This is a genomic window from Delftia sp. DT-2 (assembly GCF_028401915.1).
GTDB classification, from domain to species: Bacteria; Pseudomonadota; Gammaproteobacteria; order Burkholderiales; family Burkholderiaceae_C; genus Comamonas; species Comamonas tsuruhatensis.
The window spans coordinates 56,933-167,873 of record NZ_JAQOTI010000014.1 but is presented as its reverse complement, the minus strand read 5'-3'; the positions used below and the strand labels follow the sequence as shown (position 1 = coordinate 167,873).

Below are 110,941 nucleotides of genomic sequence, written 5' to 3'. Positions count from 1 at the left end.
CATGGCATAGCGGGCCATGATTTCGGTGGGCGTGCCGTAGCGCAGCAGGCTGTCCACGGAATACTCGCCCAGCAGCTCGCCGATGTAGCGGCCGTCCTGCGCCAGCGGCACATGCAGCTGCAGCAGCGGCGCGGCCTCGCCCTTGTGGGCCAGGCCTTGCACGTAGATGGGCTGCTGCATCTCGCGCGCGAGCTGGTAGGCCTCCAGGGCGTCACCGGCGCGCAGGACCTCGCGGGGGATGCGCAACTGGTCGCTGCTCACGGTGGGGGCGGACTGGCTGGCCAGAATGCGGCGTTGGGAGTCGATCCAGGTGATGGACTGCAGTTCGGGATACTGGCTGATGAGCGCTTCCGCGCGGCTGGCGAAATCGGACTCGGCCAGATCGTGGTTGCTGATGTCGCGCGCCATGCGCATCAGTTGCTCCTGGCGCTCCAGCAGGCGCAGGCGCACGCGCTGCTGGGCATATTCCACGTCGCGGTGCAACGCTTCCTTCTCGCGGTCGATCTCCTCCATGCGCAGATACCAGAACGACGCGACGATGGCGGCCATGAACATCAGTACGGCGGCCAGCGGGGCGAGTGCCGCAAAGCGGTCCTGGCGCGTGGGGGAAAGACTGCGCCACCAGCTGCGCCACCAGCGCACTGGCGCGGCCACGCCTGCCATGGGGGCAGGGCTGTGCGTGCCGTGCTCGGAAGGGGAGGATTGCATGCGCCCAGTGTAGGGGAGAGTCTGACTGTTTTTAAGGAGTATTGGAGTCGCCACGCAGGCGCTTCGGCGACGTTCTTTGAGGTCTTCACTGTATGTGCGTTTGCAGCAAAATTTCAAATTATGAAATCAAAAAGCACCATTTGAAATTCGAAAAAAGTATGCGACACTCGCCGAGCATTGAGGCAGTGAATCGGTATCTTCAAGTTCGCCAGACAGGGTCTGTGCCGCGCAAGGCGTGGTGAACTACCCGCCTGCGATGGCGCGCTGCGCCGCTCACTGGTTCGACCCCAAGACGCTACCTTCTGCAAGGAGACATTCCCATGACAGCTCAGACTGACCCGCAAGGCAATGCAGGCGTTCCCGCCGGCCTGGACCAACAAGAATCGCGCGAATGGATGGACGCACTGTCGGCCGTCATCGACCGTGAAGGCGCTGAATATGCGCACAAGCTGATCGAGGACCTGCTCGAACATGCACGCCAGAACAGCGTGGACATGCCCTTCTCGGCCAACACCGGCTACGTGAACACCATCGAGGCCTCGCAGGAAGCGCGCTGTCCCGGCAACCTGGAAATCGAAGGCCGCCTGCGCGCCTACATGCGCTGGAACGCCATGGCCATGGTGGTCAAGGCCAACCGCCTGCACCCACCCGAAGGCGGTGACCTGGGTGGCCACATCGGCTCCTTCGCTTCGCTGGCCAACATGTTTGCGGCCGGCTTCAACCACTTCTGGCACGCCGAAAACGAAAACCACGGTGGCGATTGCCTGTACATCCAGGGCCACGTCTCGCCCGGCATCTATGCCCGCGCCTATCTGGAAGGCCGCATCTCCGAAGAGCAGCTGCTGAACTTCCGCCAGGAAGTGGACGGCAAGGGCCTGTCCAGCTACCCGCACCCCAAGCTGATGCCCGAGTTCTGGCAGTTCCCCACGGTGTCCATGGGCCTGGGCCCGCTGATGGCCATCTACCAGGCGCGCTTCCTCAAGTACCTGCACGCCCGCGGCATTGCCGACACCGAAAACCGCAAGGTCTGGGTCTTCTGCGGCGACGGGGAAATGGACGAGGTCGAGTCGCTGGGTGCGATCTCCCTGGCCGCCCGCGAAAAGCTGGACAACCTGATCTTCGTGATCAACTGCAACCTGCAGCGCCTGGACGGTCCGGTGCGCGGCAACGGCAAGATCATCCAGGAACTCGAGGGCGAGTTCCGCGGCTCCGGCTGGAACGTCATCAAGCTGCTGTGGGGCAAGGGCTGGGACGAGCTGCTGGCCAAGGACAAGGACGGCGTGCTCAAGAAGATCATGGCCGAGTGCAACGACGGCGACTACCAGTCGTTCAAGGCCAATGACGGCGCCTACGTGCGCAAGAACTTCTTCGGCCGCGATCCGCGCGCGCTGAAGATGGTCGAGCACATGAGCGACGACGAGATCTGGAACCTGCGCCGCGGCGGCCACGATTCGCAGAAGGTCTATGCGGCCTTCCATGCGGCCAACTCGCACAAGGGCCAGCCCACCGTGCTGCTGGTCAAGACCGTCAAGGGCTTCGGCATGGGCAAGATCGGTGAAGGCAAGAACACCGTTCACCAGACCAAGAAGCTGGGCGACGAGGACATCAAGGCCTTCCGCGACCGCTTCAACATCCCGATTCCCGACAGCCAGATCGCCGACCTGCCTTTCTACAAGCCGGCCGACGACACGCCGGAAATGCGCTACCTGCACGAGCGCCGCAAGGCCCTGGGCGGCTACCTGCCGCACCGCCGCGTCAAGGCCAGCGAGCAGTTCACGGCGCCTGCGCTGGACACCTTCAAGGCCATCCTCGAAGCCACGCCCGAAGGCCGTGAGATCTCGACCACGCAGGCCTATGTGCGTTTCCTGACGCAGCTGCTGCGCGACAAGGAAATCGGCCCACGCGTCGTGCCCATCCTGGTGGACGAGGCACGTACCTTCGGCATGGAAGGCCTGTTCCGCCAGATCGGCATCTACAACCCCGCTGGACAGCAGTACACCCCGGTCGACAAGGACCAGGTGATGTACTACCGCGAGGACAAGGCTGGCCAGATCCTGCAGGAAGGCATCAACGAAGCCGGCGGCATGAGCAGCTGGATCGCGGCAGCCACGAGCTACAGCACGAGCAACCGGATCATGATCCCGTTCTACGTGTACTACTCGATGTTCGGCTTCCAGCGCATTGGTGACCTGGCCTGGGCGGCCGGCGACATGCAGGCGCGCGGCTTCCTGCTGGGCGGCACTTCGGGCCGCACCACGCTGAACGGCGAAGGCCTGCAGCACGAAGACGGCCACAGCCACATCCTGGCCAACACCATTCCCAACTGCGTGAGCTACGACCCGACCTTCGCCCACGAAGTCGCCGTGATCATGCAGGACGGCCTGCGCCGCATGGTGCAGGAGCAGGAAAACGTCTTCTACTACATCACGCTGCTCAACGAGAACTACGCCATGCCCGGCCTCACGCCTGGCACCGAGCAGCAGATCATCAAGGGCATGTACCTGTGCAAGCCCGGCCAGAAGGTGCCGGAAAGCGGCCTGCGCGTGCAGCTGCTGGGATCGGGCACCATCCTGCGCGAATCCTTCTTCGCCCAGGAACTGCTGCTGGCCGATTGGGGCATTGCCGCCGACGTGTGGAGCTGCCCCAGCTTCAACGAACTGACCCGCGACGGCCAGGAAGCCGACCGCTGGAACCTGCTGCATCCGCTGGAAACGCAGAAGGTGCCCTTCGTCACGCAGCAGCTGCAGTCGCACAATGGCCCGGTGATCGCATCCACCGACTACATGAAGGCCTACGCCGAGCAGATCCGTCCCTATATGCCCAAGGGCCGCACCTACAAGGTGCTGGGCACCGACGGCTTCGGCCGTTCGGACTTCCGCCGCAAGCTGCGCGAGCACTTCGAGGTGGACCGCCACTACATCGTGGTCGCCGCACTGCGCGCGCTGGCCGAAGAAGGCAAGATCAACGCCACCACCGTGGCCGAGGCGATCGCCAAGTACGGCATCAAGGCCGACAAGATCAACCCGCTGCACGCCTGAGTAAGAACGGGAGACACCTATGGCATTGGTAGACATTCAAGTTCCGGACATCGGCGATTTCGATGAAGTCGGTGTGATCGAAGTGCTGGTCAAGGCCGGCGACCAGATCAAGGCCGAGCAATCGCTGATCACCGTCGAGTCCGACAAGGCATCGATGGAGATTCCGTCCAGCCACGCCGGCGTGCTCAAGGAGCTGCGCGTGAACCTGGGCGACAAGGTCAAGCAAGGCAGCATCATTGCCGTGATCGAGACCGCAGACGCTGCGGCACCGGCACCGGCACCGGCAGCTGCTGCCCCGGCTCCCGTGGCAGCGCCTGCATCTGCTGCGCCTGCATCTGCGCCTGCGCCGGCCGCTGCTCCCGCTGCCGCGCCTGCGGCCTCGGGCGCCGCCACGCAGATCGATATCAAGATTCCCGACATCGGCGACTTCAAGGACGTGGCCGTGATCGAGATGCTGGTCAAGGTCGGCGACACCGTGACGGCAGAGCAATCGCTGTTCACTGTCGAATCCGACAAGGCCTCGATGGAGATCCCCTCGCCCGCAGCGGGCACCATCACGGCGCTGACGCTCAAGATCGGCGATACGGTCAACGTGGGCGACGTGGTCGGCCAGATGAGCGTGCAGGGCGCTGCCGCGCCTGCAGCCCAGGCTGCGGCCCCGGCACCTGCTGCTGCAGCCCCTGCACCGGCAACTGCGGCCCCGGCCGCTGCAGCTCCGGTGGCTGCCGCTGCACCTGCACACAACCCCACCGTGGCGCCCACCGGCAAGCTGCCCCATGCATCGCCCTCCGTGCGCAAGTTCGCCCGCGAACTGGGTGTGCCGCTGGACGAGGTCAAGGGCTCGGGCAACAAGGGCCGCATCACGGCCGACGACATCCAGGCTTTCACCAAGTCCGTCATGGCCGGTGCCGTGCAGACCAAGGCCCAGGCTGCGGCGGCTCCCAAGGGCGGCTCCGGCGGCGGCGCCGGCCTGGACCTGCTGCCCTGGCCCAAGGTGGACTTCGCCAAATTCGGCCCGGTCGAGCGCAAGGACCTGTCGCGCATCAAGAAGATCAGCGGCGCCAACCTGTCGCGCAACTGGGTCATGATCCCCCACGTCACCAACAACGACGAGGCCGACATCACCGACCTGGAAGCTTTCCGCGTCTCCACCAACAAGGAGAACGAGAAGAGCGGCGTCAAGGTGACCATGCTGGCCTTCGTGATCAAGGCGGTGGTCGCGGCGCTCAAGAAGTTCCCGGAGTTCAACGCCTCGCTGGACGGCGACACCCTGGTCTACAAGCAGTACTTCCACATCGGCTTTGCGGCAGACACGCCCAATGGCCTGGTGGTGCCCGTGCTGCGCGATGCCGACAAGAAGGGCATCCTGCAGATCAGCCAGGAAATGGGCGAGCTGGCCAAGAAGGCCCGCGACGGCAAGCTCGGCGCTGCCGACATGCAGGGCGGCTGCTTCTCGATCTCGTCGCTGGGCGGCATCGGCGGCACGAACTTCACCCCCATCATCAACGCCCCGGAAGTGGCCATCCTCGGCCTGTCCAAGGGCCAGATGAAGCCCGTGTGGGACGGCAAGCAGTTCGTGCCGCGCCTGACGCTGCCGCTGTCGCTGTCCTATGACCACCGCGTCATCGACGGTGCCTCGGCCGCGCGCTTCAACGCCTACCTGGGTCAGGTGCTGGCGGACTACCGCCGCATCCTGCTGTAAACGGAGGCCCGACACATGGTAATCATCGACATCAAGGTGCCCGACATCGGCGACTTCGCCGAAGTGGGCGTGATCGAACTGCTGGTCCAGCCCGGTGACACCGTGGCCAAGGACCAGTCCCTGATCACCGTGGAGTCCGACAAGGCCTCCATGGAGATCCCCTCCAGCCATGCCGGCGTGGTCAAGGAACTCAAGGTCAAGATCGGCGACAAGGTCGCCGAGGGCTCCGTGGTCCTGACGCTGGAGGCTGCCGGCGAGGCGGCCGCTGCGCCCCAGGCTGCCGCTGCGGCTCCTGCAGCCGCCAGCGCCGCGGCACCTGCCGTGCCGGCTCCAGCGGCCCCGGCCCCTGCTCCTGCGGCAGCCAGCTACGCGGGTGGCGTGGCCGACTATGACTGCGACGTGGTCGTGCTCGGCGGTGGCCCTGGCGGCTACTCTGCCGCCTTCCGCGCAGCCGACCTGGGCCTGAACGTGGTCATCGTCGAGCGCTACAAGACCCTCGGCGGCGTCTGCCTGAACGTGGGCTGCATTCCCTCGAAGGCGCTGCTGCACGTGGCGGCCGTCGTGGACGAGGTCAAGCACCTGGAAGTGGCAGGCGTCAAGTTCGGCGCGCCCGAGGTCAACATCGACCAGCTGCGCGGCCACAAGGACAAGGTCATCGGCAAGCTGACCGGTGGCCTGGGCCAGATGGCCAAGATGCGCAAGGTCACCGTGGTGCGCGGCTACGGCAATTTCGTCGGCGCCAACCACCTGGAAGTGGAAGAGACCACGGGCGATGGCCAGGAAAAGACCGGCAGCAAGAAGATCGTGCAGTTCAAGCGCGCCATCATTGCCGCCGGCAGCCAGGCCGTGCACCTGCCCTTCATGCCCAAGGACCCGCGCGTGGTGGACTCCACCGGCGCGCTGGACCTGGCCAGCGTGCCCAAACGCATGCTGATCCTGGGCGGCGGCATCATCGGCCTGGAAATGGGCACCGTCTACTCCACGCTGGGCGCACGCCTGGACGTGGTGGAGATGATGGACGGCCTCATGCAGGGCGCCGACCGCGACCTGGTCAAGGTCTGGCAGAAGATGAACGCGCCGCGCTTCGACAACATCATGGTCAACACCAAGACCGTGGGTGCCGAAGCCACGCCCGAAGGCATCAAGGTCAGCTTCGCGCCCGCCAAGGACGGCGTCACCGTGCCCGAGGCCCAGGTCTACGACCTGGTGCTGCAGGCCGTGGGCCGCACGCCCAACGGCAAGAAGATCGCCGCCGAGAAGGCCGGCGTGGCCGTCACGGACCGCGGTTTCATCGAAGTCGACATCCAGATGCGCACCAACGTGCCCCACATCTTCGCCATCGGCGACGTGGTGGGCCAGCCCATGCTGGCGCACAAGGCCGTGCACGAGGCCCATGTGGCCGCCGAAGTCATCGCCGGTGAACTGCAGGGCAACAAGGAGCTGGCCGCCAGCGCCTTCAATGCCCGCGTGATCCCCAGCGTGGCCTACACCGACCCGGAAGTGGCGTGGGTGGGCCTGACCGAGGACCAGGCCAAGGCCCAGGGCATCAAGGTCAAGAAGGGGGTCTTCCCCTGGACGGCATCGGGCCGCGCCATTGCCAATGGCCGCGACGAAGGCGTCACCAAGCTGCTGTTCGACGACAGCCCCGAGGCGCATGGCCATGGCCGCATCCTGGGCGGCGGCATCGTCGGCACGCATGCGGGCGACATGATCGGCGAGATCGCGCTGGCCATTGAAATGGGTGCCGACGCCGTGGACATCGGCAAGACCATCCATCCTCACCCCACGCTGGGCGAGAGCCTGGGCATGGCGGCTGAGGTGGCGCACGGCTCCTGCACGGACTTGCCGCCGCAGCGCAAGTAAGCGCAACGCCCGGCCTTCGGAACGGGCAAGGACACAAAGGCAGCTTCGGCTGCCTTTGTGCTTTGGGGGGTAGTACGGGTCGCAGGCCGGCTCAGGTCTGGGAGCGCAGCCACTGCAGCAACTGCGCGTGCACGCCATTCGGTGCAGGCGGGGCAGGGGACAGCAGGCAATAGCGCGATCCATCCTCCACAAAGCCCATGGGCGCCGCCAGCACGCCGCTGGCAATGTCGTCGCGCACCAGTTGCCAGGGGCCTATGGCCACGCCCATTCCGGCCACGGCAGCCTGGAGCGTGAAATAGAAATGTTCGAACTGCAGCTGCGGTCCCGAGGGCTGGGGCTGGCCGCTGTACTCGGCCCAGGTGGCCCAGGCGCCAGGGCGCGTGCGGCTTTGCAGCAAGGGCGCATCGGCGCGCAGCCTGGGCGTGTGCTCTTGCGCGTGGCGGTCGCACCATTGCGCCAGGCGATCGGGCCGGCAGACCGGGCCTATGCGCTCTGCGAACAGCGTTTCGGCATGGCAGCCTGCGGGAAGGGCGAAATCGTCGCGCCGTATGGCCAGGTCGATCCCGTCCGCAAACGAGAACGGGCCGCCGCCGGCCACCAGGTGCAGTTGCAGCTCGGGATGCATTTGCTGGAACTGTGGCCAGCGTGGAATCAGCCAGCGCATCAGCAAGGTGGGTTCGCAGGACAGCACCCAGCGGCGCGCATGCCGCGCGCGTGCGCGCAACTCCTGCGTCGCCTGGCGCATGCGCTCCAGGCCTTCATGCACGGCCTGTGCGAGATGGCGCCCAGCGTCGGTCAGGAAGACGCGGCGGCTGCGGCGGTCAAACAGGGTCACGCCCAGATCGTCTTCCAGCAGGCGCACGGCCCGGCTGATGGCGCCGTGGGTCAGATGCAACTCTTCAGCTGCCTTGCTGAAGTTCTCCCGTCGGGCGGCTGCTTCGAAGCAGCGCAGGGCCTGCAACGACGGCAGCCGCTTGCTGGGAGTCTGTGAATTGAGTTCACTAACTGTGTCAGAAAACATCGTTATGTATTTTCATGGAAGGCCAATACTATCCCGCGTTGCACTGAGTCGGACGGAGAATGCATGACCGAATGGATAGCTGTAGTCACCATTACCTTGCTGGCCGTGATCAGCCCCGGGGCGGATTTCGCCATGGTCACGCGCAACAGCCTGCTGCGCTCGCGCCGCGCGGGCATGCTCACGGCGCTGGGCATAGGTCTGGGCGTGCTGGTCCATGTCAGCTATACCTTGCTTGGGGTGGGGTTGCTGATGCAGCAGGCCACCTGGCTGTTCGATGTGGTCAAGCTGCTGGGTGCAGCCTATCTGATCTATCTGGGCGTGACCATGCTGCGCAGCCGGCCGGACGGAGAAATGGCCAGCCACCCGGCTGCCGTACTGTCCGACATGGCGGCGCTGCGCACGGGCTTTCTGACGAATGCGCTCAATCCCAAGACCACGGTGTTTGTGGTGAGCCTGTTCCTGCAGATCGTGGGGCAGGACACATCGCTGGCCACGCAACTGGCGTACGGCGGGTTCATCTCGCTGGCCCATGTGGGTTGGTTTTGCATCGTGGCGCTGTGCTTTTCCGCGCAGCGGGTCCGTGCCCGGCTGCTGGCCGTACGGCACTGGATAGACCGGGCCTTTGGCGGCATGTTGGTGGGCTTCGGTGTGTTGCTGGCCAGTGCCAAGCTGAGGCTGTGATGCCATGAAGGCCTGACAGGAATCGGTGGGGGAGGACGGGCAAAAGGCCGCAGCGCATGCGGCCTCTGTCCGGCATGCAAGGCCTGCGAGGTGCCATGGGGTGCCTCGCAGGCCAAGCTGTTTCTGGGGCAGCGGAAATGCCTGGCCGCGCAGCTGGAGCGCCTCACCTGGGCGTTCCAGTGCCACGGGCTATGTCGAATGCGCTGCCGATGCCCGCTGCCGCAAGCCGGTTGGTGGGCAGATGCCAGGGGCGCTGCTTGCGGGCGCCGCTTGGCCTATGCTTTCGATACTTCACACATCACCCACAGGGCGCACGGCATGTGCCCCCAGGAAACCGCATCCAATGGAAACAACAAGGCAGGGGGTGCATCCCTCATGGATCGTCGTGATGGCCGGCGTCAGCGCGGCCCTGCATGTAGGCAAGCTGCCGCCGGCCGTGCCGGTGCTGCAGCAGCAGCTGGGCGTGTCCCTGCTGCAGGCCGGCTTTCTGCTTTCCACCGTGCAGGTGGCCGGCATGCTGCTGGGCTTGGTGGTGGGCCTGGGGGCTGACCGCTGGGGACTGCGGCGCAGCATGCTGGCGGGCCTGCTGTTGATGGCGGGTGCCAGCGCCCTGGGCGCCATCGCCACGGGTTTTGCACCGTTGCTGGCCCTGCGCGCCGTGGAAGGACTGGGCTTTCTGCTGGTCGCCATGCCGGGGCCAGGCCTGATTCGCCGGTGCGTGGCGCCGCACGATCTGAGCGCGCGCATGGGCTGGTGGGGCACCTACATGCCGCTGGGCAGTGCCATCGGCTTGCTGCTGGGTCCCTGGGTGATGGCCTGGGCTTCCTGGCCGCTGTGGTGGCTGCTTCTGGGGCTGGTCTCTGCCCTGGCTTGCGCCGCCGTGTGGTACGGCGTGCCGGCAGACGGCCCGAAGGCACCCGTTAGTACATCGGCGGCTGGCGGGGGGTGGCGTCCGCGCCTGGCGCTGACTTTGCGCAGCCCTGGCCCCTGGTGCGTGGCGCTGGGCTTTGCCGTGTATTCGGGACAGTGGATGGCCGTCATCGGCTTTCTTCCCACGGTCTATGCCGAGGCGGGCCTGGGAGCGGCGTTGTCGGGCACGCTGACGGCCGTGGTGGCGCTGGCCAACATGGCGGGCAATGTGGCATCGGGCCGTCTGCTGCAAGGCGGCTGGAGCGCCTCGCGGGCGCTGCGCCTGGGCTTCGGCTGCATGGCGTTGTGCGCGCTGCTGGCCTATGTGCAATGGCAAGGCCAGCCGTTGGCACCTTTGTGGCTGCGCTTTGCTGCGGTAGTTGTGTTCTCGGCAGCGGGGGGACTGATTCCGGGCACGCTGTTTTCCATGGCCGTGCGGCTTGCCCCCGATGAGTCCACTGTTTCGACCACGGTGGGCTTCATGCAGCAATGGTCCAGCGTGGGCCAGTTTGCAGGGCCGCCTCTGGTGGCGGCCGTGGCAGTGCAGGCGGGCGGATGGCAGTGGACCTGGGTGGTGACGGCGGCCATGTGCGCCATCGGCTGGTGGCTGGCCGGAGCCATTGCGCGCATCAGCGCGGCGCCTGCAAGGCAGCGCGAACGCGCTGCCGCCTGATCACGCGTCGCGCGAACCTGTGAGCGCCTTCAGGGCCTCTTCCATCTGTCGTGCGTGGTCCAGCGCGGACAGCCAGGCCTCAGGCAGCGGCTGGGTGGGCGCCTGGGGGGCCGAGGCGGCCAACCTGCCCAGGGCGTCGTCGGGCTGCAGGGCCACCACGTTGCCATTGGCGGCCAGTTGCCGGCAGGCTTCGATCAGCCATTCACAGTGCAGGACGATGGCGCGCGGCATGAGGCCGCTGTCATGCGACATTCCGCGCACCAGGCTTTCGCCCAGCAGCAGCGCGCTGGCGTACAGGCGCACGGCATGGCGGTCGTAGCGCGCCGTGACGGTCTGCAGTGCCGCGCCACCCAGGCGTCCGCGCACGGACCAGCGGCTGGCGCTTTGCGCCTCCGCCAGGGCGGTGCGCAGCGCGCTCAGCGCATCGCTGCTGCGCGTGAGCTGGCCCAGTGCCACAGTGGCGTCGGGTGTGTCGTGGGTGGCGGTGGCACGCAGCGTGGCGTCCAGCCCGTCGGCCAGCTGGCCCAGCAACGCGCTTGCCGAACGTGATACGGCACGCAGCGGATTGGCCGTGAAGATGACCTGGCTGAACATCAGGCCCACGCCTGCGCCGACCAGCACGTCGACCAGCCGGGTTTCGCCCGCCGCGCTGGGCCCCATGCTGAGGACCAGCACCACGGAAACGCCAGCCTGTATCGGAACCACAGGCGGCTGCCCCAGCATGGCGGCCAGCGACAGCGCGACCAACGAGGCCAGGCTCAGTCGCAGCAGGGGAATGGTGTCGGGCAGCAGCCAGGCCAGTTCGCCGACGATGATGCCGATGGCGCAGCCCAGCACCAGGCCCCAGGTTTGCTTGAGATGGCTGGGCAGGCCGGGCGCCAGGCAGACCAGGGCGGTGACGGCGGCAAAGACGGGTCTGGGGTGGCCCAGCAGGTAGTGGGACAGTTCCCAGGCCAGCATGGCGCCCAGCGAGGCGGCGATGGCATCGCGCAGCGCCAGCCGCAGGCGGCCTGGCGCCGCGGCCATGCCGCTCTTGAGTGGTCCAGTGGTTGTTTTTGCTTTTGATTTTCGCCAGCGCACGAAGATGGTCCCTCCAGCTTGCGAAATCCAGGTTCGCAAATGCCCAAAAGCATAGCGGCCGATGCAGGGCAGGAGTGCAGGAAAGAGGCTTCTTGCTTGTAAGAAAGCAGCCCGTGCGAGGCGTGTTCAGCCGTGCCTGAGCAGGCCTTCGATGAAGCTCCATTCCTCGGGCGTGACCGGCGTGATCGACAACCGATTGCCCTTTTGCAGCACACGCATCTGCGCCAGTTCAGGATGCGCGCGCAGCTCGGCAATCTGCAGCGTGCGTGTCTTGCGCAGCGCCTGCACGTCCAGCGTGAGCCAGCGCGGCTTGTCGGGAGAAGACTTGGGATCGTAGTACGGGCTGGCCGGGTCGAACTGCGAGGCGTCGGTGCGCAGATTGCCGGCAATGCGGGCGATGCCGTAGATACCGGGCTCGGCACAGCTGGAATGCCAGTACAGCACCCCGTCGCCGACCTGCATGGCATCACGCATGAAGTTGCGCGCCTGGTAGTTGCGCACCCCGTCCCAGGCAATGGTGGCCTGCGGCGCGGCCAGCGCATGGTCTATGGAGTATTCGTCGGGCTCGTTCTTCATGAGCCAGAACTGGCGGGCGGAGGGTGTGGGGGCTGCAGTCATGCAACGATTGTGGCAAATCCCCGGACGCCGTGGCGGCGTTCTGCGCGCGGCGGCAGGAGTGTGTCAGGGGCTGGACAATGGCCTTCAGCCGGGCGCCTTTCCCATGCCCGCGAACCACAGGAATCCTGCATGTCCGACCGCTCCACCTATGTCCCGCCCGCCGTATGGCAGCCTGCGCCCTCGGGCGGCACCTTCGCCAACATCAACCGCCCGGTCGCCGGGCCGACCCACGACAAGACACTGCCGGTGGGGCAGCAGCCTCTGCAGCTGTATTCGCTGGCCACGCCCAACGGCGTGAAGGTCACCATCATGCTGGAGGAGCTGCTGGCGCTGGGCCATGGCGGCGCCGAGTACGACGCCTGGCTGATCCGCATCAGCGATGGCGACCAGTTCTCCAGCGGCTTTGTCGAGGTCAACCCCAATTCCAAGATTCCCGCGCTGGTGGACCGCAGCGTGGAGCCGCCGGTGCGCGTGTTCGAGTCGGGCTCCATCCTGCTGTACCTGGCCGAGAAGTTTGGCGCGCTGCTGCCTGCCGAGCCCGCTGCACGCACCGAGACGCTGAACTGGCTGTTCTGGCAGATGGGATCGGCGCCTTACCTGGGCGGCGGCTTCGGTCATTTCTATGCCTATGCTCCCGAAAAGTTCGAGTACCCGATCAACCGGTTCACCATGGAAACCAAGCGCCAGCTGGACGTGCTCAATCGCCAGCTGGCCGAGCACGCCTTCATTGCGGGAGAGCACTACAGCATTGCCGACATCGCCATCTGGCCCTGGTATGGCGCACTGGTGCTCAACGAGGTGTACGGCGCGGCCGAGTTCCTGGCGGCCCATGAGTACACGCATGTGATGCGCTGGGCCCGCGAGATTGCCCAACGGCCGGCGGTGGTGCGCGGCCGCCGCGTCAATCGCACCTGGGGAGACGAGGCCACCCAGGTGCCGGAGCGCCACCGCGCCTCGGACCTGGGCTGATCGCCATTTACTGGGAGCGGCCCCAGGGGCCGCGGTCCGGCTGGCGCCAAAAGCGCGGGCGCTTGCCGGATGGCTCGGCCCCGGGCTCGCCCTCACCCTCGCCCTTGTCTCTGCCTTTGCCGTGCTCATGCAATTGCTTGCCGGTCTGCTCGACCTTGCGGGCCGTGCGTTCCAGCTGCGTGGGCAGATGCGAGGGAATGTCGAGCTCCGCCTGCTCGACCACGCGAATGCAGTCCTGGATGTGGCGCTCTCCCAGGTAGCGCAGCGTGGCGTAGCCCAGGGCGGCCGCTGCAGCCTGGCCGGCCAGCGGCACGTACTTTGCCGCTTGGGTTGCCGTCATGCGCATGCCGGCAGCGCGTGCCAGGCGCACCACCATGTCGCGCGTGATCAGCTTGCCGATCAGTACCGAGCCGACCATGGCCACGGCCTTTTGCACCTGCTCGCGCTTGCCGGGGTCCAGCCTGTCCAGCTGTTCGGGCGTGAGGCCGAACTCACGGTTGATGCGCGGCAGCAGGCGCGCCAGCAGGGCTGCGTCAACCAGCCAGTCCAGCCCCGGGATCGGCAGGCTGCTGGCTGCGGCTCCCACCAGCGCACGCCGGTGCAGCAGCTTGCGCGCGCTCTCTGCGGCCTGCGCCACATCGTGGCGCGGTGGTGGAGGGGGAGGGGTCTTGTCCGATGTGCGAAAGATCATGCGTGCCAGTGGGTCCGGGGCAGATGTCGATCAGGAGAATGCGCCAGCTGGAGGAGGCGGCTGGCGCCGGTGCGGTCAGCGTGCGCTCTTGCTGCGCACCAGGCTGTAGATGAAGAGGATGACGATGGCGCCAACGATGGAGGCGATCCAGCCAGCGGGCTGTCCGGCTTCATACCAGCCCATGGCGACACCGACATAGCTGGCAAGAAACGATCCTGCCACACCAAGCAGGATGGTCATGATCCAGCCAAGGCTGTCGTCGCCGGGTTTGAGTGCGCGCGCCAGCAGGCCAACGACCAGGCCAACGATGAGGGTGCCAATCAAGGACATCATGCTTTTCTCCGAACTGAAGCTTCCATGCCGCGACTCTAGGGCCCGGCGCATGCCGGCCCTGTCGGACAGCGTCTCAACCTGGGACGAAGGCAGTGCAGTGCCCTGAAAAACAAAACGCCTGCATCTGCAGGCGCCTGGACTGGGGGAGGGCAGACAGCCCGCCGTGGTTACTGCAGCTGGCTTGCCTGCATCTGCATGGCCAAGGCAGCCTTGCTGGCATCCAGGCCCAGGCCGTCGGAGTCCTGCACGCGACGGGCGCCATCGAAGCGGCGGGCCCAGTAGGCGCTTTGCATGCTTTCCACGCGCACCTGTGCACCGGTGCGGGGGGCATGAATGAAGTTGCCGTCGCCGACATAGATGCCGACGTGGCTGAAGGCGCGGCGCATGGTGTTGAAGAACACCAGATCGCCGGGCTTGAGTTCGTTCTTGTCGATTTTTTCCGTGGCCTGTGCCTGCTGGTCAGCGCGACGCGGCAGGACCTTGCCCAGGGTCTCGGAGTAGATGGCACGGACAAAGCCGCTGCAGTCGAAGCCGGTCTCGGCACTGTTGCCGCCGCGACGGTAGGGAACGCCGATGAAGCCCATGGCGGTCACGACCAGGTCGGAGGTCTTTTCGGCGACGCTTTGTCGTGCTTCCTTGACGAAGTCGGAAGTGCGCTCCGCCATGTGGTGGCGGGCTTCGCGCAGCTGCGAGATGAGGCTGCGGTTGACCAGCAGCTGGTTCATATCGTCGTCACGCATCTCGGGCGGGGCCGCGTGTGCAGTGGCGCTGACGAACAGGAGTGCGATAAGCCATCGGGACATGGGGCGCGAGATTACCACGCAAAAACGTAGGACAAATTCGATAAGACCCCCGAAGGCCCGGGTTTTTGAGCCACCTCAGGAATCGCCGGCGCCCGGCGGTGATGGCCCCCAAGCTGCGACAATAGCGGGCTGTCCTGTTTTCCGATAAGAAGGGCGGCGCGCGCCGCCTCGTATTCCAAGAAAGATCCGCCATGCTGCTTGAAGCCTCCGACTCCCAGCTTGTACTCGTCGATTACCAGGAGCGCCTGATGCCGGCCATCTTCGAGGGCCCGGCAGTCCTGGCCAATGCCGTGAAACTGGCTCGTCTGGCGCATCTGGTGGAAGTGCCGGTGTTCGGCACCGAACAGAACCCCTCGCGCCTGGGTGCCAACGATGCCCAATTGCGCGCGCTGTGCGACAGGACACTGTCCAAGATGCATTTCAGCGCCGTGTCCGAAGGACTGGGCGAGTGGCTGCGTCCGCCTGCACGTCCCCAGGGCGGCAATGCGCGCAGCCTGCCCAAGCACCTGCAAAAGCCCCAGCAGCAGGCGCCCGAGCGCAGCATGGTGGTGATTGCCGGCTGCGAAGCCCATGTCTGCCTGCTGCAGACGGCGCTGGAACTGCTGGAAGACGAGTTCGACGTCTGGGTCGTCACCGATGCCTGCAGCTCGCGCACCGAGCGCAACCGCGATGCTGCCTTCGATCGCCTGGCCGGCGCGGGTGCCGAACTGGTGACCACGGAGATGGTGGCCTTCGAGTGGCTGCGCAGCTGCGAGCACCCGGCCTTCAAGGATCTGCTGGCCCTGGTCAAGTAAGCGGCTGAAGCGATGGTTTTCGTCGAGGCGCCTGCACGGCGCCTTTTTTTACGCCCGTCGCAAGGCGGGGCCATGAAAGACGAATGGGACGGAGGGGGCCGGCCCGGGTCGCTGTGCAGGATTTGTCAGCTTTGGGCAAGCGCATTATGAATAATTATGAATTCAGAAGCCGCCAATCCATGACAACGACAGGAGACAGACAATGGCCCCGCGTTTCGACGATTTCCACCGCCGCTCCATCCAGGAGCGCGATGCCTTCTGGGCCGAGCAGGCCGGCCGCATCGACTGGCATGTGCCGCCCCAGCGCATCTGCGACTATGACAACCCGCCGTTCGCCAGGTGGTTCGTGGGCGGCCAGACCAATCTTTGCCACAACGCCGTGGACCGGCACCTGGCCGAGCGCGCCGACCAGAATGCGCTGATCGCCATCTCCACCGAGACCGGCACCGAGAAGGTCTATACCTACCGCGAACTGCATGCCGAGGTGCAGCGCATGGCCGCCGCGCTGCAGTCGCTGGGCGTGCAAAAGGGCGACCGCGTCCAGATCTACATGCCCATGATTGCCGAGGCGGCCTTTGCCATGCTGGCCTGTGCGCGGCTGGGTGCCATCCATTCGGTGGTGTTCGGCGGCTTTGCGTCGGCGGCGCTGGCCTCGCGCATCGACGATGCCGAGCCCAAGGTCATCATCAGTGCCGACGCGGGCTCGCGCGGCGGGCGCGTCGTGGCCTACAAGCCTTTGCTGGACGAGGCCCTGCAACTGGCCAGCCACAAGCCAGCTGCCGTGCTCATCGTGGACCGTGGCCTGGCGCCTGCGCCCATGCGCGCCGGCCGCGACCACGACTGGACCAGCCTGCGTGCGCTGCACGCCGACGTCCAGGTCGTCTGCACCTGGGTGGAATCCACCGACCCCAGCTACACGCTCTACACCAGCGGCACCACGGGGCGCCCCAAGGGCGTGCAGCGCGACACGGGCGGCTACACGGTGGCGCTGGCCGCCAGCATGCCGCTGATCTTCGGGGCCGAGGCGGGCCAGACCTTTTTCTGCACCAGCGACATCGGCTGGGTCGTGGGGCACAGCTACATCATCTATGGGCCCCTGATCGCGGGCATGGCCACCGTGCTCTACGAGGGCCTGCCCATACGCCCCGACGCGGGCATCTGGTGGAGCATCGTGGAGAAGTACCGGGTCACCCACATGTTCTCGGCGCCTACGGCCATCCGCGTGCTCAAGAAGCATGATGCCGAGTACCTGCACCGCCACGATATCTCCAGCCTCAAGGCGCTGTGGCTGGCCGGCGAGCCGCTGGACGAGCCCACGGCGCAGTGGATCAGCCAGGCCCTGGGCAAGCCCATCATCGACAACTACTGGCAGACCGAGACCGGCTGGCCCATCCTCACGCTGTGCAACGGCGTGGAGCAGCAGACCACGCGCTTCGGCAGCCCGGGCAAGGCCGTCTATGGCTATGACGTCAAGCTGATCGACGAGGCCACGGGCGAGGAACTGCTCGGCGCCGGGCAAAAGGGCGTGCTGGCCATCGAAGGGCCGCTGCCACCGGGCTGCATGCAGACCGTCTGGCGAGACGACCAGCGCTTCATCAACACCTACTGGAAGAGCATTCCGGGCCGCATGATCTACAGCACTTTCGACTGGGGCATACGCGACGAGGACGGCTACTTCTTCATCCTGGGCCGTACCGACGACGTGATCAACGTGGCCGGCCACCGCCTTGGCACGCGCGAGATCGAGGAATGCATCTCCGCCCACCCCCAGGTGGCCGAAGTCGCCGTGGTCGGCGTGGCCGATGCGCTCAAGGGCCAGGCGGCGCTGGCCTTTGCCGTGCCGCGCACGGCGCTGGAAGGCGAGGCCGAGCGCGCGGCGCTGGAGGCCGACGTGATGAAGCTGGTCGATGCGCGCCTGGGCGCCGTGGCCCGGCCCTCGCGCGTGGTCTTCGTCAGTGCGTTGCCCAAGACGCGCAGCGGCAAGCTGCTGCGCCGTGCCATGCAGGCCGTGGCCGAGGGGCGCGACCCTGGCGACCTCAGCACCATGGAAGATCCGGCCGCGCTGGCCCAGGTGCAGCAGCAGCTGTGAGGCAGGGCACGCGCCGCAACCGCTTGCAGCCGGGGTGATGTGCGGCGGCGCCCCTGCCTGCCGCGCCTACAAGCCTGCCGCGCCTACAATCGCGCCTTGGGCCGCAGCCGGGCCAGGTCCCCAGGCTGCGGCGCCCTGTTTTCAACCGACGAGAAAGCGTTTTCGACGTGCAGGTCGCATCTTCCATCTTCAAAGCCTATGACATCCGCGGCATCGTGCCGTCCACGCTCAACGAGGAGGTCGCGCTCGGCGTGGGCCGCGCCTTCGGCATGGCGGCCCTGGCGGCCGGCGAGACCGTGGTGGCCGTGGGACGCGATGGCCGCCTGTCGGGACCCTCGCTGTCCGCGGCGCTGATCGCCGGGCTGACCGAGGTCGGCATCGAGGTGATCGACATCGGCCTGGCCACCACGCCCATGCTGTACTACGCAGCCAGCACGCTGGCGCGCTCGGGCATCCAGGTCACGGGCAGCCACAATCCCAAGGACTACAACGGTTTCAAGATGGTGCTGGCCGGCCGAGCCATCTACGGCGAGGAAATCCAGGCGCTGCGCCGCCGCGTCGAAAGCGATGACTGGACGATCACGGGCACCGGCAGCGTGCGCCGCGCCGATGTGCGGGCCGACTACCAGGCGCGCATCGTGGGTGATGTGAAGCTGGCGCGCCCCATCAAGATCGTGGTGGACTGCGGCAACGGCGTGGCCGGGGCCTCGGCGCCCGGCATCTTCCGCGCCCTGGGCTGCGAGGTGATCGAACTGTTCTCCGAAGTGGACGGTGAATTCCCCAACCACCATCCCGATCCCAGCAAGCCCGAGAACCTGCGCGACGTGATCGAGGCGCTGCGCACCTCGGACGCCGAACTGGGCCTGGCCTTCGACGGTGACGGCGACCGCCTGGGCATCGTCACCAAGGACGGCCAGAACATCTTCCCCGACCGCCAGATGATGCTGTTTGCCAAGGACGTGCTCTCGCGCGTGCCGGGCGGCAGCATCGTCTACGACGTCAAATGCACGCAGCGCCTGGCGCCCGCCATCCGCGAGGCCGGGGGCGAGCCCGTGATGTTCAAGACCGGGCACTCCCTGGTCAAGGCCCGCATGAAGGAACTGGACGCGCCGCTGGGCGGCGAGATGAGCGGCCACATCTTCTTCAAGGAGCGCTGGTACGGCTTCGATGACGGCACCTACGCGGGCTGCCGCCTGCTGGAGATCGTCAGCCGCGAGGCCGACCCCAGCGCCTTGCTCAACGCGCTGCCCACCAGCTTTTCCACCCCGGAACTGAATGTGGCCTGCGCCGAGGGCGAGTCCCATCGCCTGGCCGCCGAACTGCAGGCCCTGGCCGCCGAGACCTTTGCCGCACCGGCCCAGGTCAGCACCATCGACGGCCTGCGCGTGGACTGGGCCGACGGCTTCGGCCTGATCCGCGCCAGCAACACCACGCCCGTGCTGGTGCTGCGCTTCGAGGGCCAGACCCAGGAGGCGCTGTCGCGCATCGAGACGCAGATGCTGGCGCTGCTGGAGCGCGTCAAGCCCGGCGCGCAGGTTGGCGGTGCCGCGCACTGATTTGCGCGCCAGGCGATGACTTCCCGCTCTCCCACGTCCTGGGCGCGCGCGCTGTACAGCGCCGTGACCTGGGCGGCGCAGCCGCTGCTGCGACGCAAGCTGCTGCGCCGCGCCGAGGCCGAGCCCGTCTATGCCGAGCACATTCCCGAGCGCTTTGGCCGCTACCAGCCGGCCACGCTGGGGCAGGACGGACGCGGCCGGTGGATCTGGATTCACGCCGTATCGCTGGGCGAGACGCGCGCTGCCGCCATCTTGCTGACCGCGCTGCGCGAGCGCCTGCCCGGCATGCGCCTGCTGCTGACCCATGGCACGGCCACGGGCCGCACCGAAGGCCGCCGGCTGCTGCAGCCCGGCGACCTGCAGGTCTGGCAGCCCTGGGATACGCCAGCGGCCGTGCGCCGCTTCGTGCAGCAATTCAGGCCCGCGGTCGGCGTGCTCATGGAAACCGAGGTCTGGCCCAATCTGGTCGCCATCTGCCGCGAAGAGGGCGTGCCGCTGGCGCTGGCCAATGCGCGACTCAGCGACAAATCGCTGGGCCAGGCACTGCGCGTGGCGCCGCTGGCGCGGCCCACCTATGCCGCCCTGGCCGCCGCCTGGGCGCAGACCGAGGACGATGCGCAGCGCCTGCGCCTGCTGGGTGCGCCCGTGCGCGGCGTGCTCGGCAACCTGAAATTCGATGCGCGTCCGGACGCGGCGCTGCTGGAGCGCGCCCGGCAATGGAAGTCCGGCCTGTCCCGCCCTGTGGTGCTGCTGGCCAGCAGCCGGGAGGGCGAGGAGGCCATGCTGCTGTCCGCCCTGCGCACGCTGGGGCCTGTGGGCCGGGCCGTGCAATGGCTGGTCGTGCCGCGCCATCCGCAGCGCTTTGACGAAGTGGCGGCGCTGCTGGCTGGCGGCGGCCTGCATGTCTCGCGCCGCAGCCAGTGGGTGGGTGGCCCGCCCTGCGGAGCTGCGGCGGATGACATCGACATCTGGCTGGGTGATTCGCTGGGCGAGATGGCCCTGTACTACGGCCTGGCCGACGCCACGCTCATGGGCGGCAGCTTTGCGCCGCTGGGTGGCCAGAACCTCATCGAGGCCCTGGCCTGCGACTGCCCCGTGGTGCTGGGGCCGCACACCTTCAACTTCAGCGAGGCCTCGGACCTGGCCTGCGAGGCCGGCGCCGCGCTGCGCGCACCCGACCTGGAGCACGGGCTGCGCCTGGCCGTGGACCTGGCCGGGGACCGCCAGTCCCACGCCCATGCCGTGGCCCAGGCGCGCGGCTTTCTGGACCAGCACCGTGGGGCCGCACGGGCCACGGCGCAGGCGGTGGCCGGGCTGGTGCAGCCGCTCTCCTGATCCTCCTGTGCAAGGGGCGCGGGCAGGCAAGACTACGCACCAAAGGGGCTTGTGCCCGTTCAGCGAAAGGGCGACTCAAAGGGGTTGACAAGCGCCACGCCAAAATCCGCGAAGTCTCGAATGTTGCGTGTGGCCACGACCAGCCTGTGGCGGATGGCCGTGGCTGCAATCATTGCGTCCTCATACAGCGCATCGGAGCGCCCGTGCATCAGCCGGGCCCAGATCCGAAAGCTCTCGGCATCCATCGGCAGCACGTTGTAGGAGGCGGAGACCAGATCTGCCCAGCGTTCGATTTCCCGGGCCTTCTCAGCATCCTGTTGCCGGGTCAGCTCGATGCCCGCCTGGATTTCGCCCAGGCTGACCGCGGACAGATGGAGCTCCGGCTCAGGCAGGGCTTGAAGCCAGGCCAGGACGGCTCCGTGGGGCCTGGGGCGCCGCAGCTCTGAAATGATGTTGGTGTCCAGCAAATACATTTCTGGCGCACTCAGTTGGCGGGCTCGACGGGCCTGCGGTGCGCCTGGCCGCGCGGCGGGATCAGCAGGTCTGCGCGGCCCGCTTCCGAGAGCAGCAGTTCCTTGAGCGACGCAAGTTCGGCAGCGGGATGCAGACGGCGCCACTCTTGCATAGGAACGAGCACGGCAGTGTCCGCGCCACGCCGGGTCAACACTTGCGGACCATCGGTCAGGCAGGCTTCGAGAAGCTCGTTGAAGTGGTCTTGGGCATCTTGTACAGGCCAGGATTTCATGATTGCACTCCTTCGCTCACGGGTTACAGGCCCAGTCTAGTTCCTGGACTGTTGGCTCTGCAATCCTGGGCCCATGCACGCATCAAGGGCCCGATCCTTCCTGCAGCACGGGCAGGCTCACACTCGCCAGCAGCCCTCCATCCTCCGCACTGAGCAGCTCGATGCTGCCGCCGTGCCGCTCGGTCACGGTCCTGGCGATGGCCAGGCCCAGGCCGCTGCCGCTCTGGCTCTGGTCGGGTACGCGGAAGAAGCGGTCGAAGACACGCTGGCGCCAGGCCTCGGCAATGCCCGGGCCACGGTCGCGCACCTGGAGCACGGCCTGGTCGCCCTGGCGCTGCAGGCGCACGCTGATGGTGGCGTGGGCGGGGCTGTATTTGATGGCGTTGTCCACGAGGTTGTCGATCAGCGAGACCAGGCCTTCGCGTTCGCCCATCACGCTCAGTGGCTCGCTGGCTTCCAGGGCCAGTTCCACCGGGCGGCGGCAGGCCAGGGCGTCGAGTGCGGCGAGCCGGTCTTCCAGCAGCAGGTCCAGGCGCAGCGGCTGCATGGCCATGCCGGGCGCTTCGGTCTCGCTGCGCATGAGCTGCAGCAGCTGGGCCACCATGCGGCTGGCGCGCTGGTTGCTGCGCAGCAGGCTGTCCATGAGTTCCTGCTGGCGCGGTTCGCTGCCAAGGCGCAGCAGGGCCTCGACGTTGACGTGCATGGCTGCCAGCGGCGTGCGCAGTTCGTGGGCTGCATCGGCGATGAGGTTGCGCTCGCGCTCGCTGCTGGAGCGCACGCGGGCCAGCAGGGCGTTGATGTCCTGCACCAGCGGCCGCAGCTCGGCATGTGGCGGCGCATAGGTGAGCGCGCTGAGGTCGTCGGGGCCGCGTGTGGCCAGCTCGTCACCCACACGGCGCAGCGGGCGCAGTGCCGCGCGTACCGACCACCAGGCCGGAAAGGCCAGGAAGGGCAGGCTGATCAGCAGCGGCAGCAGGTAGTAGCTGCGGGTGTTGAGGGTGATCAGCAGTTCCTTGAAGGACGGCAGCATCAGCGTGACTTCGGTCTGGCCCGAGGCCGAGCGCAGCGTGCTCATGCGCCAGGTCTGCCCTTCGAAATCTATGTCCTCGACCGTGTCCAGCACGCGGTTGCGCAGGGTGGGTGCCGGCGTGGGCGAGCGGTACAGGAGCTGGCCGCGCTGCCAGACCAGCAGCGTGGGCGTGAAGCGGATGTCGTCGTCTCCATCGCTGTATTCATGGCGCAGGGCCGTGTCCAGCGCGGCCAGGCTGTGCTGCTGGCGGTCCGGAAGGTCGGCCAGGTCCTCGGCCACTGCCATGACAAGTTCGTAGACAGGCTTGCTGACCAGCAATTCATTGTGGAAGTGGGCCATGTAGATGGCTGCCACCAGCAACGCGGTCCAGATCGCGGTGAGCACGCCCATCTGGGCCAGCAGCATCCGCCGGCCCAGTGTGGGCCGCAGCCAGCGGCGCCATCTCGGGCTGGCCTGTTGCCCCTGCACGGTCTGCGATGTCATGGTCAGGACAGGGGAGCCATCGGCTGCGAGTCGATGACATAGTGAACGGCAGTGAGATAAAGAAAGAGGGAGAGGTGCGATAAATCGGGAAAACCGGGGCAGATGTGGGAAGAGATGGGAAGGCAATCCGCAAATCTATTTCCCACTATGAAACACGATGATGTCTGCGCTTCTGGCCGCTTTGCTGGCAGCGGCTACTCGTCGAGCAAGTATGAGCGCACCAGGTTGACGACGCTATCCCGACCGGCCTGGGACATGCCCAGGAAGCGCCGAGCAGGAATGTCACCCCATGGGATCGGAAAGCTGCCATTGCGGCTTGCGTAGATGCCGAAGCCGAACTCGCCGGACTTGGCGCCGTAGTGGAACGTGCCGGCGTAGACCATAGGGCTGCCGATGCCCACAGCGTCCTCCCCCTGCACCTGGTAGTTGATCGTTGTACCCAGCATGCGCGTCTCGCCAGTGCCTGGCTTCTTGTTGGCGAGCCTGGCCTGGCTACCTTTGGTCAGCGTGCCGTCCTTCTTGCGGGCGAAGAGTGCGCTATACCGCGCCATCGTGACGGGCTTGTTGGGTGCCCAGGCATTGCCATCTGGGTCCGTGGCCGTCGCAAAGCGCTGCTTTGTCTCCTGGGCCTGGTCTTCACCGATTTCCTTGAGAACGGGCAGCAGGTTGCGGCTGCGTTCGACCAGGCCCTGCAGGTAGTCCAAACCGCTGCGATCGGTCAGCGTGATGATTTGCGGCATATCAGCCCCTTCGGTAAAATCACACAGCCTTGCACAGCATCAACCCCCGGGTGTTCAAACCCGGTTTCGTCCTCGAACGTTCTAGGTTGGGGGGTGCAAGGCTTTTTCATTGGCCGGTCTTGATCACCAAGCTGGTGAGCGACAGCGAGCGATTGCGCCGCCCCGACAGCACCTCCCATACAGCCCGGAACACCTCACCGTTGATCGTCTTGGTCGCCACCAGCGTGGCATTGCCGTGGCGTGAAGGGTTTCCAGCCCGCAACTGGTCGGGCTCGTTGAGCACGCTCTCAAGCAGCGCGAAATCCTCCGGCGACGCCGGGCGCTGTCCAGAGCCGTCGAAGCCATGCGATGACTGCACATGGCGTGGTGCATCAGCTGGCAGCAGCGCTGTGTAGCCCCGGGCATCCACACCGATCAAGGGCGCGATCGCGTCGGGCTTCTCCACGAATCCCAGCCACAGCGGGTCGCGGCGCTGGCGATCACCCAGCACCTCGCGCACAAAGTCGGGCACCAACTGCTCGGCGTTGATGTAGCGGTTGACGTCGCGCGACAGCGCGGTGCTGATCGCAGGGGGATAGTTGATCAGCTTGTCCTGCACAAAGCTGCGTAGGTCGTCGTTGGCCCGTGCGCCAGGCGCGTAGTCCCAGCCTTCATCAATGCCCGCAGGGGCACCTGTGGCCGTATCGATGTCATCCCATCCGTCGGGCGGCTCGGTCGCATCGTCCGGGCCAGGTGCGGCAGCCGCCACCACGCTGCACTGGCAACCCCAGCCGTTGGGGCCGAAATGCGTGTCCCAGAACGGGTGGTCATATCGGAGCGTAAGACGAATGTCACCCCAGTGCTTATGCAGCGGCCGGGGATGTGACACGCTGTCGTTGTGCACATAGCGCCAGTAGGGCCGGCGCTTTAGTAGGTCGGGGTCCAGCAGCTGCGCGCGCCGGCCGGCTGCATAGGAGGCCGTGATGTTGGTGCGGTAGATCACCCGCGTGCGCCAAGCCTCGCCTGCCGCGCTGCCCTGGCCGGTCCAGCCGGTCCATCCGTGCTTGGCCACGATCTCTGCAAAAGTCTTGCGGAACTCTCCAATGGAGCCACCCTGCACGGCCTGCTCCACCGCAGTACGCAGATCTGCGAGCAGATCGGCTTTCATTGCGCCGGCCACCATGAACGCCCGATCGTGCGCCGCGCGTTGGATGTCGCGCCATGTTTCGCTGGGCAGGTTCAGCTTTCTGCGCAGGAAATCGATCTGCTCCGCGAACTGCTGGCGCACGCCGTCGACGGTGTTGGCATCAGGCACGGGTGCTCTCCTGCTCGACCTTGTCACGCCCCTGCAGGTGCGCCAGCTCAAACGCCATGGCCATCAGCTCGGTCAGCTCCTGCGTGGGCAGATCGCTATAGGCATCGAGCAGCGCCTCCTGCAGGGCCTGGGGGTCGCTGTGCGTGTTGACCAGGCCGCGCAACTGCGCCACCCAGCCGGCCACGGTCGGTGCCGTCCCGGTGCCCAGCGCTTGCGCGGTATCAGGCGAGACTGTGCCTGCTGCTTCGGCAAACTCGGCTGGGGTGTTGACCGTTGCAGGGGGCTGGTCGACCACAGCCTCCTCAATGTCGCCATCCTGGAGCCTGTAGGTGCGCTTCCAATAGGCCGGTTTGAACTTCACACCCGATTCGGTGAGTGACTTGTCCCGCGCAGCCTGCGCTTGATTGACTTCCTCCTCCTCGTACAGCTCCACCTTTGGCGCCGGAGCCTGGGGGCCTTCATTGAGGTCTACCACCCAACGCAGCATCTGGTTGAGTGTGGCCTCGACCATCCGTGCATCACCGTCGCGGATCTCGGCCGCGACTTCCAGACCGGCCACCGCGCTGGCGCGTGTTGAGCTGGCTTCGGTGCTCTGGTTTTGCCCGAGCAGCGCGATCGACACCTCGGAGCGGCAGAACATCAGCAGCTCCTTGTAGAGGTCGGTGCTGCCCGCGCGATCGCCGGCCTCCAGGGTATCCACGCTCGCGTCGTCAGGGATCACCGCGACGGCGTCCTGGATCATGGATTCCAGACTGTCGAGCAGCTCGTCATTCTGGTGTTTGGGCGTGCCGCGCGGTGTTTTCGCGACCAGCCAGGGAGTTCCGTATTTCTCGGTGAAGGTCACCCAGAACTTGAGTCCTCCGCGCTTGAAGACCGTGGGCCAAAAGCACATGGACAGGTCCGCAAACCCATAGGGGTTGGCATAGCTCGCCTCCTGGCGGGCCAGCAGGAATTTACGGGCTGGCAGTTCCTCGCCCGTCATGGGCTGCTGGCGGCTGCGAAACCGCAGCTGTGCCTCCTGGTCGAACATGAACCACTCGCCCGGCTTTCCCACCACCGACAAGGGCGCCAGGGCACCGCCAAGCATTCCCCAATTGAGCTCCAGCGGCTGCCAGCCGTACAAAACTGCGTCCAAAACCTCATTGAGCAGCGTATCGGTGTCGAGGCTGCTGAAGATGTCGCGGGCCAGCCGAGTGGACCGGGCGCTGGCCTTTTCGCGGTTCACCCGCAGCTCAAGGTTCTTGACTGCTGCCTTGCGGCGCCGGATGCAGCCGCCCACATGGGCGTCGCTGCGCAGGTCACGGTACACGCGAATGTCCTTGCCCTGCCTCTTGAGGATCGGGTCGGGGTTAGGCAGCAAAAAGCCCAGGCCGAACAGATCCCCCGAGCGGGCGCGCGTTGCGATCTCATCGACCAGCGGAGCATTGGGCTTCTTCGCCTCGGCAAACGAGACGAATTCGGTGGGGGAAACATAGATTCCGCGAGTCATTTAGTAGCCTTCCAGGGACGCATCGAGGCGGCTACCGCGCGGGCGGCTGCTGACGTGCACAGGCCCCCACTGCATGCGTGCAGCGGCATGTGAATAGATGCAGGCCATGGTCGAGTCGCCATGGCTTCCATCGGATGTCTTGCCTTCCGGCATGCGTGGCACGCCGCGCACCAGGCGGATGGCTCGATGGCCTTGCAGCAGGCCGTCGTGCTGTGGCAGCAGCAGCGTGCCATCTTCCAGCGCTGCCTTGTACGGCGGCATGTTGTCGCGGTACCAGCCCTCAGAGGGCATCAGACGGTGCACTACGGAGCCATATCGGTCATGGGCAGCTTCGCCGACATAGCTGCCGTTGCCCTTGCTATCGATCACCATGCCGCTCTTGCGGGGCAGCACGTCGCCGATGCAAAAGAGCACCTGCAGCTGCTGGTTGTAGGGCACGTTCTTCATCTCAACGAGAAAGGGAATGCGCTGATGCAGATTGGTGGCGACCTCGTTGGGCGCGATCGACGACAAGTCGCCGGTGCGCCCGAAGTCCATGCCCAGGGCGTGACGCAGCCCCGGGTCGAACACCAGCAGCGGCTGCAGCTTCTCGCCGATCCAGTCCTGCATGACCCGCGCACGCAGATCGGGCGTAGCGTTGTTGAAATCCTGCGTGCCGTTGAAGCGGATCACCGGGTAGGGGCGCATGCGGCTTTCGACCAGGGCGCGCGTGAGCCATGAGCCGCCGCCCTGGGCCGGAATACAGAACAGCTCCTCGTCCTCGTTGGGGCGGTAGCGGTCGATCGTGGCCTTGCGCCAAGCGGCCTCGGCTTCCGGCGACCACACACGGCCCGTAACGGCCGAGATCTTGCGGTACAGGCCATCGCGCAACGCATCGTCCAGCGTGACCCGGTGCAGGCTGTAGTCATAGCGGCCCGCGCGCACGTCGTTGATCAGCTCGGCAAACGGGTTGTCCGCGCCATCGTGCGTGCTGATGATGCGGATCTGTCCGCCCCACATCGTCATCGCCATCGCCGCCTTCAGCAGCTCCTGGATATCGTCCACGAAGGCCGCCTCATCAATCACCAGGCGCTCACCAGGCCGGCCCTTGGAGCGCAGGTTGCGCGGGTTGCTGGTGAAGGCCTGGATCATGTGGCCGCTGTCGAACTTGATCGTGTACGTGAGGATCTGCTTGTCCTCGATCTCGATCAGCGACTCCTCGATCTGGCCCGCCGCCGCATTGAACGCCTTTGCCCAGGTCGCGCAGTCGTTGATGAAGCCCGCCGTCATGTCCTTGTTGTACGAGATGTAATAGACGTTCGCCCCCTCGGCGCTGGCCGCGTACAGCACGTCGTCTGCGGCTTCGGCGTAGCTGATGCCGATGCGGCGTGACTTCTCGATGATCTTGACGGGCGACTGGTCCTTGATCCAATCCACCTGGTACTGCATCAGGATGCCCGAGGCCTTTGCGACGGCGGTCTGCTCCATCACAGGGCTCCCATGATGGCCTCGCGCAGCGCCGCCACGCCATTGGCGGACAGCCCCTGCTGCTTCGCAGACTCCGCTGCCATCTGGCTCGCATCCTCCAGTGCCTTGCGGCGTGCGGCAGCCTCAATGGCGGCCCGCGCCTCCAGGCTGAATTTCTTGTTCGCCGCGCTGGCCTTGCCGATCTCGGCGGCGTTCTTGAACAGCTTGTTGACGTCGACATCCTTGGCGTCAATATCCAGTTCCATCAGCAGGTTGAGGATCTTCTCCTGCGTGATGCGAATGACGGCTGAGCTCAGCTTGTCCTCATCGTCGGGGGCGGCGTCGACCAGCGCACAGGCCTGTTCCGTGGCCATCTTCACGCGCGCCATGGACTGCTCGAATGGCGAGCCATAGCGCTGCAGGGCGGATTTGGAGATGTCTGCACCACGTGCCTTCAGGTCGGCCGCGAGCTGCACATAGTCGCCAAAGCCACGCTTGACCAGCTCGGCATCCAGCCACTCCTTGAGCTCAGGCGGCAATCCATGGACTTTGCTGCGAGGTGGCATGTCAAACCTGCGTGATCTTGGGCCGAGCGATGCCGGGCTGGGCGTCGATCGTGTACTCGACAAAATCGATGCCGGTGCGTGTCAGGTCCACGCTCCAGCGGTCCATCGGGTCCTTGGCGATGCAGACCATCTCGCGGGCTTCCAGATAGTCCAGATTGACGCGCACCTCCTGGTGCGTGGCGTCTGGATAAACGGCGCGGATGATGGCGAGCAGCGGCTCGGTGTAGATGCCGGCAGGCCGGCTCAGGTTGACGGCGGACAGAAGATGCCAGCGGATCTCCTCTCGACGGATTTTTGCCAGGTCGATGCTCACTTATTCCCTCCTTTCAGAATCTGTTCCAGGTAGCGCTCCATGCGCAGCGCGAAGTTGTCGATGCGCGCTTCGATGATTCCTATGTGCCTCACGAAGTCCTCCCGGAGCACATAGTCGCGTGCGACATCGGCCTGGTGCTTGCGGAACTCCCGCTCCAGTTGCTGGGTCGCCTTGTCCGTGTCCCTTTGCGCGGAAAGCATCGACTCCATGGTCTTTCCCAGGGCATCGAACCGCTCCGCAAGGCGCCGTTCCTGCTGCCCGCTGATCACCTTCATCAGCGCCCACAAGGCGGCAACGAAGAGGGCCAGCACCGTGATCACGTTTCCCAGCGTCAACTCAAAAACCATCGGTGCCTCGCTGCGTTGTTGTGCTGGTGTCCTGCAGGACGCCCACGAAGTCCTGCAGGCCTCTCACTTGGATGGCGAGCCCATCAGCGACTGCTGCCACCGCTGTGTATCGGCTGCTGCACTGTCCGAGTGCGTTGCGGGCGGTGGTGGCTGCATCAACGTCGGCGGCGGTGCAGGCATTTGCGGCGCTGCTGGACAGGCGAGCTGCAGCGTCTGCGTTGAGCTGGGCGATAGTGGTGTGCAAGCTGCGATTGCGAGCATCGGCGGCAGACACAGCATTGCGAAGCGTGGCCTCGCGGTTGGCTTGTTCACGGGCAATCCTTTCGGTTTCACGTTGCTTGGCTTGCTCCTGCTCGCGCGCCTGGCGCTCCTGCAGCGCGTGCTCCAATGCCGCCTTGGCTTCGGCTTTGGCCTGGGCCTGCTCACGCTTCAGGTCGGCGGCCACCCATTGGCCTTTGACACGCTGATCTCCCTGCGCATCGCCGAGGGCGACAAGGTGTGCATTCCAGGCGCGCAGGCCCAGCACGGCGGCCAGCACCAGGACGGCAGTAATCCAGATACGCGCGCTCATGGCATGGGCTCCCCGAGGCACATGGCACGCAGGCGCTGGCGGTCAGTCCAGACGCCCCTGCATGTGCGGTTGTCGGGATGGCTGCAGCGGTCCTGCGGCTTGCTGACCGGGCCTGCACGGTCATAAAGCAGGATCGCCTCGCAGGCGCCCTTGTGATCACTGGCTTGCAGGCGCCGCACGATGGCGCTGGGGCCGGTGCGCTCGTTGTTCATGCAGACCGAGGTGGCGCCCGCGTTGTGCGCCAGGCCCACGAAGGCATCCCACTCGCGCGGATACAGCCGCACATCGCCGAAGCAGCGGCGTAGCGCAATCTCTTTTTCAGCGGCATCTGCGCGCAGTCGAATCAGCGCGCGCACGGGTGTGGTCTTGTCGCCAGCCTTGACTCCCACGGTGGTGCCAAAGCCCACCGTGGGCACCTTCGCACCATGCACAGGGTCGGGATATGCGACATCGCTGTAGCCCTCGCGCTGGGCTATGTAGACAAGACCAGAGGCCGAGAGCACGACGGCCAGGATGCCAAGACGGCCGTCAATTGCCATAGAGCCTCCGCGCGCCGGGTAGGCCTACATAAAGCTGGAATGAGGTATTCATGCACGGCAGAATGCCGCGCGCGCGTGAAGGGCGCTATTTATGCAATCTATAAGAAAGTGCGTTGAAACAGACTATAGAAGGCTTAGCTTTTGAAGTCCGCAAGCACGCGCCTCAGCCAGGGCGCTTGCGGTACATGCTCTGGATATCCGTCTGCGGTGGATTGTTCACGTTCGCAAATCAGGCTCAAAGTCTTTAGTGGCGGCGGCGCCTTGGCGCATAGACGGACGTACTCCGCAGTCCATGCGGCCGTTTGCTTTGGAGATAGCTCAAATGCAGGAAGCTGCTCAATGTCTGCAGCCAACTTACCCGCTTGTTCGGCCAACTCCTTGTGCGTCTGCTTGCGATCGCCGTAGCCGAAAACAAGGGCCATCAACCCCAACGCGGATATGCCGGTAGCGACCCAGTTCAGCGTTGCCAGATGCTTGCCGAACAGCGAGGCGCCCAGTATCAAGGTAATGCCCTTCGTGCCTTTATCAATCAAATCGAAGAAGCGTTGACGACGGCGGTGGTAGCGCACTTGCACCCATGCATTCCGCAGCGTCGCGCAACGCTGGCTCCATAGGGCATCTGCGCGCTCATCGCTTTCAACGGCAGTAGCTTGGGTGTTCATGGCTTGCTTTTGACAGCTGTCTACTTTGGACGTGGAGGCGCCGGAGGGGGGGGCGTGAAGTAGACCGATCCGCCTCCGCCGTCAGAGTATTCGCGCCTTACCTGCGGAGGGGGAGGTGGCGGTGGGGGGGGCGGCGGCGGGGGGGGTGGTTGCTTTTTGTCGGTCATTTCAAGCTCCCTTGGATAAAAATAAGTGGTGATGAGAAAAGTGTTAGCGAACTTGATCCGCGCCCTGAGTAGCAGCTAGTCGAACTGCAGCATCGCTTAAATCAGCCATCATGAGCGAGACTTCGGTAGTAATTCGCGCAACCAGCACGAAAAAAAGCGTCATAAAAGCCCCGCCGATGGCGCCTCCATAGCGCGTGATGCCAGTCCCCATCACAAGAGCGATCAACGTACCAATAGCTGTGACGGCTGCCAGCAGCATCCAAATCCAGTAGAACAGCTTCACCAGACTGCGGAATGTGGGGTACAGGGACTTGCTGCGCAGCAATTCGGCGAAATTGTGGACGTCCACCGACTCGGACCTGCCAGAGGTCTGCCCAACGGCAGGAGAAGCAGCCACGACTGGAACAGCTGGGGGGTAAACGGGTTCTGGCGCGATGGGGGGCCGTGGCGCTACCGGGCGAAACTGCCCACTTGCGATGGCCTCCTCCACCCGGCTGTAAATGGCGCCACATTGCGGGCAGTCCTCCAACTCATGGCCTGTAGATGTTTCGTTGACGTGTCCGCACTTCATGCATTTGCGTTGCATTGGTGTCTCCCTTCATTTTTTGCGATCACTTGATCGTACTTCCTCGCGGAAAACTGCTCTGCGTGCAAGTCAGCTCCGACCGCTGTTTTTTTCACCCTAAGCGCGATCCGTCTGGGAAGCAAGATGAATCGTGACGCCATCCAGCACACACCCAGATAGACCATCCCAAACCCCAAAAGTGCAGCCATCGCCCAGGGATTTCCCGTTTTATCGGTTGCAATAAGGGCTATGCCTATTGCTGCGTAGTAAATCGTCAAAACAGCGACCAGTCCGTAAGCTAGTACTGCGGCCGTCCAAGAAGTGCTGATTCGTTGCGTGTTCTCTTCAGCATTCCATCCTATGGACCCGCCTTTCCAGCAGATGCCCAGTTCATGCGCTGTGAAATGGTGCTGCTCCATCAACTGCTCCAACCAGTTGCGAGCTGGTTTTGGACACCAGATTCCTGTCCGCTGAGCGAATTCTGCTTGCAGCTGTGACTCGGGTGCAACTACGGCGCTGGCGTACTGGTGAAGATTCCCTGCCTGCACCACCTGAGCCACTGTTCCTGCAAAGTACTGTTGCTGCACTATTTCTTTCCCTTTTCTACTGAAAAGCGCAGGCCATGTTGGTCGAGGTTCCCTGCAACTTGCACCACTTGCGATACGCCCCCCTGAAAAACTTGCTTTTGGGTGGCAGGAGGCCCCGGTGTTCGGCGGACAGAGCTGTTCGGTTGACCCGTGAGAACGTAAGCGATGTCTACGCCAAGAGCGGCTGCCGCAATCAAGTAAGCACCACCAGGGAGTTGCCTACCTTTTTCGAAATTGATCTGTGCCTGCTTCGAGACGCTGCACTCCTCCGCCATGCCAGCAACAGTCTTAGCCAGTCGCTTTCGTTCCTCAACCAGCCGTTCACCGACTTTTTCCACGGAGATCCCCTTGCGAGGTCAACTTAAGTTGACCATAATGATGCCTAAGAGAGCACCGCAGAAATTTGCGGCGCTCATTTCCCTAACTTCTTAGGTAAAGGATAGCAAAGCAATGCATCCCGAAGAGATCAAAGCTTCGATGCGTATGGCGGGGACCACGCCCGCCATGCTGTGCGACGAGCTGGGGGTCGCAGCTTCATCGGTGTCCCAGACGATCAGCGGGCATATCAAGAGCCGGCGCATTCAGTCGCGCATTGCTCAGATCATCGGCAAGCCTGTCGAAGCAATCTGGCCAAACCAAGTGGTGCTTCGTCGCAGCCGGGCACAGATTGAGGCCCAGCGCGCGAGGGCGGCAGCATGACCCGTGCCACCGACTACACCAATGCCGCACAGCAGCGCATCTTGCAGTTGACCCTGGCGTTGTTTGGCGATGTCGTTCACGGCTACCCACCCAGCAAGTTGGCCGACCTGCTCCGGCAGCCCGCGAGCACCATCACCAAGGATCTGGACAACCTGCGCTCTGCAGGATTGGCCGAGCGCAACGAAGCCACTGGCCACTGGCGTCTTTCGCCCCGCTTGCCGCAGCAAACCATCAAGGTCTTCAACGCCATTGACGCCGCCTCTCGCCGCGTCGAGGAAGCCCGCAACCGATACACCCGCAACCCCGACTGAACACCATGGCACGCCCACAAACCACTGACATCGAGAAGAAGATTTCTGCGAAGGACACAGCAAATGCGCCGACGTCGTCGCATATACCGACCAATGAAGCAGCGGTCGACCAAGAGCGATTCGCTGCCGACATGCAGCTGATGCGCCAGCAGCAAGGTGCACTGACGGTAGAACGCAAGGAGCAGAACGAGCGCGTTGTAGCGCTGGCTCTAGATCTGAACTACCAAGGCAGCACCGACCTGGCCGTGCTGGAGAACTCGGCCCGTGATGCTATTCGGCGCATCGGCATGGGCATCTTCGAGTTGGGCGGCTACCTGCTGCTGCTCAAGGAAGGTTGCGAGCACGGTGAATTCACGCCGGTGCTGGAGCGGCTCGGCATCAACCCACAGGCTGCCAGCCGCTACATGGGCGTTACCAAGCGTTTCGCAAATTTGCCGACGTCGGCAAATTTGGAAAAGCTCGGCTACTCCAAGATGGTGGAACTCCTCCCCCTGGACGACGGCCAGGTCGACGGTCTCATCACCGAGGGCCAGACCGGCGAACTCGAACTGGACGACGTGTCCCGCATGTCTGTCAAAGAACTGCGCGCCGCCGTGCGCAAGGAACGCGCCGAGGCGGCGAAGCAGAAGAACCGCGCAGAGCGTCAAGAAGCGGTCAACGCCGAGATGCACGAAGAGGTGCGCCAGATCAAGCTGCTGCCCGAGCCTGAGCAGGCGAAACGCCTGCACGCCGAGGCCGGGAAGATCCAAGACGAGGTCATGGGCATGGTCCGAGGCAATCTGCGCCGCGCCCTCGAAAAGCTCAATGAGAGCGGCCAGGACCAAAGCCTGTTCATGGCAGGCATGGTGGGCCAGTTGATCGCGGAGCTGACCATGCTGCGCGACGAATTCAACTTGGTCGAAGTCGGCAGCACGCCCGAATGGGAAAAGTGGAGCCAGGCCCAAGGCGCCGCCTCCACATCGACCGCGCCCAACTGATTGAACCAGCATGAGCCCCGCCCTGATTGAAGCACTGCTGGAGGTGCACGCCCGTGCCCAGGCGGCAGGCCATGGCGGCAAGGAAGCCGTCTATGCATCGGCCTGCCAGCTCCTGGGCCTGTCCCGCGCCACGCTCATGCGCCGCCTCAAGGAGGTCTCCGTGAAACCCGAACGCAAGCGCCGCACCGATGCCGGCAAGATGAGCCTGGGCCTTGCTGACGCGCAGCGCCTGTCGGCGCAGATGATGGAAGGCTACCGCGCCAACGACAAGAGCATCCAGGCGATGCGCCTGTCGCTGCAGCAGCTGCGCGCCGAAAACCCGCTGTTCGCCAGCGTGGTGGACCCAGAAACTGGAGAAACCCGCCAGCTGTCGGAAAGCGCCTGCGCACGCGCGCTGCGCGAGTACGCCCTGCATCCCGAGCAACTGCGCCGCCCAGAGCCCGTGCAACAGCTCGCCAGCGACCACCCGAACGACGTCTGGCAGTTGGACTTCTCGATCAGCACCCTGTACTACGTGCCGGGTCAGGGCCAAAGCGGTGTCCAGGACATGGCGCCCAGCGAGTTCTACAAGAACAAGCCCGAGAACTTCGAGAAGATCAAGCGTCAGCGCCTGCTGCGCGGCGCCATCACCGACCACACCAGCGGCAGCATCTTCGTGCTCTACCTGGAGGGCGGCGAGTCCATGGCGAACATGGCCGAGCTGCTGCTGGCTGCCATCGCCCAACGACCGGACCAGCAGATGTACGGCGTGCCCTTCCACCTGATGGTGGACCCGGGCAGCGGTGCTGGCGGCGCCTTCCGCAACCTGCTGCGCCGCCTGCAGGTCAAGCTGATCGTGAACGAGGCGGGCAACCCGCGCGCCAAGGGCCAGGTAGAGAACGCGCACAACATCATCGAGACCTCTTTCGAGAGCGGCTTCAAGTTCGCCCATGTGCCCGATATCGCATGGATCAACGAAAAGGCCACGCAGTGGATGCGCTGGTACAACAGCACGCGCATCCACCGCCGCCACGGTATGGCGCGCTGGGCAAAGTGGATGGAGATCACCCAGGCGCAGCTGCGGCTGGTGGACGCTGCGCTGGCACGCCAGCTCCTGACGCACGCACCAGAGACCCCTAAGGTTCAGCCGAACCTGACAGTGCGCTTTGCCGGCCGCGAGTGGGACCTGCGCGATGTGCCGGGCGTGATGATCGGCGAGCGCACCGAGATCACCTACAACCCATTCGATGCCGCTGTGGCCTATGTGGTCCAGCACGGCGCGGATGGGCAGGAGCTGCTGATCCCGGTGCCCCAGGTCAAGGAAGGCCTGCACGGGTTCCGGGAGGGTGCTGCCCACATCGGGCGCGAACACAAGGCGCTGCCCGATACCGTGGCACTCACCAACCGTAAGGCCGTGGAGCGCCTGGCAACGGGCACGGACACCGACGAGGCAGCAGCGGCGGCGCGCAAGGCCAAGGCGCTGCCCTTCGGCGGCAAGCACGACCCCTACAAGCACCATGAGGAGCTGCCGGCCGCGACCATGCTGCCGCGCCGTGGCACCGAGCTGGAGCCCGCTACCCGTGTCGCCCAGGCCGCGCCCGAGCTGCTCACGCACTTCGAGGTCGCCAAAGTCCTGGTGGCTCGGGGCATGCAGATGTCGCCCGAGCTCCTGGCCACGATCAAGCACCTGCACCCTGAGGGCGTACCAGACGACCAGGTCGTCGCCCTTGAAGCACGGCTCAAGGTCCGCACCGGACTGCGCGTCGTCGCAGGAGGCCAGTGATGCACGTCTATACCGCCGTCGCCGTCATGCCTCCCCTGCAGCCCGTGCTGGAGGCCCACGAAATCACCCAGAGCGACCTCGCGCGCGCCGTGGGCCTGTCGGCTGCCGCTGCCTGCCGCCTGGTCAAGCACGGCCTGCTGCCCGCGCGCCGGGCCGGCGAGGTGCGCAAGCGCGCCCTGGACTACCTCAGGGGCCGTGGCGTGTCCATGGCCCATCTGCGTAACCTGGTGCTGCCGGTCCTGGCCGCACCTACCAAAGAAGTTGGCCCCGCCGAGTTGCACCTCGGCGAGGCCGTCCCCGAGAGCCCGAATGCCGACCAGGCAGAACCCAAGGAGGAAAGCATGCTACTACGCAACGAGACATTGACCACGGCGGCCAAGCGGCATTTCAAGCTGATGCGCAGCCCGTTCGTCGATGACATCCAGTCGCGCGACGACGTCTTCGCCAGCCAGCACGGCCGCTACGTGCGCGCCGCGCTGATGGACGCCGCCACCAATCACGGCTTCATCGCCGTCGTGGGTGAGTCAGGCTCGGGCAAGTCCACGCTGCGCGAGGACCTGGAGGAGCGCATCCGCGAGGAGCGCAAGCCCATCATCGTCATCAAGCCCTACGTGCTGGCGATGGAGCCCAACGACACGCGCGGCAAGCCCATGAAGGCCGGCCAGATTGCCGAGAGCATTGCGCGCACCCTGGCGCCCAACATCCAGCTCAAGAGCAGCCCGGATGCCCGCTACCGGCAGGTGCATGAACTGCTGAAGGCCAGCCGCGCAGCCGGCTACTCGCACCTGCTCATGATCGAGGAGGCCCACCGCATGCCCCTGCCCACGCTCAAGCACCTGAAGAACTTCATGGAGCTGAAGGACGGCCTGCGCCGCCTGCTGGGCGTGTGCCTGGTCGGCCAGCCCGAGCTGCAGCTGCTGCTGTCCGAGCAGAACCCCGAAGTGCGCGAGATCGTCCAGCGCTGCGAGCAGATCGTCATGGAGCCGCTGGACAACGACCTGGAGGGCTACCTCACGCACAAGCTGGATCGCGCTGGCGCACGCCTGGCCGACCTCTTCGAGGCCGATGCGCTGGACGCCATCCGCGCCCGCCTGATCAGCATGCCGCGCGGCGGCAGGGCCAGCGATGCCGTGAGCATGTGCTACCCCCTGGTGGTCAACAACCTGGTCTGCCGCGCCCTCAACGCTGCAGCGGTTGTGGGCTTTCCCAAGGTCGATGCCCAGGTCATTGCGGGGTGCTGACATGACGTTTTCCCTCTCCATCACCATCTGCCGGGGCCAGCGTCCCATCGTGCACATCGGCGACTTCGCCCATGTGCAAGCCGCCACGGAATACGCACTCCAGACCTGGCCCGGTGCAGCCCTGGTGACCGTCAAGCCTGTCAAGGTCATCAATCTGTGCAAGGAGGCCCTGTAATGCGCCAGCGCACCTATATCGAAATGGAGCGCTACAGCTGCGGCATGGGCCGGGCCGAGCGCATCGCCTTGTGGCTGCTCATCGCGTTTTGCATCTTCGGCAGCGGCGCCGCCGTTGCCCTGGCGTGGGGCTTCCTTGAGTACCCGGGGAGCTGGCCGCTATGACCGATCTCTCATGCCCTGCATGCGGCAGCGAGTTCGACCTCGCTACTGCGTTCGCCAGTGAAGAGGACCGCCAGGCGCTCGCCCGCCTGGTGGCGGTCAGCGTGCCCTTGGGCGCCCGCGTGCTGCAGTACATCGGACTGCACACGCCTGCCAAGCAGCGCCTGACCTCGGCCAAGAAGATCAAGCTGATCCTGCAGCTGCTGCCCGACTTGGAGCGCCAGGCCGTCGCGCACAAGGGCCGCGATTGGTCAGTGCCGCTGACCGTCTGGGCTGCGGCCATTGACCAGTTGCTCGCCCAGCGCGAGGCTGGCCGGCTGGAGCTGCCGCTCAAGGGCCACGGCTATCTGTACGCCGTGCTCGCTGGCATGGCCGACAAGGTTGGTGAGAAGGCCGAGCAGCAACGCGATCAGGACCTGCGCCACGCAGTTCGTCCCAACGCTGCGGCGCCGATGGACCTGGCCCGACTGGCGAACGCCCAGGACCCAGCGCTGGCAGCGCTTCAAGAACGCGACCGCAAGGCCGCACCGATCCCCGAACACCTGCGTCTAAGGATGGCCGCTATCAGCGGCAGGAAAGGAACATGACCATGGCACGGAAGACCAACATGAGCGCCGAGAGCGCTGCCATCGTGGTGTACCTGCGTAAGTTCGGCCCGCAGACCCGCCAGAAGCTGACCGAGGTCGTGCCCACCGACACGCCTGGTGGCCTGGCCAAGCGGCTTTCCAACCTGCGCGCCAATGGCTGGGTGCAGATCGAGGAGGCCCAGGGCCTGCCGGCCCTGTACGCCATCAAGCCGTGTGTGCGTGGCCTGTTCCCGGAGCTGGATGCGCGCCCGAGCAAAGTGGCGCGCTCCCCGGCACAGGATGGCGCCCCGGCCGCTCCTGCCAAGCCGGCGCTGGAGCCCGCACCTCCGCCTACGGCCGTTGAGAGGTTCACACCCGGCCCCATGGTCCTTTCTGCCATTCCCCGAATGGGCACGGCCCGTGCTGGTGCGCTGGCGTTCCTGGACTGCCCCAGCCGGGGTGTCCGTTGCTGATTCAACTGGTAGCTGCAATGCCCAAAGTCACGCCCGTCACCCCGAAGAACGCCGACTCGTTCATGTTCTTTGCCGACTTCGCCAAGGAGCTGCTGTTGACCCTCAAGAGCAATGCCACTGTCGAACGGTTTGTCCTCGACAGGACCGGCAACTGCCCGATTGAGTTCGAAGTCCAGATCACAAAGCTCGGCGGCAAAAAGTTGCCTCGAATTCTCAAGAAGTAACCCAACCATCATGACCACATCAACAATTCCCGCTGGCTACTGGCAAGACGCCCGTGGCAACCTGGTCCCCGAGTCCAAGATCAAGCCCATCGACAAGCTGCGCGACCAGTGCGTGCGCGATCTTTGTGGCATGGCCGAAGCCCAGATGCGCGGCCTGGCGAAGTTCAAGCTGCAGGCCATGCAAGACGTGGCCGCTCTTGTCACGGCAAGTCTGGAGCAGTACGGCGTCAAGAGCGGTGGCGACAAGGGCAACGTCACGCTGACCAGTTTTGACGGCGAGTACAAGATCCTGCGCCAAATGCAGGATCAGATCGTTTTCAGCGAGCAGCTGCAGGCAGCCAAGGCCTTGATTGATCAGTGCGTCACGCGCTGGGCCGAGGGCGCGAACGACAACATCAAGGTGCTCATCAACGATGCGTTCCAGGTCGACAAGGCCGGCAAGATCAACACAGACCGCGTGCTGGGCTTGCGCCGCCTGGACATCAAGGACGAGGACTGGTTGCAGGCGATGCAGGCGATCTCGGACAGCATCCAGGTGGCCAGCACCAAGCCCTATATCCGCTTTTACAAGCGCAACACGTCGGGCGGCTACGACCCGATCACTCTGGATCTGGCGGCTGTATGAACAAGAAGACCTTCACTGTGAAATCCACCTGGGACGAGTACGCCCAGGTGACGCTCCTGGTAGATCTCGACATCCTGACTCCGGCCCTGGCCACCGAGATTAATCAGTTCTGGAGTGATGCCGACTGGCGGTTAGGACAAGAGGGTGGCGACGTGGTGCGCACCGTCGTGCGTATGTTCGGCCACAAGGCAATTGTCTACATGATGGGCATCGGTGGTGCCGAGGTCGGCAACCTGTCTGGCGACGACTTCTGGACTCGCTCTGTCTTGTCGGAAGACGACGAGGGCTGGCCCGAATGCAAAGACCTGGGAATTTTGATCATTGAGGCGTCGGTGGACATGTGCGGCTACGACGAGATGGAGCTTGAGGAGGTCCATCAATGACGGAAGATACCGCCATCGTGAAATGCACCCGCTGCCGCAACTCGCACCAGCTGTGGCAGAGGCCAAACAAGCCGCACGGCAAAGATGCTTTCCTCTCCACCTCGGTCTGCCCGCGCTGCGGCGGCAAGAGCTACTACGACTGCACGCCCCAAGTGGCTTGGTGCTGGGCCTCGGGACTGATCGAGATCGGCGACGCACTGCCAAGCGCGGAGGCCATCGAGATTGCGCGAGGTCCCAAGTACGCACTGGAGGGCGCCATATCCGTCGCTGCCCGCCACGGCAAAGGCACTGGCGCCAACCAGTTGCTGGTGCCTGGTGTGCCTGAGGCACCCGACCAGGCTGCGGGCCTGCAGGCCCTGCAGCAGTGGCTGGAGTGGCGTAGTCGTCTGAAATCGCGCCATGGCGTTGTGTTCTCCACGGGGGTCCAATGATCAAAAACGCCATCATCTATCGCATCTCCGAGCCGGGGATGCCCGACCTGCAGGCGCTCGAAGCCGCCCTGGCCAAGAGCCCGTTTGCCGCGTGCGGCGCCACGCAGGAGCGCAGCGCGGGCTGGGTGCCGCCGCGCGGCGAGGAGCACGGCCTGCTGGCCGAGTCCGTGGCCGAGCAGTGGGTCATGCGCTTCATGACAGAGGCCAAGGTGCTGCCGGCCAGCGTGCTCAACCGCCGCGTCAACGAAAAGGCTGCCCACATCGAGGCCACCGAAGGTCGTAAGCCCGGCAAGAAGGAAAAGAAGGAGCTCAAGGACGAGGCCAAGCTGGACCTGCTGCCCATGGCCTTCACCAAGCAGGGCGCCATGTGGGTCTGGTTGGACCCCAAGGCCCGCATCCTGGTACTGGACACCGGCAGCCAGGCGCGCGCCGACGAAGTGGTCAGCGCGCTGGTCGAGGGCCTGACCGGCTTTGCGTTGGCTTTGCTGGACACGCAGACCAGCGCCCAGGCCGCCATGGCGCAATGGCTGACCACGCAGGAAAGCCCGGCCGGCTTTTCGATTGACCGTGAATGCGAGCTCAAGGCCGCTGACGAGTCCAAGGCCGTGGTGCGCTACGGCCGGCACCCGCTGGACATCGCAGAGGTTCGCCAGCACATCGAGCACGGCAAGCTGCCCACCCGCCTGGCGCTTACCTGGGATGGCCGCGTGAGCTTCGTGCTGACCGAGCAGCTGCAGGTTCGCAAGATCACTCTGCTGGATGCGGTGACCGAGGGCCAGTCCCAGGACGATGGCGGCTTTGATGCCGATGTTGCGATCACGACGGGCGAGCTGTCCCGGCTGATCCCCGACCTGGTCGAAGCGCTGGACGGCGAGGGGCGTACCGGGTTGGGCTTGGGCCTGCCGGCATCGCTGCAAAAAGGCGGTGCGATGACCGGGCCAGGCCAAGCACCTGCGGATGCCGATCCCGATAGCGCTCCGTTTTAGGCCTGCGACGGCCGCAGAGGCCTTCCAAATCGTTCCAAACCAAAAATCCAGGGGGATGCCGCTGTCAGGGCGCTCCCCCGCTCAGATCGCCGGAAATTTCAACATGCCATCTGATGCCGAAAAACACTGCCCGCTGTGCGACGAGAGCTGGCCGGCAGATACGGAGTTCTTCTACCCGGATCTCGCCAAGCGAGATGGGTTGTGCTTTTGCTGCAGGGCTTGCTACAAGAGCCGCTATCGCCCGACAGGCAATCGCACCAAGCAGCCGCTGCCGCCAATAGTCCGCCCCACCGATGCACTCGCCCAAGTCTGGAGCCTGCAATGACCGCCAACCACATCGCCGCAATCCACGCGCTCAAGTCCAAGCTGCAGCTGACCGACGATGACTACCGTGCCCTGCTGCGCAATCTGACGGGCGTGAACAGCAGCAAGGACATGACGGCCACGCAGCGCGAAGCCGTGCGCGACCACATGCAGGGCCTGGCCGAGCGCGCCGGCGTTGCCAAGCCAATGCGCAGCCGCCGCAACACGTTCGCGCAATCCAAGGAATCCGCCTCGCCGAGGGAGCGCAAGGTGTGGGCGCTGTGGCACCAGCTTTACCGTGACGGCAAGCTGCGCGACAACAGCGCCGCATCGCTCAATGCATTCGTGCAGCGCACGGTCAGCGTCTCGGCGCTGCGCTTCGCCACCAGCGCGCAGCTGGACACTGTTATCGAAGCGCTCAAGGCCTGGCAACAGCGAGGAGGTGCCGATGTCTCCTGACACGCAAGATCTGGAGCTGCTGCTGCCCACCGAGTACCCCGGACTCTGGCGCGACATGGCTGCCGCTATCTACTTACGGCTGCGCAGTGGTGGCGAGATCCCTGGAGATGCACGCTCGCATGCCCGCCTGGCAATGGCCCTGGCAGAGACCGTCGCCGAGGCCATCGGCGGCGACACGATCTATATTCCTGTCGGGCACTTCTTCCACAACGACACTCGCTCCCGCGCCTTGATTGCAGATTGCACACCGGGCACAAACTTGGCAGAGGTTGCCAGACGCCACGGCTACACGCCGGCCCGTGCGAAGCAGATCCTGCGCGATTGGGCGCGCGAGGACTTCCAGGCCCGCCAGGGCCACCTCTCGCTGGATTGATGCCCAGCGGCGTCCCGCGCCCTGACGCCGCTCCCTAGAAGCTGCCCTTCTAACACCCGCGCGCATGCACTCCGAAGATTCGGGGCATGACGCACACCACGGCTACCCCCAAACCCCTGCACATTTTCAAGCCCGGCCAGTGGACCACCACGGCCGGCGAAAAGATCGAGTTCAGCGAAGCCGATCTGCAGGCCAGTGCGCGGGCCTACGACCCCAAGAAATCCAAGGCCCCCATCGTGGTGGGCCACCCCAAGACGGACGACCCAGCGCAGGGTTGGGCCGCTGGGCTGACCGTGGGCGAGCGCGGCCTCTACGCAGTCCCTGAAAAAGTAGACCCCGAGTTCGCCGAAGCGGTCCGCGCTGGCCGCTACGGCACCGTCTCGTCAAAGTTCTACCGGCCCGACGACGCCAACAACCCCGTCCCCGGTGTCTGGTACCTGCGCCACATCGGCTTTCTGGGTGCACAGCCGCCCGCAGTGAAGGGCCTGGATGCCCCCGAGTTCGCTGATGGCGACGACGACGGCTGTGTGTGCTTTCAGGAGGGCATCGCATTTGGTGAATGGGATGCCATGACCTCCGCCAACCTGTGGCGCGGTCTGCGCGACTGGATCGTCTCCAAGTTCGGCCTGGAGGAGGCAGACAAGGTGCTGCCCAGCTACCAGGTCAGCTCCCTCGAAATCAATGCCAACCAGGACCTGCGCACGCAAGGCAATGCGGTGGCGTTCGCAGAAACCTCCGCGCTTCCCCGTCCCTCTCATCCACCCAAGGAGTCTGCTTTGAATGAACAAGAAGCCGCGCAGCTGCGCGAACAAAACGCCGCGCTGCAGCGGCAGGTCCAGGACGCGCAACAGCGCGAACACGAGCGCCAGGTCGAAGCCATCCGCCAGGACAACGTGGCTTTCGCCGAGGCGCTGGTGGGCCAGGCGCGCATCCCTTCCGCCATGAAGGACCAGGTCGCCGCCATCGGCGCCCAGCTGCAGGCCACGCCCGATGTCGAGTTCGGTGAAGGCGATGCCAAGAAGCCGCTGCATGTGCTGTTCCGCGAGCTCCTGCAGGCCCTACCCGCACAGGTTGAGTTCTCGGAGACCGCCACCCGCGATCGTGCAGCTGCGGCTGAGGCAGCCGGCACGGCCAGCACCCCGGTGGAGTTCGCCGAAGGCGCTGACCCTGAGCGCGTGCAGCAGGACCAGCGCATCCGCGCCTACGCCAAGAAGCACAGCGTGTCCTATGCGACGGCTGCGCACGCAGTGATGCGCCAAAAGTAATCCACCCCCATACCTCAAGGAGAAACACATGGGACGTTTGAGCAAACTGCGCGTGGTGGACCCGGTCCTCAGCGCGCTGGCCTTGGGCTACAGCAATGCCGCTTTCGTGGGCGAGCAGTTGCTGCCCTTCGTGACGCTGGACAAAGAGGGCGGCAAGATTCCAACATTCGGTAAGGATGCATTCCGCATCTACGCGACCGAGCGTGCATTGCGCGCCAAGTCCAACCGGATCAGCCCCGAGGACGTCGACGGCATTGACATCGCGCTGGACGAGCACGATCTGGAGTATCCGATCGACTACCGCGAAGACGCCGAAGCTGCGTTCCCGCTGCAGGCCCACGCGACCAATCGCGTCGTGGAAGGCATCCGCCTGCGCCACGAAGCCATGGTGGCCAGCATGACGCAGAACCCCAACAACTACCCGGTGGGCAACAAGATCGCGCTGTCGGGCTCCAGCGTGTTCACAGACCCCGACAGCGACCCCGAGGGGGTCGTGGATGACGGCAAAGCTGCTGTCCGCAACAAGATCGTCAAGGAACCGAACACCATGGTGCTCGGCTACAAGACCTGGCGCGCGCTCAAGCGCCATCCCAAGCTCAAGGCGATCCTGAGCGACCAACGCTCCCGCCTGGTGCAACTGGCTGACCTGCGCGAGATCTTCGAGATCGAGAACATCGTGGTGGGCAAGGGCATCTACGCCACCGACAGCGGCACCGTGATCGACCTGTGGGGCGGCACTCTGGTCATGGCCTACGTGCCCACGGCCGCACCGGCTGCTGCCGGCGATGCCCCCGTGCGCTCGGCCTACGAGCCCAGCTACGGCTACACGCTGCGCAAGCGCGGCAACCCGGTGGTCGACACCCGCACCGAAGACGGCAAGCTGGAAATCATCCGCAACACCGACATCTTCCGCCCCTACATGCTGGGCGCTGAAGCTGGCTACCTCGTGACGGGAGCGGCATGACCATGGCCAAAAGCAATCCACCCCAAAGGCCGGCAGCCGCAGTGACATCCGCCACCGATGTGGCCAAGGACACGACCGATACCACCGGGCAACTGCAGCAAAACGGCCAGAGCACTGCCGACAGCGTTGCAGGCACTGGTCAAGTCACCGCAGCAGAGACCGGCGCCGGTTCGGCCGGCAATGCTGCCGGCTCCGGCGACAACGCCCAGCTCCTGCCGGCTGGAGCTTCCGACCAGCTCGCCCAGCTGCAGCCCGACCAGGTACAGGGTGGTGATTCCATGAGGGCCTACATCGTGGGTTCCGTCCCAATCCGGCACAACGGCGAGTACTTCGGCCTCGGCGAGCGCATCGAGCTCACCGAGAGCGATGCATTCCGCCTGGGTGGCTTGGTCACGCTCGCCTCCCCTGACACGAAGGAATGACGCCCATGCAAACCGAACAGATCCTCATGGCCACCAGCGAAAAGGCCACAACAGCCCTCAAGCGCCAGCGCCTGGTGAACTTCCAGGGCGGCCAGGCCGGCGATGGCGAGGCCACGCTGGGCACGGCCAATGCCGACTACTCGGCAGGCGAGCAGGCAGGCGTCAACACCCACGGCTCGCTGCTGGTCGAAGCAGGTGCCGCCATCGCCCGTGGCGTGCAGGTCCAGTCCGACGCCCAGGGCCGCGCCATCACGCTGGCCGCAGGCGTGGCGGCCGGCCGTACCCGCGACGCTGCCACGGCAGCTGGCGAAATCATCCGCATCCTGCGCTGATCGCCATGGCCGCCTATGCATCCATCGCCGACCTGGTCAGTGCCGCCACAGGGGGCTGGACCGAGCTGGCGCAGCGCGCCGCGCCCGAGCAGGTGCTCGACGGCGCGCTGCTGCAGATCGTGGCCGCAGGCGGCGACACCAGCGAGTGGACGCCTGATGCCGTGGCGGCCGCAACGGCCGCGCTGGCCCGACTGCAGGATGCGCTGGAGCGCGCCAGCAGGCATGCCGACACCTACCTGTTCCCTCGCTACCGCGTCCGCATGCCGCTGTCCCCGGACCTGGTCCAGGGCAGCAGCCTGCCTGCGGCGGTGGCAGCGATCGCGCTCAAGCGCCTCTACGGCACCTCGGTGCCCGAGGATCTGCGCCGTGGGTCGGCCTGGGCGGATGACTACCTGGCCGGGTTGTCGAAGGGTACGGTCAGCCTGGGCGGTGGCGATGCCGACGTCGCGCAGCCGCCCGGCCGCATGGTCACGCGGGCGCCAGCCAGCGCCTTCGATTGGGGAGCGTATTGATGGCTACGACAACCGCAGCCGCCAAGGTGCACCCCAACAACTTCCTGGAGCCCGAGCCTCATATCGTCGCGCGCATCAAGTCGCTCCTGCCTGGCGTGCACGTCTTGACCGGCGCAGATCTGGCCGCAACGAAAGAAGAGTCGCAGCCGGTCCCTGCCGTGCATGTGATCTGGAACGGCTTTCGGGTACTGGAGACGCGGATTGACGGGCGAGTTTCTCGCCTCGATCACGAATGGCTGATCGTGTCTGCCGTGCGCAATGTGCGCGGGCTCAAGTCCGGCGCCGATGCGCGCGTCGAAGCCGGCGAACTGTCGGCCCGAGCAGGAGCCGCCGTGATGGGGTTTCGACCTCCGAACGTCGCAGGGCCGATGCGCCTGGCACCTTCGCCCGGCTCGGGCTACAGCCAGGCCGGCTATCTCTACTTGCCGCTCGCCTTCCTGGTGGAGTCGGTTTTCCAAAGCGCCGAATATCTCAAAGGAGCCTGACATGGCACTCGAAGTCACAAAGCAAATCTACAAACCGTCCATGACCGTGGGGCAGGTCTATGCACGCGTCTATGGCTCCGCCGGACTGCCGCTGCCGATCGGCAACGTCCTGGAGCTGGCCCTGGAGCATTCCGAGGATGTGCAGACCCAGGAAGACATGACGCGCCTGGGCGGCGGCACGCACGCCGAAGTGCGCCGGGTAAAGGAAGTGAAGCTCAAGGCCAAGCTGGCGGACCTGAACGTCGTCAACATGGCTCGCAGCGTCTTCGGCACTGTGGAAGCGATCGGCGCCGGCACGGTGCAGGCCGCGCCCTACATCGCCACGCGCGGCGGCCTGCTGCCGATCGCTCACATCAGCCCCACGGCCGTGGAGGTCAAGAAAGGCACCGATGCGGCCAGTGCGACCCCCGTGCCCATGGCTGGCAACTACGAAGTCCGGCCCGAGGGCATCTTCCTGCTCGCAGATGCGCCGGGCATCGCCGACTCGGACAAGCTCTGGGTGGACTACAGCTATGGGGCCTATGCGGCGATCGAGGCCCTGACAACCAAGGCCGTGGAGCTGAACCTGGTGTTCGGCGGCTTGAACGAGGCCGACAGTGGCAATCCGCAGGTCGTGGACATCTACCGCGCCAGCCAGGGCATCACCAAAGCCCTGACCCTCATCGGCAAGGGCTTCAACGCGCTCGACGTCGAGGGGACCGTGCTCATGGACCCGACGAAATCGGGGGACGGCGTCAGCCGCTACTACCGCACCCGCATGGGCTGATCACCACCGTCCGGCACCCGGGCCGCCGCCGCTGCATAGGCGGTGTGCGGCCCATCTTCTTTTTCTTGTTCGCCTTTCCCCATGTCCAACGACAACAAGCTCGAATTCCAAGTCAGCATCAAGCGCGACGGCGTGGGCGAGCTCGCACAGGACCTTGCCAAGGTCGAGGGCAGCGCGGCGGACTTGACGAGCGCCGGCACGCAGGCAGGCGCCTCCATGGACAAGCTGGGTGCATCGGCGAGCCAAGCGGGCACTGGGCTGGGACAACTGTCTCAGTCCGAAGGGAAGGCTGCACAGGAGAGTGCTGCACTGAGCGCGGAGCTTGAGGATGTTGCCAGGGCCGCTGAGTCCAAGTCACAGGCAATTCGGGCAGGTCTACAGGCAGCTCAATCGGAGATCGAGCTACAGCGGCGCCACCTGGACCTGGCACGCGATGAGCAGCAAGCAATTGCTCGCAGTGCTACCGCACGCGGCGATGAGTCCACCGCTGTGCAGGCTCAAAACCGCCTGCGCCAGATTGAGTCCGAGCAACTGGCGCTGGTCGCCGGCTCCAAGCGCGCGGAAGCCCAAGCCGTCCAGCTCGTTACCGATGCCCGCAGAGCGCAGTTGTCGGCAATCGGCCCGCTCACGGCTGCGCAAACCAAGGAACTGGAGGCGGCCGACAACCATGCTCGCGCGTTGCGGGTCGAGGCCGCCGCCGCTGACCAGGCATCAGCCCGTGCCCGCGACCTGGCTACCGCTCACGGGGCCACGGCAAGGGCTACAGATAGTGCCGCACAGAGCACTGAGCGCTACAAGGGTTCTTTGACCCAGATTGCTGGCGCCATCGCTGGGGCCTTCGCGGTGGACCGCGTGGTGGGCTATGCAAAAGGCGTCCAGGCCGTCGCCGACGACTACAAGAACCTGGAAGCGCGGGTACGCCTGGCCGTGGGAGCCAATGCCGATCTGTCTGCTGCCGTGCAAAGCATCGGCAAAGTCGCCCTCGACACCAACACAAATCTGAACGCTACAGCCCAGCTCTATGGACGCTTGGCAGCGAGCGCAAAAGAGCTTGGCATTACAAACAACCAGGCGCTGGCGGTCACCAAGACGATCAACCAGGCCATCCAGGTTGGCGGTGCATCGGCGCAGGCGAGTGAGGCGTCGGTTACGCAACTTGTGCAGGCGCTGCAGTCCGGCGTCCTGCGGGGCGACGAATTCAATTCGATCATGGAGCAGTCCCCCCGACTTGCGAAGGCTTTGGCCGATGGGCTCAATGTGCCTGTCGGAGCGCTGCGCGGCCTGGCTGAACAAGGCCAGCTCACATCGGCCAAGGTTGTCAAAGCGCTGCAGGGGCAATCTGCTGCCGTGGCCCAAGAATTCGGCACTCTGCCCCTGACTGTCGGCCGCGCGCTCACAAACCTGGAAACGCAGTGGACGCTGTTCATCGGCCGCCTGACGGGAGGTGCCGCCGAGAGTTCGATCGCGGCCCGTGCCATCGACGGCCTGGCTAACAACCTTGACACGCTGGCCGAGGTCGCGGCGCGCGCCGGCGCAACGCTGACCGCCGCGCTGGCGATTCAGGGCGTCCAGGCCCTGCGTGCATTCGCTTTGGAGATGGCAGCAACGGGCAAGGCTGCATCGCTGATGTCGCTGGAACTCTCCAAGATCCCAAAGACGATCAACATTGCGCTGGCCGTGACGGGCCTTGAAGTTGGCTGGCAGATCGGCACGATGCTGCGTGACAACTTCGAGCTCGCGCGCAAGTTTGGCGTCGGCCTTGCCGGATTTGCCCAGGCGCTGGTCAATGACCTGGTGCTGCTCAAAGAAGCCGCCGCTGCCGTATTTACGAGCGACACCGTCGACGCAGCTTTCGACCGCTATCTGCAGCGCGGCCGGGAGATGGACGCCATCCTGGCCGACATGTGGAAGGACGCGGAGACGGCGCCCGGCGCCGTGTCAGCTGCAGCCACCAGCGGAGCGGACAGCCTCGCGCGTCTGGGCGGCGCTGGTAGCGCAGCGGGCCAAGCCATCGCAGGTGGGGCCGCAGCTGGGGCCGCCGGCATTGGCCAGGTAGCAAAAGCCGCAGAGGATGCACGCGCCGCACTTGCTGGCGTTGCAGCGGCGATCAACACGAAGCCGGCCGCCGCGAGCCCCATCAAGGACATCGTTGAAGACCTGACCGCTGCAAAGCTGCGCGGCGTGGACCTTGAACAGCAGCTTCGCAAGCAACTGCCAGCTGCGATCGAGAAGCTGAGCGGACCCGAGCTCGTGAAATTTCGGGCCGAGTTCATCGCAGCGATGGACGCCGCAAAGTTGGCTCTGAGGGATGCCATCGACTCAAAAAAGCCAAGGGCTGAGATCGATGCGCTGCAAGCGAAGGTTGATAGCTTCCAGCGCGCTACGCGAACCGGGCTCATGCTGATAGCCGAGCAGGCGGCGAAAAACCTCGGCATTGATGTGCCCACGTCATTCGGGAAGATGAGCCAGGGTTTCGTGAATGCGCAGAGCGACCTCGCCGTGCTCATTCGTCAATTGCCAGACCTCAAAGCAGCAGGCATAGATACCGCAGTGGTCGTGTCTCAAGCACTGTCGAAGATGATCGACGGAGCCAAGAATCAAGCCGAGCTGGATGCGCTGACAAGCCGAGTGAAGACGCTGCGGCGTGAGTTGGGCGAGAAGCTCGCCGATGGTCTGCTGGACCAGGCGAAAGAGAAAGCCAAAGCGCTGCGGATCGAGCTCGAAGGCGCGCTTCCGGGCATCCAATCCGTGACCGAGGCCATGCGCTTGCTCGGTGTCACATCAGACGCGCAACTGCGGGATACAGCCAAGACTGCGAAAGAGGCGTACACGGCAATCACGGCCAGCGGGCAAGCCAGCGCTCGGGAACTCAGCGAGTCGTTCAAGCGTGCCGCTGACGCCGCCATCGCCGCAAACAACGGCATTGCGCCAACGTGGGTGCGCAGCGAGGCCGCCATCCGCGGCTTCAACCTGGAGACCGATCAGGCCGGCAAAAACATCCTCAAGGTGCGCGACAACATCGGCAGCGCTGCGGATGCGAGCCGGCGTGCGGGCGGCTCCATGGCAGGGGACTGGAAGGGCGTTGCATCGGCTGTCAAGGAAGCGGACGCCGCCCTGGCGGCCTACCAGCAGCGCGTCAAAGAAAAGTATGGTCGGCCCGGCGAAGGCGACAAGCCAGAGGAACTGGGCGAAGGCGTGCAGCGCATCGGCTCGGGATACCGCAACAAAGACGGTTTCACCTCGGACGCCAAAGGCAACAGTCAGACGCAGTTCCAATGGACGCGCGCGATGATCATCGACTACCTCAAGCAGGCAGGACTTGATGAAGCGGTCGCTGTCGAGCTGTCGAAGCAGTTCCTGGACGCAAACGGTGACGTGCCCTACGAGGCCTCGGACGTGCAAATCCGGTGGGGCGGCAGGAACAGCACGCTCGCATCAGCATTGGGCAAAATGGCCGAGTACTACAAGTACGACGACAGCGGCAAGCATGAAGCGGCCTACATGCTGGAGCAGGCAAAAGGCAAGCCCTCTACGCCCGCGCCCGGCCCGGCACCTGCACCTGCACCTGGTCCAGCACCAGCCCCCGGCCAGGGGGGCGATACGTACATCAACAACATCACGATCAACGGTGTCGAGCCCTGGGGCTTCCTGAAGGGCACGACGAGCCACACCAGCAAGCAGAGTGCAGACACTGAGGTCGACCTCATGCGCAAGCTGGCACAGGCGAAGGGAGTGGCGCAATGATCACGATCACCCGCGCCGGCACCACGCTGGATCTGTCCGACCGCCTCATCTGGACAGATGAGTACGCATGGAGTCCTGCCGTCACAGAGACGCGCTACAGCACCAGCGGCGCGCTGCATGTGCACGTCGGCCTGCGCCAGGCCGGGCGGCCGATCACGCTGGACGGCCGCGACTCCCAGGCATGGATTTCACGGGCGTTGTGCGACCAGCTCAGGGCCTGGCAGGGCATGCCTGGCGCCACGTTCCAGCTCATCGTGCGCGGCGCCCCGCGCACCGTGCTGTTCCTGGAGTTCCAGGCCGATCCGATATGGCGCCTGCTGGATGGAGAGCACACCTCCGAACTGCAGTACGTGCCGTCTTTTAAGTTCATGGAGATCTGATATGGCCCTGCTCGCAGGCGACATCCGTTTCGCACGCTCTGCCAATATGGCCGACGTGCCCGAGGGCGGCGGTCCGCCGTCTTCCCAACTGCTCACATCGGGCCGGTCAAACGAGATTTTTCCAGACATTTCCGAAGAGACCAGGACCACCGGCCGCGTCGAGATTTACCAGGTCTTCGGCGTGCTCAGGAATACGGACCGCACGCCATTCATGGGCTGCAACGTGATCCTTGCCGAGCCCCCTGCAGACCCCAATGTCTCTGTCACGCTGCTGTCGCTCAAGAGCCCCTTTGCGACGCGCGCCGATATCGCAAAGCGCATCGAATCCGGCATGGCAGCCGGCAGTGAGTTCGCGGGCTACCTGCTCGAAAACCACTTCACGACGATGCGCAGCATCCAGGTTTTCCAGCGCCCTGGCATGCCGCCACCGGCCATCGGCCGCACTTTCGTCCTGGTCTACAACGAGGGCCAGGCTGGCGAGCGCCGGCAGCGCATTCGCATCAAAGCGACGGACACCGTGACCCGCATGTTCACAGAGACCTCAGGCGGCCAACTGGTGGACTTCCTGGCCCAGGTCACGACGTGCGAGCTGTTCGACGGCCTGCTCTACGACTTCCCGGGCTCGCCTGCAGCGCGCACCTTCGCACGTGCCGCAGGCAAGACGCTGACGCGCGAGACCGTCTACAGCGACTCGGGACTTTTTTACAGCGCCACTCGTCTGACCGTGGCGAGCCAGATCAATGACGCCTGGCTCCAGCTCGCCAGCATTTACACGCAAGTCGTGCCCAACAGCCGCTCCGAGGTGGCCTCGGTCGACCAGATGCCGGCCGCGCGCCGAACGATCCTGCTCGCAGACGCGCCGCGTCGCGTGGAAGTGGGCATCACGCCCCATACACAGCGATATGTAATCGATGAAGCCAGCGCGGGCCTGACCTTCGTCTGGCAATGCAACCCGTTGCCTGAGCCCGGCACGATCTTCATCGACTTCTGGGCCCTGGGCCAGCGCTACACCCTGACCGATGACGGCAACGGCAAGCTGGTGGGCGCAGGCGGCGGCGCGGTCAACTATTTGACGGGCAGCATCAGCGCGACGCTCAAGTCCATCCCCGATATCGGCAGCTCCATCGCGCTGACCCATGGTGCCCGCGTTTCGTACAACAACCGCGCCAACCAGGGTGCTGCCATCCGCCCGCCTGAGTTCTGCTGGGTCGTGGGTGGCCAGGACGAAGCCACAAAGTACGACCGCATCGTCCCCGGCACCCTGGTCGTCAAGTACACAAGCGGCGGTGTTGTGCGGACAGTCACAGAAGCCGGCGCGGGCAAGCTCGCGGGCGACGCTACGGGCGTTGTGGACTACCACAGCCGCACTGTGCTGCTGCGGCCGAAGTTCATGCCGGACCCGGGCGCCGAGCTGCAGGTCGACTGCCAGCTCGAAACCCTGGTGACCGAGTTCATCAGCGGGGGGCCTGACGCCACAGGGATCGCGGCTTTCAGCCTGGCGCAGCAGCCTGCGGCCGGGACGTTGCAAATCGAGTGGTGCGTTGCGCGTGCGGTGAGCCAGACCGCAGGCGGCAACTTGACCACCACGACATCGAGCAAGACCGCAGACGTGAACTACATCTTCAAAGCGACGCCGGAATGGCAAGAGCCACAGTCGCCCGGTCAAAACATCGCCATTCGTGCAGCATACGTATAGGACGCCCCATGGCCTACGAGATGATCCTCCGCCCCGTGGCGGTCACAACAACAAACGGCAGCAGCGCGAGCCTCTCTGAACAGAGTGGCACCACGGCCGATAACCGCCTGGTCTCTATCAAGACGGTAACCGACGACGGCGCAGGACGCTTCGCCGCAGCCTTGGGCACCGTGGACTATGCGGGCAAGCAGGTCCAGCTCAAGATGATCGAGTTCGACCGCAAGACGGAGTCCTACCGCAGCGACTTCGAGGACGCAAAACAGTTCTCGCGGGCGGTGGGCGATGGCTCGGGCGTCTGGCAGGACAACGGCAAGAAGGGCGGCGAATATGGGACCGCGAGCGTCGGCGAGGAGATGCTCGGGGGCTCCAGCATCGTCGCACGCTATCGCGTCGGTGCCGGCGTGCCGCGCAATCACAGCGAGACCTACAAGCCCGCCGAGGTCACGATGGATCTGTGCCCGTACACGTCGCAGCGCGTCGTTGCCGGCAGCGTGCAGTTTCGCTGGATGGGCCAGACCTACGTCGACTTCGAGGGCGTGATCTATCGCGGCCGCACTGACACGGACCCTGGCATTGCCAGCGGCAAGATCGACTACGCGGCAGGCACCGTGGGCATGTACGACTATGTCGTCGGCGGGTCTGGTGCAACGGACTTTCAGCTGCAGAGCCTGTGGACGCAGGCGGGCCAGTGGTCCACGGCCAGCGTGTTTTTCAATACGGACGCCGCACCGCTGCGGGCAGGCGCGGGCGGCTTCGTGCTGACGGTGGTGGACACGCGCGGCAACACGCTGACGGCCAACGTCGACGCGCAGGGCAACATCACGGGCTCGCACATGTGGGGCCGCGTCGACTTCAGCCGTGGCGGCGTCCAGCTCATGTTCGGCGACTTCGTGCTCGACACCAGCCTCACAGCCGAAGACAAGGCCGAGTGGTGGTACAGCGCGGCCGATGTTGGCGCAGTGCAGCCAGGCAGGATCTGGCGGCCCTGGCCAGTCGACCCGACCACGCTGCGCTACAGCGCGGTGAGCTATATCTATCTGCCGGTCGACGTGACGCTGATGGGCATCGACCCTGCAGCGCTGCCATCGGACGGCCGCGTCGCGTTTGCCCGGCCGGGCGACACGTGTGTCATCGGCATCACGCATGGCGGCGTCCAGTTTGTGCCCGAAGTGGGCCAGACAATCAACCTGGGCCATCAGCGTTTGTCGTTCGTCCAGGTGCTGGACGCGGCCACGGGCGCAGAGATCCGCACGGGCTACACGGCTGATCTCGACGCCGGCACCGTCAAATTCACCGACCTGGCCGGCTACCCAGCCGCCGTCAAAGTCATCGGTCGCACCGAGGTCTACCGGCAGATCGCAGAGGTTCGCATCGACGGCAAGGTCAAGCTCACGCAGCCCGTGGGCTATGCCTTTCCTGCTGGGGCCGTGTTCTCGACCGCGCTGCGCTTCGGCGACCGCTTCGCCCGCGTCTCCCGCGTGTACGACCAAGCGAGCTGGAACGGCACGACCTGGTATGACGGCCTGGACCCTTCCAAGGGCGAGGCCACGGCCACATACCGGCACAACGATTTCCCTATCGAGGTCTCCAACCTCGGCGCCATCACCGAGCGATGGGCGCTGCGCATCCGACAAGACGGCAGCACGTTCGACTTGATTGGCCAGCACCTGGGCCAGATCGCCAGCGGCAGCATCAACGCGGACTTCGCACCTCTCAACGCTGCGGCCGGAGCGCCGTACATGCGTGTGCGCTCAGAAGGCTGGGGCGCCGGCTGGGTCGGGGGCAATGTGGTGTTCATCGACACCATCGGCGCCGAGGCCGCCATCGACCTGGTCCGCTGCACACAGCCATCGAGCCCGGCCGGCATTGATGACCGCTGCTGGATCGTCCAGCGCGGCGACGTGGGCCGCGCGCCCGAGGCTTCCTTCTAAAACAATTCAGAGAGCACACACATGGCATCCCCTGTCGATACCTCCGTCAAGCACTTCCTCAGTTCAATGACCGGCGCCCCGGCGCTGAGTGGCACCGTGGGTTCGTACATCGCCCTGCTCGACGCGCTGCTTGTGACCGGCTTTGACACCAAGACGCTCACGTCGCTGACCGTCTCGGGCGGCGTCGCCACGGCCGCGTTCTCCGGTCAGCACAGTGCCATCGTGGACTCGGTGATCCTCGTCGCGGGCGTAGCGGGTGGTCCCGCTGGCTGGGCCGGGCACAACGGCGAGCAGAAGGTGACGGCCGTGGGCGCCGGCCTGGTGCGTTTTGCGACGACGCTGCCCGATGGCACATACACGGGAACGATCACGATCAAGATGGCACCAGCTGGCTGGGTCAAAGCGTTCACGGGCACGAACATCGCCGTGTACCAGTGCGCGGACCCGCAGTCGAGCAAGATGCTGCTACGCGTCGATGACACAAGCACCATGTGGGCGCGAGTTCGCGGGTTCGAGACAATGCAAGATGCGAACACAGGCACTGGCTTATTTCCACTCGATAGCCAGCAAAGCGGCGGCGGCTACTGGCCGAAGGCAAGCACAGCGAACAGCAATCCTGTGGGTTGGGCTTTTGCGGCAGACAGTCGATTCTTTTACATCTCGACGCTGCCAGGCACTGCCAACGCTGCAAATCGGCAGATCGGGAATATCCGCGCGTTCGGTGATCCTGTCGTAACACGGCCATCGGGCGATGCATACGCTTGCTTGCTCAACTACTCAACTTCAGGCACCAGCTACTCCCAGTACGACAACTGTTTGTCTTCGACTACGCCGGGGGTTTCTGCGTGCGCGCGTGCGTACTCGGGGCTTGGGTCGTGCGTGCTGCACAAGCTCATTGTGTGGGGAGCGGGGGGTGTCTCGCCTACCCAAATTAGCGGCGTCACCAACGTTCACGGTGCATTTCCAAACCCCATCGATGGCGGCCTCTACCTGACGCGACGCGTCATCTCTACTGCTGACAACAACTTGCCAAGGGCGGAGATCCCAGGGTCCTATCAAATGCTGCAGTCCGCCGGCTATGACAGCTTCCGCTCTGGCGACAAGGTTCCCGGCACGGGTGCGCTCACTGGAAAAACTCTGGTAGCAGTGCACGGCGCGGGCGGCAGCAACTTCGACAACACCTCTTCGAGCGGCAACACTAGCGTCTTGTTCATTGACGTGACCGGGCCTTGGCGCTGACACCATGGCAGCACATCGCTACTGGCGCGCCTGGGGCATGGAGCCCTACGACAACGGCGCGGTGATCGAACTGACAGAGTTCCAGCTTCTCGCCGGAACAACGCGCGTGGATGCTTCAGCCACGCTCACGGCAAGCAACGGCGCCAACGTCGCCGCGCTGTCAGATGGTTCGGCTGTCTCGTCGGTCAGCCTGCCGCGCGGGGTGACGTTGATCTGGGATTTTGGAGCGTCGCCGCAGGACGTGACAGACATCCGCCTCGGCTCGTCTGCCAACCCGCTGCGCTTTTCTCTCATGGCGACCCTGCAATGGTCCGACGATGGCGCGCTGTGGACCACTGCATGCAGCTACTGGGGTATCGCATGGCCCGGCCCGCGAGCCCTGACTGCAAGCGCCATGGGCTTTCCGCGCACGCCAACCAACGAGGCTGTGCAATTGCTCATCGACTTTGAAGCAGATACTTCGGTGCCACGCAACCTGGCGTTCGGTGGTGCTCAACTTGTCCAGTACGGCGGCTCGTCAGCTGCCCGCAGCACTGCACAAGCCCGGTTCGGCGCAGCTTCATGGTTCGCAGGCAACGATACAAGCCGCATCCAGGTCGACGGATTCAGCTATGGAGGCGGGGACTTCACGCTACAAGCATGGTCGTACTTCACGGGGCCGACAGCAACCACCTGGTCGCACTTGCTTCAGCTCGGCTCTGACCTCAACAATCGGGCCAACATCGGCGTCTATAACGGCAAGTACGTGCTGTATGCGACCAACGGTTCGGCAACGCTCAATCCTGGTACCGGGCGGGCCGTGCAGCCCAACACCTGGGTGCACCTTGCGCTCGTCCGTGCGGGATCGATATACACGATGTTCGTGGACGGCGAAGCGGCTTTTACCGGGTCGAGTCCGGCAGGGCCTGCGGCGTTTGCCAGCGGCAGCATCGCGCTCGGTATGCAGCAGTTCAATGGCGTTTCTTCGGACCGATGGCTCGGCTGGATCGACGATGTCTGCTTCAGCCCCCGCGCAGAGTACACGGGGCCGTTCGCTGTGCCTTCATTGCCTCTCAGCGCCCAGGCATCGACCATCTTGCTCAACCGCGTCGCAGGCCGAGCCTTGTCTTCCGGGTTTGTCGTAGCTTCACCTGGCGGCGCTATGCCACCGACTGGCGAAACTCTCCTCGGGCTTGTAGGCAAGTCCAGGACCAACTATTTGTTCGACAGGGCAGCCAACGGCCGCATTCGTGGCACGGTCGAGCGCGATGCGTCCCCTGCAGACGTGCCTCTGCGTAGGCGCGTCAGCCTGCTGCGTGACATCGACATGATGATCGTGGCTCAGCAGTGGAGCGATGCCATGAGCGGAGCCTACGACTTCCAGTACATCGAGACCGACCACGCTTACACGGTCATCGCTCACGACTACGAGCACAACTACCGCGCGGTCATCGCCGACAACCTGAGCCTGGTCACGGGCGGCATGGAGCTGATGCCATGAGCGCGCCAGCAAGCGATTGGGAGATCACGCAAACGACGGCCTTGGCGCAACTGGCTGCGATGCTGACACGCGCAGACACCGGGCCTGGCCGGGCCAGCTTGGCGCTTTTCTCGACAGCCAGGCCAGCGCTGATCACGGACCCGCATGCGGATGCGCCCCAGGCCGAGATCGTCCTGGCCAAGCCCAGCGGCAACATCATCGGCAGCAGCCTGGTGCTGTATGTGGAGACGCCTGCAGGCGCCATGGTGCAGTCCAACGGCCTGCCGCGCTGGGCAGAGTGGCGCGCGGCCGATGGTGCGGTGCTGGCGCGCTGCGATGTGACGGACATGGACCACGGCGGCGGCCTGCGCGTCATCGGTGGCGCCACGCCCGAGGGCGAGACGTCGCCCATGCTCTACACGGGCGGACTGGTCCAGCTCGGATTGGTGGCCCTGTCATGACAGAGGGCACCAGGCTCCTGTTTCGGTCGCCCCTGCACCTGGGCAGCCCCGTGCCCCTGGTGTTCGGGCGCGACGATGGGAGCACGCCCCCGCCCGTCACGGTCGAGGGCGGTGGGCGCATCACGGGCCTGCGCGGCCACATCCGCGCCCGCGTGGCAGTCCGCGCCTTTGGGGCCGGCCGCGTGACTGGCCTGCGCGGCCACATTCGCACGCAGTGGGACGCGAACGTGAGCCGAACGACGCGGGCCGAGCTGGGCACGGAATGGCAGACGGCTGCGCCCCTCGCGCAAGCGCTGGAGACGGGATGGCAGGAGACCGCGCAACTGCGCGTCGCGTGTGCCATTGCATGGCAGCCTGGCGACGGTCTGCGGACGGGAGAGATTGCTGCTTGGCATGAAACGCTGCGTATGCGTGCCACCGTGGCGAGCGCTTGGCAAGAGGGCGAGGCCCGGCGTGCGGCGGTTTACACCGCCTGGCATGAGGCCCTGCGCGTCCGTGCGGCCAGTGCCAGTGCATGGCAGCCTGGTGACGGTCTGCGGGGCGGCCTGGTCGCCGAGTACCAGGAAGCGCTGCGCCTGCGCGCGGCCGTGGTCGGCACCTGGCAAGAGGCCGTGCCTCGCTCCGAGTGGCTGCGCACGGGCTTCGGCGACGCGGAGCGCTGGCGCATCGTTCTGGATGTTCATTGGCAGGAGGCCATCCGGCCCGCGTCAGGCGAGAGCCCGGTTGTCGTGCCCCCTGGCAAGACTCCGTGCTACGTGCCCAGCTCGCCAGTACGCCTGCTGTTTCGGCTGCCGGCAGTCGGCGGCCGACCGACGCGCCTCGTTTTCATCTGCGAGGACCGCAACACACCCACGCCCGGCATCGTGGTGCCGCCCAGAAGGACCTACATCGTGATCAATTCAGTCGAGATCCGGCGCGCTGACGACCTGGCCGGCGCCCCCCTGCCCAGCGAGAGCTTCCAGATGTCGCTCAACCGGCAGTCGTGGACCTGGACGTTTTCCGCCAGCTTCCACGCCTCGGCGCGTGACGCGCTCATGCCCGGCACGGGCGGCCAGCCCGTCGAGCTGGAGGTGCGCGTGAACGGCCAGCCCTTCCGGCTGCAGGGCGAGCGCATCGGCCGCAGCAAGCGGTTTCCCGAGCACCTTGTCACTGTCTCGGGCCGGGGCAAAGCTGCGCTGCTGGACGCGCCGCATGCGCCCGTGCAGACGTTCACGCACACGCTGGACCGCACGGCGCAGCAGCTCATGAGCGAGGTGCTGACTGTCAATGGAGTGGGCTTCGGCTGGGCAGTGGATTTCCAGCTCACTGACTGGCTTGTTCCTGGTGGTGTCTGGATGCACCAGGGCACCTATATCAGCGCGTTGACAGATATCGCAGGCAGCGTAGGCGGCTACCTGCAGCCGCACGACACGGACCCCGTCCTGCACGCGCTGCCAGCCTGGCCGCTGCCCTGGTGGCGGTGGAACGAGTTGGCGCCTGACATCGATCTGCCGGAGGGCATTGCCGAGGTGGGCGAGACAGAGGTGATCGATGTCCCCGAGTACAACCGCATATTCGTCGCGGGCGAGGCAGGCGGCGTGATGGGCGACCTGACCCGCGCCGGCACGGCTGGAGACGTGCTCAAGCAGCCAATGGCCGTGCACCCACTGATTACGACCATTGGCGCCGCCAAGGCCCGCGCGATTGCCGAGCTGGCCGAATCCGGCCGCCAGCTCAAGCACAAGATGACGTTGCCCGTGCTGGCCGAGACCGGCGTGATCAAGCCTGGCCGCGTGCTGCGCTACTACGACGACGCCGGCACCAGGCGCCTGGGCATCGTGCGCGGCACGTCGATTTCGCAGCAGTACCCCGTGCTGACGCAGGCGCTGGAGGTCGACAGCCATGTCTAACCTCTACCTGCAGCTGAAGGAGATCCTCGCACCTGGCCGGGTCCAGATTGGCAAAGTGGTGGCTGTTGCCGATGGCGCGGTCACTGTGGAACTGCCCGGTGCTGGCCGGGTGCGTTCCAAGGGCCAGGCCGCCGAGGGGGCCAGTGTTTTTGTTTTGGAAGGAGTGATACAGGGGCCTGCGCCCGATCTGCCTGTATATGTAGACGTGATCTAAAAAAAGACGGGCGACCCGGCCAGGTGCGGTAACACCGGGCCGAGCCCCGAACATGCAGAACGAGCCTGCAAGCCCGGCAAGGCCCGCCACCCTCGCGAGAGCGGCGCCAGCATACCGGATTTTCCGTATAGGAAAGAGGCTTGCAATGGAAGAAATACGCTGCGGCTCCTGCCGCCGCAAGTTGGGCGAAGGGGTTTTCTCCCGCCTGGCAATCAAGTGCCCCAGGTGCGGGGCATTCAATCAGCTGAGCGCCTCGAGCGCCACACCAGAGCCCCAGAGCGGGCCGACAGCTGAGATAAATGACAAACCCAATCATTCCCTGGATCGGCGGCAAGCGCCGCCTCGTCGACCTGCTCCTGAAGCGGTTTCCCCACCATAGCTGCTACGTCGAACTCTTCGCGGGCGGCGCGGCCGTCTACTTCGCCCGTCACCCGGCCGACGTCGAGGTGCTGAACGACGTGAATGGCGACCTGGTCAATCTCTACCGTGTTGTCACGCACCACCTGGAGGAATTCGTCAGGCAGTTCAAATGGGCGCTGACGAGCCGCCAGGTGTTCAAGTGGCTACAGGAGACCAGGCCGGAAACGCTCACAGATGTGCAGCGTGCGGCGCGCTTCTTCTATCTGCAGCAGCACTGCTTCTCGGGCAAGGTCAGCGGACAGACCTTCGGTACGGCGACCACTGCGCCGGCGATCAATCTGCTCAGGATTGAAGAAACGCTGTCAGCAGCGCATTTGCGCCTTGCGGGCGGCACATACGTCGAGCAGCTCGACTGGGCGGCGTGCATCGACCGCTACGACCGGCCGCACACGCTCTTCTACGCTGACCCTCCCTACTGGGAGACAGAGGGCTACGGCGTGCCGTTTCGCTGGGAGCAGTACGAGCTGATGGCCGCCAAGCTCAAGACGATCAAGGGCAAGGCCGTGGTCAGCATCAACGACCACCCCGAGATCCGTGAGTGCTTCAAGGATTTCGACATGGAAGCTCTCAAGCTGGACTACACCGTGGGGGGCGGGGCAAATCGCGTGGAACGCGGCGAACTGGTGATCTACAGTTGGGACCGGGAGGCCGAGCCGGCTGGGCTGTTTTGATGCGGCTCAGAATGCGCTGGAACCAAGCGGCGGAACTGCGAGATCCACTTCGGCCTGTACCGCAGACATAGCCCGGTATACCGCTGCTGTCATCTCTGGGGAGGCCCCTGCGCACGATATCGTCCAGTTCGTGTCCGCCGCGTTTTGTCCTGGCGGCAAGGGCTGCACTGAGATATAGGGAATGTCCGCGAGCATTCCGTCGAGCGCTCTGTCTACGTAGAGTCGCTGGTGGATGCTCTCCCGTATCTCGTCTGCTGTCTGCATTCTCCTGGGCATGGTCCGCTCCGTTTATGTGAGGCACATATCATGCACGCGAAGGCATCGCAGGACGCGCTTTCAGAAATTTCTTTGCACCCTCAGAAACGTCGCTCTTGGGCATTTATCTCACGTGGGGCGCCGCATTTATCGCGACGCGCTTCAACATAGCCAATGCCGCGCACCGTGCGTATGAAGCCTGGCCCGATCTTGCGGCGCAGGTTGGAGACATGGACCTCCAGCGCATTGCTGCCGTTGGCGCTGCCGCCCGGGATGACTTCCTCCTCGATGCCGCTGCGCGTGACCACGCGGTCCATGCGCCGCAGCAGCAGGGCCAGCAGGTCGAATTCGCAGCGGGACAGCTCGACGTTCTGGCCTGCAACGCTGACACGGCGCGTGGGCTCGTGCAGCGACAGGCCGCGCAGATGCAGCGTTCCGTCGCCCTGCCCATAGCTGCGGCGCGCCAGGGCGCGCACGCGTGACACCAGTTCGGCAAGGGCAAAGGGCTTGACCAGATAGTCATCGGCGCCGCTGTCCAGGCCGTGCAGCCGGTCATGCAGGCTGTCGCGTGCGCTCAGGATCAGCACGGGCAGGCGGCGCCATTCGCGGCGCAGGCGCGCCAGCAGGCTGATGCCGTCGCCATCGGGCAGGCCCAGGTCCAGCAGCACCATCTCGAAGCTTTGCTGCTCCAGCGTGCGCAGCGCATCGGACAGGCGGCGCACCCAGACCACGTCCATGGCGTGATCGCCCAATGCGATGCGCACGCCATTGCCCAGATCCAGATCGTCCTCCACCAGCAGCAGTCTCATCGTGTGTTTCCTGTGCCGCTCCCATGCCGCGGACCGGCGCCTGCGGGAGGGCTGCCGCGAGTATCGGTCAAGGCGGGGACGATGCGCTTCAGCATCCCTTCAGGAAAGCCAGGGCAGGTCTTCAGGCGGGTTTGCCACAGTGGCCCGCTCGACAACTCCGAAGAAGGCGCGCATGCCAAGACTCTCCCGCTGTTCCTTGCTGAGCCGCCTGGCGGCGCTGTGTGCGCTGGCTGCCTGGATGCTGGTCGTGGCGGGTTTGCGTGCCTCGGCTTTGCCAGAGCACAGGGCTGCGGCGCCAGGCGCGCGGCCCGCGGCGGCCGGGCATCAGCCTGGGGCACTGCCGGCCGTGCGGGCGCTTCAGGGATTCAAGGGGCTGGCGCGCGGAGCGACAGCGCATCGATGGCGCGCAGGTCGTCGTCGCTGAGCGTGCCGGCGGCTTGGCGCAGCTTGAGCTGGCCCAGCAGCACCTGGTAGCGCGCCAGGGCCAGGTCGCGCTGGGTCTGGTAGAGCTGGCTTTGCGCGTTGAGCACGTCGATGTTGATGCGCACGCCGACCTCGTAGCCAAGCTTGTTGGCGTCCAGAGCGCTTTGGCTGGACGCCAGCGCGGCCTCCAGCGCCTTGACCTGGGCCTGGCCCGACTGCACGCCGAAGAAGGCCGTGCGCGTGCTCTGCTCCACGTTGCGCTGGGCGTCGTCTAGCTGTGCCCGCGCCTTGTCTTCCAGCGCCAGGGTTTCCTTGATGCGGTTTTGCACGGCAAAGCCGGCGAACAGCGGCAGGTTCATGACCACGCCCACGCTGGCGGCATTGGTGCGGTAGCTGGTGCCGATCTGCGGGGTGACCGAACCGTTGGGATAGCGGTTGACCACGTAGCCGGCCTGCAGGTCCACGGTGGGCTTGTGGCCGGCCTCGGCTTTCTTCGTTTCCAGCTGGGCGATGTCCAGCGCCAGGCGGGCCTGGCGCAGCTGGGGCTGGCCTTGCAGGGCGGTGTCCACCCAGGCCTGGGCATCGGCGGGCATCAGGGCCGGCAACTGCAGCGGCTGGGCCAGCGGGCGGGGCACGGTGCCCACGGCGCCGACGATCTGATCCAGCACCAGGCGCTTGACGCGCAGGTCGTTCTCGGCGGCGATTTCCTGCGCGCCGGCCAGGTCGAACCGGGCCTGGGCTTCGCGCGAGTCGGTGATAGTGGCCGTGCCGACCTCGAAGTTGCGCTTGGCGAATTCCAGCTGCTGTGCAATGGCGGCCTTCTGTGCCTTGACCACGGCCAGGCTGTCCTGGGCACCGAGGACATCGAAGTAGGCCTGGGCCACGCGCACCAGCAGGTTCTGCTCGCCGCTGTCCAACTGGGCGCGCGCCACGTCCACGCCGCGCTGGCCCTGGTCGTAGGCGATCTTGTTGGCCGGGCGGTACAGCGGCTGCTGGGCGCTGAGCTGCAGGTTCTGCTGGGGCGAGCGAAAGCTCCCCGGCAGCACGCTGACTTCCACATGCGATGTGTTGGCGCCCGCCTGCAGGCCCACGCTGGGCAGAAGGCCCGAGCGTGCCTGCTCGGCACGGCTGGCGGCGGCCTGGGCGTCGGCCTGCTGGGCCTGCCACTGGGCGTCGTAGCCGCGTGCCTTGGCGACCAACTCCGACAGGCTCTGGCCCGTGGCCGATGAGGCTGTCACGGCAGGCAGGCCCGAGGCCGGGGCGGCAGGGGCGGTGGACTGAGCCAGAGCGGTCCCCATGCCGCAGGCACACAGCAGCAAGGCAATCTGGCGAAGGGGCCAGGCGTGTGGGCGGGGCGGGGCGTAAGCGACAGGGGCAAGGGGCCGAAGCAGGGGCATAGAGGTCCTCGAATCAAAACACAGTCGTCACGAAGCACCGGGGACGGCGGGTTGGCCGTGTCCCGGGCTTCTTTTGCGTCTTGCCGCTCAGTAGCGCGGCACGCCTGGGTCGCGCTCGCGCGACCAGGCATCGATGCCTCCGCTGATATTGGCCACGGTCTCGAAGCCGTTGTTCATCAGGAAGGCAGCGACATGCATGCTGCGTGCGCCGTGATGGCACAGGCAGGCTGTGGGGTGATCCGGATCGAGTTCCTGCAGGCGCGAGGGAATCTCGCCCATGGGGATGCAGCGCAGCTCGAAGCCCTCGGGGCGTACGCTGGCCTGGGCCACTTCCCAGGGCTCGCGCACGTCCAGCACCAGGGGCAGGGCATCGGAGCCGCTGGAGTGCTGGGTCAGCCAATCGTTGAGTTGCGCGGGAGGCACTTGGGGAAGCATCGGAAAGATCCTTGCGGAATGGAATGGGGTTGCGGCAGCGGCCATGGTCCTGCGGGCATCGGCCGCTGCAGCGGGTTTCAGAACGTGAAGCGCGAAGGCTCTTCGAAATTGGCCAGGCGGGCGGTCACCACGTCCCAGGGCTGGCTCGTCTCGAACTGGTGGCCGTTCTTGCGCACCAGCGTGAAACGCATCATGGGCAGCTGGCCGACGATGGCCGCCAGGCGGCCGCCGTCGTTGAGCTGGGCCAGCAGGGCCTGCGGCACCTGGGCGACCGAGCCGCTGAGCACGATGGCGTCGAACTGGCCCAGGGCAGCCGCTGCCGTGGCGCCATCGGCCAGCTTGACCTCGGCATTGGTGATGCCGGCGCCCAGCAGGTTTTCGCGGGCCATCTCGGCCAGCTCGGGCACGATTTCCAGCGTCACGACTTCCTTGGCCTGGGCGGCCAGCAGGGCGGCCATGTAGCCCGAGCCGGCGCCGATTTCCAGCACGCGGTCGGTGGGCTTGATCTTCAGGTCCTGCAGCATGCGCGCCTCGATGCGCGGGGCCAGCATGCACCAGCCCTTGGCGGCGGCTTCCTCGGCCGGGGCGACCAGGGGGATTTCCAGGTCCATGAAGGCCAGGCCGGCATGCTCGGGCGGCACGAAATTCTCGCGGTGCACCTTGCCCAGCAGCGCCAGCACTTCTTCATCAAGCACGTTCCAGGGGCGGATCTGTTGCTCGATCATGTTGTAGCGCGCGTGCGCTTGGGCGCTGTGGTGTTCGGGCAGGCTGTTCAGGGGCAGGCTCATGGGGTATCTCCGGAGAAAGACTTGTCAGGACAAACCTTTGATTCTACGAGTCTCGCGGCAGGGTGGGGGCGCTGGCGGCGCCTTGGCCGGGGGCCGCGTCGTGCTGGTTGCCGTTCCACAGACGCCGCAGCCACTGGGAGAAGTCATCGAGGTAGCAATAGACCACGGGCACGACCACCAGGGTCAGCAGGGAGGAAGTCACCACGCCGCCGATCACCGACTGGCCCATGGGCGCACGCTGCTCGGAGCCCTCGCTGAGCGCGAAGGCCAGGGGCACCATGCCGAAGATCATGGCCAGCGTGGTCATCAGGATGGGGCGCAGCCGCACGCGCGCCGCCAGCAGCAGGGCCTGCTCGCGCGGCAGGCCGTCGCGGATCTGGCCGGTGTCCGGGTCGCTGTGCGGCCCGCGCGCACGGATGGCGAAGTCCACCAGCAAGATGGCGTTCTTGGTGACCAGTCCCATGAGCATGACCACGCCGATGATGGAGAACATGGACAGGGCCGAGCCGAACATCATCAGCGCCAGCACCACGCCGATCAGCGTCAGCGGCAGCGAGGTCATCAGCGCCAGCGGCTGCAGGAAGCTCTTGAACTGGCTGGCCAGGATCATGTAGATGAAGATGATGGCCAGCGCCAGGGCGGACACGGCATAGCCGAAGGACTCGTTCATGCTCTTGGTGGCGCCGCTGAACTGCGTGCGGTAGCCGGGCGGCAGGGCGATGTCGGCCAAGGCCTTGCGGATGTCGGCCGAGACCTCGCCGCTGGAGCGCAGGTAGACGTTGCCGCTGAAGGCGACCTCGCGCGTCATGTCGCGGCGGTTGATCTGGCTGGGGCCGGTGCCGGGCGTGACGGTGGCCACCTGGTTCAGCCGCACGATGCGCATGTTGCCGTCGCCGGAGGTGGAGGGCAGGGCGAAGGGCAGGCGCTCCAGGTCCTGGGGCGTGCTGCGTGATTCGGGCGCCAGGCGTACCTTGACGTCATAGGTCTGGTCGTCGCTGGCGCGCCAGTTGCCCACGGTCTGGCCGGCCACCCAGGTGCGCAGCGCGGCGGCCATGGAGCCTACCGACAGGCCCAGGTCGGCGGCCGCATCGCGCCGCACGGTGATGTCGATCACGGGCTTGTCGGGCTTGAGGCTGCTGTCCAGGTCCACCAGTCCGGGAATGCCGCGCAGGCGTTCCATCACCACGCGGTTCAGGCGCTCCAGTTCGCCCAGGTCCGGGCCCTGCAGCGAGAATTCGACCTGTTTTTGCCCGCCCACGGGCTCGCGCTGGCCCACATGGGTGACGGTGATGCCGGGCACGCTTTGCAACTGCTCGCGCAGCACGCCCGACAGTTCGTCACCGCTGCGCTGGCGCAAATGGCGGTCCAGCAGGCGGATGTAGATGCTGGCGTATATCTTGCCCTGGGCCGTGCCGGTGTTGATGGTGGCCAGCGTGTAGCGGACCTCGGGCAGGGCGCGGATGATGGCATCGACCTGGCGGGCCTTGGCCTCGGTGGCCTCGATGGACGAGCCCACGGGCGTGTTGAAGCTCACCGTGGTCTCGGAGAAATCGGCCTTGGGCACGAATTCCGTGCCCAGCAGCGGCACCAGGAAGATGCTGGCCACGAAGATGGCCAGCGCCGCCGCCAGCGTGGCGATCTTGTGGCGCAGCGCCCAGCCCAGCACGTCCTGGTAGAAGTGGGACAGCGAGTCGGTGGCGCGCTCGAACCAGGCCGTGACCCGGCCCAGCGTGCGGTCGTAGAGGCTGCGGCCGCGCTGCTCGCCATGGGCGTGGATGGTCGGGTCGTGCCAGACGCTGGACAGCATGGGGTCCAGCGTGAAGCTCACGAACATGGAGATCATCACGGCCGCCACGATCGTGATGCCGAATTCGTGGAAGAACTTGCCGATGATGCCGCCCATGAAGCCGATGGGCAGGAACACCGCCACGATGGACAGCGTGGTGGCCAGCACGGCCAGGCCGATCTCCTGCGTGCCGTCGAGCGCGGCGGCATGCGCGTCCTTGCCCATCTGCACATGGCGCACGATGTTCTCGCGCACCACGATGGCGTCGTCGATCAGCAGGCCCACGCACAGCGACAGCGCCATCAGCGTGATCATGTTGATCGAGAAGCCGAACCAGTACATGAACAAAAAGGTGCCGATCAGCGCAATGGGCAGCGTCAGCCCCGTGATCACCGTGGAGCGCCAGGAGTTCAGGAACAGGAAGACGATGAGCACCGTCAGTGCCGCGCCCTCGATCAGCGTCTGGCGCACGTTGTTGACGGCCACGCGGATGGGGCGGGCGCTGTCGGCAATCGGCTCCAGCCGCACGCCGGCCGGCACTTCGGCGGCGATCTCGCGCAGCGTGGCGTTCAGGCCGTCCACGACTTCGATGGTGTTCTCGTCCTGGGCCTTCTGCACGGACAGCAGCAGGGTGCGGCTGCTGTTGTACAGGGCCACGGTCTCCAGCTCGCCCGCGCCGTCCTGCACGCGGGCCAGCTGGCCCAGCCGCACGGGCGCGCCGCCGCGCTGGGCGACGATGATGCGCTCGAAGTCCTGCGGGCGCTTCATGCGTGCGTCGATCTGCACCACGCGCTCCTGCTCGCGCGAGCGGATGGCGCCCAGCGGCAGGTCCTGGTTCTCGCTGCGCACGGCGTTCACGATCTGGTCGGGCGTGATGGCATAGGCTTCCAGCGCCTCGGGCTGCAGGTAGATGTTGATTTCGCGCGGCGTGGCGCCCACCAGGTTGACGGCGCCCACGCCGCGCACGTTCTCCAGCCGCTTCTTGAGGACCTGGTCGGCCCAGCTGGTCAGCGCGACGGCATCGGGCGCCTTGGCGCCGGCATCGGCCTGGGGCAGCACGGCCACGGACCAGATGGGCGAGCTGGCCGGATCGAAGCGCAGCACGCGCGGCTCCTTGACCTCGTCGCGCAGGGTGGGGCGCACCGAGGCCACCTTCTCGCGCACGTCTTCGGCAGCGCGGCGGCCATCGACATGCAACTGGAATTCGATGATGACGACGCTGGTGCTTTCATAGCTGCGCGAGGTCAGCGCGTTGATGCCGGCAATGGAGTTGACGCCTTCCTCGATCTTCTTGGTGACCTCGGACTCCACGATCTCGGGCGAGGCGCCCGGATAGTCCACCGTGACCACGACCACGGGGAAGTCCACATTCGGGAACTGGTCCACCTTGAGTCGCTGGTAGGAAAACACACCCAGCACCATGAGGGCCAGCATGAGCATGGTGGCGAACACAGGGTTGGCCAGGCTGACGCGCGTGAACCACATGGTCAGCGGGCTCCGGGGGCTGGCGCAGCCTGGGGCTGCGGGGCCTGCTGCATTTGCTGCATCTGCACCGCCGTGCCTGCGCGCAGGCCGCCCACGCTGCCGGCCAGCACCCTGTCACCGGCCTGCAGGCCGGTGGACACGGCAATCCAGGTGGCCCCATCCTGCGCGCTCTGGCTGCCCAGCGTGACCGGGCGGTGCTGCACGCGCAGCAGGCTCTTGTCCGCTTCGGACTCGTCCGCAGGCTGCAGCAGCTGCACATAGGGTTGGGGCTGGTCGGTGCGCACGGCGGTCAGGGGCACGGCCAGCTGTTCGGTCTGCCCCGTGACGATGCTGCCCTGCAGGTACAGGCCCGGGCGCACGATGGGGATGGATCTGCCGGCGGCGGCTGCGTTGACCGGTGCAGCCTGCACACGCAGATAGACGGCCACGCTGCGCGAACCTGGCTGGGCGCTGGGGTTGATGCGTACCACGAGCGCGGGCACGGCGGCCACATCGTCGCCCGCGCCCTGGACCTGCAACAGGGCCTGCTGGCCGACCTGCACACGCACCGAATCGGCGGGCGCCAGCTGGGCCACCACCTCGAGCTCGGAGGGATCGACGATCTCCAGCACCCGCGTTTCCACGCCCACGCGCTCGCCGTCCTGCACCAGACGCTGGGCGACCTGCCCGTCCATGGGGCTGCGCAGCACGCTGTCGGTCACGCTCTTGCGTGCCACATCGGCGGCGGCCTGGGCGGCGGCCAGGTTGGCGCGGGCGGCGTCAAGATTGGATTGGGACGTGGCCAGTGCCGTGGTCGAGATGAAGCCCTGGGTGACCAGGGCCTGGTTGTTGTCGTGCTGGCGCTGGGCCAGCTGCAGCTGCGCCTGGGCCGCGTCGGCCTGCTGGCGGGCCTGGCGCCAGCGGGCCTCGACCTCGGTGGCATCCACGCGGGCCAGTTCCTGGCCCTTGCGCACGCTGTCGCCCTCGCGCACCTGCAAGCCGCGCAGCTCGCCGGCCACATAGGCCTTGACCACGGCGCTGCGCACGGCCTGCACCACGCCGCTGACAGGCACGGTCAATTGCAACTGGCGCGGCTGCAGCTGCACCACCTCCTGCGGGCCCACGCGCACGGGCATCTCGCGCGGCTGGGTGGCCGCGGCAATGGCGGCTTGCTTGCTGTGCCGGGTGGATGCGGCGCGCCATGCGCTGGCGCCGATGGCGATCAGTAAGGCCAGGCCGATCAGCCAGCCGGTGCGACGCTTCATGGTGTGGGCGGGGAGGTGGGTGGTGTGGTGGCTGCAAGGGGCTGGCACATGCCATGCAGCAGGTAGTCGATCTGGGATTCCAGAAACCGCTCGGGATCGAAGTCGCCGTGCGGCAGGCAGCCGCCCAGCGAATGCTTCCAGATCATCAGGAACATCATCGGGGCGACCACGCAGTGCACGGACAGGTCCAGATCCATGGGCCGGAACTCGCCACGCTCCACGCCGCGCTGCAGGATGCGCCGGATCAGTTCATGGCCTGGAAGAACCACTTCCTGGTGATAGAACTGCGACAGCTCGGGAAAATTACCCGCCTCGCTGAGCATGAGCTTGGTGATGCCCGACGCCTTGGTGCTGCCGATGCGTTCCCACCAGGACTTGAAGCAGTAGCGCAGCAGATCGGTTGAAGGCGCGCAGTAGTTGTCGAGCTCTTCGCTCCACTCGCCGAAGCGGCCCGCGATGCTGTGGCGCACTACGGCCTTGAAAAGCTCCTGCTTGCTCGCGAAATAGAGGAACAGCGTGCCCTTGGAAACCCCGGCCCGGGCGGCGACCTCTTCGACGCGGGTGGCGGCGTAGCCCTTTTCCACGAAGAGGTCGAGCGCGGCTTCCAGCAGCTCGCCCGGACGCTCGTGCTTGCGGCGGCTGCGCTTTCCGGAAGGCTCGGCGGGGGCGGGTGAAGAGGCGGGGGAGTCGGTCACGGAAAATTAATGACTGATGGGTTAGTTATCGTAACCGCAGAACCGTTCGTCGTCACCTGGCTTGTGCATGGGCTAACCTGTAGGCGCAACGGCCTGCATGCATTGCGTGTGGTCATTTTTTCGATTTCTCACAGAAAAGGCGCATATGACGACTGAAACCATTTATCTGGGCGGCGGCTGTTTCTGGTGCACCGAAGCCGTTTTCGACCGCGTGCGCGGCGTGAGCGACGTGCAAAGCGGCTACGCCAACGGCGATCTGGACGATCCCAGCTACGAAGACATCTGCACCGGGCAGACCGGCCATGCCGAGGTCATCCGCGTGCAGTTCGACCCTGCTGTGATTCCGCTGCGCGACCTGTTGACCGTGTTCTTCGGCACGCACGATCCGACCACGCTCAACCGCCAGGGCAACGACGTGGGCACGCAGTACCGCAGCGCGATCTACACCACGAATGACCATCAGGCGGAGGTCGCACGTACGCTGATCTCCGAGCTGGCCCAGGCGGGCGCGTATGACGCTCCCATCGTGACCGAGGTCCAGCCCCTGGCCAGCTACTGGCCCGCAGAGGACTATCACCAGGACTACTTCCTGAACCATCCCAGCCAGGGCTACTGCGCCTTCGTGGTGGGGCCCAAGGTGCAGAAATTCCGGGGTGCCTTTGCGCGCTGGGTCAAGCAATGAGCCCAGGTGGGCGGGTTGTGTAAGCGGTTGTGATTTGCGGGCATAATGCAACCCGGTTGCGATAACGATGTCCTGTCGCGCTCTGCAGCCCGCTCTTGCATTGCCCATGTCATCGCCGACTCCCTCCCCCTTGCTCTTGCCTTGCGGCATGCGTTCGACCCGCGCCATGCGGGCCGTGCTGGCGCTGTGGGAGGCGCGCGCCGATGCGCTGTTGAGCGAGGCGGATGTGGAAGCCGCCCTGCATGCCCAGGGCGTGCAGGTCAACCGCGTCACCGTCTACCGGCTGCTGGACCGGCTGGCCGCAGCTGGCGTGTTGCGCCGCAGCGTGGATGCGGCACGCGTGGCCCGGTACGGCAGGCCCCTTCAGGGCGCGGCCTGCGAAGGCGACGCCGCTGCGCACTTCGAGTGTGCGGATTGCCACAGCGCCTTTCGTCTGGGCGGCGAGGCAGGCGGGGGCGGTGAGCAACTGCAGGCCGCCTTGCTGCAATTGCGGCAGGCGCTGGCAGCCAGCGGCCTGCAGGGCCAGGCCATCGATGTGTCGGTGACGGGGCGGTGCCAGGTCTGCAGCGGCACCGGGCACTCCCGGAATGATCCGTCCGTGTGAGGTGGCCGCCTTTCCCTTTTTCTCTTGCATAGCCCTTCAGGATCTCGCATGACTTTTTCCCCCTTCCGTTCCGTTTCCCTGATCCTGGCCGCTGTCTTTCTGGCCGCTGCGGCCCAGGCGCACGATCACGGCCAAGACCATGACCATGCCAAGACCCCGGCGGACGCCAAGGCACAGGGTGGCCCGGTGCAACTGGATGCCCATGCCCGTGCCGACATGGAGCGCCACCGCTCGATGGCCAAGGCCCACGAGGCCGCCGCACAGTGTCTGGCGGCAGGGCGTGACCATGCGCAATGCCACAAGCAGCTGCAGGCCGACTGCAAGGGCCTGGCGCTGGGCAAGTTCTGCGGCATGCGCCATGCGCATTGAGCGCGGCATTGCCCGCCGTGCACTGCTGTGAGCAGTCGCCCGTCTTTGTGACGGGATGCTGGAACCTGCCCCGCCAATTGGCGCATACACTCTGCGCTGCCTGACCTGCTCCTGATTCATCCATGCCCTTCAAACTCCCGAGTCGCCACTCGCCTGCGCCCGCCTCACGGCTTGCGTTGCGCGGTGCCGTGCCGAATCGGGGTTGGCTTTTGGCCTGGTTGCTGGTCTGGTCCATCGCACTGGCGCCGTTGCTGGGCCAGATGCACCGTGTGGTGCATGCTGGCGGCCTGGCCTCGGCCACGGCCCATGGCCCGGTCGAGGTGGTGGCCACCTCCTGCGCTGCACCCGTCGACTGGGTGCATGCGCTGTTCTCGGGCCACGGCCCGGCGGACTGCCAACTGCTGGACCAGTTGCACGAAGGCATGGCGGGGCCACCGCCCGCCGTGGCGCTGCCGCCTTTCTGGGGCGAGCAGGCCGAGCCCGCCCAGCCGCCCATCGTGCGCGATGGCCGTGTGCTGGCGGCTTTCTTCGATGCGCGTGGTCCCCCGCATCCCATCACTGCCCGCCTGGCGGCTTGAACCTTGGGCGGCGGCGCTGCATGCGCCCGTCCATTGAAGCTGTTTGCGCGCGCCTTCCTGCATTGCACGCAAGAGGCGCTGTGCCCAGGTTGGACAGATCCTGAATGCATATCCGATCGGATGGCTGCGTGCGCCTGCATGGCGCACCCCGGTTGTCCGTTTCCGACGCCATTTTTTGCAGCGCCCGCATTCCCACGTCCCCGGGCCGTGGCCGGTCGCTGCCGGGAAGACCAGTGATGAGAGTGACAACAAAGCAATACCACCAGGACGCCAAGGTGCAGGGGGAGAGGATGAAGCTGCGCCCGCTGCTGCAGCAACTGCTGCTGGCGGGCGTGCTCGGCCCCGCGATGGCAGGGCTGGCCATGGCAGCAGAGCCTGCGGAGGCTGGAGTCGCCGCCGCGCCCGGAACTGCCACCGGCGCCCAGGCGGATGCCCCGCGCAGCGACACGCCTGTGCTCAATGAGGTGACGGTCAAGGCCAGCGGCCTGGGCCTGACCTCGGCCGATATGTCCACGCCAGCCACGGTGCTGGAAGGCGATGTGCTGACGCTGCGCCAGGCCGCCACGCTGGGCGAGACGCTGGACGGCGAGCCCGGCATCCACGCCAGCCATTTCGGTGCGGGCGCAAGCCGCCCCATCATCCGCGGCATGGACGGCCCGCGCGTGCAGATCCTCAGCGATGGCTCGGAGTTGCATGACGCCTCCACCATCAGCCCCGACCATGCCGTGGCCAGCGAGCCCATGCTGGCCACGCAGATCGAAGTGCTGCGCGGCCCTTCGGCGCTGATCTACGGCGGCAGCGGTGCCATGGGCGGCGTGGTCAACATCCTGGACGACAAGATCCCCACGTCCATTCCCAAGAACGGCATCACGGGCTCGGCCCAGCTGCGCGGCAGCACGGGCGCGGGCGAGACGGCCGGCGCGTTCTCGCTGACGGGCGGCGCGGGCCAGTTGGCCATCCATGCCGAGGGCATGGCGCGCGATGCCGGCGACTACCGCGTGGGCAGCGGCTGGTCGCCCAACGGCCAGTCGCAGGGGCGCGTGGGCGGCAGCTTCAACCGCACGGATACGGGCAGCCTGGGCCTGTCCTGGATCGGCACGCAAGGCTACCTGGGCCTGGCCTACACGCGCCAGACCGCGCGATATGGCCTGCCGGGCCACAACCACAGCTTCGAGGGCTGCCACACCCATGGCGACCATCTGCACTGCGGCGGCCATGACCACGGCGACGAGGACGGACATGACCATGGCGACGAAGAACACGATCACGACCATGGCAGCGTGCCGGTGGTCGACCTCAACAGCGAGCGCTGGGATTTGCGCGGCGAATGGCGCAATCCGACGGCAGGCATTGCGGCGTTGCGCGTGCGCGGCGGCTGGACCGACTACCGCCATGACGAGATCGAGGACGGCCAGGTCTCGACCACGTTCAAGAACCGCGCCCATGACCTGCGCGTGGAGGCAGAGCTGGAGCCCATCGCCGGCTGGCGCGGCGTCATCGGCCTGCAGACCGTGCAGCGCAAATTCAGTGCCGAGGGGGAGGAGGCCTATGTGCAACCCACCGAAACCCGCCGCAACAGCATCTACCTGCTGGAGGAATACCGCTGGCAGGACTGGCGCTGGCAGGCTGCGCTGCGCCATGAGCGCCAGACCGTGGATGCCCAGCAAAGCGCCATCTCTCGCAGCCACAGCGGCACATCGTTCTCGCTGGGCTCGGTGTGGAAGTTCACCCCGGGCTACAGCCTGTCGGCCTCGCTGACGCAGGGCAACCGCCTGCCCACGGCCGAGGAGCTGTATGCCAATGGCCTGCACATGGCCACATCCACCTATGAGCGCGGCAATCCCGACCTCAAGCGTGAACGCTCCCAGGCACTGGACATAGGCCTGCGCAAGACCTCGGGCGACACCACGTTCAGCGTCAATGCCTTCCACCATCGCGTCAAGGGCTACATCTACGGAGCCACGCTGGACGAGCATGACGGCCTGCAACTGCTGCAATACACCCAGGCCGACGCACGCTTCACCGGCGTGGAGGGCCAGGTGCGCCAGAAGCTGTCGCGCCAGTGGGGCGTGACCCTGTTCGGTGACGCCGTGCGTGCGCGGCTGGAAGACGGCTCCGCCTTGCCGCGCATTCCCGCGGCGCGCGTAGGCCTGCGCGTGGACACCTTCTACAAGGGCTGGGATGCCCAGGCCGAGTGGGTGCAGGTGCTGCGCCAGAACCGCGTCACCGCCTACGAGACCGAGACGGACGGCTACGGCATGCTCAACCTCTCGGCCAGCTACACGCTGCGCACCTCGGGCGGCACGCCCTGGCAGTTCTTCATCAAGGGCAACAACCTGACCAACCGCCTGGCCTTCGCCCACACATCGTTCATCAAGAACGCTGCGCCGCTGATGGGGCGCAATATCACCGTGGGCGTCAAGGTGTCGTTCTAAGGCGGGTTGCCCGCGCTGCGCTCCCGCGCCGTCTGCTACAGGTAATGCTGCAGATGGCGCAGGGCGCGTGCGCTGTCGACGCCTATCCACTGCACCACTTCGGTCTCGGCACGGCCCGCGCGCAACCACTGCACGATGGCCGTGTTGCGCAGCACCTGCGGCCCGACCCGGTGCAGCGGCGCCTTCTGGGCAGAAGCGGGCTGGGCCGCATGGGCACGCTGTATCAGCTGCGAGGCCACATGGAACAGCACGCGCACCGACAGCGGCTGCCCCTCACGCGAATAAAAGACCGTGGCATCGGGTTGAACGGCCTCCGGCCCGCGCTGGCCGGCGCTGAAACCTTTCCAGTCCTGCAGCGCCTTCACCACCGTTTCCGACAGCTCCAGCGTGCGCTGCTGCGCGGCGCGCGCGCCATCGATATGCAATTGACAGGGAAGGCCATCGCCTGGTCCTGCGCATTGCACATCGCGCCAGCACAGGCCGCGCACCTCCTCGGGCGCCAGCGCCAGTTCGTACAGCAGCAGCAAGATGGCGCGGTCGCGCGCCGACTGAAAGCCATCTGCCACCGGAATGTGGCGGGGCAGGGCATTCCACAGCGGAGCGGGAAGGCAATGGCCCTGGCCGTCTTCGGCAGGGGGGCGCTCCTGTGGCGCCAGCCCTGCGGCGGGATTGGCGCTGACCCAGCCGTGGTCCAGCGCATGGTCGTAGATGCGCTCCAGCAGGCGCCAGTAGCGCCTGCGCGTGACCTCGCTGATGCGGCGGCCGGGCTGGTGGCCCGACAACTGGCCTTCGCGCGGGCGCAGGAAATTCTGGACATCCACGGCGGTGGCCTGTTGCCAGGCGCGGGCCTTTGCATTGACTTTGCCTTTCGGCGTGGTGGGGGAGGGGGAACTTTCTCTGGCTGGCATGCCCGCATCGCCCAGGCTGCGCAGCCAGGCACGCCATACCTTTTCGTAGCCGCTGTCGGGCGCCGTGTCCAGGGCATCCCAGCCCTTGGTGCCCTCGGTTTCCAGCCAATGCCGGAACAGGGCCAGTCCGTCGGGGACAGTGGACGGCGGCTTGCCGGCAGCGGGTGCCTGGGATGGTGATGAAGTCATGGGCGTCTAGAGCAAAACGAATCAACCAATAGGGATGTTCAATGTAACTTACATGAAGTTGAGTGGCAACCTTGTTATCGACTGATGAATGTCAGTGGCGACAAGTCGCCAGAAAAGGGGGGCTGTTCGGCATGAATCTGAGCCTTGGCACGTCCGTGGAGGCTGGCCGGGCCTTCGAGGCCCGGGACGACGCCTGAACGAGGCAGGGCCGGGTCTGCGGCGCATAATCTGCGCGCGCCGCAAGCCTGCGCAGGCGCAGCTTCCCGGTCCTGCTTCAGTGAACTCTCCCGTCTTTGCCTCCCTCATCCCTGTCATTCTTTGCATAGGCGCGGGCTTTCTTGCCGCCCGGCTGGCCTGGGTGCGTGCCACCGCCATCAAGGATTTGTCCAACCTTGTGTTTCTGGTGCTTACGCCGGCGCTGCTGTTTCGCACCATGGGTGCGGTGCGGGTACAGGAGCTGGACTTTCAGCCCGTGGCCCTGTATTTCCTGGCGACTGCGCTGATCTTCGTGGTGTCCATGGTGCTGGGCGGCTTTTCCACGCGCTCGGCCGCGCGGGGGCTGGCCAATATGTTCAGCAACACCGTCATGATCGGCGTGCCGCTGGTGGGGCTGGTCTACGGGGAGGAAGGGCTTGTCACGTTGTTCACCCTGGTCTCGCTGCATGCGCTGATCCTGCTGACCGCAGCCACCATCGTGTTCGAGCTGGCCGAGGCCCACGAGCGCCAGCGCTGCGGCCAAAGCGCACCGCGCCCCATGTGGCGCACGGTGCTGCAGGCCGTGCGCAACGGCATCGTGCATCCTGTGCCGCTGCCCATACTCGCTGGCTTGCTGTTCGCTCAGACTGGGCTGGTGCTGCCCGAAGTGGCGGACCGGTCCCTGCAGGTCCTGGGCCAGGCGCTGGGCCCCATGGCGCTGCTGTTGGTCGGCGTGACCCTGGCCTACACCAGGGTGGGCCAGAACTTGCGAGAGGCTGCTGGCATCGCGCTGGTCAAGAACCTGGTGCATCCGCTGCTGCTGCTGGCGCTGGCCTGGGCCTTCGGCCTGGGTGGCCTGCCGGTGGTCGTGATGTTCACGGCGGCTGCATTGCCCGTGGGGGCCAACGTGTTCCTGTTCACGCAGCGCTATGGCGTGATGCAGGAGGAGGTGTCCGCCAGCATCGCGATGTCCACGGCGCTGGCCCTGCTTACCGTGCCGCTGATGCTGTGGCTGGCCCAGCGTCTGCCGGGCTGACGGGTTTCAGCAGCGCCAGCAATCGAGGGGATCAGGGCGCCAGGCGCTGGCGCAGCCAGGTTCCAGCTTCAAGCTGGTAGCAAAGGCGGTCGTGCAGCCGGCTCTTGCGGCCTTGCCAGAATTCCCAGCGCTCGGGCACCAGCCTGAATCCACCCCAATGCGGCGGGCGTGGCGGGTTCAGCAGGAACTGCGCGCCGTACTTGGCTGCATTGGCCACCAGCACGCTGCGCCCGCTGATGACCTGGCTTTGCGGGCTGGCCCAGGCGCCAATGCGAGAGTCCAGCGGACGGCTGTTGAAGTAGGCGTCACTTTCGGCCTCGCTGACCTTTTCCACCCGACCTTCGATGCGCACCACGCGCTCCAGCTCCACCCAGTGGAACTGCAGCGCGGCAAAGGGGTTGCCCGCCAGTTGCTGGCCCTTGCGGCTGTCGTAGTTCGTGTACCAGACCAGGCCGCGCTCGTCATAGCCCTTGATGAGCACGATGCGTGTGCTGGGCCGCAGGTCGCCGCCCACGGTGGCCAGCGTCATCGCATTGGGCTCGGGCACCTGGGCGCTCAGGGCTTCCTGCAGCCATTGGTCAAACTGCTGCAGCGGATCGGCCAGGGAGGCCGATTCGCTGAGTTCCGCGCGCTCGTAGCTTTTGCGCAGATCGGCGATCGAGGTGGAAATGCTGCTCATGGCCTGCATTGTGCCTGCGCCCGACCTCCCATTTGCTGCGCTAGAGTTGCGCATGCTCAGAGACTTCAAAGGCCGCCCCTGCGTGATCATCCTCGCCTCGGGCCGTGGCGAGCGTTTCCGCGCGTCGGGCGGCGCAATGCACAAGCTCGCCGCGCCGCTGGGCGGCAGCACCGTGCTGGAACACACACTGGCCGCCGTCCGCGCCAGCGGCCTGCCCTGGCATCTGGAAGATGCGGGCCACCCCGGAATGGGCGATTCGCTGTCTGCGGCCGTGCGTGCCACAGCCGATGCGCCAGGCTGGCTGGTCTTGCCGGCCGACCTGCCGCTGGTGAGTCCACAGACCTTGCTGAAAGTGGCCGATGCATTGCATGCGGGGGCCCGAGCCGCCCAGCCTGTCCATCAAGGCGAGCGCGGACATCCCGTGGGTTTCGGCGCCGCATGCGGCGCGGCGCTCATGGCGTTGAGCGGAGAGAAGGGCGGGGCGCCTGTGCTGAAGGCGCTGCGCGAAGCCGGACATGTGGTTCAGGTCGATGTGGACGATGCTGGTGTGCTCACCGACATCGATACGCTGGACGATCTGGCGCGCGCTGAGGTGTTGCTGCAGAACCGGCCTGAAGTGGGCTGAATTCAGGCTTCGCCGTCTGCCGTAGCGGGGCCGCCTTCGGTCGCTGGGTCGGCTTGGCTGCCTTGGCAATAACCGCGCAGTTTGAGCAAGGCCCGATACATCACCTCCCGTTCCTCCTGCGTCAGCGCCAGCAGAGCAGCGGCCTGGTGTTGTCGGGCCACGGGCATCACCTCGTCATGCAACTGCCGGCCCGCAGGCGTGATGGAGCACAGGATCTTCTTGCGTGGAGTGGAGCCTTGCGCCAGCAGGGCCACCAGGCCGCGTTCCTCGAGCAGCCGCAGCGCCCGGCTCACCAGGGCCTTGTCCGAAGTGGATTGCACCACCAGCGCGCTGAACGGCAACTCGCCTGCATGCGCGACAAGGGCCAACAGCCGCCACTCCGAAACCGTCAAGCCCGCCGTATCGGCATAGGGCACGGTGATGGTGCGCCGCAGCGCATTGCCCACCTGGCTCATCAGCGTGGTCAGAAAGGCATCGACGGTCAGGCTGCTGCCTGCCTCGTCAAGGTGGGTCCAGGGATTGCCTGCGGGCGTGCTGGGCACAGGGAGAGGAGAAGGTGGGATGGGCATGTTCCCATCAATTGTTTCACAGGCTGCCTGATGTTTGTCTTGTGGAATTTCTTTGGAGAAATCAATAGAGGTCAATCGGTGTTTTCGGTAAGTTGATTCATCAACTTACTGGAGAAAATTGTCATTGATTCTTTTGAGGATCAATGTTTCATGCGTGAATCGTATGAATTCGTCCCATAGCCAGCCCCAGCTGCCATGCCCGTATCTGACCGATGCATGTCCGCGCTTTCAAAGGAGCCAGTGATGACCCTCCATCGTCGGCAAGGCCTGACCATTGCAGCATTGGCTTTTGCCACCGCTGTCTGTGGTCCGGCATTTGCACAGGACTACCCCGCCAGGCCGATCACCGTGGTGGTCGCCTATCCCGCAGGTGGTGACACGGACGCCATGGCGCGCCTGTTCGCCGAAAAGCTCACGGTGCGTCTGCGCCAGCCCGTGGTGGTGGACAACCGGCCCGGGGCGGGCGGCACCGTGGGCAACAACCTGGTTGCGCGGGCCGTGCCCGATGGCTACACGCTGCTGTTCACGCCCAACCCCTTCACCATCGCCCCCATGGTGATGAGGCTTCCTCCTGCCGCGACCTATGACCCCTTGAAAGGTTTCACCCCCGTGGTGCAGACCGCCAGCCAGGCCGTGCTGCTCGTGGCCCATCCCTCCACGGGATTCAAAAGCGTGGCCGACATGGTGGCTGCGGCCAAGGCCGGCAAGACGCTCAGCTACGCCAGTCCCGGCGCAGGCTCGCCCATGCACATAGGTGCCGAGTGGCTGAACCGCGCTGCCGGAGTGAGCATTCAGCATGTGCCCTATCGCGGCGTGGCACCGGCCGTCAACGATGTGGCAGCGGGCCATGTAGGCCTGGCCTACGTCACGCTGGGGCCGGTGGCCCAGTACATCCAGGCGGGCAAGCTGCGCGCGCTGGCCGTGACCGACCCGAAGCGTTCGCCCCTGCTGCCCGATGTGCCTTCGCTGGCGGAACTGGGCTACAGGGACATCGCCGCGGGTGCCTGGAATGGCTTCTTCGCGCCCAAGGGCACGCCGACCGCCGTGGTGCAGACCTTGAACACCCATCTCAACGAGATCCTCAGGATGCCGGAGGTGGCGGCAAAGATGGCCACCTTCGGTGCCGTGCCCGTGGGCGGGTCGCCGCAGGTGCTGGCCGATGTCAACGCTGCCGACTACGAGCGCCTGGGCAAGGTGATCCGCGAACTCGGCATCACCGCTGAATGACATGAATACCTCGAATTCCACGCTGGGCCGCGAGACGGCCCAGGTCACGGCGCTGTCCAAGGTACTAGGTCGTGCCCAGTACGCGGGCGACCTCAAGCTGCCGGGCATGCTGCATGCCAAGCTGTTGCGCAGCCCCTATCCGCATGCGCGCATCGTGCGCATCGACATTGCTGCAGCGCGTGCGCTGCCCGGTGTGAAAGCCGTGCTGACCGGGGCAGATGCACCGCGCACGCCCTGGGGCGTGAGCCACAAGGAGCGGCGCATCCTGGCCGACGGCCTGGTGCGCTTTGCGGGGGAAGAGGTGGCAGCCGTGGCTGCCGCCACAGAAGAGATCGCCCGCGATGCGCTGGACCTGATCGAGGTCGAGTACGAAGAACTGCCCGCCATCCTGACGCCCGAGGAAGCCCTGGATGAAGAAGCGCCCGGCGTTCATCCGGGCCGGGGCAACATCGCCCACGAGATCCGCTTCGAGCGCGGCGATGCCGATGCCGGATTCGCCGCAGCTGATCTGGTTCACGAAGCCACGTACACCACGCATGCGCAGTACCCGGGCTACCTGGAACCCATGGCAACCCTGGCCTCCATCGACGCCGATGGCCGCCTGTTGGTACAGACCTCCACGCAGTCGGTTTTCCTGGCGCGTGCCCGGCTGGCGGCGGCGCTGGAGCTGCCGGTGTCCGCCATCCGCGTGGTGCAGGCCACCACGGGCGGCGGCTTTGGCGGCAAGATCGTCGAGGACGACAACCAGCTCGTGGCGGGCCTGCTGGCCCTGCGCACCGGGCGGCCCGTGCGCCTGGTCAACAACCGGCTGGAGGACTTCCTGGCCTGCTGCTCCAGCGTCCCCGAGCGCATCACGCTCAAGCTGGGCATGGCGCGTGATGGCCGCATCCTCGCCAAGCAGGTGCACATCGTTGCCGAGTGCGGTGCCTATGCGGGTCTGTCGGCCGAGGTCATGCACGTCAGTGCCATGCGCAGCGACAACATGCACAGGCAGGGCAACGTCCGATCGCACGCCACCCTGGTCTATACCAACAACCCGCCGCACGGCGCGTTCCGCGGCTTTGGCGGTACGCAGATGCTGTTCGCGCTCAACAGCCACATCCACATCATGGCCGAGCAGCTGGGGCTGGATCCGGCCGAAGTCCACAAGCTCAATGCAGTGCAAGCCGGCGACGTGACAGTGCATGGCTGGAAGATCGGCAGCGCCGGCCTCAAGGAGTGCATAGACCAGGCCACCGATGCCATCGACTGGCGCGGCAAGCGCGCCCGCCCCCGCCAGGCCCTTGGCGCCCGCCGCAGGGGCGTGGGCATGGCCGCGGCCATGCATGTCAGCGGCAACCGCACCATGGGCAACTGGGACGGCTCCACCGTGGTGGTGCGCATCCATGAGGATGGCCAGGTGCTTGTGCTCAGTGGCGAGTGCGACATGGGCCAGGGCGCGGCCACCATGCTCAGCCAGATCGTCGCCCATGAACTCACGCTGCCGTTGTCGCAGGTCCGCGTGGCCGCACCCGACACGGACAGCACGCCCTTCGCCATAGGCTCGCTGGCCTCGCGCGTGACCATGGCTGCAGGCAATGCCGCCATAGGTGCCGCGCAGGCGGCCCGCAGCAAGCTGCTGGCCCTGGCCGCCGTCGTGCTGGAGGCGCAGGTCGACGACCTGGAGCTGGCCGATGGTCAGGTGCGCGTGCGCGGCACCGACCGTGCGGCAGGCATGGCCGAGCTCGCACGCCAGCACATCTGGCGCCATGGCGGCGAGGGCATACAGGTCAGCCACACCTGGGATGCCCAGACGCAGATGCACGACGCCCAGCTGCACGGCAACATCGCGCCGGCCTATTCCTTCGCGGCCCAGGCAGTGGAGGTCGAGGTCGATACGGAAACCGGCCAGGTCCGGGTGCTTGACAGCTATGTGGCCGACGACTGCGGCAAGGCGCTGAACCCCGTCGCCATCCATGGGCAGACCAACGGGGCCACCGTCCAGGCCATGGGCTGGGCCCTTTACGAGCAACTGCACCTGGAAGGCGGGCGCCTGGCCAACGGCAACTTCGCCGACTACACCATGCCAACGGCCGACGCCGTGCCCTTGCTGCGCGGCGGCTTTGTCGAGTCCAACGACCCCAACGGCCCCTATGGCGCCAAAGGGGCCAGCGAAACCGCCATCCTGCCGGGAGCGCCTGCCATTGCCAACGCCGTGTACGACGCCATCGGCGTGCGCATATGCGATCTGCCGATCACGCCCGAAAAAGTCCTGGCGGCGCTGCACGCACGCGCCGAGGAGGGCCGTCATGCATGACTTCGACTTCCTGGAGCCCACCTCGGTGGCGGAGGCCAGCCGGTTGCTGGCCGAACTGGGCGAGGCCTGCCGCGTGATCGCCGGCGGCACGGCCTTGATGCTGGGCATGCGCCAGCGCATGCTCGCGCCCACGCATCTGGTCTCGCTGGCTGGCATCGATGCGTTGCGCGGCCTGGACTTCGACCCGGTGCGTGGCCTGCGTATCGGCGCCCTGGTGCGCCATGCCGAACTGGCGGCCTCGCCGCTGGTGTCGCATCACTATCCTGTCCTGGCCGGCATGGCGCAGCGCATGGCCAACCCGCAGGTGCGCAATCAGGGTACGGTGGGCGGCAATCTCTGCTATGCCGACCCCTCCACCGACCCGCCCGGCTGCCTGATGGCATTGGGCGCCCAGATCGTGCTGGCCAGCGCAAGAGGCGAGCGCCTGTTGGACATCGAGGACTTCCTGGTCGACTACTACGCCACGGCGCTGGAAGGCGACGAGATCGTCAGCGAGATTCGCGTGCCGCCCATGGGGCAAGGAGACGACCGGCGCAGCGGTGTGTACACGCGCTTTCTGCGCACAGCGGCCGAACACCGGCCGCTGGCCAGCGTGGCCCTGGTGGCGCACACCGCCGGGGGCATCTGCCGCGACGCGCGTCTCGTCGTGGGCGCCTCTACGCCCATACCCGTGCGCCAGCGGCGCGCCGAGGGCTTTCTTGAAGGCCGTGCCCTCACCTGGGCCTTGGCGGCCGAGGCGGGTGACATCGTCGCGGCCGACATCACACCGGTTTCGGACCTGCGCGGCTCGGCGGATTTCCGCCGAGAAATGGTGCGCGTCAACGTGCGGCGCACCGTGGCCGAACTGTTTGGCCTGGACCTGGCACTGGAACAAGGAGAGCTGGCATGAGCCGACATCGCATCGAATGCACCGTCAACGGCGAGCCCTGCAGCGTGGACGTGCCTGCGCGCCGGCTGCTGTCGGATTTTCTGCGTGATGACCTGCACCTGACGGGCACCAAGCGCGGCTGCGAGACGGGCGTGTGCGGCGCCTGCTCGGTGCTGCTGGATGGCGAAGTGGTGAAGTCCTGCCTGCTGCTGGCCGTGCAGGTCCAGGGCCGCGCGCTCACCACCATCGAAGGCCTGGCCGACCGTATTGCTGGGGGTGCGGGCGCAGACCCGTCACAACGGCTGCACCCGCTGCAGCAAAGCTTCATGCAATGCGGCGGCCTGCAGTGCGGCTACTGCACACCGGGCTTCATCATGGCCGCCTGCGATCTGCTGAGGCGCAACCCCCTTCCCGGCGCGGACGAAGTTCGCCATGGCCTCAACGGCAACCTGTGCCGTTGCACGGGCTACACCCAGATCGTGGAATCGGTCCTTGTGGCCGCGGAGAAAATGCATGGAAATTGAGAAAACCCTGACTGTTTCGGCATCGCGAGAGCGGGTATGGGCCTTGTTGCTCGATCCCCAGGTCATGGGAGGTGCCGTGCCGGGCATGCAGTCCATCGAAGTGGTCAGCCCCACCGAATACGTGGCGGTGATGCACCAGAAGATCTCCTTCATCAGCGCCAGATTCAAGCTGCGCACACGCATCGTCGAGCAACGCGCTCCCGAGTATCTGCGCGTGGAAGGAACGGGAGAAGACACCTCGGTGGCCAGCTCGCTCAAGCAGCGCAGTGAAATCTTCCTGAGCGCCACGCCGGACGGAGGCACCGAGCTGCGCATCAAGATCGACGTGGACCTGCTGGGCCGTCTGGGCGCCTTCGGCCTGAGCGTGATGAAGACCAAGGCCGACCGAATATGGGAGGAGTTTGGTAACAATCTGGCCGCGCGGCTCGAAGGCGGGGGAGGGGAGCCCGCTGCGGGCAAGGCGACCATGCAGGTGCCTGCACCTGTCGCGCCCGCGCCGGCCTCCGAGCCAGCCGGGGAAACGGTGGTGCAAGCCCGGAATTCGCCAGCACCAGCGCCAGCTTCGGAGCTCTCCTCCACGGCCCAAGACCTGCGGGGCCGTGGCTGGTGGGGGCGGCTAATCGGCAGCTTGAGCGGAGAGGGCAGCGCGGGCGCTGCCGACACCATTCATGTCGAGCTGCGCCGTGGCGATACCACGGTCAGCGTCCAATGGCCGGGCGCGCGCGCCGAGCAGTGCGCGGCGTGGCTGCGCGACTGCCTGCGCTGAACGCAGACCCGGCCGAGCACATCATCCGCGCGTGATCACCGCACAGGCCAGGCGCGCCCCGGAATTGCCGGTGGGCTGCGTGGTGTAGTCGTCAGGGTCCTTGTGCACGATCAGGCCGCGGCCCACCACGCTGTTGGGACTCTGATCCAGTGCCAGGCCGCGCGAAACGAAATCTATGCTGGCCATGCCTTGCGCGTCGGACCGCAGACTGGGCAGATCCCCTGCGTGGTGGACAGCGGAATCGAAGCGGCCATGGGCGTGGCCGGTGGGGTTGAAATGGCCGCCCGCGCTCAGGCCATCAGGGCTGGAGCAATCGCCTTTCTCATGGACATGAAAGCCATGCTCGCTGTTGGGCGCCAGCCCCTGAACCGAGCCCTGAACGCGCACGCTGCCATCGGCCTGGGCAGTGAACTGCAGGCTGCCGCTGACCTTGCTGCCTTGCGTGGGCTGCAGCTGGGCCATGGCCACGTTGCGGGCGGCAGGGGCTGCGGTGACGGCTGCCGGGGTGGACGCTGCGGCTGCGGCTGCGGCAGGAGGCTTGGCCTGGCTGCCACAGGCCCCAAGGGCCAGCACCATGCCGGCTGCCATCAGCAGCTTCACGGCGGTGGACGGGGTGGAGGGGGAAGCGTTCAAACGCATGGTGGCAATCTCCTGGTTGATATCCGTGCTGGAAAAGTTGTGAGGCGCATTGCGCGCAGCCGCCATCTTGCAGCGTGCAATACGGTGGATATGTCGGAGAGGGCAGCGTTATGCGCCTGCGCGCATCAGCGTATCAATCGCATCAAAGCGTCAGCGCGCGGCTTGCGCACCCGCTTCAGGCTGGCCCGCGTAGCTGAGCAGGCGCTGCAAGGCACGGTCCCGGATGCCGAGGCGCTTGAGCTCATCGAAGGTTGCGCGCGCATAGTCATGCGTGCTGCCATAGATGCCCTTGGCCTCGCTGAAGATGCGGCGATAGTCTTCGGGCGCCAGCTCGCCCGTGTGATTGGGGCTTTGACGGGACAGCGTGAACGCCAGCGCCTGCACCGTGCCCTGGCCGGTGCGGCAGGGCAGCCAGCGGGGGTCATAGACGGCATTGGCCATCTCGCGCTGCCACAACTTTCTCATGACGTCATGGCCGTGGTGCCGGGGAATGCGGAACACCATGCCCTGGCAACTGCCGCCGGACAGCATGCCAAAGACCAATCCAGGATTCTGGGGCGTGCCGCGGTTGATGGTGCTCCACATCTTCAATGCCCGGTGCCAGCCAAAGACACGGGCCGTGCGGCGTTCGCAGAAATCGAAATCCGGCCGCCAGATCAGCGAGCCGTAGCCAAAGATCCAGAGGTCGTCGCTTCCGCCCCATCGGTGCAGCGCCTCGTCCAGCATGGGCTGGGACTCTCGGCGGGCAAATGAGAATTCTGGCAGGGCGGACATGGGCGCTGTGGCGTGAAGGAACAATGACGTTTTAACGCCTGTCGGCCCAAACGGTGCACAAGCGCCTGCGTTGCCCTTGCACGGCCGGTCTTTTGTCTCTGCGGCGCCACAGTTCGTGCCGGGTGGCATCACGGGGCTTGGGCGGTGCGCAGGGCCGTTGGCGGCGGCCCTCTACAATCGGCCGGTTTTTCGCAGTCTTTCTGGTTTCCTTCAACAGTTCATTCACGGAGAGTGCTTCATGTCCTTCAGTCAATCCGACGACGACAGCCAACAACGTTTTGCCCTGGGCTTTTTGTTTGCGCTGATTGCGCTCGTCGTCTCCACGGTCGTGGGTGTCGTGGTCTACCAGCGCGGTATTGCGCATGGCCCTGCAAAGACGACAACCGGCGCCACACCTGTGCCGGCGATGGCGCCTGTGGTCCTGGAGGAAGACGTGGCGCGTGTCGTTGTCGAAAACGGCGTGGTCAAGTTCTACTTCGCATCGGCCAAGGCCGAGCTGGCGGCTGGCGCCAATGAAGCGCTGGCCGATGTGGTGGCTGGTGTGCAGGGCGGCAAGCGCGCCGTGATCTCTGGATACCACGACGCCACCGGCAGCGCCGAACTCAACGCCGAACTGGCCAAGAAGCGCGCCCTGGCAGTCCATGCTGCCCTGTCGGCACTGGGCGTGGCCGAGGAAAAGGTCGAACTCAAGAAGCCCGAACAACTGCAGGCCGATGGCAGCAATGCCCAGGCCCGCCGGGTGGAAGTGATCCTGGTGGATTGAACCGGATCAGCAGTGCGGCTGGCAGCAGCCGCAGCTTCAAAACCAAAGGCCCGGAGCGATGGACGCTCCGGGCCTTTGTTTTTGGGGCTGCGTGGATCAGGAATTGCGCAGGGGATCGAACTTCTCGCCGCCAGCTGGCTGCACGCCGGCATGGGCGCGTGAGTTCTCCTGTATGAGTTCTATCTTGTAGCCGTCCGGATCCGTCACAAAGGCAATCACCGTGGTGCCGCCCTTGACGGGGCCGGCCTCGCGCGTCACGTTGCCGCCGGACGCCTTGATCTTCTCGCAGGCGGCATAGGCATCAGGCACGCCAATGGCGATATGGCCGTAGGCCGTGCCCATGTCGTAGGACTCCGTACCCCAGTTGTAGGTCAGCTCGATCTCGGCCTGGCCAGGGTTGCCGCCCTCGAAGCCCAGGAAGGCCAGCGAGTACTTGTACTCGGGGTTCTCTGAGGTTCGCAGCAGCTGCATGCCAAGAACCTGTGTGTAGAAATCGATGGAACGCTGGAAATTGCCAACGCGCAGCATGGTGTGAAGGATTCGCATCCACGGATTGTGCCGGGATTTGGCGGTCTCTTCATGCGCTCGGCCATGGGGTGAGGTCGCTTCAGCCCCACTCCGGCATCGGTCGCGGGCTCCTGCACGGGCGCGTGCATCTCATCCACAGATTCCCGTGTGGTCCGGATGCTTGGCCTGCAACGCATTCAACCACCGATTCAACTATCTGTTGAATTCTAGGAGTGCTCCCTAGGACTGACGCCCGAATTCGCAGCAATTGGGCCAAAAAATCAGACAAATCTTAGATTTTGAAGTGGAAAAATCAGATTAATCCAATTAAATCCTAGTGCGCCACTGCCTAGAATAGGAATGTTCTTCTTGCTAATTTTTTGAGTCATGAAAAATTTCGTCTTGCGGATACTGATTGCCGATGACCATCCGGCAGTTCTGGCAGGCATAGAAAGTGTTTTGGAGAAAAAAAATGAGATAGAGATTGTGGGTCGAGCGAAAAACTCCACGGAAATCATCAATTTTCTCAGGCAGAACGAATGCGATGTGCTGGTGACTGATTATTCAATGCCCGGCGGAACCTATGGCGACGGCCTGGTCATGCTGAATGTCATCCGGCGACGATTTCCCGGCGTCAAGATCGTGATGCTGACCATGATTGAGAATATTGGGATCATCAAGTCGCTTGCCAATCAGGGGATCTACAGGATAGTCCATAAAACAGATTCTTTGGGGAGCCTGGTGCCGGCGATCTATGCGGCATACACAGATGGTCAATTCATTTCGCCGAGCGCAAGCAAACTGCTTGGCGGCGAATGGCTCGGGGCGGTACGAACATCGATAGAACTGTCAAAGCGTGAAGAGGAAGTTCTGCTCCTTTTCATTTCTGGAATGACAGTGTCTGAAATAGCGAAAAAACTCTATCGCAGCATCAAGACGGTCAGTACGCACAAGGTGGCGGTCATGAATAAACTGGGCATCCGCAAGGACATTGACCTCATTCGCTATGGAATAGAGATGGGATGGATTGATGCCAGAAAATAGTCCCGGTCATGGCAAAAGAATGCTCGTTGCCACAAACGATCCGATGGCCGCATATTGGATGCAGCAATGTTGCAAACAGCAAGGATTTTTTCACGGCATTCAATGGATCAGCAATACGGATGAGCTTCTGGCGGAACTGAAGAAATTCAATGCGGATGCGGCCTTTGTGGATATGGATTTCATCGGCGAAAAGCTGATGAGGTTCCTCAATGATCTGGCACTGTCTGAAGTGGATGTTCCCATCATCCTTGTCAGCAGCTGCGAACCAAGAATATTCCATGCGGTCGCTGACTATGCCCGGAGCCTGGCACTCAACATCGTCTGTGCAATATCTCGCTCCAGAATGGCAAGAGAGGTGCCGGTCAACGGGGATTTCCTGCTGCGTATCCTGGGGCGGACCAAGACGGAGGGTCAGCCCAGGACGATCTTGCCGATCCCGAGAGCAAGGTTGACGAACGCTTTGCACAGCGGCGAAATCGTTGCCCATTTTCAACCCTTGCATCATGCAGGCTCGGGCAGGATCATCGGGGCGGAAGCCTTGGCCCGGTGGCCTATTTCGGGCACGGAACTGTTGCCACCTGCTGCGTTCATGAAGGCCATCGGAGACCATGGATTGATGCATGAGCTCACTCTCCAAATGCTCCTGCAGTCCATCTCTTTCATCAAATCGGCAGTACCTTCAGGGCAGTTCATCTGCAGCATCAATGTATCCGCCTCCCTGGCGGCATCCTGGGAGTGGATGGATTCGGCATTGCGCGTGATCAGGGATGCAGGTGTCTCCCCTGAAAATATCGGTTGTGAGGTGACGGAAGATGGGGCGGATGATCTCGACAAGTCCCTGGGCGGTGTCATTGCGAATTTACGAATGAGTGGCTTTCAGTGCGCAATGGATGACTTTGGCGTGGGCGGCTCGACCCTAGGGCGCCTGCTTAGCGTTCCTTTCAACCAGATCAAGATTGACAAGGCTTTGCTGCATGCTGCAAGAAACCAGGCCCATGCAAAGAGAGTGCTGAGCAAAGCGGTGTCGCTTGCGAAAGATGTTCGGGCACAGGTGGTTGTTGAGGGAGTGGAGGACGTTGATGATCTGGGAATGATCAGGAGGATGGATGCCGATGTCGCCCAGGGATTCTTGTATTCCAGAGCACTTTCCTGCAAAGATTTTATCGACTACATGAGGCGATCATTGGCCTGAGCAATGGCTGTATATCGATGTCCAGATGGAAATCCATAAAAAAGAAATTGCAGAAAAGGAAGATCTTCTGCTTCTGGCCAGATATAACAAGAGACTGCTTTTTGGTGGGGGGCTGATCTTTTCTTTCCTTGTGATCATTGTCGCGTTATTTGCGGCATCGTTCGAGTTCAATGATTTCATGGAGGAAAGAAGGTCAATTTTTCAGAACAAGAGAACTAGAATTCTGGTGGAGATAGAAACAAAGCAGGTCATCATGATGCGTGGAATAATCGCATCAGAATTGCTTTGGGGGCAAGCGCATATATCGCAACCGGCGGGAGTTGGCAGGCCGGGCGCTATGATCACGGGTGTGAGTCCGGTGGTTTTGCTCGAGGATAAGGGCGACAAGCCTGCATGCAGGCGATACAGGGATATGCTGGAGGAGCTTGCATACCTGGCAAACTCGAGTTTTCTTCAGGATGGAAGAGCCATATCTGTATATGCCTTCAGTCCGGATGGCGGGTTCATCGGTGCTCTCCTGCCTCAGATTCCAGATGAGCCTGAGCGGGAACGGATGCTCTTGGAGCTTCAGCAACAGATTGCCGGGCTGCCGAAAGACAAAGGCGTTCCACTTCATTCCGGACAAGTGCGCCACCCCATTTGGCTTCCCCCGACCAAAAGTATTCTGACGGGTGAAATGTCGTTCCAGGTTGTTGTTTCTGCATTCCATAGGGGTAAGCCATTTCTCACCGTGGTGAGTGACATGCCTACCCAGCATATTGAGAATCTGATGCAGCAAGGTGAGGATAGAAGTTCCTTTCTGATCATGGACTCCCAGGGAAGCGTTGCCCTGGGTGTTGAACCAGAGGGCTACAGCAAAGCGGATTTCTTTGATATTGAATCATCGAAATTCCAAGGCAACCTGGTGAGTCGCTATCTTCTGTTCAAGTATGGTGCTGTATACAAGGATGGTTTTTTTCATTACTACTCGAGGATATCGAATACAAATATGATTCTGCTCCACGTGTTTTCGTGGAAGGATGCGGTTTTTCTAAAGGGAAAATCGTTCGTATATTTGATTCTTTCGTTGATATTCATTGTCTTGTTCTGGTGCTTTTTGATATATTTCTACGAAAAGGTATTTATTCCAATCTATGAAAAGGCAAAGAATGTTTTCGATACCGAGCAGCTGAGTCGAACCATCATTGCCATGGCTCCTTACGGATTGGGTCTTCTTGATTTCAAGGAGAAAAAGATGCTGTTGGAGAACAGCATGATGTTCAAATACAAGGAGAGTGCAGTACTGCGTGGCCCGGTCCCTGGCGAGCTATTGATCGGCTATTTCCACAGAGTTTATGTGGAGAAATATCTTGGTGGCGGGAAAAGTGACTATGTGCCCGTGTCCAGCGAGGTGGTGATTTCCAACGATGGAACCATTGCAGAGCTGTCCATGATCATGGTGAAGGCAAAATACCAAGGTCGGAACGTGCTGTTGTGCGGGTTTGCCGATATCACGGCTCACAAGCAGGTCCAAAGAAGCCTGGAGGATGCAAAGAAGGCTGCGGAAGAGGCAAACCATGAAAAATCATCTTTTCTCGCGGTAATGAGCCACGAGATACGCACTCCACTCAATGCGATACTGGGGAATCTGGAAATACTGGGAAGAAGCATTCTGTCCATGGAGCAGAAAACACGGCTGGACATCATTTCGAATTCCTCACATTCTCTTTTGTCTCTGTTGAATGATGTCCTCGATTTCTCGAAGGTCGAGTCTGGTCAGATGAGTGTCGAGATGGCCGGATTCGATCTCAAGTCCGTGATCAGGCAGGTGGCATCCATCTATAAACCCTTGGTGACAGAGGCAAAAATTGAATTTTCCCTGACCATCGATGATTCGCTGAAGTCTGGATATCTTGGCGATGCTGAGCGCATCAAGCAAATACTCAATAATCTTCTCAGCAATGCTTTGAAGTTCACCAAGAGTGGAAAAATAGAGGTATATGCATCCGACAGATCCGGCGAGCTGAACATCAAGGTATCCGATACTGGAATAGGTATTCATCATTCGCAGCATGCGTTCATCTTCGATGCGTTCAAGCAGGCCGGCTCGGAAATCGCCACGAAGTTTGGAGGAACCGGACTTGGGCTGACGCTGTGCCAGCGGATGGCCCACCTCATGGGAGGGGAGATCCGGTTTTCAAGTGTCCTTGGAAAAGGCAGCATTTTCGAGCTGGTGCTGCCCGCATACCATGCGCAGCCCGCATCATCCGCTGTCGCTTGGGAGGATGGCGATGTCCTGCTTTCGGAGGACGAACGAGAGGATTTCTCGGCAAGGATTCTGGTGGTGGATGACCACCCTGTTAACAGAATGCTGTTGCTGGATCAGCTGAGGATCATTGGGTATGAGGCCGATTCTGCAGAAGGAGGGGAATCTGCCTTGAGCATGCTGGCACAGCTGGCCTATGACCTGGTTCTAACCGACCTGCAGATGCCCGGCATGAACGGTTATGTGCTTGCACAGCACATCCGTAAGGATTACCCCGGGATTAGAGTGGGGGCAATAACGGCAAACGCAGGCAAGCATGAAAGGGATAAATGTGCCAAATTCGGCATATCCGACATCATCGTCAAACCAGCCTCCCTGAAAAGCATCAAGGAATTCATTGATAGAAATATCGGCAAGTCCGGGGTTTGCCAAGTGGATGCATTGCCGGCAAGAACAAGCAAGATTTCTGGCTACCGTGACATTCTTGTCTCAACAACACAAGCATCCTTGATCTCCTTGAAGAAATCCTTGGAAAAAAGAGATCTCGTGGCTGTGCATAGGGAAATTCATGCCATGAAGGGGGCATTTGCAGTGGCAGGGTTCAATGACATAGTCCAGGCGCTTGATAGGATTTCTTCTCTTGTCAATGCGCGAGATTTTCGAGCGGTCGATGGGGAGCTCGTGAATTTCATGGACGTTCTGAAAGATTTGTGAGAAAGGTTGAAAGCCGGCTGGTGTCAGGTTATTCATATTTACGCACCATGGACTATAAAAAATACCTGAAAATATCCGTATTGTTGGCGGACGATCATCCTGGGATAATATCAGGTGTCAGGCATGAATTGTCTGGTGAGTCAGAAATTGCATTTAATGGGAGTGTTTCAAATTCAACCGATCTGATTCAAAAGCTGGAAGAGGGAGGTTTTGATGTGCTTGTATCCGATTACTCCATGCCGACCGGGAAATATGGAGATGGACTGCATCTATTCGGTTATATATCGAGAAGATTCCCAAAATTGGGTCTGGTGGTCCTGACCATGCTGGATAACTCGGCAATACTCCAGGCTCTGGGTCGTGTCTCGAACATCAGTATTGTCAGCAAGGCCGATCCGGTGCTGCATCTTGTTCCCGCGATCCACGCGGCATTCACTGGCGGAGTTTATTTTTCGCCAGCCATCGCCGAGCGGCTGGAAAGAGGTGGTACAGGCGGGTTGGGCGGAGTGCAGGGGGAGAGAAGAGTGCCTGCCGAGCTGAGCCCCAAGGAGTCCGAGGTAGTGCGGTTGTACGCTGCTGGCCTGCGCATTGATGAAATTGCAGCCAAGCTCAACAGGAGCAAGAAGACCATCAGCACGCAAAAAGTCAAGGCCATGCAAAAGCTCGGCATAGAGCGAGACATAGACCTTATGAAATATGCCTTGGAATGTGGGTGGGTGACATCATCGAGATCTCAATGATTCATGTTCATTCCACCTTCAGTGCCTGTATGTCCTGGATGACTGCTTCAAGCTGGAGCTCCAGCAGCGAGAGCGAATGTCTGTGATATGCCAGCCCATCATGGCCCATGCGGCTTTCCAGGTCGGCACACCGTATTGACAACTCGACCAGATCAAAGAATCTCAGTGAGCCAGACAGGTTGTGAAGCTCTCTTTGCACATCTTTGCAGTTTGGGCTGGATTTGATGGTTGCCAGAGAAGAGCGCGCAGATTCCAGGAAGGCATTTCTGATGGGTGGCGCAATTTTCTCGAAATGGACGACTTCGTCAGTCGGCAGGAGGCTGTCGGGGTTGGCATGCGTTGAATGGATCGCCATCGTCAGCGCATCAAGAATCCCCTGCGGTGAATGCCAGGATACCGCGATGATGCGGGCATTGATCACTCTGGGCTGCATGGGATGGCTGGCTTCACATTCGATGATGCGTGCCGCTCCTGCCACCAGGCGGTTTTCGTCCTTGGGATTCCATGAGGTCTTCGGCCCGCACAGCACGACAACGTGGAATTTCTGTAGCCGATCCTGGCGAATCGCGGTGGGATGGCGGCATGCCGTGGTCACCAAACCCCACTCCTTGAGCAAAGGGAGCAGATGGGTGTGCTGATCGTCGCATGACGAGATGAACAGAATCTGCTGTCCTGAAAATGGCAGATGGGGCCGCAAGAGTGCATCTGCGACAGGTGTCGTTCCAAAGGCGGTCGGTAGCTTGTCAGGACGGCGTGCGGTGGGGGCACTGTCCGGGGCGGAGATCTGTTTTGTCATGGAAGGCCGAACGTCGGGGGCCGGTCTCTACAGCGAGAAATTTCAAGGTGCAGATCAGGCCGACTGATTGAACCACGGCATCCATCCACAGTGCATGTCTAAGGGCATGTGCGCGTGCTTGCCGCGATTGCACGGGGCCAGGCCAGGGCAATGCCGCCCTGCAGAAGTGCAGGCACGCCAATTCAGGTGCACGCTCCAGGTGGGGCCAGAATGAAAAAAGCCTGCAAGTGACTGCAGGCTGTTTTCATGGAGGCGTTTATCCAGGGCTTCAGATGGCGAACTGGGCGCGATCCTTGTCCTTGATCCAGGCGGGCGGCTTGCCGCGTCCAGTCCAGGTGTCACCTGTCTCTGGATTGCGGAACTTGGGAGCCACGGTGGAGGAGGCGCGGCGTGCCGTGAAAATGTCGTCAGCTGTCAGGCCGTAATCCTGAACCAGACCGCGAATCTTGGCGATCACATCACTGACTTCTTGCTTGCGTGCTGTCTGGATCTGGGCCTCAAGTGCTTCGCGCTGCGCCAGAAGTTCTTTGTATGTGTTGCTCACGGTAGTTTGCCTTTCATGGATTGAAGCGCGAATATTAACTGTTTTTTAAGAACCGGTTTGCATGCTTTCGATTATTTCCCCCTATGACCACCATTGCCCATCCCGAATGCGTTCAAACTGTCAGGTAAACCTTGGGTAAAGAGCCGTTGCGCAGTATGGCGCTGTATGTTCTGCGGGTTTTCAAAATCCTGTGCACCCTCGCTTTCGGGCTGAGCGGAACTGGATAAGCCGTGACTCCGGGTTCTTGGCCGGCGGTGCTGGGATTGAGCGATGCAAGGGCCGCGCTTTACCCAAACTCCGGTGCGGATTCGGAATCCTTCAAGTCCAGTCTGTACGCTGCTTGCCAGATGAGATGCGAACAAATCAGAGGGTGTGGCCCTCCCGTCGACGTGCCTTGTGCAAGCGTCTGGATTTTTCTGTGCAATGCTGTTTATTTGTACAGTATGATGCAGTCATGAGCATCGATCAGATCGCCTTCGCACTCCCCGCAGCCCTTGCCGTCTGGCTATCCCAATCCCGTTCCGCCGCGCTTCGGCGATGGGCCTGCCTCTTCGGCCTGGGGGGCATGCCGTACTGGATTTACAGCGCGCTGTCTGCCGGGCGCTGGGGCATGTTGGCCTTGGCCTGCGTGTTTGCGCTGGGGTGGCTTTGGGGGCTGTGGGTGCATTGGCTGACTCCCCGGCGGCGTGTGGCCATGGATTCGGGCCTTGGCACGATCCAGATCACGCCGGGCACCCGCTGATGCTTGGGGTTGCAGCCAGCAGCCTTGCGTGGTGCCGATCCTGCAGACGAGCATGAGTTTTGCAGGCGCTGCGCATGATGCGCTCGTGAATTTCAAGCGTTCTCACTGGAATTTGATGCAGGTAAAAGCCGAGTGTTTTGCTGGGTTGGTGTGATTTTCGAGCCGACGCGTTGAACGCCTGGGCGGGCTGCGATCTCTATGCCCGGCCGTGCATGGCTGAAAGATCCGGACGGAAATTGCTGCAGCGTGTCCTGCCCTCCTGTGCACTGCGGTGGTGCACTCCTTTTCGCTCTTGGTGCAGGCTCACTGATCAGCCTGCTGCGCTGTGCTTTCGTGGATATTTCCGATGGATGAGTTTGGTCTTGTGCATAAAAAGCCACGGAAATCCGCAGTCTGTGCGGGTGCCGGGATGGCGGCACGCTGGCAGCGGCGAGCAAGTGCGAGGCATAGAATCGTTTGCATACAACAGGCAGCCAGCCATCCGACTTGCCTCTAAAAACCACGTGAAATAGCCCACCCCGCCGGCGGTGGGCTTTCTTTTTCGGGCCCTGCTGCGGCGTGCCTGACGCCTGATTTTTCAGTGCGCACCTATGGTTTGCACCTGTTGTCAACCACAAGGTTTGCACACGATGAAATTCACTCTCAACCAACAAGAGGTCGAGATCCAGGGCGTGAGCCCGGAGACGCCGCTGCTTTATGTGCTGCGCAACGACATGCAGCTCAATGGCCCCAAGTTCGGCTGCGGCCTGGGCGAATGCGGCGCATGCGCCGTGCTGATCGACGGCAAGGTGGCACGTTCCTGCTCCGTTCCCGTGAGCGTGGTCCAGGGCATGAAGGTCACGACGCTGGAAGGCCTGTCCCAGGATGCGACCCAGGCCGAGCACGCCCGCGTGGCGCGTGACTGGGAAGCAGCCCATCCGGCCGCCGTGCCGGGGATGCCTGCCGGCAAGCCGGCAGCCGATGCACCGGGCAAGGCCGTCTACCGACTGCACCCTGTGCAGCAGGCTTTCATTGACGAGCAGGCTGCCCAGTGCGGCTACTGCACCAACGGCATGGTCATGGCCCTGGTGGCCTTGTTCGACCACAAGCCCACGGCCACCGACGAGGAAGTCACCCAGGCCCTGTCCGGCCACCTGTGCCGCTGCGGCACGCATGTGGAAATCATGCGGGCCGCCGCCCGCGCCCGCGTGCTGATCGCCCAGGGAGGTGCAGCATGAGTGCATCCAACCCCCTTCAACTGACGCGCCGCAACCTGCTCAAGCTGGGCGGCATGGTCATGGTCAGCTCGGTGGCGGCCGCTGGCCTGGTGGCTGAAAGCACGGGTACGGCGCCCGCCGTGGCCGGCGCCTTCCCCATTCCCCCCATCGACCGGGTGAGCAGCTTCATCGCCATTGGGGCGGACGGCAGCGTCACGGCCTACCACGGCCACGTAGACCTGGGCACGGGCATCCGTACCTCGCTGGCGCAGCTGGTGGCCGATGAGCTCGATGTGGAGTTCGAGCGCATCACCATGGTGCTGGGCCACACAGGCCGCACGCCCAACCAGGGCCCGACGATTGCCAGCAACACCATCCAGGTGGATGCCATTCCCATGCGCAAGGCCGCCGCGCAGGTGCGCCAGCTGCTGCTGGGTCTGGCTGCCGAGAAGCTGCAGCAGCCCGTGTCCGCACTGACCACGTCTAAGGGCGCGGTGGTGGCCAAGGGCGGGCGACGCATCGGCTACGGCGAACTGGCCCAGGGCCAGGACCTGAACATTGCGCTGGACAAGGAAGTGCCGCTGCGCACCGGCGGTTTCAACTACATCGGCAAGTCCGTGCAGCGCGTGGACATTCCGGCCAAGGTGCTGGGCGCGCTGGCCTATGTGCACGATGTGCGCGTGCCGGGCATGCTGCACGGCCGCGTGGTGCGCCCGCCCTATGGCGGTGCCGATGCGTCGGCGCCGCTGGGCAGCAGCCTGATTTCGGTGAACGAACAGTCGGTCGCTCATCTGCCGGGCATCGTCAAGGTGGTGGTGCAGGGCGATTTCGTGGGCATCGTGGCCGAGCGCGAAGAGCAGGCCATTGCCGCCATGCGCCAGCTGGAGGTGAAGTGGAAGGACTGGGCCGGCGTGCCCGACCTGTCGCTGAACGCCATGCACGACACCCTGGTCAAGCACGAGAAGACCGACCGCATGCTGCGCGAGGACGCGGGCATTGACGAGGCCTTCTCGGGCGCCAAGAAGGTGATCGAGGCCGACTACGTCTGGCCCTACCACCTGCATGCCTCCATCGGCCCGTCCTGCGCCGTGGCCGAGGTGTCCGCCAGCCAGATCCAGGTCTGGACCGGATCGCAGAACCCGCACGACGTGCGCAAGGACATCGCCACGCTGACCGGCATGGCAGCCGACCAGATCAATGTGACGCGCCTGGAAGCCTCGGGCTGCTATGGCCGCAATTGCGCGGACGACGTGGCATCCGACGCCGTGCTGCTGTCGCAGGCCGTGGGCCGCCCGGTGCGCGTGCAGCTGATGCGCGAGCAGGAAGCTGCCTGGGAGCCCAAGGGCACGGGCCAATTGATCCGCGTGCGCGGCGGCCTGGACGAGAACCATGCCGTGCTGGGCTACGAGCTCAAGACCTGCTACCCGTCCAACGACGCGGCGGCCCTGGCCCTGATCCTGACGGGCAAGGTGCCCAACAAGCCCAAGGTGCTGCAGATGGGCGACCGTACGGCCATCCCGCAGTACGAGTACCCCAAGATGCGCGTGGTCTCGCAGGATGCGGCGCCCATCGTGCGCGCTTCGTGGATGCGCGGCGTCTCGGCCCTGCCCAACGTCTTTGCCCATGAGTGCTGGATCGACGAATGTGCCTACCTGGCCGGTGAAGACCCGCTGGCCTACCGCCTGCGCTACCTGAAGGACCCGCGCGCCGTGGCGCTGACGCACGCTGCGCACAAGCAGGCCGGCTGGCAGGATGGCCCGGCCCACCGCAACCCCGCGCCGGCCGACCAGCGCCTGGTCAAGGGCCGCGGCTTTGCCTACGCCCGCTACTACCACAGCAAGTTCCCCGGCTACGGCGCGGCCTGGGCCACCTGGATCTGCGACGTGACCGTGGACCGCGAGACCGGCGTGATCAAGGTGGACAAGGTCTTCGTGGCCCATGACTGCGGCGAGATGGTCAACCCGGCCGGCGTTCGCCACCAGGTGCACGGCAACATCATCCAGTCCACCAGCCGCGTGCTCAAGGAGTACGTGACCTTCGACAGCAAGGGCGTGACCTCGCTGGACTGGGGCGGCTACCCCATCCTGCGCTTTGACGAGCTGCCCGAGATCGACGTGCAACTGGTCGAGCGCCCCGGCGAAGACCCCATGGGTGCGGGCGAATCGGCCTCCGTGCCCAGCGCCGCCGCTGTCTCCAACGCCGTGTTCGACGCCACCGGCGTGCGCCTGCGCGAAGTGCCGTTCACCCCGGCACGCGTGCTGGCCGCACTCAAGGCAAAGGCTGCCGATGCAGCCCCGGCCGACAAGGCACAGAACTGAGAGCGGAGGACCGGAACATGCACACACTCAAGAAAATCACCCTCGGCGTGGTCGGCCTGGCCGCCGTGGCCGGCGCCGCCTTCTGGCTGGCCACGGGCCGCAGCGAAATCGCGCCCCTGCAGCAGATCCCGGTGCAGGAATTCAGCCAGCAGCAGATCGACCAGGGGCGCCGCCTGGCGCACATGGGCGACTGCGCTGTCTGCCACACGGCACCGGGCGGCCAGCGCAACGCAGGCGGCCTGGCCATGCCCAGCCCCTTCGGCACCATCTACTCGACCAACATCACGCCCGATGCCGAAACCGGCATCGGCCGCTGGTCGTACGAGGCCTTCGAGCGCGCCATGCGCCATGGTGTGGACCGCGAGGGCAACTACCTGTACCCCGCCTTCCCGTACACCGCGTTCACCCGCGTGACCGATGAGGACATGAAGGCACTGTACGCCTTCCTGATGACCGAGCCGGCTGTCTCCAACCAGGCACCCAAGACCGCGCTGAACTTCCCGTTCAACGTGCGCCGTGGCCTGGCCCTGTGGAATGCGCTGTACCTGGAGCCGGGCGAGCAGCCCGCGCCCGCCAACCAGTCGGGCGAGTGGATTCGCGGCGCCTACCTGGTCGAAGGCCTGGGCCACTGCGCCGCCTGCCACTCGCCGCGCAACCAGTTCGGCGCCGAGAAACAGGGTGCCGACCATCTGGCCGGCGCCTTCATCGACGGCTGGGATGCGCCCGCGCTCAACGACAAGGCCGTGGCTCCGCTGCCCTGGACGCGAGAAGATCTGGTCCGCTACATGCAGACCGGTTTCTCGGAGCGCCACGGCGTGGCCGCCGGCCCCATGGCGCCCGTGATCGAAGGCCTGTCTCACCAGTCGGCCGAGGACATCAACGCCATGGCCACCTACCTGATGTCGTACCGCAAGCCCGTGGCAGACGCCGCTGGCGCAGGGGACGCCCAGGCCCTGGTGAAGGAAAAGACCGAGGTTGCCAAGCTGCCGGTCGACGCCCAGGGCTACCGCCTGTACCAGGGCGCCTGCATGGCCTGCCACCGTGCCGATCCCAGCGGCGTGCTGGCCGGCAGCAGCTTCGGGGTGCGTCCCCAGCTGTCGCTGAACACCAACCTGTACAGCGACTCGCCGACCAACGCCATCCATGTGGTGCTCAACGGCATCACGCAACCGGCGCGCCCGCAGCTTGGCACCATGCCCGCCTTCCGCCACAACCTCAGCGACGATCAGATCGCCACGCTGCTCAACACCATGCGCAGCCAGTACGGCCTGCAGCCATGGCCCGGCCTGAGCGACAAGGTCAAGGCCCTGCGCGAGGAAACACGCCCCGGCAAGGTGGCGGCGCACTGAGCTTGCGCCGCGTCATCTGCGCAGCCTGTGTGCTGCGCTAGGATGGCAAGGGACCGCTGTGCCCACAGCGGTCCCTTTTTTTATGGTGACCCGCAAGATGACAAGCCCCATGCCCGACCCCATGCCTGAGCCCATGCCCAATTTCCCCCTGCTGACCGACGCCAACCGCCAATGGCTGGATGCACGTGCCCAGGCGCTGGATGCCGGCAACGGCGAGGCCACGGCCGCCGTCGTGCCCTATCTGGCCGAAGCCGGATTGCTGGGCCACGGCTTGGCTAATGCCTTGGGCGGGCAGGGCGGCAGCGCCGGCGATGCCATCGAGGCGATTGCCCAGGTGGCCACGCACTCCATGTCCGCCGCCTTTGCCTTCTGGGGCCAGCGCGTGCTGATCGAGATGCTGGCGAACACCGGCAATGCGGCCCTGCGCGAGCGCTGGCTGCCCGCGCTGCTGGCGGGCGAGGCGGCTGGCGCCTCGGGGCTGTCCAACATCATGAAATTCCTCAGCGGGCTGGAGGCACTCAACATCCGCGCCACGGCCCGGGAAGGGGGCGGCTGGCTGCTCAACGGCAGCGTGCCCTGGTGCACCAACCTGCGCGGGCCGCGCTTTCTGGCAGCCATTGCCGTGGCGCGTGACGACGGCGCGCCGCCCATGATCGTGGCCCTGACGTCCGACCGGCCGGGCCTGGAGCGCTCGCCGGATCTGGAGTTGATCGCCCTGCGCGGCACCAACACCGCCGCCTTGCAACTCAAGGACGTGGCCATCACCGAAGACGATCTGCTGGCCGAGCGCGCCGGCGGATTCCTGCCGCGTGTGCGGCCGGCCTTCCTGGGCATGCAATGCGGCCTGTCCATCGGCCTGGCGCGCGCGGCCTGTGCGCAGGCCGCCTCGCGCATGGGGCAGGGCGGGCATGTGCTGCAGCAGCCGCTGGACGATACCCGCAGCCATCTGGAGCAGGCGGTGGCCGCACTCAAGGCCGGTGTAGAGGCCGGCGATTTCGTGGAGGCGCCCGAGCGGCTTTTCGCGCTGCGCCTGGCCCTGCACGACTGCGTGCAGCAGGCCATGCAGCTGGAGCTGCAGACGGCCGGTGGCCGCGCCTACAGCCTGGATGCGGACGATGGCTTTGCCCGCCGCTGGCGTGAATCGGCCTTCATCCCCATCGTCACGCCCAGCGTGATCCAGTTGCGCGCCGAGCTGCAAAAACTGCAAAAGCTCGGCGCCTGACGGCTCAGCCCGCCTTGCCTGCGGGCTGCAGCGCCGGCTCCAGCGCCGTGTCCAGCAGCAGCAAGGCGGTTTGCACTGCAGCCAGCAGCCGCTGGCGCGGCACGCCATCGCGGGCCTGCACGGAGATGCCGTGCAGTTGCGTGGCATAGAAATCGCCCAGCGCCTGCACGTCGGTGCCGGCGCGCAGCTCGCCTTCATCCAGCGCGCGCTGAAGGCGGTCGATCAGGGACTGCGTGCGCTGGCGGCGGTGTTCGGCCAGCCAGGCGGCGACTGCCTCGTTTTCCTCGGCGCAGTTGGTGGCGGCGGTTACCACCATGCAGCCCAGCGGATGGGCATCGTCCGTATAGGTGGCCACGGCATCGCGCAGCACGCGGGCCAGGGCGTCGCGCACACGCGGCTCCTGGGCCATGGCGCGGTCGGCAAAGCCGCCATCACCGGCCTCGTAGCGCTGCACGGCCTCGCGGAACAGGTCCTGCTTGCTGCCAAAGGCCGCATAGATGCGCGCTGACGCAATGCCCAGCGCCTGCACCAGGTCGGCCATGGACGTGCCCTCGTAGCCGCGCCGCCAGAACGCCAGCATGGCGCGCTCCAGCGCCTGGTCTCGGTCAAATTCCCTGGGTCTTCCGGCCATCTTCCTCATCCTTGTCAACAGTCAGGGCGGCATCTTAGCGGCGCCTTGATGCTGTCTTGCATCGGCTTCGCAAAAGCAGCCGCGTTGGCGTGATACTATTCTTTGTCGATCAACAAACAATAGCTCAGCGCAAGGAAATCACATGCAGACCATCAAGGGCCCCAGCCTTCATCTGGCGCAGTTCGCCGACAACAAGGCACCGTTCAATTCCCTGGAAGACATCGCACGCTGGGCAGCCGGCGTGGGCTTCAAGGGCCTGCAGATTCCCGCCTGGGACCAGCGCCTGTTCGACGTGGCCACGGCCGCCAGCAGCCAGACCTATTGCGACGATGTCAACGGCATGCTGGCCTCGCACGGCCTGGTGGCCAGCGAGCTGACCACACACATCTTTGGCCAGCTCGTGGCCGTGCACCCGGCCTACGACGCCATGTGCGACAGCTTTGCGCCCGAGGCGCTGCGCGGCAATCCGGCCGCACGCACGGCGTGGGCGCTGGAGCAGCTCAAGCTGTCGGCCCGTGCATCGCGCCGCATGGGGCTGAGCGACATGGGCACGTTCTCGGGCTCGTTCGCCTGGCCCTATCTGTTCCCGTTCCCGCAGCGCCCGGCCGGCCTGATCGAAACCGCCTTCGAGGAGCTGGCGCGCCGCTGGCGCCCCATCCTCGACGCCTGCGACGAGCAGGGCGTGAACCTGTGCTACGAAATCCACCCCAGCGAAGACCTGCACGACGGCACCAGCTTCGAGCGCTTCCATGAGCTGGTGGGCCAGCACGCGCGCTGCAAGATCCTGTTCGATCCCAGCCACTTCGTGCTGCAGCAGCTCAACTACCTCGACTACATCGACATCTACCGCGAGCACATCCGCATGTTCCATGTGAAGGATGCGGAGTTCCTGCCCAGCGGGCGCCAGGGCATCTATGGCGGCTATTCCTCGTGGCTGGAGCGGGCAGGGCGTTTCCGTTCGCTGGGCGACGGGCAGGTGGACTTCAAGGCCATCTTCTCCAAGTTCGCCCAGTACGACTACCAGGGCTGGGCCTCGCTGGAATGGGAGTGCTGCCTCAAGGACCAGGAAGACGGTGCGCGCGAAGGCGTGGACTTCATCAACCGCCACATCATCCGCGTGACCGACAAGATCTTTGACGACTTCGCCGGCGCCCCCGTGGACCAGCGCCAGATCAACGCCATGCTCGGTATCGCCTGAGCACGCCCGCAGCCAGAGAACCTCAAAAAGAAGCAAACAATGAACGCTTTCACATCGAACGCCCTGCGCAAGCAGGAAGACCAAGCCTGCGAGTTCTCGCACGACTACGTGCGCATCGACGGCCGCCGTATCCACTGCATCACGGCCGGGCAGGGCGCGCCCGTGCTGCTGATCCCGGGCTGGCCCCAGACCTGGTATGCCTGGCGCCACGTCATGCAGGCGCTGGCGGCGCAGGGCTTCCAGGCCATTGCCGTCGATCCGCCGGGCACCGGCTTTTCCGACCGGCCCGACACCGGCTACGACACGGGCTCCATTGCGCTGACCCTGCACCGCACCATGCTGGCGCTGGGCCATGAGCGTTACCAGGTCGCCGGCCACGACGTGGGCATGTGGGTGGCCTATGCGCTGGCCAGCGACCAGCCGCAGGCCGTGCAGTCCCTGGCGCTGACCGAGGCCGTGATCCCTGGCCTGGCGCCCGAGCCCAGCATCTTTGCGCCGCCAGAGCAGAACATCTTCCTGTGGCACTTCATGTTCAACCAGCTGGCCGACCTGCCCGAGACCCTGATCGCGGGGCGCGAGCGTGCCTACCTGGAATTCATGTTCAACCGCTGGTCGTTGCGGCGCGACCGCGTGGCCGTGGATGTCTATGTGGATGCCTATGCGGCGCCCGGTGGCCTGCGGGGCGGCTTTGCCTACTACCGTGCCATTCCCGAAACCATCCGCCAGAACCGCGAGCGTGCGCTGCGCCCGCTGGCCATGCCCGTGCTGGCCATTGGCGCCGAGCACGCCACGGCCGATGCGCCGCTGGCCACGCTGCGCGGCCATGCCGATGACCTGTCGGGCGTGATCGTGCCGGGCTGCGGCCACTTCATCATGGAGGAAGCCGCCGAGCCCTTCATCGCCGAACTGCTGCCCTTCCTGCAAAGGACGCTGTGACCATGGGCCTGGACGCTGACATTGCGCGCTATCTCGCCGAGCTGGCGCAGGCAACCCAGGCCGTGGCCCCGCCCACGCAGCCCACGCTGGCGGCGCTGCGCGAGGCCACCGGCGCCGGGCTGCGCGCCCTGCACGGCCCGGCCGAGGCCATGGCCCGCACCGAAGACTTCACGCTGCCCGCGCGCGACGGTGCGCCGCTGCGCGTGCGCATCTACCGGCCGCTGGCCTCGGTCACACCCACGCCCCAGCCCGCCCTGGTCTTCGCCCACGGCGGCGGCTGGTGCCTGGGTTCGCTGGAGGTCTACGACAACCCCTGCCGCGCGCTGGCCGTGGCAACGGGCGCCGTCGTGGTCTCGGTGGACTACCGGCTGGCGCCCGAGCACCGCTTTCCCGTGCCGCTGCATGATTTCTGCGATGCCATTGCCTGGACCTTTGAGCAGGCCGATGCGCTGGGCCTGGACAGCAGGCGCATCGGCGTGGCCGGAGACAGCGCGGGCGGCAACCTCGCGGCCGCCGCCTGCCTGCTGGCGCGGCAGCAAGAAGGCTGGGGAGCGGCGGGCGCACCGGCCATCGCCCACCAGCTGCTGCTGTACCCGGCACTGGACGCGGCCATGGACTCGCCGTCGTTCCTCCAGTTTGGAGAGGGCCACTACCTCACGCGTGCGGCCATGGAGTACTGCTATGGCGCGTACCTGGGCGATGCGGCTCCGGGGCGGCACGAACTTGTCTCTCCGCTGCGCGCCGAACACCTGGCAGGACTGCCCCAAGCCACGGTGATCAGCTGCGAATACGACCCGCTGCGCGACGAGGCCGAAGCCTATGCGCAGCGGCTGGCGCAGGCCGGTGTGGCAGTAAAGGCCGTGCGCCTGCCCGGCATGGTGCACGCCTGCATGCATATGCTGGGGCTGGCGCCGGCATCACGCCGGCTGTTTGACGAAGCGGGTGCCGTCGTGCGCCAGGCTTTCGGCACGGCCATCGGCTGAGGGTTGCCGGGTGCAGGTCAGGCCTGTGCCAGGAACACGGCCACCAGCGCATTCGCATGGCCGTGCCCCATCTGGTGCTGGGCCTTGAGCCAGCCCACCAGCTCCATGTGCTTGCGGGTGTCCTGCTGTTGCAGCAGGTCCATCCAGTGCGCAATCGGCTGGCCGTAGGTCTTCTCGATGGAAGGGAAATACGAGGCCGGTCCCTTGACCTTGCTTGTCTCCGTCATGGCGCTTGTCCTTTTTCTGTGATGCGGGTGGCAGATTGTGCCGCTGGCGCTGTCCGGGCCGGCAGGCAGGGTCAGGTCAGGAACAGCACATCCTTGTGCTGCGGCGCAGGTGGCAGCACCTCGCCGGTCAGCTCGCGCAGCGTGGCCTCGATCATCTGCGACATGGCGTCCAGCGCCAGATCGTTGGGCGCCGTGCCGAAGGGCTCCTCCAGCTCGGCGCCCAGCGCCTCCAGCGCGAAGAAGGTGTAGGCGATGAAGGCCACGATCACCGGCGTCATGAAGCCGATGGAATCCACCAGGCCGAAGGGCAGCAGCAGGCAGTACAGGTAGATGGTGCGGTGGATGATCACCGCGTAGGTGAAGGGAATCGGCGTGCCCGCAATGCGTTCGCAGCCGCCCAGTGCCTCGCCCAGCTTGCACAGCGGCGCCTCCATGGCGGGCACCAGCACCGGCTGCAGGCTGCCGTCTTGGCGGCGTGCCTGCAGCCATTCGCCGGCCATGAGCAGCAGCACGGCAGGCTTGAAGCGCGCCGTGGCCAGGCGCTCGCAGTCGGCGGCGGGCAGCAGGCGGCGCATGTCGGCCGCGGCATCGGTGCCGCGCAACTGGTGGCGCAGCGCATGCACGAAGGCCGCCAGCACCATGGCCAGGGCCGGGGCGTGCTGCGGTGCATCGGTCAAGGTCCGGGCCTGGCGCACCAGGGTGCGCGTCTCGTTGAGCAGGGTGCCCCACAGCGTGCGCGCCTCCCAATAGCGCGCATAGCTGGTGCTGTTACGAAAGCCCAGGAAGATGGCCAGCGTCAGCCCGATCAGCGAAAACGGCACGAAGTTCAGCGGCACCTTCCAGGCGAACAACTGGCCGTGCAGCGCCGTGACCAGCACGGCGAACAGGGTGGCTGCCATCAGCTGGGGCAGGATGTCGGGCAGCACCGAGCCGCGCAGCACGAAGAGCATGCGCAGCCAGTGGGGGCGGGGCCGGATGATCATGAAAGCTTGTTCCGTGATGGAAAAGAGGGCGCAAGAGGATGCAAGAGGGCGCAGCAGCCCCGCAACTCTAACCGCCCCGCGCAGTCAGTGCGCCACCTGCGCGCCACCTGTGCGCCACTTATGCGCCACCCTGCACGCGCTGGCTGCGGCTTCAAAGATCGCTGCCGTGGCTGTCGTGGTTGCCGTCTGGCTGGAGAAGGGCCTGTGCCGTGACCGCTGCTGTCTGCTCCGCCTGCCATGCCGTGCGCATGGAAGAGGGCGCCACCATTGCGCGCGGGGATGGCTGGCTGGTGATGGTGCCCAGGCTGATGAAGCCGGCCAGGTGCTCGCCCTCGCGCAAACCCAGCGCTGAATGCAGGGCCGGGTCAAAACAGCGCTCGCCACTGAGCACGATGGCACCAAAGCCCAAATGGTGGGCGGCGTTGAGGAGGTTGCCCAGGGCCGCGCCCGCAGCCAGCCATTGCTCACGCACCGGCACGCGCGAGCGCGGCCGGGGCGAGATGATGAAGGCGATCAGCGCCGGGGCGCGCGTTGCATGCTCGCGCGCACGGCGGATATCGTCGGCCGGGGCCAGCGGGTCGCGGCGCAGTTTTTCCTGCTCGAACAGGCAGGCCAAGGCCTCGCGCTGGTGGGCGGGAAACTCCAGAACCCGCCAGGGGTGCAAGGCACCGTGGTCCGGAGCGCATAGCGCCGCCTCGATCATCAGGTCCATGTCGCCGCTGTCCGGGCCCGGCATGGCCAGCCGCCTGGGCGAGACGGAGCGCCGCGCCAGCAGGGGCGCCAGGCCCGCCCGCTTGCGCGTGTCGGCAAAGCAGTGCTTGAGTGCATCCACCGCCTGGGCGAACTGCCGTGCCCAGGCCAGCACCTGTTCGCCTTCCTGCGTGAACCCCTGGAAGGGCCGGCCCGCACGCACCAGCGCGTGGCCAAACTCCGCCTCGGCCGAGCGTATGGCCTGGGCCAGCGTGTTGTCGGAGATGCCGCAGGCCTGCGCTGCGCGCGCCCAGTCACGCTCGCGGTCCAGGGCCAGCAGATGGGGGATGTATTTTTGCGTCAAGTCGGTTCTCCAGCACAGCCCGGCGGACTCCGGCGGGCTCCGAGGGGGCGAAGTGCTCCATGAATGGCTTCGTTATATCCGAAAAAATACAATGAAATCCGTCACTCCAGCTTGAACCGAGGCCTGGTGCGGCTTGCGGGCCTGCCGCGATGGCGGGGGCTTGCTTTGGTATGTGACAGGTGAATGTGCCCTTGCCGAACTGCGGGATTGAACCGATTGCGCAGGCACCGGCACTACAATCCCCGGCCATGTTGCATGCCATCCGGAGCCTATCCATGCGGAGCGCCTTGCTGCTGCTCATCATGGTGGCGCAGCTGCTGATACCGCTGCTGCACAGCCATTTCGGCACTCCGAACCAGGCCGGCCTGCACATCCACGCGGCGCCGTCGCGCGTGGCCGACTCGCATTTCCACCTGTTCGTGGCCCACGGCTCCTTCACCGATGTGGATGAAGACCATGTCGAGCCTTTCGAGGTCGATGTGCAGGACGCCATACAGCCGCTGGACCTGCTGCCCATGCCTTTGCTGGCCGTGGTCGGCCTGGTCTTGCTCACCCTGGGCCTGCGTGCCGCGCGCATGCGCTGCATTGCGCCCCGGCCCGCCCTGCCGCTGCAGCCCATGCGCCTGAGTCCGCGCTGGCGCGAGCGCGTGATACGGCCTTCCCCCGCCCAGGCACCGCCCCTGGCTTCCTGACCTCCCCGGCCTGGTCCACAGGCCCGCCTCAGTCCTTCTTCGCCCGCGCGCAGCGAACCGCCTGCGCGTGGACGGCGTTCGTCTTTTTTCCCGGAGTCAGGAATGATGTTTTCCCCATGGCTGCTGGCCGGCGCACTTGCGCTGCCAGCCGTCGGCATGGCCACCCAGGCCCAGGCCGCACCCGCAAGCCCGGCCAATCCCCCGTCCGCATCCGCATCCGCACCCACATCCGGATCCGCATCCACGCCCACATCCGTTGCCTTGTCCGCCGAACAGGCACAGGCGCTGGGCGTGCGTTTCGAACCCATTCAGGCGGCAGAGCGCATCGAGGTCTCGGCCCACGCGCGCGTCGTGCTGCGGCCCGATGCCCAGGCTGTGGTGGCCGCCCCCTATGCGGGCGCGGTGCCGCGCGTGCTCGTGGCCCTGGGCCAGACGGTGCGCACCGGCCAGCCGGTGGCGGTGTTCACCAGCCCGCAGCTGTATGAGGCGCGGCGCGCGCTGCTGGAGGCCGAGTCCCAGTCGCGCCTGGCACGCCAGGCCCTGGCGCGCGACCAGGCGCTGCATGAGGACGGCATCATCGCCGCCAGCCGCTGGCAGGCCACGCAGGCCCGCGCCGCCGAGGCCGCGGCCATGGCCCAGGCGCGGCGCGCCGAACTGGCCGCCAGCGGCCTGCAGTTCGTGGGCAACGAGGTGCACCTGGTGGCGCCCCGCGCAGGCTTGGTGACCGAGGTGCTGGCGGTGCCGGGCGCGCGTGTGGAGGCCTCGGCGCCGCTGCTGCGCGTGGCCGACCCCAAGGCGCTGGAACTGGACCTGCTGCTGGGCCGCGAGGTGCCGCTGCCCGGCGTGGGCGACCGCGTTCAGGTGGCGGCGCGCGGTGCGCAGGGCAAGGTGGCTGGCATGGCCCCGGTCGGTGATGGATCGGCCGGCATGCGGGTGCGCGTTGCGCTGGAACGCGCTGGTGACCTGCGCGTGGGCGAAAGCGTGACCGCGTCGCTGGCCCTGGCCGGTGCGGACGCCGGGCCTTCCGGTGGATCTGCCGGTGGCTCTGGCGGTGCACGCCTGCGCGTACCCGCTGCGGCGCTGGCGCATTGGAACAACCGCACCGGCGTCTTTGTCGCCACCGGGCAGGGGGCGCGCTTCATGCCGCTGTCCGTGGAGGCCAGCGACGAGGCCACGGCCGTGGTGCGCGGCACGCTGCCGCCCAAGGCGCGCATTGCCGTGACGGGCATTGCCGCGCTCAAGGGCCTGCTGGGCGGGGGTGAGTGATGCTGGCGCGCCTCATCGATTTTTCGCTGCGCCAGCGCGCGCTGGTGCTGATGGCCGCCTGCGCGCTGGCCCTGGCCGGTGCCTGGGCCTATGTGCACCTGCCCATCGATGCCTTCCCCGACATCTCGCCCACCCAGGTCAAGGTGATCCTGAAGGTGCCCGGCATGACGCCCGAGGAGGTGGAGCAGCGCGTCTCCACGCCTGTCGAGCAGGAATTGCTGGGCCTGCCGCACAAGACCATGGTGCGCTCGGTGTCCAAGTACGGCATCAGCGACGTGACCGTGGATTTCAGCGAAGGCACGGACGTTTACTGGGCGCGCCAGCAGGTGTCCGAGCGGCTGGCCGGCCTGCAGCGCGAGCTGCCCGCCACGGCCGAAGGCGGGCTTGCCCCCATCACCACGCCGCTGGGCGAGATGTTCATGTTCACCATCGACGGTGAGCAATGGTCTCTGGCCGAGCGCCGCCATGTGCTGGACTGGGTGATTCGCCCTGCGCTGCGCACCGTGGCCGGCGTGGCCGACGTGAATGCCCTGGGCGGCATGGTGCGCGGCTACGAGGTGATCCCCGACCCCGCCCGGCTGCGGGCGCGCGGCGTGACGCTGGACCAGCTGCGCCAGGCGCTGGAGGCCAACAACCGCAACGACGGCGCAGGCCGGCTGGACCGAGGGGAAGAGCACTGGGTGGTGCGCGTGGAAGGTGGCGTGCGCGGGCTGGACGACCTGCGCGCCATTGTCGTGGCGCCCGCCCATGAGGGGCGCGTTGCCGCCACCGTGGGCGACGTGGCCACCGTGCGCCTGGGCGAAGCCACGCGCAACGGCGCCGTCAGCCGCGACGGGCGTGGCGAAGCCGTGCAGGGCCTGGTGCTGGGACTTCGCGGGGTGGATGCGCGCAGCCTGGTGGATGCCGTGCAGGC

Annotated in this window: 115 protein-coding genes (2 of these 115 cut by a window edge); 73 read left to right on the top strand and 42 right to left on the bottom strand. The window is 65.1% G+C overall.

All coding sequences use genetic code 11. The features are described from left to right. A protein-coding gene (locus PO605_RS24205; RefSeq protein ID WP_016447108.1) for a PAS domain-containing sensor histidine kinase crosses the window boundary here: on the bottom strand, positions 1–708 show its 5' end (the start). Its footprint begins 1,866 nt before the window's first position; the window shows 708 of its 2,574 coding nt (coding positions 1–708); the start codon lies at positions 706–708; its stop codon lies beyond the left edge, outside the window. A 320-nt stretch (positions 709–1,028) separates the two neighbouring features. On the opposite strand from PO605_RS24205, the gene aceE reads away from it, so the two are divergent. The 3 genes from aceE to lpdA are packed head-to-tail and all read left to right on the top strand — an operon-like array spanning position 1,029 to position 7,311. Further along, positions 1,029–3,746 (top strand): pyruvate dehydrogenase (acetyl-transferring), homodimeric type, encoded by a 2,718-nt coding sequence (aceE, locus tag PO605_RS24200; protein WP_016447107.1) that lies wholly within the window; start codon positions 1,029–1,031, stop codon positions 3,744–3,746. A 19-nt stretch (positions 3,747–3,765) separates the two neighbouring features. After that, on the top strand, positions 3,766–5,448 hold the full coding sequence (gene aceF, locus PO605_RS24195; RefSeq protein ID WP_047472037.1) for a dihydrolipoyllysine-residue acetyltransferase: 1,683 nt from the start codon (positions 3,766–3,768) through the stop codon (positions 5,446–5,448). Between the two features lie 15 nt (positions 5,449–5,463). After that, the gene (gene lpdA, locus PO605_RS24190) at positions 5,464–7,311 is read left to right on the top strand and encodes a dihydrolipoyl dehydrogenase (protein WP_272206991.1); all 1,848 of its coding nucleotides are present in this window, start codon (positions 5,464–5,466) and stop codon (positions 7,309–7,311) included. A gap of 91 nt (positions 7,312–7,402) precedes the next feature. Here lpdA and PO605_RS24185 read toward each other — a convergent pair whose 3' ends face one another. Next, positions 7,403–8,332, bottom strand: coding sequence for a LysR family transcriptional regulator (locus PO605_RS24185; RefSeq protein ID WP_047473878.1), 930 nt, complete (start codon positions 8,330–8,332; stop codon positions 7,403–7,405). A gap of 63 nt (positions 8,333–8,395) precedes the next feature. Between PO605_RS24185 and PO605_RS24180 the strand changes: the two genes are divergently transcribed. Continuing rightward, positions 8,396–9,013, top strand: coding sequence for a LysE family translocator (locus tag PO605_RS24180; protein WP_047327341.1), 618 nt, complete (start codon positions 8,396–8,398; stop codon positions 9,011–9,013). Between the two features lie 343 nt (positions 9,014–9,356). Further along, a complete protein-coding gene (locus tag PO605_RS24175) occupies positions 9,357–10,595 on the top strand; it encodes an MFS transporter (RefSeq protein ID WP_047473879.1) in 1,239 nt (412 codons plus the stop codon). Here PO605_RS24175 and PO605_RS24170 read toward each other — a convergent pair whose 3' ends face one another. Beyond that, on the bottom strand, positions 10,596–11,621 hold the full coding sequence (locus tag PO605_RS24170; protein ID WP_047473880.1) for an FUSC family protein: 1,026 nt from the start codon (positions 11,619–11,621) through the stop codon (positions 10,596–10,598). 180 nt (positions 11,622–11,801) lie between these two features. Beyond that, a complete protein-coding gene (locus PO605_RS24165; protein WP_016447100.1) occupies positions 11,802–12,293 on the bottom strand; it encodes an EVE domain-containing protein in 492 nt (163 codons plus the stop codon). A gap of 129 nt (positions 12,294–12,422) precedes the next feature. Here PO605_RS24165 and yghU point away from each other — a divergent pair, with 129 nt between their 5' ends. Continuing rightward, positions 12,423–13,262, top strand: a complete 840-nt coding sequence (gene yghU / locus PO605_RS24160) for a glutathione-dependent disulfide-bond oxidoreductase (RefSeq protein ID WP_016447099.1) — start codon at positions 12,423–12,425, stop codon at positions 13,260–13,262. 7 nt (positions 13,263–13,269) lie between these two features. On the opposite strand, the gene PO605_RS24155 is transcribed toward yghU, so the two are convergent. From PO605_RS24155 to PO605_RS24145, 3 genes are all read right to left on the bottom strand, one after another. After that, positions 13,270–13,953: a hypothetical protein gene (locus PO605_RS24155; RefSeq protein ID WP_047473881.1), complete on the bottom strand. Its 684-nt coding sequence runs from the start codon at positions 13,951–13,953 to the stop codon at positions 13,270–13,272. A 75-nt stretch (positions 13,954–14,028) separates the two neighbouring features. Continuing rightward, positions 14,029–14,286, bottom strand: coding sequence for a GlsB/YeaQ/YmgE family stress response membrane protein (locus PO605_RS24150; protein ID WP_012205794.1), 258 nt, complete (start codon positions 14,284–14,286; stop codon positions 14,029–14,031). A 167-nt stretch (positions 14,287–14,453) separates the two neighbouring features. Next, positions 14,454–15,089: a C40 family peptidase gene (locus PO605_RS24145; protein ID WP_047473882.1), complete on the bottom strand. Its 636-nt coding sequence runs from the start codon at positions 15,087–15,089 to the stop codon at positions 14,454–14,456. 191 nt (positions 15,090–15,280) lie between these two features. Between PO605_RS24145 and PO605_RS24140 the strand changes: the two genes are divergently transcribed. From PO605_RS24140 to PO605_RS24125, 4 genes are all read left to right on the top strand, one after another. Further along, a complete protein-coding gene (locus tag PO605_RS24140) occupies positions 15,281–15,883 on the top strand; it encodes an isochorismatase family protein (protein WP_016447096.1) in 603 nt (200 codons plus the stop codon). Positions 15,884–16,085: 202 nt separating this feature from the next. Then, entirely contained in the window at positions 16,086–17,972 is a 1,887-nt protein-coding gene (locus tag PO605_RS24135; RefSeq protein WP_272206990.1) for a propionate--CoA ligase, read from the top strand. Positions 17,973–18,139: 167 nt separating this feature from the next. Then, positions 18,140–19,528: a phosphomannomutase/phosphoglucomutase gene (locus tag PO605_RS24130; protein ID WP_272206989.1), complete on the top strand. Its 1,389-nt coding sequence runs from the start codon at positions 18,140–18,142 to the stop codon at positions 19,526–19,528. A 15-nt stretch (positions 19,529–19,543) separates the two neighbouring features. Further along, complete coding sequence (locus PO605_RS24125) at positions 19,544–20,863, top strand: 3-deoxy-D-manno-octulosonic acid transferase (protein WP_047474046.1); 1,320 nt, start codon at positions 19,544–19,546, stop codon at positions 20,861–20,863. Positions 20,864–20,922: 59 nt separating this feature from the next. Here the strand turns inward: PO605_RS24125 and PO605_RS24120 are convergent, their stop codons facing one another. From PO605_RS24120 to PO605_RS24045, 16 genes are all read right to left on the bottom strand, one after another. Next, positions 20,923–21,336: a type II toxin-antitoxin system VapC family toxin gene (locus PO605_RS24120; RefSeq protein ID WP_043790155.1), complete on the bottom strand. Its 414-nt coding sequence runs from the start codon at positions 21,334–21,336 to the stop codon at positions 20,923–20,925. Between the two features lie 11 nt (positions 21,337–21,347). Next, complete coding sequence (locus tag PO605_RS24115; protein ID WP_272206988.1) at positions 21,348–21,608, bottom strand: type II toxin-antitoxin system Phd/YefM family antitoxin; 261 nt, start codon at positions 21,606–21,608, stop codon at positions 21,348–21,350. Between the two features lie 82 nt (positions 21,609–21,690). Then, on the bottom strand, positions 21,691–23,121 hold the full coding sequence (locus PO605_RS24110) for a sensor histidine kinase (protein ID WP_047474044.1): 1,431 nt from the start codon (positions 23,119–23,121) through the stop codon (positions 21,691–21,693). Between the two features lie 194 nt (positions 23,122–23,315). After that, complete coding sequence (locus PO605_RS24105; RefSeq protein WP_272206987.1) at positions 23,316–23,861, bottom strand: phage virion morphogenesis protein; 546 nt, start codon at positions 23,859–23,861, stop codon at positions 23,316–23,318. Positions 23,862–23,967: 106 nt separating this feature from the next. After that, a complete protein-coding gene (locus PO605_RS24100) occupies positions 23,968–25,155 on the bottom strand; it encodes a phage minor head protein (RefSeq protein WP_016445074.1) in 1,188 nt (395 codons plus the stop codon). After that, positions 25,148–26,644 carry a DUF935 domain-containing protein gene (locus PO605_RS24095; RefSeq protein WP_272206986.1) on the bottom strand — a complete coding sequence of 499 codons (1,497 nt, stop codon included), beginning with the start codon at positions 26,642–26,644 and terminating at the stop codon, positions 25,148–25,150. Before PO605_RS24095 ends, PO605_RS24100 begins: the two co-directional genes overlap by 8 nt. Next, a complete protein-coding gene (locus PO605_RS24090; RefSeq protein WP_272206985.1) occupies positions 26,645–28,111 on the bottom strand; it encodes a terminase large subunit domain-containing protein in 1,467 nt (488 codons plus the stop codon). After that, positions 28,111–28,656, bottom strand: a complete 546-nt coding sequence (locus tag PO605_RS24085; RefSeq protein ID WP_272206984.1) for a DUF3486 family protein — start codon at positions 28,654–28,656, stop codon at positions 28,111–28,113. Before PO605_RS24085 ends, PO605_RS24090 begins: the two co-directional genes overlap by 1 nt. 1 nt (position 28,657) lies before the next feature. Continuing rightward, complete coding sequence (locus PO605_RS24080) at positions 28,658–28,969, bottom strand: hypothetical protein (protein WP_272206983.1); 312 nt, start codon at positions 28,967–28,969, stop codon at positions 28,658–28,660. After that, entirely contained in the window at positions 28,966–29,316 is a 351-nt protein-coding gene (locus PO605_RS24075) for a hypothetical protein (RefSeq protein ID WP_016445069.1), read from the bottom strand. The genes PO605_RS24080 and PO605_RS24075 overlap by 4 nt, the downstream gene beginning before the upstream one ends. After that, on the bottom strand, positions 29,306–29,887 hold the full coding sequence (locus tag PO605_RS24070; RefSeq protein ID WP_272206982.1) for a DUF2514 domain-containing protein: 582 nt from the start codon (positions 29,885–29,887) through the stop codon (positions 29,306–29,308). The genes PO605_RS24075 and PO605_RS24070 overlap by 11 nt, the downstream gene beginning before the upstream one ends. Then, positions 29,884–30,426, bottom strand: coding sequence for a lysozyme (locus PO605_RS24065; RefSeq protein WP_272206981.1), 543 nt, complete (start codon positions 30,424–30,426; stop codon positions 29,884–29,886). Before PO605_RS24065 ends, PO605_RS24070 begins: the two co-directional genes overlap by 4 nt. A gap of 134 nt (positions 30,427–30,560) precedes the next feature. Beyond that, positions 30,561–31,088, bottom strand: a complete 528-nt coding sequence (locus PO605_RS24060) for a hypothetical protein (protein ID WP_272206980.1) — start codon at positions 31,086–31,088, stop codon at positions 30,561–30,563. 210 nt (positions 31,089–31,298) lie between these two features. After that, positions 31,299–31,652, bottom strand: a complete 354-nt coding sequence (locus tag PO605_RS24055) for a DUF4282 domain-containing protein (RefSeq protein ID WP_272206979.1) — start codon at positions 31,650–31,652, stop codon at positions 31,299–31,301. A gap of 170 nt (positions 31,653–31,822) precedes the next feature. Then, positions 31,823–32,407 (bottom strand): hypothetical protein, encoded by a 585-nt coding sequence (locus PO605_RS24050; RefSeq protein WP_272206978.1) that lies wholly within the window; start codon positions 32,405–32,407, stop codon positions 31,823–31,825. Further along, the gene (locus PO605_RS24045) at positions 32,407–32,745 is read right to left on the bottom strand and encodes a helix-turn-helix domain-containing protein (RefSeq protein WP_158530159.1); all 339 of its coding nucleotides are present in this window, start codon (positions 32,743–32,745) and stop codon (positions 32,407–32,409) included. Before PO605_RS24045 ends, PO605_RS24050 begins: the two co-directional genes overlap by 1 nt. Positions 32,746–32,857: 112 nt before the next feature. Here PO605_RS24045 and PO605_RS24040 point away from each other — a divergent pair, with 112 nt between their 5' ends. The 35 genes from PO605_RS24040 to PO605_RS23870 all read left to right on the top strand — a co-directional run bounded on the left by PO605_RS24040 (position 32,858) and on the right by PO605_RS23870 (position 61,406). After that, a complete protein-coding gene (locus PO605_RS24040; protein ID WP_052014146.1) occupies positions 32,858–33,106 on the top strand; it encodes a helix-turn-helix domain-containing protein in 249 nt (82 codons plus the stop codon). Beyond that, positions 33,103–33,417, top strand: a complete 315-nt coding sequence (locus tag PO605_RS24035; RefSeq protein ID WP_043793003.1) for an IclR family transcriptional regulator — start codon at positions 33,103–33,105, stop codon at positions 33,415–33,417. Before PO605_RS24040 ends, PO605_RS24035 begins: the two co-directional genes overlap by 4 nt. Positions 33,418–33,422: 5 nt before the next feature. Then, positions 33,423–34,394, top strand: a complete 972-nt coding sequence (locus PO605_RS24030) for a hypothetical protein (RefSeq protein WP_272206977.1) — start codon at positions 33,423–33,425, stop codon at positions 34,392–34,394. A 10-nt stretch (positions 34,395–34,404) separates the two neighbouring features. Continuing rightward, positions 34,405–36,156 carry a transposase gene (locus tag PO605_RS24025; RefSeq protein ID WP_272206976.1) on the top strand — a complete coding sequence of 584 codons (1,752 nt, stop codon included), beginning with the start codon at positions 34,405–34,407 and terminating at the stop codon, positions 36,154–36,156. Continuing rightward, entirely contained in the window at positions 36,156–37,397 is a 1,242-nt protein-coding gene (locus tag PO605_RS24020) for an ExeA family protein (protein ID WP_272206975.1), read from the top strand. The genes PO605_RS24025 and PO605_RS24020 overlap by 1 nt, the downstream gene beginning before the upstream one ends. 1 nt (position 37,398) lies before the next feature. Then, positions 37,399–37,572, top strand: coding sequence for a hypothetical protein (locus PO605_RS24015; RefSeq protein ID WP_016445061.1), 174 nt, complete (start codon positions 37,399–37,401; stop codon positions 37,570–37,572). Next, positions 37,572–37,736: a hypothetical protein gene (locus PO605_RS24010; protein ID WP_016445060.1), complete on the top strand. Its 165-nt coding sequence runs from the start codon at positions 37,572–37,574 to the stop codon at positions 37,734–37,736. Before PO605_RS24015 ends, PO605_RS24010 begins: the two co-directional genes overlap by 1 nt. Further along, positions 37,733–38,320 (top strand): hypothetical protein, encoded by a 588-nt coding sequence (locus PO605_RS24005; RefSeq protein WP_272206974.1) that lies wholly within the window; start codon positions 37,733–37,735, stop codon positions 38,318–38,320. Before PO605_RS24010 ends, PO605_RS24005 begins: the two co-directional genes overlap by 4 nt. After that, positions 38,317–38,772, top strand: a complete 456-nt coding sequence (locus tag PO605_RS24000; RefSeq protein ID WP_272206973.1) for a hypothetical protein — start codon at positions 38,317–38,319, stop codon at positions 38,770–38,772. The genes PO605_RS24005 and PO605_RS24000 overlap by 4 nt, the downstream gene beginning before the upstream one ends. Positions 38,773–38,789: 17 nt before the next feature. Further along, positions 38,790–38,996, top strand: a complete 207-nt coding sequence (locus tag PO605_RS23995; RefSeq protein ID WP_272206972.1) for a hypothetical protein — start codon at positions 38,790–38,792, stop codon at positions 38,994–38,996. A 10-nt stretch (positions 38,997–39,006) separates the two neighbouring features. Continuing rightward, the gene (locus PO605_RS23990; protein WP_272206971.1) at positions 39,007–39,621 is read left to right on the top strand and encodes a DUF3164 family protein; all 615 of its coding nucleotides are present in this window, start codon (positions 39,007–39,009) and stop codon (positions 39,619–39,621) included. Further along, positions 39,618–40,004, top strand: a complete 387-nt coding sequence (locus PO605_RS23985) for a DUF2528 family protein (RefSeq protein ID WP_272206970.1) — start codon at positions 39,618–39,620, stop codon at positions 40,002–40,004. The genes PO605_RS23990 and PO605_RS23985 overlap by 4 nt, the downstream gene beginning before the upstream one ends. After that, positions 40,001–40,435 carry a hypothetical protein gene (locus PO605_RS23980; protein WP_272206969.1) on the top strand — a complete coding sequence of 145 codons (435 nt, stop codon included), beginning with the start codon at positions 40,001–40,003 and terminating at the stop codon, positions 40,433–40,435. The genes PO605_RS23985 and PO605_RS23980 overlap by 4 nt, the downstream gene beginning before the upstream one ends. Continuing rightward, positions 40,432–41,421, top strand: coding sequence for a recombination-associated protein RdgC (locus PO605_RS23975; RefSeq protein ID WP_272206968.1), 990 nt, complete (start codon positions 40,432–40,434; stop codon positions 41,419–41,421). Before PO605_RS23980 ends, PO605_RS23975 begins: the two co-directional genes overlap by 4 nt. Before the next feature lie 103 nt (positions 41,422–41,524). Continuing rightward, on the top strand, positions 41,525–41,746 hold the full coding sequence (locus PO605_RS23970) for a hypothetical protein (RefSeq protein WP_272206967.1): 222 nt from the start codon (positions 41,525–41,527) through the stop codon (positions 41,744–41,746). After that, entirely contained in the window at positions 41,743–42,183 is a 441-nt protein-coding gene (locus PO605_RS23965) for a regulatory protein GemA (RefSeq protein WP_272206966.1), read from the top strand. Before PO605_RS23970 ends, PO605_RS23965 begins: the two co-directional genes overlap by 4 nt. Continuing rightward, the gene (locus PO605_RS23960) at positions 42,173–42,556 is read left to right on the top strand and encodes a Mor transcription activator family protein (protein ID WP_016445051.1); all 384 of its coding nucleotides are present in this window, start codon (positions 42,173–42,175) and stop codon (positions 42,554–42,556) included. Before PO605_RS23965 ends, PO605_RS23960 begins: the two co-directional genes overlap by 11 nt. A gap of 86 nt (positions 42,557–42,642) precedes the next feature. Beyond that, positions 42,643–43,821, top strand: a complete 1,179-nt coding sequence (locus PO605_RS23955) for a peptidase (RefSeq protein ID WP_272206965.1) — start codon at positions 42,643–42,645, stop codon at positions 43,819–43,821. A gap of 28 nt (positions 43,822–43,849) precedes the next feature. Continuing rightward, positions 43,850–44,785, top strand: a complete 936-nt coding sequence (locus tag PO605_RS23950) for a major capsid protein (protein WP_272206964.1) — start codon at positions 43,850–43,852, stop codon at positions 44,783–44,785. After that, the gene (locus PO605_RS23945) at positions 44,782–45,207 is read left to right on the top strand and encodes a hypothetical protein (protein ID WP_272206963.1); all 426 of its coding nucleotides are present in this window, start codon (positions 44,782–44,784) and stop codon (positions 45,205–45,207) included. Before PO605_RS23950 ends, PO605_RS23945 begins: the two co-directional genes overlap by 4 nt. Positions 45,208–45,212: 5 nt before the next feature. After that, complete coding sequence (locus PO605_RS23940) at positions 45,213–45,539, top strand: DUF2190 family protein (RefSeq protein WP_272206962.1); 327 nt, start codon at positions 45,213–45,215, stop codon at positions 45,537–45,539. A gap of 5 nt (positions 45,540–45,544) precedes the next feature. Continuing rightward, positions 45,545–46,051 carry a phage protein Gp36 family protein gene (locus PO605_RS23935; RefSeq protein WP_272206961.1) on the top strand — a complete coding sequence of 169 codons (507 nt, stop codon included), beginning with the start codon at positions 45,545–45,547 and terminating at the stop codon, positions 46,049–46,051. Next, on the top strand, positions 46,051–46,536 hold the full coding sequence (locus tag PO605_RS23930; protein ID WP_272206960.1) for a phage tail terminator protein: 486 nt from the start codon (positions 46,051–46,053) through the stop codon (positions 46,534–46,536). Before PO605_RS23935 ends, PO605_RS23930 begins: the two co-directional genes overlap by 1 nt. Position 46,537: 1 nt before the next feature. After that, positions 46,538–47,302 carry a hypothetical protein gene (locus PO605_RS23925; RefSeq protein ID WP_272206959.1) on the top strand — a complete coding sequence of 255 codons (765 nt, stop codon included), beginning with the start codon at positions 46,538–46,540 and terminating at the stop codon, positions 47,300–47,302. Positions 47,303–47,383: 81 nt separating this feature from the next. Further along, entirely contained in the window at positions 47,384–51,046 is a 3,663-nt protein-coding gene (locus PO605_RS23920; protein ID WP_272206958.1) for a tape measure protein, read from the top strand. Beyond that, positions 51,043–51,426 carry a hypothetical protein gene (locus tag PO605_RS23915; protein WP_272206957.1) on the top strand — a complete coding sequence of 128 codons (384 nt, stop codon included), beginning with the start codon at positions 51,043–51,045 and terminating at the stop codon, positions 51,424–51,426. Before PO605_RS23920 ends, PO605_RS23915 begins: the two co-directional genes overlap by 4 nt. A 1-nt stretch (position 51,427) precedes the next feature. Continuing rightward, on the top strand, positions 51,428–53,122 hold the full coding sequence (locus PO605_RS23910; protein ID WP_272206956.1) for a hypothetical protein: 1,695 nt from the start codon (positions 51,428–51,430) through the stop codon (positions 53,120–53,122). Between the two features lie 8 nt (positions 53,123–53,130). After that, positions 53,131–55,053, top strand: coding sequence for a hypothetical protein (locus tag PO605_RS23905; protein WP_272206955.1), 1,923 nt, complete (start codon positions 53,131–53,133; stop codon positions 55,051–55,053). 21 nt (positions 55,054–55,074) lie between these two features. After that, positions 55,075–56,292 (top strand): hypothetical protein, encoded by a 1,218-nt coding sequence (locus PO605_RS23900; protein WP_272206954.1) that lies wholly within the window; start codon positions 55,075–55,077, stop codon positions 56,290–56,292. Positions 56,293–56,329: 37 nt separating this feature from the next. Continuing rightward, complete coding sequence (locus PO605_RS23895; protein ID WP_189354190.1) at positions 56,330–57,772, top strand: LamG domain-containing protein; 1,443 nt, start codon at positions 56,330–56,332, stop codon at positions 57,770–57,772. Then, positions 57,769–58,212 (top strand): hypothetical protein, encoded by a 444-nt coding sequence (locus PO605_RS23890; protein WP_133073422.1) that lies wholly within the window; start codon positions 57,769–57,771, stop codon positions 58,210–58,212. The genes PO605_RS23895 and PO605_RS23890 overlap by 4 nt, the downstream gene beginning before the upstream one ends. Continuing rightward, on the top strand, positions 58,209–60,101 hold the full coding sequence (locus PO605_RS23885) for a hypothetical protein (protein ID WP_016450719.1): 1,893 nt from the start codon (positions 58,209–58,211) through the stop codon (positions 60,099–60,101). The genes PO605_RS23890 and PO605_RS23885 overlap by 4 nt, the downstream gene beginning before the upstream one ends. Then, complete coding sequence (locus tag PO605_RS23880; protein WP_016450718.1) at positions 60,094–60,315, top strand: hypothetical protein; 222 nt, start codon at positions 60,094–60,096, stop codon at positions 60,313–60,315. The genes PO605_RS23885 and PO605_RS23880 overlap by 8 nt, the downstream gene beginning before the upstream one ends. Before the next feature lie 52 nt (positions 60,316–60,367). Beyond that, entirely contained in the window at positions 60,368–60,694 is a 327-nt protein-coding gene (locus tag PO605_RS23875) for a Com family DNA-binding transcriptional regulator (RefSeq protein WP_317616913.1), read from the top strand. Continuing rightward, on the top strand, positions 60,615–61,406 hold the full coding sequence (locus PO605_RS23870; RefSeq protein ID WP_016450717.1) for a DNA adenine methylase: 792 nt from the start codon (positions 60,615–60,617) through the stop codon (positions 61,404–61,406). The genes PO605_RS23875 and PO605_RS23870 overlap by 80 nt, the downstream gene beginning before the upstream one ends. A 356-nt stretch (positions 61,407–61,762) precedes the next feature. On the opposite strand, the gene PO605_RS23865 is transcribed toward PO605_RS23870, so the two are convergent. The 7 genes from PO605_RS23865 to PO605_RS23835 form a co-directional block, all read right to left on the bottom strand. Continuing rightward, positions 61,763–62,470 (bottom strand): response regulator, encoded by a 708-nt coding sequence (locus PO605_RS23865; protein ID WP_272206953.1) that lies wholly within the window; start codon positions 62,468–62,470, stop codon positions 61,763–61,765. Positions 62,471–62,835: 365 nt separating this feature from the next. Continuing rightward, positions 62,836–64,290, bottom strand: coding sequence for a TolC family outer membrane protein (locus PO605_RS23860; RefSeq protein WP_046239233.1), 1,455 nt, complete (start codon positions 64,288–64,290; stop codon positions 62,836–62,838). A gap of 87 nt (positions 64,291–64,377) precedes the next feature. Beyond that, positions 64,378–64,725, bottom strand: a complete 348-nt coding sequence (locus tag PO605_RS23855; protein ID WP_016447089.1) for a rhodanese-like domain-containing protein — start codon at positions 64,723–64,725, stop codon at positions 64,378–64,380. Positions 64,726–64,802: 77 nt separating this feature from the next. Continuing rightward, positions 64,803–65,513 carry a protein-L-isoaspartate O-methyltransferase family protein gene (locus tag PO605_RS23850; protein ID WP_016447088.1) on the bottom strand — a complete coding sequence of 237 codons (711 nt, stop codon included), beginning with the start codon at positions 65,511–65,513 and terminating at the stop codon, positions 64,803–64,805. Between the two features lie 43 nt (positions 65,514–65,556). After that, positions 65,557–68,784: an efflux RND transporter permease subunit gene (locus PO605_RS23845; RefSeq protein ID WP_016447087.1), complete on the bottom strand. Its 3,228-nt coding sequence runs from the start codon at positions 68,782–68,784 to the stop codon at positions 65,557–65,559. Positions 68,785–68,786: 2 nt separating this feature from the next. Further along, positions 68,787–70,028, bottom strand: a complete 1,242-nt coding sequence (locus tag PO605_RS23840; protein ID WP_272206952.1) for an efflux RND transporter periplasmic adaptor subunit — start codon at positions 70,026–70,028, stop codon at positions 68,787–68,789. Then, a complete protein-coding gene (locus tag PO605_RS23835; RefSeq protein ID WP_047473219.1) occupies positions 70,025–70,723 on the bottom strand; it encodes a TetR/AcrR family transcriptional regulator in 699 nt (232 codons plus the stop codon). The genes PO605_RS23840 and PO605_RS23835 overlap by 4 nt, the downstream gene beginning before the upstream one ends. 145 nt (positions 70,724–70,868) lie before the next feature. Between PO605_RS23835 and msrA the strand changes: the two genes are divergently transcribed. The 5 genes from msrA to PO605_RS23810 all read left to right on the top strand — a co-directional run bounded on the left by msrA (position 70,869) and on the right by PO605_RS23810 (position 75,391). Beyond that, positions 70,869–71,405 carry a peptide-methionine (S)-S-oxide reductase MsrA gene (gene msrA, locus PO605_RS23830; protein ID WP_016447084.1) on the top strand — a complete coding sequence of 179 codons (537 nt, stop codon included), beginning with the start codon at positions 70,869–70,871 and terminating at the stop codon, positions 71,403–71,405. A 148-nt stretch (positions 71,406–71,553) separates the two neighbouring features. Further along, on the top strand, positions 71,554–72,009 hold the full coding sequence (locus PO605_RS23825) for a transcriptional repressor (RefSeq protein WP_047217031.1): 456 nt from the start codon (positions 71,554–71,556) through the stop codon (positions 72,007–72,009). Between the two features lie 48 nt (positions 72,010–72,057). Beyond that, entirely contained in the window at positions 72,058–72,378 is a 321-nt protein-coding gene (locus tag PO605_RS23820; RefSeq protein ID WP_016447082.1) for a hypothetical protein, read from the top strand. Between the two features lie 209 nt (positions 72,379–72,587). Beyond that, positions 72,588–72,956, top strand: coding sequence for a hypothetical protein (locus tag PO605_RS23815; protein ID WP_223275282.1), 369 nt, complete (start codon positions 72,588–72,590; stop codon positions 72,954–72,956). A gap of 236 nt (positions 72,957–73,192) precedes the next feature. After that, positions 73,193–75,391, top strand: coding sequence for a TonB-dependent receptor domain-containing protein (locus tag PO605_RS23810; protein ID WP_047473222.1), 2,199 nt, complete (start codon positions 73,193–73,195; stop codon positions 75,389–75,391). Positions 75,392–75,426: 35 nt separating this feature from the next. Here the strand turns inward: PO605_RS23810 and PO605_RS23805 are convergent, their stop codons facing one another. Beyond that, on the bottom strand, positions 75,427–76,488 hold the full coding sequence (locus PO605_RS23805; RefSeq protein WP_047473224.1) for a tyrosine-type recombinase/integrase: 1,062 nt from the start codon (positions 76,486–76,488) through the stop codon (positions 75,427–75,429). Between the two features lie 277 nt (positions 76,489–76,765). On the opposite strand from PO605_RS23805, the gene PO605_RS23800 reads away from it, so the two are divergent. Beyond that, positions 76,766–77,719 (top strand): AEC family transporter, encoded by a 954-nt coding sequence (locus PO605_RS23800; protein WP_047473226.1) that lies wholly within the window; start codon positions 76,766–76,768, stop codon positions 77,717–77,719. A 31-nt stretch (positions 77,720–77,750) separates the two neighbouring features. On the opposite strand, the gene pdxH is transcribed toward PO605_RS23800, so the two are convergent. Then, the gene (gene pdxH / locus PO605_RS23795) at positions 77,751–78,398 is read right to left on the bottom strand and encodes a pyridoxamine 5'-phosphate oxidase (RefSeq protein ID WP_017405177.1); all 648 of its coding nucleotides are present in this window, start codon (positions 78,396–78,398) and stop codon (positions 77,751–77,753) included. 52 nt (positions 78,399–78,450) lie between these two features. Between pdxH and PO605_RS23790 the strand changes: the two genes are divergently transcribed. Next, the gene (locus PO605_RS23790; protein WP_016447076.1) at positions 78,451–79,023 is read left to right on the top strand and encodes a nucleotidyltransferase family protein; all 573 of its coding nucleotides are present in this window, start codon (positions 78,451–78,453) and stop codon (positions 79,021–79,023) included. A 2-nt stretch (positions 79,024–79,025) separates the two neighbouring features. On the opposite strand, the gene PO605_RS23785 is transcribed toward PO605_RS23790, so the two are convergent. Then, complete coding sequence (locus PO605_RS23785) at positions 79,026–79,592, bottom strand: MarR family winged helix-turn-helix transcriptional regulator (protein WP_047327329.1); 567 nt, start codon at positions 79,590–79,592, stop codon at positions 79,026–79,028. A gap of 243 nt (positions 79,593–79,835) precedes the next feature. On the opposite strand from PO605_RS23785, the gene PO605_RS23780 reads away from it, so the two are divergent. Genes PO605_RS23780 through PO605_RS23760 form a run of 5 tightly spaced genes read left to right on the top strand, consistent with a single transcriptional unit; the run spans position 79,836 to position 85,273 of the window. Further along, positions 79,836–80,819: a Bug family tripartite tricarboxylate transporter substrate binding protein gene (locus PO605_RS23780; protein WP_047473228.1), complete on the top strand. Its 984-nt coding sequence runs from the start codon at positions 79,836–79,838 to the stop codon at positions 80,817–80,819. A 1-nt stretch (position 80,820) separates the two neighbouring features. Beyond that, a complete protein-coding gene (locus tag PO605_RS23775) occupies positions 80,821–83,115 on the top strand; it encodes a xanthine dehydrogenase family protein molybdopterin-binding subunit (protein ID WP_047473230.1) in 2,295 nt (764 codons plus the stop codon). Beyond that, positions 83,108–84,004, top strand: a complete 897-nt coding sequence (locus tag PO605_RS23770; RefSeq protein ID WP_047473232.1) for an FAD binding domain-containing protein — start codon at positions 83,108–83,110, stop codon at positions 84,002–84,004. The genes PO605_RS23775 and PO605_RS23770 overlap by 8 nt, the downstream gene beginning before the upstream one ends. Further along, positions 84,001–84,507, top strand: coding sequence for a (2Fe-2S)-binding protein (locus PO605_RS23765; RefSeq protein ID WP_047473234.1), 507 nt, complete (start codon positions 84,001–84,003; stop codon positions 84,505–84,507). Before PO605_RS23770 ends, PO605_RS23765 begins: the two co-directional genes overlap by 4 nt. Further along, positions 84,497–85,273: a CoxG family protein gene (locus PO605_RS23760; protein ID WP_047473236.1), complete on the top strand. Its 777-nt coding sequence runs from the start codon at positions 84,497–84,499 to the stop codon at positions 85,271–85,273. The genes PO605_RS23765 and PO605_RS23760 overlap by 11 nt, the downstream gene beginning before the upstream one ends. A 21-nt stretch (positions 85,274–85,294) precedes the next feature. Here PO605_RS23760 and PO605_RS23755 read toward each other — a convergent pair whose 3' ends face one another. Both PO605_RS23755 and PO605_RS23750 read right to left on the bottom strand, forming a co-directional pair. Continuing rightward, a complete protein-coding gene (locus PO605_RS23755; RefSeq protein ID WP_047473252.1) occupies positions 85,295–85,912 on the bottom strand; it encodes a superoxide dismutase family protein in 618 nt (205 codons plus the stop codon). A 150-nt stretch (positions 85,913–86,062) separates the two neighbouring features. Beyond that, positions 86,063–86,686: a gamma-glutamylcyclotransferase gene (locus PO605_RS23750; RefSeq protein WP_047473238.1), complete on the bottom strand. Its 624-nt coding sequence runs from the start codon at positions 86,684–86,686 to the stop codon at positions 86,063–86,065. 238 nt (positions 86,687–86,924) lie between these two features. Here PO605_RS23750 and PO605_RS23745 point away from each other — a divergent pair, with 238 nt between their 5' ends. Beyond that, positions 86,925–87,449, top strand: coding sequence for an OmpA family protein (locus PO605_RS23745; protein WP_047473240.1), 525 nt, complete (start codon positions 86,925–86,927; stop codon positions 87,447–87,449). Positions 87,450–87,545: 96 nt separating this feature from the next. On the opposite strand, the gene gloA is transcribed toward PO605_RS23745, so the two are convergent. After that, positions 87,546–87,995 (bottom strand): lactoylglutathione lyase, encoded by a 450-nt coding sequence (gene gloA / locus PO605_RS23740; protein ID WP_026062330.1) that lies wholly within the window; start codon positions 87,993–87,995, stop codon positions 87,546–87,548. A gap of 348 nt (positions 87,996–88,343) precedes the next feature. On the opposite strand from gloA, the gene PO605_RS23735 reads away from it, so the two are divergent. The 4 genes from PO605_RS23735 to PO605_RS23720 are packed head-to-tail and all read left to right on the top strand — an operon-like array spanning position 88,344 to position 93,891. Beyond that, positions 88,344–89,000, top strand: coding sequence for a response regulator transcription factor (locus tag PO605_RS23735; protein WP_047473241.1), 657 nt, complete (start codon positions 88,344–88,346; stop codon positions 88,998–89,000). A gap of 19 nt (positions 89,001–89,019) precedes the next feature. Next, positions 89,020–90,192 carry an EAL domain-containing response regulator gene (locus tag PO605_RS23730; RefSeq protein ID WP_272206951.1) on the top strand — a complete coding sequence of 391 codons (1,173 nt, stop codon included), beginning with the start codon at positions 89,020–89,022 and terminating at the stop codon, positions 90,190–90,192. 25 nt (positions 90,193–90,217) lie between these two features. Next, on the top strand, positions 90,218–93,151 hold the full coding sequence (locus PO605_RS23725; protein ID WP_046985494.1) for a hybrid sensor histidine kinase/response regulator: 2,934 nt from the start codon (positions 90,218–90,220) through the stop codon (positions 93,149–93,151). 47 nt (positions 93,152–93,198) lie between these two features. Next, positions 93,199–93,891, top strand: coding sequence for a response regulator (locus PO605_RS23720; RefSeq protein WP_272206993.1), 693 nt, complete (start codon positions 93,199–93,201; stop codon positions 93,889–93,891). Between the two features lie 7 nt (positions 93,892–93,898). Here PO605_RS23720 and PO605_RS23715 read toward each other — a convergent pair whose 3' ends face one another. Then, positions 93,899–94,687 (bottom strand): Hpt domain-containing protein, encoded by a 789-nt coding sequence (locus PO605_RS23715; protein WP_231574488.1) that lies wholly within the window; start codon positions 94,685–94,687, stop codon positions 93,899–93,901. 268 nt (positions 94,688–94,955) lie between these two features. Then, entirely contained in the window at positions 94,956–95,231 is a 276-nt protein-coding gene (locus PO605_RS23710; RefSeq protein WP_016447060.1) for an H-NS histone family protein, read from the bottom strand. Positions 95,232–95,685: 454 nt separating this feature from the next. Between PO605_RS23710 and PO605_RS23705 the strand changes: the two genes are divergently transcribed. The 5 genes from PO605_RS23705 (at position 95,686) to PO605_RS23685 (ending at position 102,058) form a co-directional block, all read left to right on the top strand. Next, positions 95,686–95,973 (top strand): hypothetical protein, encoded by a 288-nt coding sequence (locus PO605_RS23705; RefSeq protein ID WP_016447059.1) that lies wholly within the window; start codon positions 95,686–95,688, stop codon positions 95,971–95,973. 629 nt (positions 95,974–96,602) lie between these two features. Beyond that, positions 96,603–97,190, top strand: a complete 588-nt coding sequence (locus PO605_RS23700; RefSeq protein WP_046240169.1) for a (2Fe-2S)-binding protein — start codon at positions 96,603–96,605, stop codon at positions 97,188–97,190. Next, positions 97,187–99,487, top strand: coding sequence for a xanthine dehydrogenase family protein molybdopterin-binding subunit (locus PO605_RS23695; RefSeq protein ID WP_012205755.1), 2,301 nt, complete (start codon positions 97,187–97,189; stop codon positions 99,485–99,487). Before PO605_RS23700 ends, PO605_RS23695 begins: the two co-directional genes overlap by 4 nt. Before the next feature lie 17 nt (positions 99,488–99,504). Next, positions 99,505–100,836: a c-type cytochrome gene (locus tag PO605_RS23690; protein ID WP_272206950.1), complete on the top strand. Its 1,332-nt coding sequence runs from the start codon at positions 99,505–99,507 to the stop codon at positions 100,834–100,836. Positions 100,837–100,918: 82 nt separating this feature from the next. After that, complete coding sequence (locus PO605_RS23685) at positions 100,919–102,058, top strand: acyl-CoA dehydrogenase family protein (protein WP_082001584.1); 1,140 nt, start codon at positions 100,919–100,921, stop codon at positions 102,056–102,058. A 4-nt stretch (positions 102,059–102,062) separates the two neighbouring features. Here PO605_RS23685 and PO605_RS23680 read toward each other — a convergent pair whose 3' ends face one another. Further along, a complete protein-coding gene (locus PO605_RS23680; RefSeq protein ID WP_047473251.1) occupies positions 102,063–102,689 on the bottom strand; it encodes a TetR/AcrR family transcriptional regulator in 627 nt (208 codons plus the stop codon). A gap of 142 nt (positions 102,690–102,831) precedes the next feature. Here PO605_RS23680 and PO605_RS23675 point away from each other — a divergent pair, with 142 nt between their 5' ends. From PO605_RS23675 to PO605_RS23665, 3 genes are read left to right on the top strand one after another with little or no spacing between them, the layout of a single operon-like run. Further along, on the top strand, positions 102,832–103,887 hold the full coding sequence (locus tag PO605_RS23675) for a sugar phosphate isomerase/epimerase family protein (protein ID WP_016447053.1): 1,056 nt from the start codon (positions 102,832–102,834) through the stop codon (positions 103,885–103,887). A 39-nt stretch (positions 103,888–103,926) separates the two neighbouring features. Continuing rightward, a complete protein-coding gene (locus tag PO605_RS23670; protein ID WP_012205750.1) occupies positions 103,927–104,823 on the top strand; it encodes an alpha/beta fold hydrolase in 897 nt (298 codons plus the stop codon). Between the two features lie 2 nt (positions 104,824–104,825). Beyond that, positions 104,826–105,806, top strand: a complete 981-nt coding sequence (locus PO605_RS23665) for an alpha/beta hydrolase (RefSeq protein WP_272206949.1) — start codon at positions 104,826–104,828, stop codon at positions 105,804–105,806. Positions 105,807–105,823: 17 nt separating this feature from the next. On the opposite strand, the gene PO605_RS23660 is transcribed toward PO605_RS23665, so the two are convergent. From PO605_RS23660 to PO605_RS23650, 3 genes are all read right to left on the bottom strand, one after another. Further along, entirely contained in the window at positions 105,824–106,033 is a 210-nt protein-coding gene (locus PO605_RS23660; protein ID WP_013802290.1) for a DUF4287 domain-containing protein, read from the bottom strand. 71 nt (positions 106,034–106,104) lie between these two features. Continuing rightward, positions 106,105–107,016: a bestrophin family protein gene (locus PO605_RS23655; RefSeq protein ID WP_016447050.1), complete on the bottom strand. Its 912-nt coding sequence runs from the start codon at positions 107,014–107,016 to the stop codon at positions 106,105–106,107. A 151-nt stretch (positions 107,017–107,167) separates the two neighbouring features. Next, complete coding sequence (locus PO605_RS23650) at positions 107,168–108,070, bottom strand: nitroreductase (protein WP_082001557.1); 903 nt, start codon at positions 108,068–108,070, stop codon at positions 107,168–107,170. Between the two features lie 275 nt (positions 108,071–108,345). Between PO605_RS23650 and PO605_RS23645 the strand changes: the two genes are divergently transcribed. The 3 genes from PO605_RS23645 to PO605_RS23635 all read left to right on the top strand — a co-directional run. Continuing rightward, positions 108,346–108,762 (top strand): hypothetical protein, encoded by a 417-nt coding sequence (locus PO605_RS23645; protein ID WP_052195806.1) that lies wholly within the window; start codon positions 108,346–108,348, stop codon positions 108,760–108,762. Positions 108,763–108,864: 102 nt separating this feature from the next. Further along, the gene (locus PO605_RS23640; RefSeq protein ID WP_272206948.1) at positions 108,865–110,028 is read left to right on the top strand and encodes an efflux RND transporter periplasmic adaptor subunit; all 1,164 of its coding nucleotides are present in this window, start codon (positions 108,865–108,867) and stop codon (positions 110,026–110,028) included. Beyond that, positions 110,028–110,941, top strand: partial view of an efflux RND transporter permease subunit gene (locus tag PO605_RS23635; RefSeq protein WP_272206947.1) — the start only. The gene runs 2,203 nt beyond the window's last position; 914 of the gene's 3,117 nt are visible here — the first part of the coding sequence; the start codon lies at positions 110,028–110,030; its stop codon lies off the right edge, out of view. The genes PO605_RS23640 and PO605_RS23635 overlap by 1 nt, the downstream gene beginning before the upstream one ends.

Bases quoted from the DNA above. Each gene is read 5' to 3' on its own strand.
- aceE (WP_016447107.1), top strand. From the start codon at position 1,029: ATGACAGCTCAGACTGACCCGCAAGGCAATGCAGGCGTTCCCGCCGGC.
- aceF (WP_047472037.1), top strand. From the start codon at position 3,766: ATGGCATTGGTAGACATTCAAGTTCCGGACATCGGCGATTTCGATGAA.
- lpdA (WP_272206991.1), top strand. From the start codon at position 5,464: ATGGTAATCATCGACATCAAGGTGCCCGACATCGGCGACTTCGCCGAA.
- PO605_RS24185 (WP_047473878.1), bottom strand. From the start codon at position 8,332: ATGTTTTCTGACACAGTTAGTGAACTCAATTCACAGACTCCCAGCAAG.
- PO605_RS24180 (WP_047327341.1), top strand. From the start codon at position 8,396: ATGACCGAATGGATAGCTGTAGTCACCATTACCTTGCTGGCCGTGATC.
- PO605_RS24175 (WP_047473879.1), top strand. From the start codon at position 9,357: ATGGAAACAACAAGGCAGGGGGTGCATCCCTCATGGATCGTCGTGATG.
- PO605_RS24170 (WP_047473880.1), bottom strand. From the start codon at position 11,621: ATGGCCGCGGCGCCAGGCCGCCTGCGGCTGGCGCTGCGCGATGCCATC.
- PO605_RS24165 (WP_016447100.1), bottom strand. From the start codon at position 12,293: ATGACTGCAGCCCCCACACCCTCCGCCCGCCAGTTCTGGCTCATGAAG.
- yghU (WP_016447099.1), top strand. From the start codon at position 12,423: ATGTCCGACCGCTCCACCTATGTCCCGCCCGCCGTATGGCAGCCTGCG.
- PO605_RS24155 (WP_047473881.1), bottom strand. From the start codon at position 13,953: ATGATCTTTCGCACATCGGACAAGACCCCTCCCCCTCCACCACCGCGC.
- PO605_RS24150 (WP_012205794.1), bottom strand. From the start codon at position 14,286: ATGATGTCCTTGATTGGCACCCTCATCGTTGGCCTGGTCGTTGGCCTG.
- PO605_RS24145 (WP_047473882.1), bottom strand. From the start codon at position 15,089: ATGTCCCGATGGCTTATCGCACTCCTGTTCGTCAGCGCCACTGCACAC.
- PO605_RS24140 (WP_016447096.1), top strand. From the start codon at position 15,281: ATGCTGCTTGAAGCCTCCGACTCCCAGCTTGTACTCGTCGATTACCAG.
- PO605_RS24135 (WP_272206990.1), top strand. From the start codon at position 16,086: ATGGCCCCGCGTTTCGACGATTTCCACCGCCGCTCCATCCAGGAGCGC.
- PO605_RS24125 (WP_047474046.1), top strand. From the start codon at position 19,544: ATGACTTCCCGCTCTCCCACGTCCTGGGCGCGCGCGCTGTACAGCGCC.
- PO605_RS24120 (WP_043790155.1), bottom strand. From the start codon at position 21,336: ATGTATTTGCTGGACACCAACATCATTTCAGAGCTGCGGCGCCCCAGG.
- PO605_RS24115 (WP_272206988.1), bottom strand. From the start codon at position 21,608: ATGAAATCCTGGCCTGTACAAGATGCCCAAGACCACTTCAACGAGCTT.
- PO605_RS24110 (WP_047474044.1), bottom strand. From the start codon at position 23,121: ATGACATCGCAGACCGTGCAGGGGCAACAGGCCAGCCCGAGATGGCGC.
- PO605_RS24105 (WP_272206987.1), bottom strand. From the start codon at position 23,861: ATGCCGCAAATCATCACGCTGACCGATCGCAGCGGTTTGGACTACCTG.
- PO605_RS24095 (WP_272206986.1), bottom strand. From the start codon at position 26,644: ATGACTCGCGGAATCTATGTTTCCCCCACCGAATTCGTCTCGTTTGCC.
- PO605_RS24090 (WP_272206985.1), bottom strand. From the start codon at position 28,111: ATGGAGCAGACCGCCGTCGCAAAGGCCTCGGGCATCCTGATGCAGTAC.
- PO605_RS24085 (WP_272206984.1), bottom strand. From the start codon at position 28,656: ATGCCACCTCGCAGCAAAGTCCATGGATTGCCGCCTGAGCTCAAGGAG.
- PO605_RS24075 (WP_016445069.1), bottom strand. From the start codon at position 29,316: ATGGTTTTTGAGTTGACGCTGGGAAACGTGATCACGGTGCTGGCCCTC.
- PO605_RS24070 (WP_272206982.1), bottom strand. From the start codon at position 29,887: ATGAGCGCGCGTATCTGGATTACTGCCGTCCTGGTGCTGGCCGCCGTG.
- PO605_RS24065 (WP_272206981.1), bottom strand. From the start codon at position 30,426: ATGGCAATTGACGGCCGTCTTGGCATCCTGGCCGTCGTGCTCTCGGCC.
- PO605_RS24060 (WP_272206980.1), bottom strand. From the start codon at position 31,088: ATGAACACCCAAGCTACTGCCGTTGAAAGCGATGAGCGCGCAGATGCC.
- PO605_RS24040 (WP_052014146.1), top strand. From the start codon at position 32,858: ATGCATCCCGAAGAGATCAAAGCTTCGATGCGTATGGCGGGGACCACG.
- PO605_RS24035 (WP_043793003.1), top strand. From the start codon at position 33,103: ATGACCCGTGCCACCGACTACACCAATGCCGCACAGCAGCGCATCTTG.
- PO605_RS24030 (WP_272206977.1), top strand. From the start codon at position 33,423: ATGGCACGCCCACAAACCACTGACATCGAGAAGAAGATTTCTGCGAAG.
- PO605_RS24025 (WP_272206976.1), top strand. From the start codon at position 34,405: ATGAGCCCCGCCCTGATTGAAGCACTGCTGGAGGTGCACGCCCGTGCC.
- PO605_RS24020 (WP_272206975.1), top strand. From the start codon at position 36,156: ATGCACGTCTATACCGCCGTCGCCGTCATGCCTCCCCTGCAGCCCGTG.
- PO605_RS24015 (WP_016445061.1), top strand. From the start codon at position 37,399: ATGACGTTTTCCCTCTCCATCACCATCTGCCGGGGCCAGCGTCCCATC.
- PO605_RS24010 (WP_016445060.1), top strand. From the start codon at position 37,572: ATGCGCCAGCGCACCTATATCGAAATGGAGCGCTACAGCTGCGGCATG.
- PO605_RS24005 (WP_272206974.1), top strand. From the start codon at position 37,733: ATGACCGATCTCTCATGCCCTGCATGCGGCAGCGAGTTCGACCTCGCT.
- PO605_RS24000 (WP_272206973.1), top strand. From the start codon at position 38,317: ATGACCATGGCACGGAAGACCAACATGAGCGCCGAGAGCGCTGCCATC.
- PO605_RS23995 (WP_272206972.1), top strand. From the start codon at position 38,790: ATGCCCAAAGTCACGCCCGTCACCCCGAAGAACGCCGACTCGTTCATG.
- PO605_RS23990 (WP_272206971.1), top strand. From the start codon at position 39,007: ATGACCACATCAACAATTCCCGCTGGCTACTGGCAAGACGCCCGTGGC.
- PO605_RS23985 (WP_272206970.1), top strand. From the start codon at position 39,618: ATGAACAAGAAGACCTTCACTGTGAAATCCACCTGGGACGAGTACGCC.
- PO605_RS23980 (WP_272206969.1), top strand. From the start codon at position 40,001: ATGACGGAAGATACCGCCATCGTGAAATGCACCCGCTGCCGCAACTCG.
- PO605_RS23975 (WP_272206968.1), top strand. From the start codon at position 40,432: ATGATCAAAAACGCCATCATCTATCGCATCTCCGAGCCGGGGATGCCC.
- PO605_RS23970 (WP_272206967.1), top strand. From the start codon at position 41,525: ATGCCATCTGATGCCGAAAAACACTGCCCGCTGTGCGACGAGAGCTGG.
- PO605_RS23965 (WP_272206966.1), top strand. From the start codon at position 41,743: ATGACCGCCAACCACATCGCCGCAATCCACGCGCTCAAGTCCAAGCTG.
- PO605_RS23960 (WP_016445051.1), top strand. From the start codon at position 42,173: ATGTCTCCTGACACGCAAGATCTGGAGCTGCTGCTGCCCACCGAGTAC.
- PO605_RS23955 (WP_272206965.1), top strand. From the start codon at position 42,643: ATGACGCACACCACGGCTACCCCCAAACCCCTGCACATTTTCAAGCCC.
- PO605_RS23950 (WP_272206964.1), top strand. From the start codon at position 43,850: ATGGGACGTTTGAGCAAACTGCGCGTGGTGGACCCGGTCCTCAGCGCG.
- PO605_RS23945 (WP_272206963.1), top strand. From the start codon at position 44,782: ATGACCATGGCCAAAAGCAATCCACCCCAAAGGCCGGCAGCCGCAGTG.
- PO605_RS23940 (WP_272206962.1), top strand. From the start codon at position 45,213: ATGCAAACCGAACAGATCCTCATGGCCACCAGCGAAAAGGCCACAACA.
- PO605_RS23935 (WP_272206961.1), top strand. From the start codon at position 45,545: ATGGCCGCCTATGCATCCATCGCCGACCTGGTCAGTGCCGCCACAGGG.
- PO605_RS23930 (WP_272206960.1), top strand. From the start codon at position 46,051: ATGGCTACGACAACCGCAGCCGCCAAGGTGCACCCCAACAACTTCCTG.
- PO605_RS23925 (WP_272206959.1), top strand. From the start codon at position 46,538: ATGGCACTCGAAGTCACAAAGCAAATCTACAAACCGTCCATGACCGTG.
- PO605_RS23920 (WP_272206958.1), top strand. From the start codon at position 47,384: ATGTCCAACGACAACAAGCTCGAATTCCAAGTCAGCATCAAGCGCGAC.
- PO605_RS23915 (WP_272206957.1), top strand. From the start codon at position 51,043: ATGATCACGATCACCCGCGCCGGCACCACGCTGGATCTGTCCGACCGC.
- PO605_RS23910 (WP_272206956.1), top strand. From the start codon at position 51,428: ATGGCCCTGCTCGCAGGCGACATCCGTTTCGCACGCTCTGCCAATATG.
- PO605_RS23905 (WP_272206955.1), top strand. From the start codon at position 53,131: ATGGCCTACGAGATGATCCTCCGCCCCGTGGCGGTCACAACAACAAAC.
- PO605_RS23900 (WP_272206954.1), top strand. From the start codon at position 55,075: ATGGCATCCCCTGTCGATACCTCCGTCAAGCACTTCCTCAGTTCAATG.
- PO605_RS23895 (WP_189354190.1), top strand. From the start codon at position 56,330: ATGGAGCCCTACGACAACGGCGCGGTGATCGAACTGACAGAGTTCCAG.
- PO605_RS23890 (WP_133073422.1), top strand. From the start codon at position 57,769: ATGAGCGCGCCAGCAAGCGATTGGGAGATCACGCAAACGACGGCCTTG.
- PO605_RS23885 (WP_016450719.1), top strand. From the start codon at position 58,209: ATGACAGAGGGCACCAGGCTCCTGTTTCGGTCGCCCCTGCACCTGGGC.
- PO605_RS23880 (WP_016450718.1), top strand. From the start codon at position 60,094: ATGTCTAACCTCTACCTGCAGCTGAAGGAGATCCTCGCACCTGGCCGG.
- PO605_RS23875 (WP_317616913.1), top strand. From the start codon at position 60,368: ATGCAGAACGAGCCTGCAAGCCCGGCAAGGCCCGCCACCCTCGCGAGA.
- PO605_RS23870 (WP_016450717.1), top strand. From the start codon at position 60,615: ATGACAAACCCAATCATTCCCTGGATCGGCGGCAAGCGCCGCCTCGTC.
- PO605_RS23865 (WP_272206953.1), bottom strand. From the start codon at position 62,470: ATGAGACTGCTGCTGGTGGAGGACGATCTGGATCTGGGCAATGGCGTG.
- PO605_RS23860 (WP_046239233.1), bottom strand. From the start codon at position 64,290: ATGCCCCTGCTTCGGCCCCTTGCCCCTGTCGCTTACGCCCCGCCCCGC.
- PO605_RS23855 (WP_016447089.1), bottom strand. From the start codon at position 64,725: ATGCTTCCCCAAGTGCCTCCCGCGCAACTCAACGATTGGCTGACCCAG.
- PO605_RS23850 (WP_016447088.1), bottom strand. From the start codon at position 65,513: ATGAGCCTGCCCCTGAACAGCCTGCCCGAACACCACAGCGCCCAAGCG.
- PO605_RS23845 (WP_016447087.1), bottom strand. From the start codon at position 68,784: ATGTGGTTCACGCGCGTCAGCCTGGCCAACCCTGTGTTCGCCACCATG.
- PO605_RS23840 (WP_272206952.1), bottom strand. From the start codon at position 70,028: ATGAAGCGTCGCACCGGCTGGCTGATCGGCCTGGCCTTACTGATCGCC.
- msrA (WP_016447084.1), top strand. From the start codon at position 70,869: ATGACGACTGAAACCATTTATCTGGGCGGCGGCTGTTTCTGGTGCACC.
- PO605_RS23825 (WP_047217031.1), top strand. From the start codon at position 71,554: ATGCGTTCGACCCGCGCCATGCGGGCCGTGCTGGCGCTGTGGGAGGCG.
- PO605_RS23820 (WP_016447082.1), top strand. From the start codon at position 72,058: ATGACTTTTTCCCCCTTCCGTTCCGTTTCCCTGATCCTGGCCGCTGTC.
- PO605_RS23810 (WP_047473222.1), top strand. From the start codon at position 73,193: ATGAGAGTGACAACAAAGCAATACCACCAGGACGCCAAGGTGCAGGGG.
- PO605_RS23805 (WP_047473224.1), bottom strand. From the start codon at position 76,488: ATGACTTCATCACCATCCCAGGCACCCGCTGCCGGCAAGCCGCCGTCC.
- pdxH (WP_017405177.1), bottom strand. From the start codon at position 78,398: ATGAGCAGCATTTCCACCTCGATCGCCGATCTGCGCAAAAGCTACGAG.
- PO605_RS23790 (WP_016447076.1), top strand. From the start codon at position 78,451: ATGCTCAGAGACTTCAAAGGCCGCCCCTGCGTGATCATCCTCGCCTCG.
- PO605_RS23785 (WP_047327329.1), bottom strand. From the start codon at position 79,592: ATGCCCATCCCACCTTCTCCTCTCCCTGTGCCCAGCACGCCCGCAGGC.
- PO605_RS23780 (WP_047473228.1), top strand. From the start codon at position 79,836: ATGACCCTCCATCGTCGGCAAGGCCTGACCATTGCAGCATTGGCTTTT.
- PO605_RS23775 (WP_047473230.1), top strand. From the start codon at position 80,821: ATGAATACCTCGAATTCCACGCTGGGCCGCGAGACGGCCCAGGTCACG.
- PO605_RS23770 (WP_047473232.1), top strand. From the start codon at position 83,108: ATGCATGACTTCGACTTCCTGGAGCCCACCTCGGTGGCGGAGGCCAGC.
- PO605_RS23765 (WP_047473234.1), top strand. From the start codon at position 84,001: ATGAGCCGACATCGCATCGAATGCACCGTCAACGGCGAGCCCTGCAGC.
- PO605_RS23760 (WP_047473236.1), top strand. From the start codon at position 84,497: ATGGAAATTGAGAAAACCCTGACTGTTTCGGCATCGCGAGAGCGGGTA.
- PO605_RS23755 (WP_047473252.1), bottom strand. From the start codon at position 85,912: ATGCGTTTGAACGCTTCCCCCTCCACCCCGTCCACCGCCGTGAAGCTG.
- PO605_RS23750 (WP_047473238.1), bottom strand. From the start codon at position 86,686: ATGTCCGCCCTGCCAGAATTCTCATTTGCCCGCCGAGAGTCCCAGCCC.
- PO605_RS23745 (WP_047473240.1), top strand. From the start codon at position 86,925: ATGTCCTTCAGTCAATCCGACGACGACAGCCAACAACGTTTTGCCCTG.
- gloA (WP_026062330.1), bottom strand. From the start codon at position 87,995: ATGCGAATCCTTCACACCATGCTGCGCGTTGGCAATTTCCAGCGTTCC.
- PO605_RS23735 (WP_047473241.1), top strand. From the start codon at position 88,344: ATGAAAAATTTCGTCTTGCGGATACTGATTGCCGATGACCATCCGGCA.
- PO605_RS23730 (WP_272206951.1), top strand. From the start codon at position 89,020: ATGCTCGTTGCCACAAACGATCCGATGGCCGCATATTGGATGCAGCAA.
- PO605_RS23725 (WP_046985494.1), top strand. From the start codon at position 90,218: ATGGAAATCCATAAAAAAGAAATTGCAGAAAAGGAAGATCTTCTGCTT.
- PO605_RS23720 (WP_272206993.1), top strand. From the start codon at position 93,199: ATGGACTATAAAAAATACCTGAAAATATCCGTATTGTTGGCGGACGAT.
- PO605_RS23715 (WP_231574488.1), bottom strand. From the start codon at position 94,687: ATGACAAAACAGATCTCCGCCCCGGACAGTGCCCCCACCGCACGCCGT.
- PO605_RS23705 (WP_016447059.1), top strand. From the start codon at position 95,686: ATGAGCATCGATCAGATCGCCTTCGCACTCCCCGCAGCCCTTGCCGTC.
- PO605_RS23700 (WP_046240169.1), top strand. From the start codon at position 96,603: ATGAAATTCACTCTCAACCAACAAGAGGTCGAGATCCAGGGCGTGAGC.
- PO605_RS23695 (WP_012205755.1), top strand. From the start codon at position 97,187: ATGAGTGCATCCAACCCCCTTCAACTGACGCGCCGCAACCTGCTCAAG.
- PO605_RS23690 (WP_272206950.1), top strand. From the start codon at position 99,505: ATGCACACACTCAAGAAAATCACCCTCGGCGTGGTCGGCCTGGCCGCC.
- PO605_RS23685 (WP_082001584.1), top strand. From the start codon at position 100,919: ATGGTGACCCGCAAGATGACAAGCCCCATGCCCGACCCCATGCCTGAG.
- PO605_RS23680 (WP_047473251.1), bottom strand. From the start codon at position 102,689: ATGGCCGGAAGACCCAGGGAATTTGACCGAGACCAGGCGCTGGAGCGC.
- PO605_RS23675 (WP_016447053.1), top strand. From the start codon at position 102,832: ATGCAGACCATCAAGGGCCCCAGCCTTCATCTGGCGCAGTTCGCCGAC.
- PO605_RS23670 (WP_012205750.1), top strand. From the start codon at position 103,927: ATGAACGCTTTCACATCGAACGCCCTGCGCAAGCAGGAAGACCAAGCC.
- PO605_RS23665 (WP_272206949.1), top strand. From the start codon at position 104,826: ATGGGCCTGGACGCTGACATTGCGCGCTATCTCGCCGAGCTGGCGCAG.
- PO605_RS23660 (WP_013802290.1), bottom strand. From the start codon at position 106,033: ATGACGGAGACAAGCAAGGTCAAGGGACCGGCCTCGTATTTCCCTTCC.
- PO605_RS23655 (WP_016447050.1), bottom strand. From the start codon at position 107,016: ATGATCATCCGGCCCCGCCCCCACTGGCTGCGCATGCTCTTCGTGCTG.
- PO605_RS23645 (WP_052195806.1), top strand. From the start codon at position 108,346: ATGCGGAGCGCCTTGCTGCTGCTCATCATGGTGGCGCAGCTGCTGATA.
- PO605_RS23640 (WP_272206948.1), top strand. From the start codon at position 108,865: ATGATGTTTTCCCCATGGCTGCTGGCCGGCGCACTTGCGCTGCCAGCC.